88 protein-coding genes (1 of these 88 running past the window's edge) are annotated in these 115343 nt (G+C 74.7%); 29 read left to right on the plus strand and 59 right to left on the minus strand.

All coding sequences use genetic code 11. The features are described from left to right. Positions 1-205: 205 nt before the first annotated feature. From ACF09K_RS19790 to paaA, 13 genes are all read right to left on the minus strand, one after another. The gene (locus tag ACF09K_RS19790; protein WP_392245207.1) at positions 206-1555 is read right to left on the minus strand and encodes an FG-GAP repeat domain-containing protein; all 1350 of its coding nucleotides are present in this window, start codon (positions 1553-1555) and stop codon (positions 206-208) included. Positions 1556-1960: 405 nt separating this feature from the next. Continuing rightward, a complete protein-coding gene (locus ACF09K_RS19795; protein ID WP_392245209.1) occupies positions 1961-2710 on the minus strand; it encodes an NUDIX hydrolase in 750 nt (249 codons plus the stop codon). Positions 2711-2771: 61 nt separating this feature from the next. Then, positions 2772-5558 carry a CHAT domain-containing protein gene (locus tag ACF09K_RS19800; protein ID WP_392245210.1) on the minus strand — a complete coding sequence of 929 codons (2787 nt, stop codon included), beginning with the start codon at positions 5556-5558 and terminating at the stop codon, positions 2772-2774. 161 nt (positions 5559-5719) lie between these two features. After that, positions 5720-7228, minus strand: coding sequence for a CATRA conflict system CASPASE/TPR repeat-associated protein (locus ACF09K_RS19805; protein WP_392245529.1), 1509 nt, complete (start codon positions 7226-7228; stop codon positions 5720-5722). A gap of 144 nt (positions 7229-7372) precedes the next feature. Continuing rightward, positions 7373-7711, minus strand: coding sequence for a CATRA system-associated protein (locus tag ACF09K_RS19810; RefSeq protein ID WP_392245212.1), 339 nt, complete (start codon positions 7709-7711; stop codon positions 7373-7375). A gap of 171 nt (positions 7712-7882) precedes the next feature. After that, positions 7883-8662, minus strand: coding sequence for an alpha/beta hydrolase (locus ACF09K_RS19815; protein ID WP_392245530.1), 780 nt, complete (start codon positions 8660-8662; stop codon positions 7883-7885). Between the two features lie 208 nt (positions 8663-8870). After that, positions 8871-9719, minus strand: coding sequence for a tryptophan 2,3-dioxygenase (locus ACF09K_RS19820; protein ID WP_392245213.1), 849 nt, complete (start codon positions 9717-9719; stop codon positions 8871-8873). 92 nt (positions 9720-9811) lie between these two features. Continuing rightward, complete coding sequence (locus ACF09K_RS19825; RefSeq protein WP_392245215.1) at positions 9812-10603, minus strand: SDR family oxidoreductase; 792 nt, start codon at positions 10601-10603, stop codon at positions 9812-9814. A 154-nt stretch (positions 10604-10757) separates the two neighbouring features. After that, positions 10758-11957, minus strand: a complete 1200-nt coding sequence (locus ACF09K_RS19830) for a 2Fe-2S iron-sulfur cluster-binding protein (protein WP_392245216.1) — start codon at positions 11955-11957, stop codon at positions 10758-10760. A gap of 8 nt (positions 11958-11965) precedes the next feature. Further along, positions 11966-12457 (minus strand): 1,2-phenylacetyl-CoA epoxidase subunit PaaD, encoded by a 492-nt coding sequence (paaD, locus tag ACF09K_RS19835; protein WP_392245532.1) that lies wholly within the window; start codon positions 12455-12457, stop codon positions 11966-11968. Between the two features lie 17 nt (positions 12458-12474). After that, complete coding sequence (gene paaC / locus ACF09K_RS19840) at positions 12475-13215, minus strand: 1,2-phenylacetyl-CoA epoxidase subunit PaaC (RefSeq protein ID WP_392245533.1); 741 nt, start codon at positions 13213-13215, stop codon at positions 12475-12477. Positions 13216-13315: 100 nt separating this feature from the next. Then, positions 13316-13627: a 1,2-phenylacetyl-CoA epoxidase subunit B gene (locus tag ACF09K_RS19845; protein WP_392245218.1), complete on the minus strand. Its 312-nt coding sequence runs from the start codon at positions 13625-13627 to the stop codon at positions 13316-13318. Beyond that, positions 13624-14742 carry a 1,2-phenylacetyl-CoA epoxidase subunit PaaA gene (gene paaA / locus ACF09K_RS19850; protein ID WP_392245535.1) on the minus strand — a complete coding sequence of 373 codons (1119 nt, stop codon included), beginning with the start codon at positions 14740-14742 and terminating at the stop codon, positions 13624-13626. The genes ACF09K_RS19845 and paaA overlap by 4 nt, the downstream gene beginning before the upstream one ends. A gap of 428 nt (positions 14743-15170) precedes the next feature. Here paaA and ACF09K_RS19855 point away from each other — a divergent pair, with 428 nt between their 5' ends. Together ACF09K_RS19855 and ACF09K_RS19860 are read left to right on the plus strand one after the other, a co-directional pair. Then, complete coding sequence (locus ACF09K_RS19855) at positions 15171-15431, plus strand: acyl carrier protein (RefSeq protein WP_392245220.1); 261 nt, start codon at positions 15171-15173, stop codon at positions 15429-15431. Beyond that, on the plus strand, positions 15431-16915 hold the full coding sequence (locus ACF09K_RS19860; protein WP_392245537.1) for a class I adenylate-forming enzyme family protein: 1485 nt from the start codon (positions 15431-15433) through the stop codon (positions 16913-16915). Before ACF09K_RS19855 ends, ACF09K_RS19860 begins: the two co-directional genes overlap by 1 nt. A 265-nt stretch (positions 16916-17180) precedes the next feature. On the opposite strand, the gene ACF09K_RS19865 is transcribed toward ACF09K_RS19860, so the two are convergent. The 4 genes from ACF09K_RS19865 to ACF09K_RS19880 form a co-directional block, all read right to left on the minus strand. Then, the gene (locus ACF09K_RS19865) at positions 17181-17375 is read right to left on the minus strand and encodes an antitoxin (protein WP_392245221.1); all 195 of its coding nucleotides are present in this window, start codon (positions 17373-17375) and stop codon (positions 17181-17183) included. A 161-nt stretch (positions 17376-17536) separates the two neighbouring features. Beyond that, positions 17537-18766, minus strand: coding sequence for a crotonyl-CoA carboxylase/reductase (gene ccrA, locus ACF09K_RS19870; protein WP_392245223.1), 1230 nt, complete (start codon positions 18764-18766; stop codon positions 17537-17539). A gap of 73 nt (positions 18767-18839) precedes the next feature. Then, positions 18840-22679 carry a type I polyketide synthase gene (locus ACF09K_RS19875; protein WP_392245224.1) on the minus strand — a complete coding sequence of 1280 codons (3840 nt, stop codon included), beginning with the start codon at positions 22677-22679 and terminating at the stop codon, positions 18840-18842. Beyond that, on the minus strand, positions 22672-31524 hold the full coding sequence (locus ACF09K_RS19880; protein WP_392245225.1) for an amino acid adenylation domain-containing protein: 8853 nt from the start codon (positions 31522-31524) through the stop codon (positions 22672-22674). Before ACF09K_RS19880 ends, ACF09K_RS19875 begins: the two co-directional genes overlap by 8 nt. 498 nt (positions 31525-32022) lie before the next feature. Between ACF09K_RS19880 and ACF09K_RS19885 the strand changes: the two genes are divergently transcribed. Both ACF09K_RS19885 and ACF09K_RS19890 read left to right on the plus strand, forming a co-directional pair. Continuing rightward, a complete protein-coding gene (locus tag ACF09K_RS19885; RefSeq protein WP_392245539.1) occupies positions 32023-33354 on the plus strand; it encodes a condensation domain-containing protein in 1332 nt (443 codons plus the stop codon). 60 nt (positions 33355-33414) lie between these two features. Continuing rightward, a complete protein-coding gene (locus tag ACF09K_RS19890) occupies positions 33415-33933 on the plus strand; it encodes an RNA polymerase sigma factor (RefSeq protein ID WP_392245226.1) in 519 nt (172 codons plus the stop codon). A 224-nt stretch (positions 33934-34157) separates the two neighbouring features. On the opposite strand, the gene ACF09K_RS19895 is transcribed toward ACF09K_RS19890, so the two are convergent. After that, positions 34158-34889: a PAS domain-containing protein gene (locus tag ACF09K_RS19895; protein ID WP_392245227.1), complete on the minus strand. Its 732-nt coding sequence runs from the start codon at positions 34887-34889 to the stop codon at positions 34158-34160. A 720-nt stretch (positions 34890-35609) separates the two neighbouring features. Here ACF09K_RS19895 and ACF09K_RS19900 point away from each other — a divergent pair. Beyond that, on the plus strand, positions 35610-36968 hold the full coding sequence (locus ACF09K_RS19900) for a helix-turn-helix domain-containing protein (RefSeq protein WP_392245228.1): 1359 nt from the start codon (positions 35610-35612) through the stop codon (positions 36966-36968). Here the strand turns inward: ACF09K_RS19900 and ACF09K_RS19905 are convergent. Together ACF09K_RS19905 and sigK are read right to left on the minus strand one after the other, a co-directional pair. Further along, the gene (locus ACF09K_RS19905; RefSeq protein ID WP_392245230.1) at positions 36958-37716 is read right to left on the minus strand and encodes an anti-sigma factor domain-containing protein; all 759 of its coding nucleotides are present in this window, start codon (positions 37714-37716) and stop codon (positions 36958-36960) included. The two genes, ACF09K_RS19900 and ACF09K_RS19905, sit on opposite strands and share 11 nt — an antisense overlap. Further along, positions 37713-38279, minus strand: a complete 567-nt coding sequence (gene sigK / locus ACF09K_RS19910) for an ECF RNA polymerase sigma factor SigK (RefSeq protein ID WP_392245231.1) — start codon at positions 38277-38279, stop codon at positions 37713-37715. The genes ACF09K_RS19905 and sigK overlap by 4 nt, the downstream gene beginning before the upstream one ends. Positions 38280-39235: 956 nt before the next feature. Between sigK and ACF09K_RS19915 the strand changes: the two genes are divergently transcribed. The 4 genes from ACF09K_RS19915 (at position 39236) to ACF09K_RS19930 (ending at position 43109) form a co-directional block, all read left to right on the plus strand. Beyond that, positions 39236-39610, plus strand: coding sequence for a hypothetical protein (locus ACF09K_RS19915; RefSeq protein ID WP_392245232.1), 375 nt, complete (start codon positions 39236-39238; stop codon positions 39608-39610). A 217-nt stretch (positions 39611-39827) separates the two neighbouring features. After that, positions 39828-40499, plus strand: a complete 672-nt coding sequence (locus tag ACF09K_RS19920; RefSeq protein WP_392245234.1) for a HEAT repeat domain-containing protein — start codon at positions 39828-39830, stop codon at positions 40497-40499. A gap of 3 nt (positions 40500-40502) precedes the next feature. Then, positions 40503-41510 carry a MerR family transcriptional regulator gene (locus ACF09K_RS19925; protein WP_392245236.1) on the plus strand — a complete coding sequence of 336 codons (1008 nt, stop codon included), beginning with the start codon at positions 40503-40505 and terminating at the stop codon, positions 41508-41510. A 267-nt stretch (positions 41511-41777) separates the two neighbouring features. Next, the gene (locus tag ACF09K_RS19930; RefSeq protein WP_392245238.1) at positions 41778-43109 is read left to right on the plus strand and encodes an MFS transporter; all 1332 of its coding nucleotides are present in this window, start codon (positions 41778-41780) and stop codon (positions 43107-43109) included. A 427-nt stretch (positions 43110-43536) separates the two neighbouring features. Here ACF09K_RS19930 and ACF09K_RS19935 read toward each other — a convergent pair whose 3' ends face one another. From ACF09K_RS19935 to ACF09K_RS19980, 10 genes are all read right to left on the minus strand, one after another. Continuing rightward, on the minus strand, positions 43537-43986 hold the full coding sequence (locus ACF09K_RS19935; RefSeq protein ID WP_392245239.1) for a hypothetical protein: 450 nt from the start codon (positions 43984-43986) through the stop codon (positions 43537-43539). A gap of 25 nt (positions 43987-44011) precedes the next feature. After that, positions 44012-44452 carry an SHOCT domain-containing protein gene (locus ACF09K_RS19940; RefSeq protein ID WP_392245241.1) on the minus strand — a complete coding sequence of 147 codons (441 nt, stop codon included), beginning with the start codon at positions 44450-44452 and terminating at the stop codon, positions 44012-44014. Between the two features lie 252 nt (positions 44453-44704). Further along, positions 44705-45331 carry an HdeD family acid-resistance protein gene (locus ACF09K_RS19945; protein ID WP_392245242.1) on the minus strand — a complete coding sequence of 209 codons (627 nt, stop codon included), beginning with the start codon at positions 45329-45331 and terminating at the stop codon, positions 44705-44707. A 327-nt stretch (positions 45332-45658) separates the two neighbouring features. Then, on the minus strand, positions 45659-45856 hold the full coding sequence (locus ACF09K_RS19950; RefSeq protein WP_392245243.1) for a hypothetical protein: 198 nt from the start codon (positions 45854-45856) through the stop codon (positions 45659-45661). A 151-nt stretch (positions 45857-46007) separates the two neighbouring features. Further along, positions 46008-46520: a hypothetical protein gene (locus tag ACF09K_RS19955; protein ID WP_392245541.1), complete on the minus strand. Its 513-nt coding sequence runs from the start codon at positions 46518-46520 to the stop codon at positions 46008-46010. Continuing rightward, positions 46520-48190, minus strand: coding sequence for an MFS transporter (locus tag ACF09K_RS19960; protein WP_392245245.1), 1671 nt, complete (start codon positions 48188-48190; stop codon positions 46520-46522). Before ACF09K_RS19960 ends, ACF09K_RS19955 begins: the two co-directional genes overlap by 1 nt. Before the next feature lie 285 nt (positions 48191-48475). After that, positions 48476-51127 carry a LuxR C-terminal-related transcriptional regulator gene (locus tag ACF09K_RS19965; protein WP_392245246.1) on the minus strand — a complete coding sequence of 884 codons (2652 nt, stop codon included), beginning with the start codon at positions 51125-51127 and terminating at the stop codon, positions 48476-48478. A gap of 375 nt (positions 51128-51502) precedes the next feature. After that, on the minus strand, positions 51503-52648 hold the full coding sequence (locus tag ACF09K_RS19970; RefSeq protein ID WP_392245248.1) for a lytic polysaccharide monooxygenase: 1146 nt from the start codon (positions 52646-52648) through the stop codon (positions 51503-51505). Positions 52649-52899: 251 nt separating this feature from the next. Next, the gene (locus ACF09K_RS19975; protein WP_392245249.1) at positions 52900-54027 is read right to left on the minus strand and encodes a cellulose binding domain-containing protein; all 1128 of its coding nucleotides are present in this window, start codon (positions 54025-54027) and stop codon (positions 52900-52902) included. A gap of 433 nt (positions 54028-54460) precedes the next feature. Next, complete coding sequence (locus ACF09K_RS19980) at positions 54461-55483, minus strand: LacI family DNA-binding transcriptional regulator (RefSeq protein ID WP_392245251.1); 1023 nt, start codon at positions 55481-55483, stop codon at positions 54461-54463. Between the two features lie 376 nt (positions 55484-55859). Here ACF09K_RS19980 and ACF09K_RS19985 point away from each other — a divergent pair, with 376 nt between their 5' ends. Continuing rightward, positions 55860-57089, plus strand: a complete 1230-nt coding sequence (locus ACF09K_RS19985) for a M48 family metallopeptidase (protein WP_392245253.1) — start codon at positions 55860-55862, stop codon at positions 57087-57089. Positions 57090-57137: 48 nt separating this feature from the next. On the opposite strand, the gene map is transcribed toward ACF09K_RS19985, so the two are convergent. Both map and ACF09K_RS19995 read right to left on the minus strand, forming a co-directional pair. Beyond that, positions 57138-57920, minus strand: a complete 783-nt coding sequence (map, locus tag ACF09K_RS19990; RefSeq protein ID WP_392245254.1) for a type I methionyl aminopeptidase — start codon at positions 57918-57920, stop codon at positions 57138-57140. Positions 57921-58915: 995 nt separating this feature from the next. Further along, the gene (locus ACF09K_RS19995) at positions 58916-59275 is read right to left on the minus strand and encodes a CU044_2847 family protein (RefSeq protein WP_392245256.1); all 360 of its coding nucleotides are present in this window, start codon (positions 59273-59275) and stop codon (positions 58916-58918) included. Positions 59276-59384: 109 nt separating this feature from the next. Here ACF09K_RS19995 and ACF09K_RS20000 point away from each other — a divergent pair, with 109 nt between their 5' ends. Continuing rightward, a complete protein-coding gene (locus ACF09K_RS20000; RefSeq protein WP_392245258.1) occupies positions 59385-60584 on the plus strand; it encodes a hypothetical protein in 1200 nt (399 codons plus the stop codon). Positions 60585-60596: 12 nt separating this feature from the next. Here the strand turns inward: ACF09K_RS20000 and ACF09K_RS20005 are convergent, their stop codons facing one another. Both ACF09K_RS20005 and ACF09K_RS20010 read right to left on the minus strand, forming a co-directional pair. After that, a complete protein-coding gene (locus tag ACF09K_RS20005) occupies positions 60597-61208 on the minus strand; it encodes an NUDIX hydrolase (RefSeq protein WP_392245260.1) in 612 nt (203 codons plus the stop codon). Between the two features lie 16 nt (positions 61209-61224). After that, positions 61225-64236, minus strand: coding sequence for a trypsin-like peptidase domain-containing protein (locus ACF09K_RS20010; RefSeq protein WP_392245262.1), 3012 nt, complete (start codon positions 64234-64236; stop codon positions 61225-61227). Positions 64237-64554: 318 nt separating this feature from the next. Here ACF09K_RS20010 and ACF09K_RS20015 point away from each other — a divergent pair, with 318 nt between their 5' ends. Next, positions 64555-66609 carry a PA14 domain-containing protein gene (locus ACF09K_RS20015; RefSeq protein ID WP_392245265.1) on the plus strand — a complete coding sequence of 685 codons (2055 nt, stop codon included), beginning with the start codon at positions 64555-64557 and terminating at the stop codon, positions 66607-66609. On the opposite strand, the gene ACF09K_RS20020 is transcribed toward ACF09K_RS20015, so the two are convergent. Then, complete coding sequence (locus ACF09K_RS20020; protein ID WP_392245266.1) at positions 66606-67859, minus strand: saccharopine dehydrogenase family protein; 1254 nt, start codon at positions 67857-67859, stop codon at positions 66606-66608. The two genes, ACF09K_RS20015 and ACF09K_RS20020, sit on opposite strands and share 4 nt — an antisense overlap. 165 nt (positions 67860-68024) lie before the next feature. Here ACF09K_RS20020 and ACF09K_RS20025 point away from each other — a divergent pair, with 165 nt between their 5' ends. Together ACF09K_RS20025 and ACF09K_RS20030 are read left to right on the plus strand one after the other, a co-directional pair. Then, positions 68025-68750, plus strand: coding sequence for a TetR/AcrR family transcriptional regulator (locus ACF09K_RS20025; RefSeq protein ID WP_392245268.1), 726 nt, complete (start codon positions 68025-68027; stop codon positions 68748-68750). Positions 68751-69338: 588 nt separating this feature from the next. After that, a complete protein-coding gene (locus ACF09K_RS20030; protein ID WP_392245543.1) occupies positions 69339-70850 on the plus strand; it encodes a glycoside hydrolase family 43 protein in 1512 nt (503 codons plus the stop codon). Between the two features lie 232 nt (positions 70851-71082). Here the strand turns inward: ACF09K_RS20030 and ACF09K_RS20035 are convergent, their stop codons facing one another. Then, on the minus strand, positions 71083-71631 hold the full coding sequence (locus tag ACF09K_RS20035) for a hypothetical protein (RefSeq protein ID WP_392245270.1): 549 nt from the start codon (positions 71629-71631) through the stop codon (positions 71083-71085). Positions 71632-72049: 418 nt separating this feature from the next. Further along, on the minus strand, positions 72050-73363 hold the full coding sequence (locus ACF09K_RS20040; protein ID WP_392245272.1) for a cation:proton antiporter: 1314 nt from the start codon (positions 73361-73363) through the stop codon (positions 72050-72052). 267 nt (positions 73364-73630) lie between these two features. Between ACF09K_RS20040 and ACF09K_RS20045 the strand changes: the two genes are divergently transcribed. Together ACF09K_RS20045 and ACF09K_RS20050 are read left to right on the plus strand one after the other, a co-directional pair. Continuing rightward, entirely contained in the window at positions 73631-74149 is a 519-nt protein-coding gene (locus tag ACF09K_RS20045) for an SRPBCC family protein (RefSeq protein WP_392245274.1), read from the plus strand. A 34-nt stretch (positions 74150-74183) separates the two neighbouring features. Then, positions 74184-76490, plus strand: a complete 2307-nt coding sequence (locus ACF09K_RS20050; protein WP_392245276.1) for an FdhF/YdeP family oxidoreductase — start codon at positions 74184-74186, stop codon at positions 76488-76490. A 60-nt stretch (positions 76491-76550) separates the two neighbouring features. Here ACF09K_RS20050 and ACF09K_RS20055 read toward each other — a convergent pair whose 3' ends face one another. Continuing rightward, positions 76551-77486: a LysR family transcriptional regulator gene (locus ACF09K_RS20055; RefSeq protein WP_392245277.1), complete on the minus strand. Its 936-nt coding sequence runs from the start codon at positions 77484-77486 to the stop codon at positions 76551-76553. 132 nt (positions 77487-77618) lie between these two features. On the opposite strand from ACF09K_RS20055, the gene ACF09K_RS20060 reads away from it, so the two are divergent. Continuing rightward, positions 77619-78929 (plus strand): MFS transporter, encoded by a 1311-nt coding sequence (locus ACF09K_RS20060; protein WP_392245279.1) that lies wholly within the window; start codon positions 77619-77621, stop codon positions 78927-78929. An 84-nt stretch (positions 78930-79013) separates the two neighbouring features. Here ACF09K_RS20060 and ACF09K_RS20065 read toward each other — a convergent pair whose 3' ends face one another. From ACF09K_RS20065 to ACF09K_RS20075, 3 genes are all read right to left on the minus strand, one after another. Further along, positions 79014-79214, minus strand: a complete 201-nt coding sequence (locus tag ACF09K_RS20065; protein WP_392245281.1) for a cold-shock protein — start codon at positions 79212-79214, stop codon at positions 79014-79016. Between the two features lie 293 nt (positions 79215-79507). Next, the gene (locus ACF09K_RS20070; RefSeq protein WP_053661143.1) at positions 79508-79711 is read right to left on the minus strand and encodes a cold-shock protein; all 204 of its coding nucleotides are present in this window, start codon (positions 79709-79711) and stop codon (positions 79508-79510) included. Positions 79712-80233: 522 nt separating this feature from the next. After that, complete coding sequence (locus ACF09K_RS20075) at positions 80234-81004, minus strand: SDR family oxidoreductase (RefSeq protein WP_392245283.1); 771 nt, start codon at positions 81002-81004, stop codon at positions 80234-80236. A gap of 104 nt (positions 81005-81108) precedes the next feature. Between ACF09K_RS20075 and ACF09K_RS20080 the strand changes: the two genes are divergently transcribed. From ACF09K_RS20080 to ACF09K_RS20090, 3 genes are all read left to right on the plus strand, one after another. After that, positions 81109-81957: a LysR family transcriptional regulator gene (locus ACF09K_RS20080; protein ID WP_392245284.1), complete on the plus strand. Its 849-nt coding sequence runs from the start codon at positions 81109-81111 to the stop codon at positions 81955-81957. Positions 81958-82237: 280 nt separating this feature from the next. Then, positions 82238-83227, plus strand: a complete 990-nt coding sequence (locus ACF09K_RS20085; RefSeq protein WP_392245286.1) for an aldo/keto reductase — start codon at positions 82238-82240, stop codon at positions 83225-83227. A 446-nt stretch (positions 83228-83673) separates the two neighbouring features. Continuing rightward, positions 83674-84882 carry a DUF2235 domain-containing protein gene (locus ACF09K_RS20090; protein ID WP_392245288.1) on the plus strand — a complete coding sequence of 403 codons (1209 nt, stop codon included), beginning with the start codon at positions 83674-83676 and terminating at the stop codon, positions 84880-84882. Between the two features lie 225 nt (positions 84883-85107). On the opposite strand, the gene ACF09K_RS20095 is transcribed toward ACF09K_RS20090, so the two are convergent. Beyond that, positions 85108-85479: a hypothetical protein gene (locus tag ACF09K_RS20095; protein WP_392245290.1), complete on the minus strand. Its 372-nt coding sequence runs from the start codon at positions 85477-85479 to the stop codon at positions 85108-85110. 576 nt (positions 85480-86055) lie between these two features. On the opposite strand from ACF09K_RS20095, the gene ACF09K_RS20100 reads away from it, so the two are divergent. Continuing rightward, complete coding sequence (locus ACF09K_RS20100) at positions 86056-88227, plus strand: hypothetical protein (protein ID WP_392245292.1); 2172 nt, start codon at positions 86056-86058, stop codon at positions 88225-88227. Positions 88228-88407: 180 nt separating this feature from the next. Here ACF09K_RS20100 and ACF09K_RS20105 read toward each other — a convergent pair whose 3' ends face one another. After that, entirely contained in the window at positions 88408-88776 is a 369-nt protein-coding gene (locus tag ACF09K_RS20105; protein ID WP_392245293.1) for a hypothetical protein, read from the minus strand. Between the two features lie 381 nt (positions 88777-89157). On the opposite strand from ACF09K_RS20105, the gene ACF09K_RS20110 reads away from it, so the two are divergent. From ACF09K_RS20110 to ACF09K_RS20130, 5 genes are all read left to right on the plus strand, one after another. Beyond that, positions 89158-89967, plus strand: a complete 810-nt coding sequence (locus tag ACF09K_RS20110) for an ABC transporter ATP-binding protein (protein ID WP_392245295.1) — start codon at positions 89158-89160, stop codon at positions 89965-89967. Positions 89968-89969: 2 nt separating this feature from the next. After that, positions 89970-92906, plus strand: a complete 2937-nt coding sequence (locus ACF09K_RS20115; RefSeq protein WP_392245297.1) for an ABC transporter permease — start codon at positions 89970-89972, stop codon at positions 92904-92906. Between the two features lie 281 nt (positions 92907-93187). Beyond that, the gene (locus ACF09K_RS20120; protein WP_392245544.1) at positions 93188-93643 is read left to right on the plus strand and encodes a cyclic nucleotide-binding domain-containing protein; all 456 of its coding nucleotides are present in this window, start codon (positions 93188-93190) and stop codon (positions 93641-93643) included. A 91-nt stretch (positions 93644-93734) separates the two neighbouring features. Beyond that, positions 93735-94433: a CBS domain-containing protein gene (locus tag ACF09K_RS20125; RefSeq protein WP_392245299.1), complete on the plus strand. Its 699-nt coding sequence runs from the start codon at positions 93735-93737 to the stop codon at positions 94431-94433. 112 nt (positions 94434-94545) lie between these two features. Beyond that, positions 94546-95427, plus strand: coding sequence for a universal stress protein (locus ACF09K_RS20130; RefSeq protein WP_392245300.1), 882 nt, complete (start codon positions 94546-94548; stop codon positions 95425-95427). A gap of 46 nt (positions 95428-95473) precedes the next feature. On the opposite strand, the gene ACF09K_RS20135 is transcribed toward ACF09K_RS20130, so the two are convergent. The 16 genes from ACF09K_RS20135 to ACF09K_RS20210 all read right to left on the minus strand — a co-directional run bounded on the left by ACF09K_RS20135 (position 95474) and on the right by ACF09K_RS20210 (position 112305). Continuing rightward, positions 95474-96094, minus strand: coding sequence for a V-type ATP synthase subunit D (locus ACF09K_RS20135; protein ID WP_392245302.1), 621 nt, complete (start codon positions 96092-96094; stop codon positions 95474-95476). Next, on the minus strand, positions 96091-97599 hold the full coding sequence (locus tag ACF09K_RS20140) for a V-type ATP synthase subunit B (RefSeq protein ID WP_392245304.1): 1509 nt from the start codon (positions 97597-97599) through the stop codon (positions 96091-96093). Before ACF09K_RS20140 ends, ACF09K_RS20135 begins: the two co-directional genes overlap by 4 nt. Then, positions 97596-99359, minus strand: a complete 1764-nt coding sequence (locus tag ACF09K_RS20145; RefSeq protein WP_392245305.1) for a V-type ATP synthase subunit A — start codon at positions 99357-99359, stop codon at positions 97596-97598. Before ACF09K_RS20145 ends, ACF09K_RS20140 begins: the two co-directional genes overlap by 4 nt. Then, complete coding sequence (locus ACF09K_RS20150) at positions 99356-99907, minus strand: V-type ATP synthase subunit E family protein (RefSeq protein ID WP_392245307.1); 552 nt, start codon at positions 99905-99907, stop codon at positions 99356-99358. The genes ACF09K_RS20145 and ACF09K_RS20150 overlap by 4 nt, the downstream gene beginning before the upstream one ends. Continuing rightward, the gene (locus ACF09K_RS20155; RefSeq protein ID WP_392245309.1) at positions 99904-100227 is read right to left on the minus strand and encodes a hypothetical protein; all 324 of its coding nucleotides are present in this window, start codon (positions 100225-100227) and stop codon (positions 99904-99906) included. Before ACF09K_RS20155 ends, ACF09K_RS20150 begins: the two co-directional genes overlap by 4 nt. 2 nt (positions 100228-100229) lie before the next feature. After that, positions 100230-100646 carry an ATP synthase subunit C gene (locus ACF09K_RS20160; protein WP_392245311.1) on the minus strand — a complete coding sequence of 139 codons (417 nt, stop codon included), beginning with the start codon at positions 100644-100646 and terminating at the stop codon, positions 100230-100232. Next, complete coding sequence (locus ACF09K_RS20165) at positions 100643-102133, minus strand: V-type ATPase 116kDa subunit family protein (protein WP_392245313.1); 1491 nt, start codon at positions 102131-102133, stop codon at positions 100643-100645. Before ACF09K_RS20165 ends, ACF09K_RS20160 begins: the two co-directional genes overlap by 4 nt. Continuing rightward, positions 102120-103064: a V-type ATPase subunit gene (locus ACF09K_RS20170; protein WP_392245316.1), complete on the minus strand. Its 945-nt coding sequence runs from the start codon at positions 103062-103064 to the stop codon at positions 102120-102122. The genes ACF09K_RS20165 and ACF09K_RS20170 overlap by 14 nt, the downstream gene beginning before the upstream one ends. 14 nt (positions 103065-103078) lie before the next feature. After that, on the minus strand, positions 103079-103693 hold the full coding sequence (locus tag ACF09K_RS20175; protein ID WP_392245318.1) for a hypothetical protein: 615 nt from the start codon (positions 103691-103693) through the stop codon (positions 103079-103081). Positions 103694-103851: 158 nt separating this feature from the next. Beyond that, positions 103852-104118, minus strand: a complete 267-nt coding sequence (locus ACF09K_RS20180) for an acyl carrier protein (RefSeq protein ID WP_392245319.1) — start codon at positions 104116-104118, stop codon at positions 103852-103854. Further along, a complete protein-coding gene (locus tag ACF09K_RS20185) occupies positions 104115-105749 on the minus strand; it encodes a dihydrolipoamide acetyltransferase family protein (protein WP_392245320.1) in 1635 nt (544 codons plus the stop codon). Before ACF09K_RS20185 ends, ACF09K_RS20180 begins: the two co-directional genes overlap by 4 nt. Before the next feature lie 2 nt (positions 105750-105751). Continuing rightward, a complete protein-coding gene (locus ACF09K_RS20190) occupies positions 105752-106750 on the minus strand; it encodes an alpha-ketoacid dehydrogenase subunit beta (protein ID WP_392245321.1) in 999 nt (332 codons plus the stop codon). 2 nt (positions 106751-106752) lie between these two features. After that, on the minus strand, positions 106753-107844 hold the full coding sequence (gene pdhA, locus ACF09K_RS20195; RefSeq protein WP_392245323.1) for a pyruvate dehydrogenase (acetyl-transferring) E1 component subunit alpha: 1092 nt from the start codon (positions 107842-107844) through the stop codon (positions 106753-106755). Continuing rightward, positions 107841-109631: an acetate--CoA ligase gene (acsA, locus tag ACF09K_RS20200; protein ID WP_392245324.1), complete on the minus strand. Its 1791-nt coding sequence runs from the start codon at positions 109629-109631 to the stop codon at positions 107841-107843. The genes pdhA and acsA overlap by 4 nt, the downstream gene beginning before the upstream one ends. 83 nt (positions 109632-109714) lie before the next feature. Continuing rightward, on the minus strand, positions 109715-110743 hold the full coding sequence (locus tag ACF09K_RS20205) for an alcohol dehydrogenase catalytic domain-containing protein (RefSeq protein WP_392245546.1): 1029 nt from the start codon (positions 110741-110743) through the stop codon (positions 109715-109717). Between the two features lie 86 nt (positions 110744-110829). Beyond that, complete coding sequence (locus ACF09K_RS20210; protein WP_392245547.1) at positions 110830-112305, minus strand: AAA family ATPase; 1476 nt, start codon at positions 112303-112305, stop codon at positions 110830-110832. A 714-nt stretch (positions 112306-113019) separates the two neighbouring features. Between ACF09K_RS20210 and ACF09K_RS20215 the strand changes: the two genes are divergently transcribed. The 3 genes from ACF09K_RS20215 to ACF09K_RS20225 form a co-directional block, all read left to right on the plus strand. Further along, positions 113020-113622 carry a hypothetical protein gene (locus tag ACF09K_RS20215; RefSeq protein ID WP_392245326.1) on the plus strand — a complete coding sequence of 201 codons (603 nt, stop codon included), beginning with the start codon at positions 113020-113022 and terminating at the stop codon, positions 113620-113622. 39 nt (positions 113623-113661) lie between these two features. Continuing rightward, positions 113662-115014, plus strand: a complete 1353-nt coding sequence (locus ACF09K_RS20220) for a nicotinate phosphoribosyltransferase (protein WP_392245328.1) — start codon at positions 113662-113664, stop codon at positions 115012-115014. Between the two features lie 70 nt (positions 115015-115084). Further along, positions 115085-115343: the 5' portion of a DUF1876 domain-containing protein gene (locus ACF09K_RS20225; RefSeq protein ID WP_392245330.1), read on the plus strand. It continues 32 nt past the right edge of the window; only the first 259 of its 291 coding nucleotides appear in the window; its start codon is at positions 115085-115087; the stop codon falls past the right edge of the window.

Genomic DNA, 115343 nt, shown 5'->3' on the forward strand with positions numbered 1-115343 from the left:
GTGGGGGGGGGGGGGTGGGGGGCGGGGGGGCCGGGGGGGGGGGGGGGGGCGGGGGCCGGCCGGGGGGGCGGGGGGGGGGGCGGCCGGGGGGGGGGGGGGGGGGGGGGGCCCCCCCGGCCCCCCCCGCCCGGTCACCGGCCCGACGGCGGTGGCCCGCCCGTGATACCGCGGGCGGCCGTCCCCGCGAGCAGGGCGGGCACGGACCTCAGTTCCGGGACCAGACCACGACGCTGTCGGACTCGAACACGGTGAAGACGGCCTCGTTGCGCGGGGGCCACGTGCGGTCGAGATCGGTGACCACGGCACCTCCTGCCTGACCGGCGGCGGTGGCGAGGACGCGGGTGACGAAGGTGCGGTCGTCCTTCTGCTCCAGCCAGAACAGCCGGTCGTCGCCGTCACCGGAGACCAGCAGGTCGATGTCGCGGTCCCCGTCCAGGTCACCGCTGCCGAACACGCCGGGCGCGGCTTGACCTGCCCGGCCGCGCGAGACGATGCCCGTCGACAGGGGGGTCGTGCCCCACGGGGAACGCGGGTCGGCCGGCACCGAGAACGAGACCACCTGGGAGACCGGGTCGGTCGAGCCCGGCGGGAAGACGGTGTTGGTGTGATTGGAGCCGACCCAGACGGTACCGCCGTCGCCGTACAGGTTCCGCACGGGCCGCAGCTGGATCGCCCTGCCCTGCGTGGTGTCGATGACGTGCGGCGTGAAGCCGCCGAACGGATGGTCCGCGTCCGGCACCGCGGTGCGCTCCAGCCACAGGAACGCGGCTCCCGGCTCGAAGTACTGCGCGGAGGCCACGTCGAGGTCGCCGTCGGAGTCGACGTCCGCCACGACGGGGAGGGCACCGCCGCCGGCCGCGAGGTCGACCGGCTCCCGGCTGAAGCGGTCGGGCCCGTCGACGCCCCGGAACACCTGGGTCCAGGCGTTGGCCGGGGGCCGGCCCTCGATCCTGGTGACGGGCCGCAGGGACTCGCCGACGGTCACCAGGTCCTTGCGGCCGTCCCCGTCGAAGTCCACGAGGACGGCGCGGTGGTAGAAGAGGGGGGAGCTGCCCGGCGTCACGATGTCGTGGCGCTTCCAGACTCCGTCGGCACGGTGTTCCCACCAGGTGAGGGATCCGCACGACGTGGTGCAGCCGAGGAACCCGCCCGGGACCACGATGTCGCGGTCTCCGTCGCGGTCGACGTCGGCCACTCCCGGCTCGTTGGGGAAGGGGATCGCGGCGTCGGTGTCGAACACCAGCCGCTTCGACCAGGCGCCGAGGTCCCGTCCGCTCTGCCGGTAGACGGCGAGGGCACCGGCCGCCGGAGGGATCGGCGGGCCTCCCGGCACGGCCTTGAAGCGGCCGAACCCCGTGGCCACGACTTCCTGACGGCCGTCTCCCTCGACGTCACCCGCGACGGCGAAGGCCGCTCCCGGCAGGGAGGCGTCGACCGTGTGCGGGGAGAACGACGCCACCGCGGGAGGAGCCGGTGAGGCGTCGGCGGGGGCGGCCCCGTGGAGCGAAGCGAGGGCGATGAGCATGGCCGTTCCCGAGCGTGTCAGCCCTGACAAGGAGCCTCCTCTGATAATCATGTACATGACATGTTAGAAAGCGGTGTCCTGCCCCGGAAGGTGCCCGTCAGCCGTTCGCGGTGCGGACCGCGAGCACCGTCGGACGTGCCGGCATCCGCCGTGCACCGGGGTCGCCTCCACGCGCCGACCGGTGCCGGAGCCGTGCCGGCGGCAGCGGCAGCGGCAGCGGCGGCGGCAGCGGCCGGACGACACGGCGGCCCGGCGACTCGACCGCGCGACCGACAACCGGCGGACGGCACGGACGGCACGGACGGCACGGACGGCGAAGCCCACCGCGGAGGGGGGCATGGCCGGGCCGGCCATGCCCCCCCTGCCGACGCGGTCACGAACCGGACGTCGCGAACCGGACGTCACGTGACCGTGCCGAAGCCCCGGTGCCGTGCTTCAGGACTCGTCCGTCTTCAGCAGTCCTCGGGCCGTGGCCAGCGCGTACGCGGACAGGGTGTAGGCGTCGGAGATCAGACGACCGGCGACCATGGAGCGGAACTCTTCCTGCGACACGGCCTCGTAGCCGTCGATCCCCTCGGCCCTGGCCCCCGCCGCGGGGGCGTCCGCCGGCCGTGCCCCGTCGAGGTGCGCGAGGTACAGGTGGTCGGTTCCCACCCGCAGGCCGGTGTCGGGGGACACGGGGCCGAGATACGTGAGGCTCCCGACGTGGACGCCCAGTTCCTCCTGGAGTTCCCGGGTGGCCGTACCGGACCCGTCCTCCCCCGGATCACCGAATCCGCGGGGGATCTCCCAGTGCCAGGCGCGGTCCGCGTGGCGGAAGTGGCGCAGCAGGACGACGTGGCCGTCGGCGAGGACGGGGAGCACCGCGGCTCCCCCGGACGCGGCCGCGGGCACGATGCGGATGTACGTGCCCAGCCTGTCGTCCGCGAACCGGACGGCGTCACGCACCAGCCAGAAGTAGGCGTCGCGGTAGACGACGCCGATGTCCCCCGCGCTCTCGGGCAGGCCGGCCGCGACCGCCGCCCGTGACGCCTCGCCGGACGCCCGCTCCTGCTCGGCGGGATCGAGGAGGATCGTGAAGGCGGCGCCGGGCGGGTTCAGGAAGAGTTCCGGGCGGCGCTCACGCAGTGCCTCGTAGTCCGCGAGTGCCGTCCGTCTCCTGACGGCCCGCTCGTGAGCGCCCATGGTCTCTCCTGTTTCTGCGCGTCGTGTCCGGACCGCGGGGGCGGCGCCCGACGCGAACCGGTCATAGGTACAGGGCGAGAGGAAGACGGTCGACCCGCGCCTCCACCGACACGGCCGTCTCCATGCTCTCCCGGTAATGATCGTGCAACACCTGCACCACGTCGAAGACCCCGGTGGACGACGGTTCCAGAGCCTCCCGGCTCCCGCGCAGCAGGGCTCCCACCGTCGAGACCATCGCCGAGTCCTGCACGGACCACAGGGGCACGCCGATGGCACCGGCACCGCTGATGATCAGGGACCGCATGAACCCCAGAACGTCACCGCCCTCGGAGCCCATGCCCTGGCCGGCCAGGCAGGCGCCCAGCACGGTGAGCTTGTTCCTCGGCAGGCTGACGCGCAGGGCGAGGTCGAACTGGGACAGCATGTCCGTCTTCCCCAGGTGGATCAACGGGCCCGACGCCTCGGGCTCGTCGACGTACACACCGTGTCCGGCGTACACGAAGAACTCCGGCTTCACCGACACGAGTTGCTCGAGCCCGTCCCAGTCCGCCCCGAACTCGCCCGCGATCCTGCCCGCGAGGGCGGCGGGGACCCTGCCGGCCACGTGGACGTGGGCGGCGCGCCAGCCGGCTTTCACGATCTCCCTGCCCGTCGCCCTCCTGTCGGTCGACAGCAGCGCCGCGAGGTCGTCGTCGTCCTCCATGAGCTGCTTCTTGAGCAGGTGCCGGCCACGGGTGACGAAGGCGGCGACGCTCACCGAGTGCGAGAGCGGGACCCGGGCGGCCAGCGGCCGGTCGTCGTCCGGCTCGGTGGCGACGTGCAGGGGGATCGCGAAGATGTCGTCGGTCGGGATCAGGGTGAGGTGGGTCAGCGGGCCACCGCGGTCGGCGCTCTCCCAGAACGGTCCGACGAGGAGGCTCCAGATGCGACGGCAGGTCTCCTCCCTCGGCGCCAGGGAATCCTCGTCGAGGAGGTCCGCGGAGACCTGTCGCGCGAGGGCGGTGACCTCCGCGTAGGGGATCGGGGGCAGCAGCGTCAGCAGTCCGTTGCGGCAGACCATGATGCCGAGGGAGTCGGGCGCGGACGCCTCCTCGCCGTTCAGAGGCGCGTCCGACGTGCCGAAACGGAAGTACCGCACGACGCAGGAGCCCTCGTGGTTGAGGGTGTACTGCACGAGCTGGTGAGCGATGTCGTCGTCGTGTGTGGCCGATGTCAGCGGGTGGTGGAGGAAGTGGTCCTCGTACTGCTGCGCCCGCTCGACGAGCAGTTCCCTCATCTCCCTCATCGTCTCCGGGTCGGGGGCCTGGGCCCGCAGGGCCGGCAGGCGGCTCCCCCGCGTGGCCTTCCCGGTCCCGTCGGCCTCACCGGCCCCCTCTGCCCCTTCGGTCTCGCCGATCCCCTCGGTCTCACCGGTCTCACCGGTCTCGTCGGTGTCGGCGCGGGTGGGCAGCGGGTGGGCGGGGCGGTCCAGGACCGGTGGGCGGGACGAGGCGAGCAGGTCCAGGAGCTCACGGCCCGAGGACCTCTCCACCAGGGACACGATCCGCTCCAGGTGCTCCTGCCGGCGGCCGCCCCGGGACACCTCCTTGCCGATGGCGCGCAGATAGGCGGGCCTCACGTGCTCGGCGTAGGCGCGCTTGTACACGGGCAGGGCGATCGCCTCGCGCACCGACTCCGCCATCTTGATCCGGCGGTCCAGGACGTCGCCCGGCCGCTCGGCCTCGGGAAGGGCCGCGGCCGCCTCCCGGTAGGCGCGCACGGTGTACGCGTAGAAGTCGACGTCGAGTCCGGCACGGCGGCCCGTACCGGCCGCGTCGTCCTCCAGCTCGTCCAGGAGCCGTGCCAGTTCGGCCAGACCGGCGGGGCCGCCGCCGAGCTTCGCGAGGTTCTGGCGGGCGATCCGCCGGCCGCGCTCCCACCCCCGCCGTGCGCGTTCCCCCTCGCCGCGCCCGATGTCGCGCAGGGTCGCGAAGCGCTCCTGGGGGCGGTCGCCGCAGAAGGCCTGGTTCATGAGCGACTGCGACACCCGGTAGGTGTCGTCCAGGCCCTCGGAGAGGGCCTGGGAGCGTGCGGTGACACGCAGCGACTCCTGGACCTCCCCGGCCTGCCGCAGTGCGGTGGCGAGGTTGTGGAGGGCGTTGGAGTAGCCGCGCAGGAACTCCCGGTGCCTCAGGGGGGTCGACCCGTCGGGGACGGACCCGGTGTCGACGCCGTGCTCGTCCGCCTGCCGCAGGATCCTGTCGTGCGTCTCCTGCATGGGTGGGACGAAGGCCTCGACGTCGGTGCCGCCGTCCTTCTCCCTCGCCGCCTGGGCGCGTTCCTCGAACTGCGCGCGGGTGTGGTTGCTGAGCAGGTCGGGCAGCGCCCACCACAGCCCGGCCCTCTCGGCCACCTCGACCGCCGTCCCGAAGACACGGCGGGAGGCGGTGTAGCTGCCCAGGCGGTACCGGATCCGGCCGACTCCGTCGTGCCAGCGGGCGAGGGCGTAGTGGGGGAAGACGTCAGCGGGGTCGAGGGCGCCGTCGGTGTGCCAGGCCATCAGCCGTTCCGCGTCCCGCTGCGATTCCTCGATCAGTTGCAGTGCCGAGAGCAGTTCGTAGCCGACGTCGGCCTGGACGATCTCGCACCAGTGGGCACCGACCCGGCGGGCGACGCCGCGCGCGCCCGCCGCCGGGTCCTTGGTGTGCGCTCGCGCCAGTCGCAGCATGCCGGTGGCGTCCGCCTGACGCATCGGGGCGTCGAAGTCGACGTCGAACCTCATGATCAGGTCCTCGACGTCCAGGGCCTCGACGAAGGCCCTGATCGTGGAGCCGGGGTCCTGCGGGTGATGTCCGTCGGCCTGCGCCATGCGGAGACTCCTCGGTGGTTCCGTAGGGTTCGTGGTTCCGTGGGGGTGGTGGTTCCGTGGGGTCGGTGGCTCCGCGGCCGCGGGGTGCGGTCGGACGGCGCAGGGCGGGCGGAGGGGGCTGGCGAGCAGGGCGGAGGGGGCCGGCGGGCAGGGCGGGGGAGCTACCTCGGCCGGGTCAGGGCGTACGTTCCGAGGAGCGTGGTCAGACCGGTCACGAGGGCGGCGGAGATCGTCCACGCGGCGGTGGGCGGCCCTCCTCCCCCGCTGATCCCCCCGGCGGTGGCGGCCAGCCATCCCAGGGCGGCGCCGAACAGTCCCGCGGCGCCCGAGTCGAGCCACCTGTACCGCCGTGTGGCCGGCGAGGCGCCCGCCAGGCGCAGCACGGCCAGGGGCAGGGCGAGGGCGAGCGCGGACAGGGCGGCGATGGCCGGGGACTGGAGCACCTTGCGCATCGGCACCTCGTACTGCATCGCCTGCACCGCCGTCAGCGCGGTGAGGACGGCACCCAGGACGGATGTCTGAATGAGCGTCAGCCAGCCCCGGTGGCGGGCAAGTTCGCGCTCGACGAGCGTCGAGACCGCGGTGCGCACGCCTTCCGCCCGCTCGCGTACGGCCTCGAGGTGGAGGCGGTCCTCCTCCACCTGCCGGATGAGCCATTCGGCTTCGGCGAGGTCCGTCACGGTCCAGGAGGTTCCCTTGCCGCGCCGTCGTGTGTCGGGGGTGTGCAGGCGCATGTTGGCGACGGCGATGGAGAGGCCACGGCTCAGCTGGCGTTGCCGGGTGATCGTCCACAGCAGTCCCTGGGGGCCGAACTGCGCCTCGTCCAGGAGGGCCGACGCCTTCAGGACGCGTTCCAGGGGTACGGGATGCCGCGTCGTGTGCTCCAGCTCCCGCAGGAGCCGTGTCGTCCGCTCGTCGCTCTCGACGGTCTGCGCGTTCGACGCCCCCGCCGCCCCCGACGCCGCGTACCTCAGGTGCTGATAGCGGATCTTCGAGAGCTGGAGCAGATAGCGGGCGAGGGGTCTCAGGCCGTGCCGGCCCCCGACGGCCCAGGCCCATTCGTCGAGGGCGTCCTCCTGGCGGGCCGGTGCGAGGACGTAGAGGTCGGTCACGGCCTCCGGTCCACCGGCGGCGTCGGACCGCCACACGGCGAATCCGTGCTCCGTCCGGTCGAAGCCGTTCCACCAGGACTCGCTCCCCGGCCGGGGCGCGTGCCGGCGCACGAGGTCGCACAAGTCGCTGTCCCCCAGGCCGAGTCCGCGGTCGTAGAGGGCCTCGAACACACGGAACTCACCGAGCATGCCCCACGACGGTGACGGGCCGCCCGCGGCGGCCACCGCGGCGTTCCACCGGGCGTCGAGGTCGCTCCACCGGGTGAGGCCCCTCGTCGTGTCGTTGGGCGCGAGCAGGGCGACGACACCGACGACGTCGTGCTCGGCGAAGGCGAAGGCGGAGTAGAGGGCGTCGCCCTCCGTCCGCTCCGCGGCCGCCAGCAGGGTGAACTCCGAGGCGGCGGCCGGGCCGGCCGAGCCGAAATCGATGTGGTCGGCGGGAACCGGAACCCCCGGAATCGGTTCGGTCATGCCCAGCGAGCGACAGGCTCGCCACAAGGATGCGAGATATTCTCGTGAATTGTTGTCGATTTCCGAATCGGCCGGCGCGAATGCCATCACGATCAGAGCCGACCTGGTGATTCCGCTCACGCCGCGTAGCCCACTTCCCGGATTTCCGAAGGAGAGGGTGCGGACGGCACAGTCGTTTCCCGAGGGATTTTCCCGCCTGGCCGCCGCACCGGAATGGCCGGAAACAGGCCGTCAGCCGGCCGTCTCCCCGCCGTCACCCTCGCCCCGGGGCGGGTCCTGCGGACCGCGCAGGTCGACGGTCAGCCGTTCGATCAGGTGATTCCGCTGTTCCCGCTGTTGCGGCGGGATCGGGGTCCGGTCCGCGCCCAGCCGGGCCCGTGCGCGGCGGGCCGCCCCCGCCCGCTCCAGCGGTTCGAGCCGGGCGAGGACGTGGACGGTTCCGGTGTCGTCCCCTTCGGCGAGCACGGCCCCGAGGCTTTTCAGGACATCGCCCACGGTGTCCCACTGCTGTGGGGTGAGCTGCCAGTCCTCGATCTCCTCAAGTCGTTCGATGATCCGTTGTGGCGTCATGGAATCCTCCCCCGACCGCGCCCGGCCGCACGCACGTTCGCGCGCATTCCCCGCATCGACGCAGCGATTCGGATCATAGCGCCGACACCCCCGTGCCGGGCCGGGGATTTCCAGAACATCTCGGCCGGGTCCGCTTCGGCGGCCGTCAATGGCGCCGTGCGGCCGGAGGCCTCAGGTGACCGGTCCCGCGGGCGGTGGCGTCGGGCCGAACCCGGCCGACAGCTCCCGCAGGGTGTCGGCGACCGCGCGGGCGCCGGGCGCGCCCGGTTCGATGAGGGTGTAGTGGCCGGTGCCGGGCAGGACGACCGTCCGCAGGTCGTGGTGGACGGCCGCGTAGTCGCTGAACTGCGTGAGCGGGACCTCCTCGTCGGCGGCGCCGTGCAGCAGCACGGTGGGCACCCCGGTCGTGCCGGCCCCGCGCAGCAGGGTCAGCGGGTCGACCTCGGGCAGCCAGCGGTCGAACCCCTCCTCGCCGCCCAGGAGTTGCAGGGCGGCGTCGTTGCTGAGTCCGTCGCGCCGGGTGGCGGTGAGGTCGGTGAGCGGCGCGAGGGCGAGCACGCTCGTGGGCAGGGTGCGCGTGTGCCAGCGGGAGCCGGCGGGCAGCAGCCCGCGGGCGGCGCACCACAGGGCCAGGTGACCGCCGGAGCAGTGGCCCGCCAGGACGTAGGGCCGCCCCTGGGGCAGGGTGTCCACGATCCGGGCGACGTCGTCGAAGGTCTCGGGGCAGCCGCCCGCACCGCCGGAGCGGCGGAAGCCGGGGAGCAGCACCTCGAAGCCCTGCCGGGAGAGGTGGGCCGCGAAGGGGGTGAGGTGCATCCGGTCGTAGCGCCAGTAGCCGCCGTGCAGCAGGACGACCAGCGGCGCGTCGGGATCGTCGGCCGGCCAGGCGTCGTAGGACTGGTGCGGGTGGTCGCCGTAGCGGCCGTGCACCGGGGCCAGCACCGGCTTCAGGCCGAGGACCCGCTTCTCCTCCTCGGCCGCGAAGGCGGAGACGGTCCTGGGGCCTCCGGTCCGGGTCGTGCCGGGCTCGCGGGGTCCGGCACCGCGCCCCGCCGCGCCGTCGTCGGCCGCCGTGGCTCCGCCGTGGCGTCCTCCCGCGCCTCGCGACGCCCGGCCAGGGACCCCGCTCCCCGATCCGGCCCGGTCCGGACGGAAGACCCTAGACGTCACCGCGCACCTCCCACAGTTCGGGGAAGACCGGGCGGGCCGCACGCCTCTCCAGCCAGGCCAGGCCGGCGGAACCCGCGCTGCCCGGTTTCGCGCCCATGGCGCGGCGCACCACCAGGACGTGCTCGAACCGCCAGCGGGTGACCAGTTCGGCGATGTCGGTGAGCAGTTCGCCCAGCGCGAGGTGGGGGTGCGCCTGCGGTCCCGCGTAGACGCGCCGCCACACGTCCACCACCGCGGGGTCGGAGGTGTACGGACGGGTGACGTCCCGCTCGCGGACGCTCCGCGGCACGGGCAGGCCCTGCCGGTGCAGGAAGGCGAGCACCTCGTCGTACAGGGACGGTTCGCGGTAGGTGTCCGCGAGTGCCTCGTGGACGGCCGGGTCGCCCCGGTGGGCGCGCAGCATCCCGGCGGACTTCTCGCCGAGGAGGAACTCCAGGTGCCGGTACATCGCCGACTGGAAGCCCGAAGCCCGGCCGAACGCGGCCCGGAAGCCGTTGAACTGGGCGGGGGTCAGCGCGGCGATGGGCGCCCAGGCACCGTTGAGGGCGGTCAGCGCCCGGCGGCTGCGCACCAGGGCGTCCGTGGCCGCGCGCAGGTCGTCCTTGGTGAAGGCCACGCGTGCGGTGCGCCACTCGTGCACGACCAGGGTGAACCACAGCTCCATCACCTGGGTGGTGACGAGGAAGGCCATCTCGTCCGGGGCCTCGGTGAGCGGGTGCTGCAGCGAGTTGAGGACGGAGGCCTGGACGTACGTGTCGTAGGGGCTCGCGCCCGTGAAGGGCTGGGTCGGGAGGTCGTCCGTCACCGGCTCGGTGAGCACGGACGTGCTGTCGTTCATCGCGACTCCTGGAGGGGCGGCCGGCGGACGGCCGGAGGGCGGGCGGTCGGCAGGAGGGGCGCCCCGGTGGGGCGGGGCGCCGGGCCGCGGTGTCACACGCCGAGGTGGACACCGCCGGAGGCGTCGATCCACTGACCGGTCATCCAGCGGGCGTCGTCGCTCGCGACGAAGGAGACGACGTCGGCGATGTCCGCCGGGTCGCCGAGCCGGCCGAACACGGAGGCCTCGGAGTACCGGCGGCGGATCTCCGGGATGCGGAGCGTGGGGTTGATCTCGGTCTCGGTGTAGCCGGGCGCCACGGCGTTGACCGTGATGCCGCGGGGGCCCAGCTCCTGGGCGAGGGAGAGGGTGAGGTAGTCGAGGGCGGCCTTGGTCATGGTGTACGAGACGATCGCGGGGAAGGCGACGCGGGTCGCCACGGAGGAGATGTTCACGATCCTGCCGCCGTCGCGCAGCCGCTCCAGGCCGCGCTGGATGATGAAGAACGGCGCCTTGGTGTTGATCGCGAAGACCCGGTCGAAGTCGGCCTCGGTGACGTCGGCGAGGGGACGCGGGACGGTGACGCCCGCGTTGTTGACGAGGATGTCGAGCCCGGTCGGCGCGTCCTGCCCGGCCGGGGCCAGGTCGGCCAGAGCCCGGTCGAAGGCCGACCACAGGGTGTCGGCGTCACCGGGCACCCCGAGTTCGGCGTGCACGGGGAAGGCGCGGCCGCCGTCGGCCTCGATCTCCTTGACCGTCCGTTCGGCGGCGTCCGGGTCGTGTCCGTAGTGGACCGCGACCAGCGCGCCCTCACGGGCGAGGCGGCGGCTGACGGCTCTGCCGATGCCCCGGCTGCCTCCGGTGACCAGGGCGGTCTTCCCCGCGTGGCGGGCGGTGGTGGTCAAGGCGGTTCTCCTTCGCTCGGTGGTCGTGCGGCGTCTTCGCCCGGTGGCGGTGGGGCGCCGTGGCGCGCCGTGGCGCGCAGTGGCGGTGGGGCGTCGTGGCGGTGGGGCGTCGTGGTACCTCGTGGTGGTACGGCGGTCTGTCCGGCGGCGCGGGTCACGCGTCGAAGTCGAGGGTGACCTCGGGGGTGCTCGGCCGCGCCCGGCAGACGAGCGTGTAGCCGGCGGCGCGGTCGCCCCGGTCGAGGGCGTACTGGCCCTCCGCCGCGACCCGGCCGGACAGGACCTTCGCGCGGCAGCTGCCGCACACGCCTTCGCGGCAGGCGTACGGCACGTCGGGGTCAGCCCGCAGCAGCGCGTCGAGGATCGCCGTGTCCTGCGGCAGGACGGTGGCGGTGCGGCGGCGCCCGCCGAGCAGGGCGGTGACGCGGGCCTCCCCCACGCCCGGGACCACGGCGGCCGTGCGCACCGGTGCGGCCGTGTCCGGTTCCCTCGGTGACGTGCCGGGTACCGTGAACGACTCCCGGCGGATCAGGGCCGGGTCGGCTCCCCGGTCCGTCAGGGCCTGCCGCGCGGTGTCGACCAGGCCGGGCGGGCCGCACAGGGCGAACACGGTGCCCGGACCGGGCCGGGCGTCCGTCGCCGCGAGCAGCCGGGACAGGCTCCCGGCGTCGATCCGCGCGCCGAAGGGGCCGTCGCCGTGGCCGCGGTCCTCGCGGGTGAGGACGTACAGGACGGTGAGCCGGTCGAGGAACGCGTCCTTGAGTTCGGCGAGTTCGTCGGCCAGCAGGGCGTCCGCGGACGTGGGGACGGAGTGGACGAGGGAGACGCGGCAGGCCGGGTCGTGGCGCAGCGCGTGGGCGGCCATGGCGGCGAGCGGGGTGATGCCCGAGCCGCCGGCGAGGAGGAAGTGGTGGGCGCCGGGCAGGTCCGGCAGGGCGAAGTCGCCCGTGGGCGGGGAGAGCAGGAGACGGTCACCGGGTGCGAGGCGGCCGACGGCGTGGGCGCCGAAGCCGTCGGGGCCGCCCCGTTCGACGACCAGGCGGAGTGCCCGGGGGTCGTGCGGCGGCGGGCACACCGAATAGCTGCGGCGCAGTTCGCCGTCGGCGCGGTGGTGGCGGACGACGACGTGCTGGCCGGGCCGGTGGGCGAAGACCTCGCGCAGCGCGGCCGGCACGGCCAGGCCGACGGCCACGGCGTCGGCGGTGAGGCGGCGCACCTCGGTGACCTCCAGGCGGTGCCAGCCGGTGCGCGGGCGCGGGCGCGAACCCTGCTCCTGCTCCTGGCCCCGGTCCTGGCCCCGGTCCTGGTCGTCGGGCGCCTCGTGCCGGGCGGTGGGCGGGGTGGTGGTGTTCACGGTCTGCCTCACAGCGCGGTCAGGTGGGGGAAGGGTTCGCGGCACGTCGTGCACCACATCACCGACTGGCACCGGGACGGTCCGAAGGGCAGGTGCGGCCGGGTGGCCCGCGAACGGCAGTGCGGGCAGGACACCCCGCCCAGCTCGACCGGGACCGGTCCGGTGGGGGCCGGGGACACCGGCGGGGCGATGCCGTTCGCGGCGAGCCTGCGCCGCCCCTCGGGGGTGATGCGGTCCGTCGTCCAGGGCGGGGACAGGACCTGCCGTACGCGGCCGTCGGGGTGGCCGCAGGCGGCCAGTACCTCCCGTACCGCGGAGGTGATCGCGGGAAGCGCGGGGCAGCCCAGGTAGGTGGGGGTGATCTCCACCTCGAGGACTCCGTCGGCGCCCGGGGCGACCGAGGCCACCACACCGAGGTCGCCCAGGCCGATCACCGGCAGTTCCGGGTCCGGGACGGCCTCCACCCGCTCGCGCACCTCGTCCACCGGGAGGGGCATCATGGCCGGTGCCGGATCGTTCACCAGGTGCCTCCGGGGAACTGCCGGTACACCGACTGGAGTTCGGCGATCAGCGGGTCGAACTCCTCGGTGTGCAGGCCGGAGCGGCCGCCCCTGGCCGACCAGGGGGCCGTGGGCACGGTGAGCTCCGCGTCGGTGACGACCTCGGTGACGCGCCGTTCCCACTCGTCGCGCAGGGACGCCGGTGAGGGCACCGTGCCGGCGGCGGCCAGGCGTCGGACCACGTCGTCCTCGTCGAAGAGTTCAGCGGTGTACGGCCACACCCGCTCGAGGCCCCGCCGCATGCGGCGGGCGCTCTCCGGGGTGCCGCGCCCCAGCCGCAGGATCCAGCGGTCCGCGTGCGACCGGTGGAAGGCGACCTCCTTGGCGGCCCGCGCCCCGAAGGCGGCCAGTTCGGCGTCGGCGCAGTCCGCCAGCGCCTCGTGGTGGAGGACCGCGTAGTGCGTGTAGGCCAGCTGCCGGGCCACGGTCACCGCGAAGTCGTCGTCGGGCAGCTCCGTGAGCAGGACGTTGGTGAACTGGCGTGCCGAGCGGGTGAAGGCGAGGTCGTCCTCGGTGCGGCCGGTCCCGTCGAGCTGTCCGCTGCGGGTGAGCAGGGTGCGGGCGTGGCCGATCAGGTCCAGGGCGATGTTGGACAGCGCCAGGTCCTCCTCGACGGTCGGCGCGCGCGTGATCCACCGGCACAGGCGCTGCCCGAGGACGAGGGCGTCGTCACCGAGGCGCAGCAGGTACAGGGCCAGATCGGTGTCCGTGGGGGCTCCGGGAGCGGAGGAGGCGCCGTCGGCCGCCGCCGGGGCGGCACCGGTCGCGGCGGCCCGCGCCGCGGGGTCCGCGCGCGTGTCACTCGGCGTGGTCACCCTCGGGTCCTTTCTCGGTCAGGGGCGCGAAGTGCTCGGGATAGCGGTACGGCTTGTGGCGGGCGGCGGCGAAGTACGGGTCGCGTTCGTCCGGGGAGGTCGTGTGCACGGCGTCCGAGCGGACCACCCACAGCGAGAGCGGATCGCCGCGGCGGGCGTACAGGTCGCGGGCCAGCGCCAGTGCCGCGTCCGGGTCGGTCGCGCGCACCGATCCCGCGTGCTGGTGCGCCAGTCCCCGGCGGGTCCGCAGGAAGACCTCCCAGGACGCCGGTGCGCCCTCCCGGTCGCGGGTCATGCGTGCTCCTCCGTCCGTCGCGGGGCGGCGTCGCCGGACCGCGCCTCGCCGATGCCCGCGTCCGCCGCGTCCCCGGCGGCCCTCTCCGCCTCCGCCTCCGCCTCCGCCTCCGCGCGGGCGGCGTACGCGGCGGTCGCCTCCCGCACCCAGGCGCCGTCGTCGTGCGCGGCCCTGCGGTGCGCGATCCGCTGGCGCGCCCAGTGGGTGTCGTCGCCCAGCGCCTCGCGGTAGGTCTCCCAGTCGACCGGGGTGAAGTCGTAGTGGCCGCGCTCGTCGTTCCAGCGGATCGCCGGGTCGGGCAGCGTCAGGCCGAGGCGTTCGGCCTGCGGGACGCACGTGTCGACGAAGCGCTGGCGCAGTTCGTCGTTGGTGTGGCGTTTGATGCCCCAGGCCATCGCGCGGCGGGAGACCGCGGCGCCGAGTGCGGCCGTCCGCGCGTCGGCGCCGCCGGCCTCGGTGTCGGGCGGGCCGAACATCAGCGCGACGGCCGGCAGCCACCAGCGGTTCACCGCGTCCTGCGCCATCTCCTTCTGCTCCGGCGTCCCCTCGCACAGCGCGCGCATCAGGTCGTAGCCCTGCCGCACGTGGAAGGCCTCCTCCTGGCAGACGCGGCGCATCGCCCGGGCGTACGGCCCGTAGGACGTGCGGCACAGGGGGGCCTGGTTGATGACGGCGGCGCCGTCCGTCAGCCAGGCGACGGCCCCGGTGTCCGCCCAGGTCAGCGCGGGGTGGTTGAAGGTGGCGGAGGCCCGCTGCTGTCCTTGGTGCAGGGCTTCCAGCAGGTCGGCGCGGTCCACGCCCAGCGTCTCGGCGGCCGAGTACAGGTACAGGCCGTGGCCGGCCTCGTCCTGGACCTTGGCGATGAGGACGGACTTGCGGTGCAGGGAGGGGGCCCGGGTGAGCCAGGCGCCCTCGGGCTGCATGCCGATGATCTCGGAGTGGGCGTGCTGGGCGATCTGGCGGATCAGCATGCGGCGGTACCCGTCGGGCATCCAGTCGCGCGGTTCGACCGTCCCGCCGGCGGCGACGAGGGACTCGAAGCGCGCGAGCAGGTCGTCCTGGTCCGCGGGCGGGGCCCCCGGGTCCGCGGACACGGCACCCCGGTCCGCGGGCACCGCTCCCCCGTCGGGGGACGGGGCGTCCTCGTCCGCGGACACGGCAGCGGCGGTCCGCGCGCCCGTGCGGGCGCTCACGCCGCACCGCCCGCACGGACGGCGCGTGCCGCGGTGACGCGACACGCCGGGCGCCCTCCCGCGGCCCGGACCGGTACCGGCTGCCTGGGCACTCGCATCACTCCTTCTCCCTCTCCGTCTCCGTCTCCGTCGTTCCGGGACACGTCTCCTTGTCGTCTCCCGGAACACGTCCCTTCGTTGCGGTAAGAGGCCGGGCACGGGCTCCGGCTATCCCTGCCGCACGCCGTTCGGACGCGTGACGAAGCTCACGGGGCGGTCCGGGGAGTGGGACCGGCCGATCCCGCCTCTTGAGGGGGTGACAGTCGCGAGATCCGCACGGCGGCCGGCACGCCGGGGCGAAAGGGGAAACCATGAGCACCATCAGGGAGTTGCTGGTCGAACTCACCGGCACGACCGAGTACGCGGACACGGTGGGCGACGACGTCGACCTCGCGGCCAGCGGCATCGACTCCGGGGACCTGGTGCGTCTCGTCCTGCTCGTCGAGCAGCGGCTCGGCGTGGAGATCACCGCGGAGGACATGGAGAGGCTGCGCACGATCGGCGACTACGAGCGCTTCGTCTCCGAACACACGGCCGCCGGTGCCGCCGGCGGTGCCACCGGCGGTGCGTGATGTGGCTGACACAGCTGCTGGAGCGCAACCGCCAGTGCTTTCCCGACCGGACGGCGCTGGTCGACGAGCGACGGAGCGTCACCTGGGCCGAGTTCCACGACCGGACGGCCGAGCTGGCGCGCGGGCTGGCCGACCTGGGCATCGAACGCGGTGACCGGGTCGCCGTGCTCTCCAAGGACCGCGTCGAGGTGCTGGAGACGTACTTCGCGCTCGCCCGGCTCGGCGCGCTGTTCGTGCCGCTGAACCACAGCCTGGCCGTGCCCGAGGTCACCGGCATCGTCGAACGCGTCGGGGCGGTGGCCGTCCTCGGCGAGTCCGAGCTGCTGGACCGGCACACCGAGCTGCCGGGATCGGTGCGGATACGGATGGCCTTCGACAAGCCCGCCTTCACGGCCCTGGGTACCCTGGCCGCCGAGCGGTACCTGCCCGCCGTGGCCGACACCGACCCGATCGCCGTGCTGCACACCTCGGCGACCACCGGGCAGGCCAAGGGCGTCACCGTCGACAGCGGGTCCTTCCGGGCCATCGCCCTGGGCTGGCTGGTCATGGCCCGGCCCACCGACGACATCGTCATGGTCAACTGCTGTCCGCTCTACCACGGCAGCATGGTGGTCTCCCTGACCTACATGGCGGCCGGCGCCACGATCGTGCTGATGCCCGGTTTCACCCCGCAGCGGGCGCTCTCCGCGGTGGAGAAGCACCGCGCCACCCACCTGTGGATGGTGCCGCAGATGCTGCGCTTCGTGTTGCAGGCCAAGGCGTCCCGCAGCACCGACCTGTCCTCCCTCCGGGAGATCCTGTACGGCGCCGCCCCGATGCCGCTGGACGTGTACGCCGACGCCGTCCGGCGGCTCGGCTGCGGCTTCCGGCAGGTGTACGGCATGACGGAGGTGGGCGGCCCGTTCGTGACCCTCGGCCCCGACGAGCACCCCGCCCCCGGGGACGTCACCGCCCGCATCCCGTGCGGGCGGGTCGTACCGGGCATGTCCGTGCGCGCGGTGGACGAGGACGGCCGGGATCTGCCGCCCGGCGGGATCGGCGAGATCGTCGTGCGCGGGCCCGGCCTCATGCGGGGCTACTGGAACGACCCTGAGGCCACCCGCGAGATCACCCTCGACGGCTGGATCAGGACCGGCGACCTGGGGTTCGTGGACGGGCAGGGGCGCGTCAGCCTCGTGGACCGCACGAAGGACGTCATCATCCGCGCAGGTCAGAACGTCTACCCCTCGGAGATCGAGCGCGCCCTGATGACCCACCCCGCCGTGCGGGACACCGCGGTCGTCGGGATGCCGGACGAGGACTACGGCGAGGTGCCGCTGGCGTACGTCGTCCTGGAGCCGGGCGCGGACACGGGCCGGGCGGAGCTGCTGGCGCATGTGCGGGAGCTGCTCGCTCCGTACAAGCGGCCGCGACGCGTGGAGTTCATCGAGCAGGTGCCGCGCAACCCCGCGGGAAAGATCGTCAAGAAGCTGCTGCGGGGGTGAGGGCGCGCCGCTCCCCGGCGCCGGGCGCACCACGGGGACCGGGCCGGCCGGAACTGTTCCGGCCGGCCCGGTCCTTTCCCGGGTCCCGGCACCGCGGGGGGCACCGCCTGGCGGGTCCGCGTGCCCGGACGCCCGGCGGCGCCCGCTCCCGGCCGCCGCGGGCCCGGCCGGGCCGGCTCCGCGGGCCGGGCACGCGCTTCCGGGCCGGCGGCACGCTTGCAGCCCCCGGCGCACGGCGCCGGGGGCTGCAAGGCGGACCTGGGGGTCAGCGCTCCGTCGGACCGCTGTCCCGGTAGGTACGGCGGGCCGCGTCGGCGGCCTTGTCGGTCTGGGCGTCGTACTTGTTCCCCGTCCGCTCGTCGACCACGCGATCGGCGCCGGTCACCGCCTTGTCGGCCTGGTCCGGGTGGCCCTTGGCCATTTCCTTGGCCTTCTTCGCCATGTCGCCCAGCTTGCCCATGGGGTACCTCCCGCGATAGCGCGTGCCTCGTACCTGGCCGCGGGTACCCCGCGGACCGGGGACGAATCACCCCGGCCGCACCACGGGATCCACGCCGCGGCGGCCGCACCACGGGATCCACGCCGCGGCGGCCGCGGTCGGGACCGCGGCCGCCGGGCCCGTCACCTCCGGGCGTTCACCAGCACCGCCATGTTCCCCGCCGGGTGGCGGTTGTCGTGGATGAGCTGGTGGGCCAGGCCGATCTCGTCGAAGTCGAAGGTCCGTGACAGGCAGGGGTCGACGACGCCCTGGTCGATCAGCCGGGTGACCTCCCGCGCCTCGCGGGCGCCGGCGACGTGCGAGCCCTGGAGCCGCTTCTGCCGCATCCACAGGAAGCGCAGGTCCACGTCACCGTTGTAGCCGGTGGTGCCGCCGCAGATGACGACCATGCCGCCGTTGTCGCACAGGTACAGGGAGGTGGGGATGGTGTCGGCGCCCGAGTGCTCCAGCACGATGCGCGGGCTGCGGCGCTCGCCGAGCACCTCCCAGAAGCGCCGGCCGAAGGCGCGGGCGCCGGTCAGCCAGCGGGCCGTCGCGGCCTCGTCGGAGGTGTCGGGCAGCCGGCCCCAGTGGTCGAACTCCCGCCGGTCGATCCATCCCTTGGCGCCCAGTTTGAGGCAGAACTCGCCGCGTTCCTCGCTGGAGACGACGGCGACCGGGATGCCGCCGACGTGCCGGACCAGCTGGATGGCGATGCTGCCCAGTCCGCCGGCGCCGCCCCAGATCAGCACCGGGTCGCCCGGGCGCACCGTGTGCGGTTCCCAGCCGAAGAGCTGGCGGTAGGCGGTGGCGGCGGTGGCCATGTAGCAGGCCGCCTCCGCCCAGGACAGCCGGGCCGGCTTGGGGTGGCACATGTAGTCGTCGACGACCGCGAACTGGGCGAAGGAGCCGTAGTTCTCCTCGTAGCCCCACACCCGCTGGCTGGTGGAGAAGGCGGGGTCGCCGCCGAGGCGGATGTCCTCGGCCTTCTCGTCCCACCGGCTGGCGAGGACGACGACCTCGTCGCCCAGCTTCACCCCGCGCACGTCCTCGCCGACCGCCCACACGATCCCGGACAGGTCGGAGCCGCCGATGTGGAAGTCCTCGGTGGCACCCGCCTTCTGCCGCGCGGCGATCACGTCGAGCGGCGAGCCCAGCGCCGCCCACACGTTGTTGTAGTTGATGCCGGCCGCCATCACCTTGACCAGGACCTGGCCGCGGCCGACGGGCGGGACGTCGACCACCTCGGTGCGGAAGGCGTCGACGGGCCGGCCGTAGCGCTCGCGGCGGATGAGCGAGGCGTACATCTTCTCGGGGGCGGTGCCGATCTCGGGCGCGTCGCCGAGCTCGTAGAGGTCCTGGGTCGCGGTCACGCGGAATCTCCTGAACGGTCGGGGCGTACTCGGTGGGTCGGGGTCGGGATGGGGGCGGTCGCCGTCCGGTGGCTCACCGGTGCGGCCCGCGCAGGGCCTTGGCGACCACCTCGCCGATGCGGGCGATCGGCTCGGGGTCGGTCATCTCGTAGTGGCCGCAGGGCACCCGGTGGTCGTGGAGGGTGCCGTCGACGTGGGGCCGCCAGCCGTCGGCCTTGCCGGGCTGCACCGCCAGGTCCGTCGGGAAGTCGGTGTGCTCCTCCCCCGCCGCGCTGAAGAACAGCACGTCGCCGTGGAAGACGCCGGGCGCGAACTGGGGTGCGAGGCGCAGGTTGTTGCGCATGACGGCGGCGATGGCGGCCGCCTCGGCACGCGTGACGGGCGAGCCGGCCGGGTCGGCCGCGAGGCCCGCGTCGATACGGTCCAGGACGGTGTCGACGTCCGGTGGCGCGGCCCCCGGTTCGACGGGCAGTCCGGTCACCCGCGACAGCAGCGCCGCCACCTGTCGTTCCGCCGCCCCGGGGTCGTACGTCGTGCCGTGCGGCTGCGGTGCGTCGAGCATGGCGAGGAGTTCGACCCGCTCGCCGTCCGCCTGGAGCGCGCAGGCCATGGCGTGGGCGACGAAACCGCCGTAGGACCAGCCCAGCAGCCGGTAGGGGCCGTGCGGCTGCACCTGCCGCACCAGGGCCAGGTAGGTGTCGACCATGGCGGCGGCGTCCGGTGCGGGCGGCCTGGTGCCGTCGAGGCCGGCCGCCTGGATGCCGTACACGGGCTGGTCGCCGCCGAGGTGGGGCAGCAGGCCCGTGTAGCGCCAGGACACGCCCGCGCCGGGGTGGAGGCAGAACAGGGGGGTGGCGGTGCCCTCCGCGCGCAGCGGCAGCAGCGGGCCGAGGGCGGTGGGGGCGCTCCCCCGGGTGTCCCGGTCCTGTCCGCCGGACGCGGCCTCGTCGGACGCGGCGAGGATCCCGGCCACCGTGGGCGCGGCCAGCAGTTCGGCCGCCGGTACGTCGAGGACGCCGGCCTGGCGGAGCCGGCCCGCCAGCAGCACGGCGCGCATCGAGTCGCCGCCGAGGTCGAAGAAGTTGTCGTGCACGCCGATGCCGCCGATGCCGAGGGTCTCCTCCCACAGCCGGGTCACCGCCTGTTCGCGGTCGGAGCGCGGCGGCACGTGCTCGGTGGTCAGCCGGGGGCGGGGGGCGAGGGCCGGGTCCGCCTCCGCCGCGGCCGGGGTGCCGGGCGCGTCGGGGTGCGGGCGGGCGCCGGGGGCGTCGATCCAGTGGCGGTGGCGTTCGAAGGCGTACGGGGGCAGCGGGACCCGCCGGGCGGTGTCCGGCGCCGGCGGGAGGGCGGTGTCGACGCCCGCGCTCCAGAGCCGGCCCAGGGCTTCGGCGAGGACGAACCCGTCGGAGGCCTCGGCCTTGGCGTGCCGCATGGTGGTCACCGTCACGGGCGTCTCGTCGGCGAGCCCGCCGGTGGCCAGCTTGGTCAGGGTGTCCCCCGGCCCGATCTCGACCAGGACGGGGTGCAGGCGGTCCCACAGGGCGGTGATGCCGTCGGCGAACCGCACGGTGTTCCGGGTGTGGTCGAGCCAGTGCCGGACGGAGGTGGCCTGCGCGTCGGTGATCCAGGTGCCGGTGACGTTGGTGACGTACGGGATCCGCGGCGGGCGCAGGGTGACCTGGCGCAGGTGGGTCTCGAAGGCCGGCAGGACCGGGTCCAGGACGTGGGAGTGCGCGGCGACGGGGATCCGCAGCCGGCGGAACGGGACGCCGCGGCGGGTGAGCTCGGCCTCGAAGCGGGCGACGGGGCCGAGGTGTCCGGCGACGGTGCAGGCGCCGGGGCCGTTGGCCGCGGCCAGGGACAGCTCGTCGTCGAGCAGGGGCCGGACGTCCTCGGCCGGGGCGGCCACGCCGACGGTGGCACCGCCCGCGGAGGCGATGAGCCGGATGCGTTCGGTGACCAGGGGCAGCATGTCCTCCAGGTCGACGACCCCGGCCAGGCAGGCCGCCGTGTACTCGCCGAGCGAGTGGCCGATGAGCGCGTCCGGGCGCACGCCCTGTTCCATGAGGGTGCGGGCCAGGGCGTACTCGGTCACCACGAGGCCGAGGAACGCGGCGGTGTCGTCGGGCTGCCGCTCCTCGAACAGGGTGGTGCGCAGGTCGGCGCCGAGTGCGGGCCGCAGGATGCGGGCGCACTCGTCGACGGTGTCGCGGTAGACGCCGTGGTCGCGGTACAGCTCCGCTCCCATGCCGGGGTACTGGGTGCCGCCGCCCGGCAGCAGGAACGCCACGCGGGCGGGCTCCTCGGAGGGCGGCGGGGTGCCCGGTGCGGCGGTGCGCAGGGCGTCGAGGGCTTCCTCGCGGGTGGCCGCCGTGACGGTGAGGCGGTGCCGCAGTGCGGGCCGGTCGGCGCGCAGGGAGTGCGCGACGTCGTCCAGGCGCAGTCCGGGCCGCCGCTCCAGGTGCCGGGCGAGGGCGTCGGCCTGGCCGCGCAGGGCGCCGGCGGTCCGCGCGGACAGGGGCAGCACCAGGCGGCTCCCGTCCTCGGGCGGGCGGACGCCGTCCGGTGCCGGCGGGGTGGTGGGCGGGGCCTCCTCCAGGACGACGTGGGCGTTGGTGCCGCCGATCCCGAAGGCGCTGACGGCGGCCCGGCGGGGGTGGTCGCCCGCGGGCCAGTCCTCCAGGGCGGTGGGCACGCGGAAGGGGCCGGAGGCGAAGTCGATGAGCGGGTTGGGCCGGTCGAAGTGCAGGCTCGGCGGGATCTGCCGGTGTTCCAGGGCGAGGACCGCCTTGATGAGCCCGGCGATGCCGGCGGCGGCGCCCAGGTGGCCGATGTTGGTCTTCACCGAGCCCAGGGCGCAGAACCCGGTCCGCTCCGTGCTCTGCCGGAACGCCTCGGTCAGCGCGGCCACCTCGATCGGGTCGCCGAGCCGGGTGGCGGTGCCGTGCGCCTCGACCAGGCCGATGGTGCCGGCGTCGACCTCCGCGTCGGCCTGCGCCGCGAGGACGACCTCGGTCTGCCCGGCGGCGCTGGGCGCGCTGAAGCCGACCTTGCGGCGGCCGTCGTTGTTGACGGCGCTGCCGCGGATGACGGCGCGGATGCGGTCGCCGTCGGCGAGGGCGTCCTCCAGGCGCTTGAGCACGACGGCTCCCACGCCGTCGCCGGAGGTGGTGCCGGCGGCGTCCGCGGCGAAGGCGCGGCAGTGGCCGTCGGGCGAGAAGGGGCCGTCGGGCACGTGCCGGTAGCCCAGCGCGGCCGAGGGGTTGAGGGAGACGGCGGCGGCCAGCGCGGTGTCGCAGCGGTGGTCGAGCAGGTCCTGGCAGGCGGTGTGCACGGCGACCAGCGCGGTGGAGCAGGCCGTCTGGAGCGACACGCTCGGGCCGGTGAGGCCCAGCTCGTAGGAGACGCGGGTGGCGAGGGTGCCGAGGGAGTTGGCGGTGGCCGCGTGCACGAGCGCCACCGAGCCGGGCTGCCCGGCGTGGCGGGGGTACACGTGGGCGGGGTAGTAGCGGCTGTCGCCACTGCCCGCGTACACGCCGAACGCCTCGCCCGTGCGGTCGGCGCCGAGGCAGCCGGCGTCCTCCAGGGCGTGGTAGGCCGTCTCCAGCAGCAGCCGTTGCTGCGGGTCGACCACGGCGGCCTCGGCGGGGCTGTAGCCGAAGAAGCCGGAGTCGAAGCGGTCCATGTCCTCGACGACGGAGGCCATGCGCACGAGTGAGGGGTCGTCGAGGTCGCGCGGGTCGCCGCCCGCGGCGAGGAACTCCTCGTCGGGGACGGGCCGTACCGACTCCCGGCCCGCGGCGAGGTTGTCCCAGAAGGTGTCGAGGTCGGCGGCGCCGGGGAAGCGGCCGGCCATACCGATGACGGCGACGGCGGGGAGCTGCTGTTCGTACGGTTCGGTGGTCTCAGGCATGGCCTCGGTCCTTCCCTTGCCGTGCGGTGCGGCGCGCGCGGGCCGCACGCTGGCGCTGTGCTTGTTCCTTGGCGCGGTCCAGGCCGCTGGGGGCGGTCCCGGAGGACCGTGGTGCCGCGGGGGCGACGGCCCGCTGTCCCGCGGTCTCGGACGCGAACGCGGAGCCGGAGCCGGAGTCGGAGCCGGACGGTGGCGACGGCTCCGCGGCCGTCCCGGTGCCGGTGCGCGCCGACAGGTGGCGGGCCAGGTCCCGCACGGTGGGGTGCGCGAACAGGTCGACGACGGAGAGGTCGGCGTCGAAGGCGCTGTTCACGGCGCTCTGGGCGGTGACGAGGAGCAGGGAGTTGCCGCCCAGGTCGAAGAAGTTCTCGTCCCGCCCGACCCGGTCACGGCCCAGTACACCGGACCACACCTCGGCGAGCCGGCTCTCCAGCCGCCGCAGCCCCTCCCCCGGGTCCGCCTGTTCGCGGTGTGCGGTGGTGCCCGCGGAGCGCAGCGTCCAGTCGTCGCCCGCGCCGGCCGCGCGGGCGCCGTCGGCCGCCGCGCGGTACAGGGCGCCCAGGTCGGTGCCGTCCTCCAGGCCGACGCGCGCGGCCAGGCGCCGCACCTGACGGGCCGGGGCCACCACGTGGCTGCGGACCCAGGGAGCGGTGCGGTCGGCGCCGATCAGCAGGTGCGGCTCGTCCAGGGTGCGGGCGAGGTCGAACGAGCGCAGCGCGGCGGGGGCGTCGAGCAGCCGGTAGCCGCGGGCCTCGGTGAGCGCGGTGAGCCGGTAGCCGCGGCTCATGCCGTGCTCGCGCCACATGCTCCAGGCCAGGGACCGGGCGGGCAGGCCGAGGCTTCGGCGGTGCTGGGCGAGGGCGTCCAGGTAGGCGTTGGCGGCGGCGTAGGCGGCGTTCATGGCGCCGCCGAAGTAGCCGTTGACGGAGGAGAAGGTGGTGAAGGAGACGGCCGGGCGGTCGGCGGTGAGCCGGTGCAGGACCCACGCACCGTGCGCCTTCGCCGCCAGGGCCCGGCGCCAGGTGGCCGCGTCGAGGTCGCCCACGGGACGTTCGACCAGGGTCCCGGCCAGGTGCAGGACCGCCGCGAGCGGCACGCCCCAGGCCTCGGTGGCCGCGTCCACCGCGGCCCGCACCTGGTGCTCGTCGGTGACGTCGGCGCGGGCGTAGCGGACCTCGCCCAGTTCGCGCAGCCGCCGCAGGACCTCCCCGCGGGCCGGTTCGGCACCCTGGAGGTCCAGTTCGGACCGCGGGGTGCGGCCCACGATCAGCAGCCGCGTGCCGGGCGTGCGCAGCAGGTGGGCCGCGACCTCGGCGCCGACGCCGCCGAGCCCTCCGGTGATCAGGGTGAAGCCGTCGGGCGCCGGCGTCCGGTCGCGGGACGGCGTGTCGGGCAGGTCGGGCAGGGGGGCGAGGCGCCGCACGTGACGGCGGCCGTCGCGGTACGCCACCTCCGCGCCGTCCGCGGCGACCGTCGACTCGGCCAGCAGGACGGGCAGCGGGTCCGCGTCCTCGTCCGGCGCGAGGTCGAGGTGTGCCGCGCGCAGCCAGCCGAACTCCTCGCCCAGCGAGCGGAGCAGGGCGCCGGCCATGGCGTGCGTGGGGCAGGGGCGGTCCTCGGGACGCACGGCCTGGGCGCCCGTGGAGACGTGGACCAGGTCGACGGGGCGCGGCCGGCCGGGCCGGGCGGCGAGGGCCCGGGCGAGGGCGAGCAGCCGCTCCGTGCCGGTCGTGTCGTACAGGGCCTGCTCCGGCGCTCCGGCGCCGTGCGCTCCGGCGCCGTGCGCTCCGGCGCCGTGCGGGCCGTCGAGGTGCAGGACGGCGTCGACCGGGCGCCCGTCGCGCTCCAGCTGCCCGAGCAGCTCGGTGTAGTCGGCTTCCTCGGTGGGCCGGACCAGGTGGCGGGCCGCGTCGAGCCGGGCGTACGCCGGTCCGTCGCCGACCACCGTGCACAGGCCGCCGGCGGACCGCAGGGCGTCGGCGAGCCGGTCGGCGAGCCGCTGGGTCCGGGGGTCGGCGCCGGTCAGCACGAGGGTGTGCCGGCCGGCGGGGGTCGCGCGCGCGGCGGGGCGTTCCGCCCGCCGCCACACCGGCCGCAGGAACCAGTCGGGCACGGTGGCGGCGGTGCCCAGCAGCAGCTGCGCCCTGCGGACCTCGTCGTCGAAGGCGCCCGCCTCGAAGCTCTTGCGCAGCCTGGTGCGCTGGATCTTGCCGATCTCGGTCTTGGGGATGTCGTCCGGCTCGACCGGGACGAGGAAGGCGGGGCTGACGCCGATCTCCCGGGTGACCTTGCCGGCGATCTCCCGCAGGGCCGCCGCCGTGCCGGCCTCGGAGGCGTCGGCGGTCCCGGAGGCGTCGGCGGTCCCGGGGGCGTCGGCGGTCCCGGGGGCGAGGTGGAAGAAGAGGGCCAGTTCGTCGGTGGGCGAGGAGGGGTCGGAGCGCACCGCGACCGCGGCGGTGAAACTGCTTTCCACGTGCGGCAGTTCCTCGACGCAGGCCTCGATCTCGTGGCTGTAGTGGTTGACGCCGTTGACGATGATGACGTCCTTGGCGCGGCCGGTGATGTACAGCTCGCCCTCGCGCAGGAACGCCAGGTCGCCGGTGTCGAACCAGCCGTCCTCGGTGAACGCCTCGGCGTTGGCCGCCGGGTTGTCGTGGTAGCCGCCGGTCACCGAGGTGCCGCGGACCTGGAACCGGCCCGCCTCGCCCTCGCCGAGGACCCTGCCCTGTTCGTCGACGATCCGCATGGCGAAGCCGGGGTAGGGGCGGCCGCAGCTGACGAACGTGCCCTCGTCGTCGGCGGGTTCGCCGGGCAGGACGGCGTCGGTGACCACCGAGCAGGTCTCGGACATGCCCCAGCCGGGGTGCATCACGTCCTGCGGCAGGCCGAAGGGTTTCAGGGCGTGCAGGAACCGGCGGGCGGCGGCGGCCACGACGACCTCGCCGGCGTTCATCACCAGCCGCATCGGCGACAGGTCCCAGGTGCGGTCCGCGAAGCGGTGGGACTCCTCGGCGAGGAGCCCGAAGGCGAAGTTGGGCGCCCAGGTGACGGTGACCCGGTGCCGGTCGGCCAGGTCCATCCAGCGCAGCGGGTCCTGGAGGATCCAGGAGGTGGGGGCGTGGATCTGGCGGCAGCCGAGGTAGACGTCCCGCAGGTGGAACATCACCACGCCGGTGACGTGGTCCAGCGGGATCCAGTTCAGCGAGACGTCGGTGGCGTCCAGCCCGTTGGTCTGCTCGGTGGCCGCGGAGCGGGTCAGCACGTTGCGGTGGGTGAGGCGCACCGCCTTGGGCAGGCCGGTGCTGCCGGACGTCATCAGCATCAGGAGGAGGTCGTCGGGCCGGGCGGGGTGCCAGTCGTGGTCCTCCGGTGCCTCGCGCAGGGCGTCGGCGGTGGTCAGCCGCAGCCCGGGCCACCCCTGCCGGGCGGCCACGTCGCGCAGCCCGGCCTCGCGTCCGGCGGAGCACACGATCCGGGGCCGGCCCAGCATCCGCCAGATGCCCTCCAGCTTCGTGAGCGCCGCCGAGGGGGTGTCGTAGGAGGCGGGGACGGTCAGCGGGACGGCGACGAAGCCGCCGAGGACGCAGCCCCACAGCACGGCGAGGAAGTCCTCGCTCACGTCGCACTGGAGGACGACCCGGTCGCCGGGGCGCAGGCCCGCCCGGCGCAGACCGGCCAGCACCCGTGAGGCCTCCGCCGTCAGGGAGGCGTAGCTGCGCCGGTGTTCGCTGCCGTCGGGGTGGACGTGGACGATGTCGCCCCGGTCCAGTTCGGCGGCGCGGCGCAGGGCCTGTGCCCAGCCGGACACGGACGGCTCGGACAGCGCGGGGCCCTCGCTGAGCGCCGGGACGAAGGGGGTCGTGACGGTGCTCTCGGTGCTCGCGGCCGGGGCGGGACCCGCCGTGCGGTCGGGCAGGCCGGCGTGGCGGCGCCCGAGCTCCTCGGGGATGTTCTCGGCCGCCACCTCGACGGCGGTGACGCCGGGGAGGCGGGCCAGCCGTTCCCGCCAGGTCTCGGCCGCGGTGCGGTCGACGGCGGGCAGGGCCCGCAGTGCCACGGTGTCGACGGCGCCGTCGGCGTCGCGGGGCAGCGCGTTGACCGCGGTGACGCGGACCGTGCCGTGGCCCGCGCGGTCCAGGGCGTCCTCCAGGCGTTCGGCGGCGTCCGTCCGTGCGGGCACCACGTACAGGTGCGGCGGCTCCCCGTCCGCGCCGGGGAGGGCACGGGCGTCGCGGATGCCGGGCACGGCCCGTGCCGTCTCCTCCAGCTCCGCGGGGTCGGCCGCGGCCGGGGCGGGGGTGCGGTCGGGGACCGCCGGCAGTCGCCCGACGCGGACCCCGGGGTCGGCGCACACCGTGCGCAGGACGTCGTGCAGGGCGTGGGCGAACGCCTCGGCCGTGCCGGCGTCGTAGAGCTCCGTGGCGTACTCGACGTGCAGGGCGAGGCCGTCGGCGGCCCCGTCGGGGGTGCGGCGTTCCAGGACGTCCACGAAGAGGTCGAACTTCGCGGTGCCGGTGGCGGTCGGCCGCAACTCGGTGCGCCGGCCGTCCAGTTCGAGTACGGCGGGTTCGTTGTTCTGCAGGGCCAGCATCACCTGGAAGAGGGGGTGCCGGCCGGCCCTGCGGGGCGGGTTGAGTTCGTCGACGAGCCGGTCGAAGGGCAGGTCCTGGTGGTCGAGGGCGGCCAGGTCGGCGGTGCGCAGCCGGGCGAGGAGGTCGCGGAAGGCGGGGTCGCCGGAGGTGTCGGCCCGCAGGACGAGGGTGTTGGTGATCAGGCCGACGAGGTGGTCGAGGGCGGGTTCGGTGCGGCCGGCGACCGGGGTCCCGAGGACGATGTCCTCGCCGGCGCCGCAGCGCGTGAGCAGGGCGCTGACGGCGGCGTGCAGCACCATGAACAGGCTGGCGTTCTCCCGGTCGGCCAGGCTCAGCAGGTCGCGGTGCACGGCGGCGTCCACGACGGTCCCGACGTGCGCGCCGCCGCCGCGCGGCGCGGCGGGACGCGGGCGGTCGCCGGGGAGGGTGCACTCCTCGGGTGCCCCGGCCAGCGCGGCGCGCCAGTGGGCGGTGAGCCGTTCCCGCCGGCCCGTCCCGTCCGGTTCGGGCGCCAGCAGGGCGCGCTGCCACAGCGCGTAGTCGGCGTACTGCACCGGCAGCGGGGTCCACCGCGGCTCCCGGCCCGCGCGGCGGGCGGCGTACGCGGTGCCGAGGTCGTCGGCGAAGGGCCGCAGCGACCAGCCGTCGGCCGCGCTGTGGTGCAGCACGAGCAGCAGGGTCCGGTCGGTGCCGGTGCCCAGCAGCCAGGCGGCCAGCGGGCTCTGCGCGGTCAGGTCGAAGCGGTGCCGCAGCGCGGCGGTGACGTGGGCGGCGGTCTCGGCGGCGGGGCAGTCGACGCGGTGCAGCCGCGGCCGCAGCGTGCCGGGCGGCATGATCCGCTGGTACGGCACCCCGTCGTGCTCGGCGACCACCGTGCGCAGGCTCTCGTGGCGGTCGGCCAGGTCGCCGAGGGCCGCCCGGAGCGCCTCGGTGTCGAGGTCGGCGGCCGACGGGACGAGGAGCGGGATGTTGTAGGTGGCCGCGCCGTCGTCGAGCCGGTGGAGGAACCACATGCGTTCCTGGGCGAAGGACAGCGGTACGCGCTCCGGGCGTACGGCGTCGCCGAGGGCGGGCCGCGGCGGGGCGGCGGCGCCGGTCCGGGCGGCCAGCCGGTGGGCGAGGGCAGCCGGTGTCGGTGTCCCGAACAGGGCCGTGATGGGGATCTCGGCGCCGGTCTCGTGCCGTATGCGGGCCAGCAGGCGGGTGGCGAGCAGGGAGTCGCCGCCGAGGTCGAAGAAGTTGGCGTCGATGCTCACGGTGTCCCGGGGCAGTTTCAGCACGTCCTCGAACAGCGCGCAGACGAGGGCCTGCCGGGGCGTCCCGGGGCGGGTGCCGGAGGCCTCGGCGGTGAAGTCCGGGGCGGGCAGGGCCCGCACGTCGAGCTTGCCGTTGGCGGTGAGCGGCAGGACGTCCACGGGGACGCAGGCGGCCGGGACCATGTGTTCGGGCAGGTGGGCGGCGGCGTGGGCCCGCAGTTCGGCGGGGCTCGCCGGTCCGTCGCCCGCCGCCACCGTGTAGGCGACGAGCTGCCGGGCGCCGTTGTCGGCGCGGCGGACCACGACGGCGGCCCGGGCGACGCGCGGGTGGGCGGCGAGGACCGCCTCGATCTCGCCCGGCTCGACGCGGAAGCCCCTCAGCTGGACCTGCGCGTCGGCACGGCCGAGGTAGTCGAGGGTGCCGTCGGGGCGGCGCCGCGCCAGGTCGCCCGAACGGTACATGCGGGTCCCGGGCGGGCCGTGGGGGTCGTCGAGGAAGCGTTCGGCGGTCAGCTCGGGCCGGTTCAGGTACCCGGCGGCCACGCCGGCGCCGGAGACGTACATCTCGCCGGTCGCGCCGGGCGGCACCGGGCGGCCCTCGGGGTCCAGCAGGTGGACGCGCAGATCGGCGAGCGGGGTGCCGATGACGTGGGCGCGGCGCGGGTCGTCCAGGTCGGCCCGGGTGAGGCGGTGGTGGGTGACGTGCACGGTGGTCTCGGTGATGCCGTACATGTTCACCAGTGCCGGGCGGTCCAGGCCGTGCCGGTCGGCCCAGGGGCGCAGGGCCGCCGGGCGCAGCGCCTCGCCGCCGAGGACGACGTACCGCAGCGCCCCGGCGTCACCGTCGCGTTCGCGGTCGGCGTCGATCAGCTGCTCGAACGCGGACGGCGTCTGGTCGAGGACGGTGACGCCCTCCCGGTGCAGCAGTTCCAGGAAGTCCTTCGGCGAGCGGCTGACGGCGTACGGGACGACGACGAGCCGGCCGCCGTGCAGCAGGGCGCCCCACATCTCCCAGACCGAGAAGTCGAAGGCGTAGGAGTGGAACAGCGTCCACACGTCGTCCGCGCCGAAGTCGAAGTGCTCGGCCGCGGCGGCGAACAGCCGCACGACGTTCGCGTGCGGCACGGGCACGCCCTTGGGGCGGCCGGTGGAGCCGGAGGTGTGGATGACGTAGGCGGTGTCGGACGGGCTCGTCCGCCCGTGCCGATCGGCGTCGGTGAGGTCGGCGGCGGACCGGCGGGCGAGGTCGGCGGCGGTCTCCGGGTCGTCCAGGAGGACGGCGGGAACGGTGTCCTGGGCCAGGTGGGCGTGGGCGTGCTCGGTGACGAGGGCGACGGGGGCCGCGTCCTCGACGACCAGGCGCAGCCGCCCGGCCGGGTGGCCGGGGTCCAGGGGGAGGTAGCCGGCGCCGGTCTTGAGGACGGCCAGCAGCGCCGGCAGCAGCCGGGGGCCGCGCTCCAGGGCCAGTGCCACCGTCCGGCCGGGGCCCGCGCCGCGTTCGGTCAGCAGCCGGGCCAGGCGGTTGGCCTCGGCGTTCAGCCCGGCGTACGTGAGGTGTTCGTCCCCGCAGGTGACGGCGGTCCGCCCCGGCACACGGGCCGCCTGCTCCTCGAACAGTTCCGTCAGGGTGCGCTCGGCGGGGTACGTGCGTACGGGGGTGTCGCGGGGGTGCTCGCCCGGCAGCAGGAGGTCCAGGTCCCGCAGCGGCGTGGCCGGCCCGGCCTCGGCCAGCCGGCGCAGCACCGTGACGAACCGGTCGCGGTGCAGGGCGAGTTCGTCCTCCTCGTACAGGGCGGGGTTGGCGTCGAGGGCGAGCCACATGCCGCCGGTGCGCGCCCCGGGCCGTACGGAGATCTGGAGGTCGTCGACGGCGCCGCCGGACAGGTGGTGCCAGGTGGTGGGCCGGCCGCCGAAGACCGGCGACTCGTCGAACGGGACGATGTTCAGGACCGGCCCGTACAGGCGGCGTCCGGTGCCCAGCAGGCCGAGGTCGCGGCGCAGGAACTCGCCGCGGTACCGCTGGTGCCGGCGCAGGGCCCCGAGTTCGTCCGCGACCGCGCGCACCAGTTCCGCGACGGTCGTGCCGGGGGCGGCCGCCACGCGCAGCGGAAGGACGTCGGAGGCGGTGCCGGGGGTGCGCAGGGCGGCGCTGCCGAGCCGGCTCATCGTCGCCAGACCGAGCACCAGGTCCTCCGCGCCGGTCATCCGGTGCAGGTAGGCGGTGGTGGCGGCGGCCAGCAGGTCGGTGCGCGAGACGCCGAGGCGGGCCGCCGCCGCGTCGAGGGCGGCCACCTCGGCGGGCTCCAGTTCGGCGGTGCGGCGCAGGAAGGGGGCGGTGGGGGCGGCCGTCCGGGAGGTGAGCCGGGCGGGCTCCGGCAGCCCGGCCAGGCGCCGCGCCCAGTGGGCGCGGTCGCGCTCGTACCGCTCGGAGTTCCGGTAGGCCTCCTCCTCCGCCCGGAGCCGGCTCACCGGCTCGAACCCGGAGGGGCCGGGCTCGCGCCCTTCGGCCAGGGCGTTGTACGTGTGGGCCAGGCGTCGTCCGAGGAGCTTGTAGCTGTAGCCGTCGAGCAGGAGGTGATGGGCCCTCAGCAGCCAGATGAAGCGGTCGGGTGCCAGGGTCAGCAGGGTGTGCGAGAACAGCGGGCCCTTGTCCGTGTCCACGGGGGTGGTCAGGTCGGCGCGGATGTGGGCCCAGGCGGCGGCCTCGGGGTCCTCGGCGTCGCTGACGTCGACCCGGTGCGGACTCCAGTCGGCCGCGTCCGGGGCGCGTCGGCAGCGGGGGCCGTCGTCGGTGTCCACGAACCGCAGGGCGAAGGTGTCGGCCTCGTCGACGGTGCGCCGCAGCGCGGTCTCGAACAGGCCGGTGTCCAGGGGCCCGTGGATCTCCACCGCTTCCGCGGTGTTGTACGCGGCGCTGTCCGGCGCGAGCCGCCCGGCGTACCAGAGGCCCTCCTGGGCCCCGGACAGCGGTCGGCGGTCGTCCTCCTGCAGTGACATAGCACAACCCTCACGTGACAAGCCGTAATGTCCCGGACGGACGAGGGCCCGGCCGGATCGGACGGGTGCGGCCACCGCCCCGTGCCGTCCTCGCGTGCGGATGCGCGCCGGGCGGGCTCACGGGCGGGAAAGGGGGGTCGCACACCAAGGGCGGGGGAAGGGGTGCCGGTCGGCTCCCGGCCCCGGTTTCGCTGGACCTCACGGTGGGACACCGCGCCAGACCGGGTCAAGCAGGGACCGGTCCCCGGGCCTGGATTCAGGTGTTTCCCTAATGACCGCGGTGCGAGGGAGTGCGCCGGCCGAGCCGACTTCTAGGGAAAACACGCGACTTCGCCGTGCACCGCGTTCCCGTGTGGATTCCGCCGCGCTTCCCGGTGCACCCTCGGAGGGCCCCGATTCCCGCCGAGAGCCGGCGATGACAGGCCGTTCCCGGGTCGTGGACGCGGGAGGCGGACGACGGGGACACCCGAAATGAACGACGGAAAGAAGGCTGACGGCATGCACCGTGCGCTGTGTCCGGTTGAGTCGCTCTACGTGGGCCAGAGAAGCAGGGCCGTGCTGTCCTGCTCCCTGCGCGGACCCGTCGACGTCGAGGCACTGTCGGCCGCGTTCGACGCGATGACGCAGGCGCATCCGACGCTGCGCTCCCGCATCGTCGAGGCGGGCGCGGGCCACGCGCTGCGCCTGCTCGACGAGGACGAGCGGCCCCGCCTGGTCACCCGTACCGGCGCCGAGGACGAGGCCTACGCGGCGGAACTGAACGCCCCCCTGCCCGTCGGGGGGCCGCTGAGCCGCGCCGTGCTGGTCAGCGCGCCGGACGGCGGGAGCCACCTGTTCGTCCTGGTGGTCGACCACACCGTCACCGACGGCCACAGCGGCATCGCGCTGCACAACGCGCTGTGGGACCGCTACCGGACGCTGGTCGAGGGGGAGCGGGACGTCGCCGCCCGGGTGTCCGGCGCGCCCCGGTGGCCGCAGCCCGTCAGCCGGCTGCTGCCCGCGGCCGACGACGCCGACACGGCCGCGTACCTCGGCGGCCGTGTCGAGGAGGCGAGGCGGCACCCGGTCGAACTGGTGCCGTACGACGTGCGGCGGCCGTCCGCGACCGACCGGGCGGCCGACGAGGGCCCGGCCGGGGAGGGGCACATCGAGGTCCGCCGGCTGGCCCTGGACGCGGAACTCACCGCGCGCCTGCGCCGCACGGCACGCGCGGGCGGCGTCTCGGTGCACGCGCTGATCGCCGCGACACTGCTGGCCACGGCCAGGCGGCGCCTGGACGGCGACGGCCCCCGCACGCTCGGCTGCCTCTCCCCCGTCGACCTGCGCTCCCGGCTCTCCCCGCCGCTGCCCGCGTCCGACATGGTGCCCGCGGTCACCACCCACCTGCAGACCCTCGAGGTGTCCGGGACCTCGGACACCCTGGACCTGGCACGTACCGTTCACGCCCGGCTGGGCGACTTCGTCTCGCGCGGTGACCACTTCCACGAGATGCGCATCACGCCGGAGATCCCCCGGAACCCCGCGCTGCAGCTCGCCACGGTGATCGTCACCAACATGGGCGTGGTCCCGGGCCCGCGGCTGCCGAGCGGCCTGGAGGCCGTCGAGGTCCGCCTGGTGCCTGCCCGCGAGCAGTACTTCCCGCAGGCAGGACGCAGTCCCGTCATGGCGTGCGTGGTCTCCTTCGAGGGCCGGCTCGCCATCGAGTTCCCGCACCACACCGCCTGCTTCAGCCCGTCCTTCATGCGGGCGTTCCGCGACGACGTACGGGACGGGCTCCTCGGCCTGGCCGAGACGGCGGGGGCCGAGCCCGCCCGCGCGGCCGCGGGCTGAGCACCGTCCCTTCCGCTCACTCACCCGCCGACCCGGCGCCGTAAGGAGCCCGACCCCGACATGACCACCGTGAGCGAACTCCCCTCCCCCCTGACCCTGCTCCCCCGCGCCCAGGCGGGCGACGAGCACGCCATGAACCACCTGCTGACCGCCATCACGCCGTACGTCGCGCGCATCTGCCGTTCCATCACCCACGACGACGGCGCCGACGCCGCGCAGGAGGCGCTGCTCGCCGTCTACCGCGGCCTGGGCACCCTGCGTGAACCGGCGGCGTTCTACGGCTGGGTGCGCTCGGTGACGGTCCGCGAGGCGGTCCGCGTCGCCAAGCGCAGCGGCGAGGAACGGACCTGTTCGCAGCTGGAGTCGCGGCAGGAGACGAACCCGCTGGACGCCGTGCACATCAGCGACGTGCTGGAACGCCTGTCCCGGGCGCACCGGCAGGTCCTCACCCTGCGTGCCTACGGACTCAACGAGGAGGAGATGGCCGAGGTCCTCTCCCTGCCCGTGGGCACCGTCCGCTCCCGCCTCTTCCGCGCCCGCCGCCGCTTCCAGGAGGCGTGGCAGCCCTCGGCGGCATGAGGCGGACGGCCGGGGCCGGCGTGCCGCACGTCCCGCACGTCCCGTACGTCGAGGGCGTCGGGGGCGGTGTCCGTACGACGGCCGGGGCGGCCGCCCGTGCGACGGCGGCCGTGGCCGGGCCCGTACGACGGGGCGGCCGTGGCGGTGGGCACCGTCACGGCCGCCTGCGGGGGACTCCGCGGCACCCGCGGGATCCGTGGAGGTCGGCGGGCCGCCGCCTGCGGCTACTTCACGCGCTCCGGCAGGACGCGCGGTGGCCACTGGCCGACGGCGAACATCCCCAGCGCGTGCGCGCGCGCCACCAGGGCCGGGCGGTTGGGCGCGTCGAACCTGCGCAGCATCTGCCCGACGCGGTACTCGATCCCCTGACGGCTCAGGTAGAGGCGGGAGGCCAGCTGCGCCGTGGACTCGCCCGCGGCCACTCCTTCCAGGACCTGCGCGTCGAGGGCGCTGAGCACGGGCCCGCCGGAGAGCGCCGGCGCCCGGCCCTTCCCCGGCCGCCGCGCGTCTCCCGTGCGGCGCAGGAGGACGAGGAGACTGGCGACCTCGCCCGAGGGCCCGTCGACGGCGGTCACGGTGACCTCCGCGGAGAAGGTGCGGCCGCTGCCGTCGTGACCGGTGACCTTTTCGGTGAACTGCCGTCGCCGCCCCGAGGCGAGCGCGGCGAACTGTTCCCGCAGGCGTGCGGGATCGGGCGTGCGGAGGAGGTCGAGAAGTCCCGACCCGCACATGTCGTGGGCGCTCGCGCCGAATTGGCGGGCGAATTCGGGATCCGCGCCCCTGATGACCACGTCGCGGGGGGACGCGTGGGCCGTGCAGACCTCCGATGTCGCGTCACCCGACGCGAGGTCGTCTGGTGTGCCGCTCGCGGTGATGCCGCGGTGGGTGCGGGGAACCGGCCGGGCGGCGCGGTTGTCGTTACGGAGCGAAGCGTCGGGGAAACTCGTGGTCGCCACGGACGTACCGTCCTTCTTCCTGCGCATGGGGGGCTGGGAAGGGTTGTCGCCGCGGAACCGGCCGGGTGCGCCGGTGCCTGGGTGTCGGCGGGCGTCCCGTACCGGCACGCGCCACCTCGCCGGTGGCCGGAGCCGGGTGTTCCGCGTCGCCCCGGGCCGGCCGGCGACGGGCGCCGGACTCCCGGGGCGGATCAGGGGCGGAGGTGCCGGCATCGGGAGGACCGGCACCTCGATAACGTTGTCAGGGCCGTTCGGTCCCGCGGCTCGCCTCCCTCGTCCCCGGGGAGGGGCCGTCCGGCACCGGGGGCGCGGCCGGGTCCGCGGCACCGAAGACCACGGCCGGCCGGACGACCGGCCCTCGCGACGGGCCCGGTCGGGCGTGACGCAGCACGGATGACCTCCACGAGACGAGCAGGGGAATCGCATCAGGACGGCACGTTCGAGATTAAGGGGCGGCAACCGCCTTGACAAGGTTTGCCAAGCGAACCGGCCAATCTGTCAACTCGCCTGCGTGTGGCGCGTTTTCGGCATGCGTGACCATCGGCCGGAACATCGGGCGCCAGGGGGCCGGCAGGCCCTCGGAACAGGGAGGTCGACCCGCGCGAAACGGCTTGCCCGCCTTCCGGGCGCTTCCTACAGTGTTGGCAAATCCATCCGCACGGGCGGGCGATCCGGGGACGAGAGCCGCACCGGCCCCGCCGACGGACCAGAGGGGGGAGGATGCTCGAACAGCCGCATTTCGGCCGTCGGCTGAAGAGACTCCGGCTCGAACGGGGCATGAGCCAGGCCGGTCTCGTCGGCGAGGGCCTGTCGACGGGGTACCTGTCACGTCTGGAGTCGGGTGAACGGCCCCCCACCGAACGGGCCGTGGCCTATCTCGCCCGGCGTCTCGGCGTCGACGCGTCCGCGCTGACCGGCCCTTCGGACGGCAGGTCCCTGACCGCGGTGCTGGCCGCCGTGACGTCGGCGCCGCCCGGCACGGACGACACCGCGATCCTGAGCCGCGCGGTCGAGGAGGACGCGGGCGACGATCCCGCCGCCCGCTGGCAGGCCCTGTGGCTGCTGAGCCGTGCCGCCGACCGCGACGGCGACCGGGAGCGGGAGCGCGTACGGCTGCTGGAACTCGTCGAGTTGAGCGACCTGTTGGCGGCCGCGGAACTGCGGACCCGGTCACGCGTGCGGTACGCCCGCTGCACCCGGGCCCTGGGTGACCTGCGGGCGGCGGAACCGGCGGCCGTGGAGGCGCTGTCCGTCGCCCGCGCCGAGGAGCTGTCGGTGGCCGACACCGCGGCCGCCGTGATGGTGCTGATCGACATCGAGACGGAACTCGGCAGACTCGAAGCGGCCGCACGGCACGTCGACGAACTGGAACGGGACCTGTTGCCCGGGGCCACGCCGGCCCTGGCCGCCGAGGCCCTGTGGACGGCCGCCATGGTCAGCGACCGCCAGGGCGACCACGCGGCCGCCCGGACCCGGCTGGAGACCGCCCTGGAACTGCTCCGGGGAGAGGACGACCTGCTCCGGGGCGAGGAGGACCTGCTCCTGTGGACCCGCCTGCGGGCCGCCGCCACCGCCGCCGCGCTGCAGATGTCACCGCCCCACGTGGCGGCCGCCGACCGCTGGCTGAGCGAGGCCGCGGGTGTCCTCGGCCTGATCGGCACTCCCCCGCAGGTGCAGGAACTGCGGGCGCTGCAGGCTCACCTCGCCTTCCACCAGGGCCGGCTGGACGACGCCCGCGGCCTCAGTCACGCCCTGCTGGCCGAGGACGACCTGCTCCTGTCCTACCGTGACCGGGTACGGCTGTCGGTCCTCGACGGCCGGCTGACGATCCTGGCGGGCCGCGTCGACGAGGGCATAGCGGTCCTGGAACAGCTCGGGCGGCAGGCGACGGAGTCGGGGAACCTCGATCTGGCGGCCCACGTCTGGCAGTCCCTCGCCACCACCCTGGCCGGCCTCCGCTCCCGCCGGGCACCGGCGGGGACGCCGGCTCCGGGGCACTCCGGCGGGAGCCGTCGTTCAGGCGGTGAGGGGGATGACGGCGCGGCGGCCGGGCAGCGGGAACCGTCGTTCAGGCGGTGAGGGGGATGACGGCGAGGGGGTCGGTGGTGGGCTGCCGGGAGCCGCCGGCGGGTTCGATCGTGATGCCGACGGCCACAGCGCCGGCCGGCGGGCCCCGCAGGACACGGGAGGCCCGTTCCGCGGCACCCGGCAGAAGACCGGCGGGACGCAGGCCTCCGGCCTCGGCGGCGTACCAGAGCTCGTAGACCTCGTCCCCCTTCAGCGCCGGAAGGTCCTGGGCGGCGAAGACCGCCCGGGCCTCGGAGCGGGACACGACGACGGCTGCCGCGCCCCCTCCGGTCAGCGCTGCGGTGTGGAGGGTGGCGTCGGGCGCCGTCACGACCTCGGTGAGAGCCCGGCCGGCCGCGTCCGCGCGGGCGGCCCGGTCGCGGGCGTCGTCGGCCCGGGAGTGCTGCCATGCGGCGACTCCGCCGAGGAGGGCGGCCGCGGCGGTGCTCGCGGCCAGTGCGAAGCGCACGGCCCGGTGCCCGGCCCGGTGTCCGGCACGGTGTCCGGCCTCCGGCGGACGGCGGGGGCGGTCCTGGGTGGTCCGGCTGATGGCGTCGAGGGTGCGGGCCCGCACGTGCGGCGGCACGGAGGCGCTCTCCGCGCCGGCGAGGCGCGTGACGATCTCCAGGTGTGCGGCCATCTCCGCGCGGCAGTCCGCGCAACCGGCGAGATGCTCCTCGAACGCGGCTTCCTCGGCCGGGGGCAGGGCGTGCAGGACGTAGGCGCCGACGGCGAGGTGCAGGTCTCCCCCGGATGTCATGTGCCGGTCTCCAGGCAGGCGCGCAGCTGCCGCAGCCCCGCGCGCATGCGCGATTTCACCGTGCCCTCGGGGGTGGACAGCGCGTCGGCGACCTCGAGGTAGGTCAGGCCCTGGTAGAAGGCGAGCACGAGAGGGACGCGCTGCCGGGGCGTCAGCGCGGCCAGGCACCGGTAGACGCGCCGCTGTTCGTCACGCTCCTGCACGGTTTCCGCGACCTGGTCGAAGGCTCGTTCCGCCAGGAGCCGCCCGGCGCGCCGCTCGCGTTCGGCGCCGGCGTGGGCGGCCCGCACCCGGTCCACCGCGCGGCGGTGGGCGAGGGTGAGCACCCACGCCTTGGCCGTCCCGCGTCCGGGGTCGTAGCGGCCCGCGGTGCGCCAGATCTCGACCATGACCTCCTGGGTCACCTCCTCCGCCTGAGCGGCGTCCCGCAGGATCCGGCGGACCAGTCCGAGGACCGCGGCGGAGAAGGCGTCGTAGACCCCGGCGAACGCGTCCTCGTCGCCACCGGCGACACGGGTCAGCAGGTCCTCCGCTCGCGCGCCCGGCTCGGTTCCGTGTGGCAAGCCCTGCTCTCCTCGTGCCCGGTGCTCCCGGCCGCCCTGGCCCGGCGTCCGCCCGCTCCGACTCTGGCACCGGTCGGCACGATGCGCAGTGCGGCGGTGGCACGAGAGTGAGACCGGGACGGAGACCGGCGCGCGGGGGTGCGGGTGCCGACGCGGCGCGTCCGGCCAGGGGTGTCGCGGTCGCGGCTCCGGCCGGGTCACGACGCGCACGGTCCTGCCACCGGTCCCGGGGACCGCGGTGACCGGCCCTCCCGCCCGGCGGGCGGTCACCGGGCCGGGGCCGCCGCGCTCGTCGCCGGCCGGCCGCCGACGGCGGCCGGGCAGGTCCTCGCCGTGGTCGGCGACGGCGGTCGCCGGCCGCCCGTCGCGCACGGCGGGCGCCGGCCGACGGGCGCCGTGGGCGCGCCGAACGGCGCCGGACACCGGTTCGGACACCACGGGCACGGTTTCTTCCGCCCGGCCGGACGGTGCGTTCGCCCTCGGCCGCCGTCCGGTGACGCGGCGGGCGACGACGGCCGGCGCGTGCGGACCGCGGGGCGGGGGGACGACGTGCTGCGGCGTCACCGGCAGTGGCGCGGTGACAGGCATGACCGGCTCCTTCGAACGACGCGACCGATGCGTGAGCACCCTTCGAGGGTGATTCGTCGCCGCGAGGCCGGCGGACGAGGCCGGCGGCCGGGGCGGAGCGGCCGGCCGGGCGATTCGCGGAGACACCGCTTCCGCGCTCATGTCGTCTCACTCCGCGTGACGGACCTGGTCGTTCCCGCGGTGCCGAGATTTCCGTCCCGTCGCCTCATCCGTCGTGCCGACGGCGCCGAATCCCTCATGTCCGGCACGGCGAGGCGCAAGGCAGTGCTCCTCCCGACACCCCGGCCGCGCCACCCGCGTGACCGGCCGGGCCGGGAAGGACGGCCCCTCGACGTGCTCGCCGCCGACTTGTCGAAGGAGATACGTCGATGACCGCATCCATGCGAGTCCGCCGCCTGGTGGCCGGAGCCGCCGCGACGGGACTGCTGGCCGGAGGCGCCGCGCTCGGCATGTCCGGCACCGCCAGTGCGGCTCCCGCGCCCGCGCCCACCGTCGCCACGGCCACCGGGGACCACCACGACAGGTGCGAGTGGAAGCAGGGCCACTGGGAGAAGACGTGGGTCAAGGGCCACTGGGAGAAGAAGCCGGTTCACCACAAGACCTGGGTCAAGGGTCACCACGACAAGCACGGCACCTGGCACAAGGGCCACTGGAAGCACCACCACTCCTACGAGTGGGTCCACGTCCCCGGTCACTGGGAGAAGGCGTGGGTCAAGGGGCACTGGGACTGCAAGCACCACTGAGATGAACCCCTCGGGTGGGGCCGGGTCGCGCCACGGCCCGGCCCCCGCGCAGGTCCGCCCGGCCGCTTCACCCCGGGCCCTCTCCCGGCTCGGCTCCGGGACACGGGAGGCCCCCGGCCTCGCCCTCGCCCTCGCCCCGGCCCTGGTCTTGACCTCGCCTCGACCTTGACCTTGACACGGTGACAAGGCCTTCACTGCTTGCCGGGAGGTGGTTCCCATGACCACGGCAAGGCAGGACACGGAGGCGGTCCGGGCGCTCCGGGACCTGGAGGACGGGCGTCCGTCCGTGCGGCTGCGGGCGGCTCTGGCGGTCGGCACGACGCCGGATCCGCGCTTCGTCGACAAGTTGCTGGAACGATGCGCGGTCGAGCCCGAGTTCCTCGTCCGCGACATGCTGACCTGGGCGCTCACCCGTCATCCGGTGTCCCTGACGCTTCCCGGGCTGCTGCGTGAGGTCCGTTCGGAGCGCGCACGGGCACGGAGCCAGGCGCTGCACACACTCTCCAAGATCGGGGACCGGCGGGCGTGGCCGGCGATCACGGGCGCGCTCCTGTCCGACGCCGACGACGAGGTGGCGCGGAGCGCCTGGCGGGCAGCGGTCGTCCTCGCACCGCAGGGTGCGGAGCCCGGGTTGGCCGCGGCGCTGGCGACGCAGCTCGGGCGCGGTGGCCGGGAGACGCAACGGAGCCTGAGCCGGGCGCTGGTGGCGCTGGGCGACGTCGCCGCGCCGGCCCTGCACGGCGCGCTGACGGCCGCTGATCCGGACGTGCGCGCGCACGCGCTCGCCACCGAACGGCTGTTGCGCGACCCGGACGCCGGATTCGGGTTCGCGGTCGAGGAGGCGAAGCGTGTCGTGGCCCTCGGCGGGCCGGATCCGGAGGGACGATAGGAGGTGTTGATCGGTGAGGTGGCGCGGCGGTCCGGGGTCAGTGCCCGCATGCTCAGGCATTACGAGTCGCTCGGCCTGATCCGGCCCTCGGGCCGTACGGGTTCGGGCTACCGGGAGTACTCCGGCGACGACATCCGGCGGATCTTCCACATCGAGAGCCTGCGTTCGCTGGGGCTGCCGCTGCGGGAGATCGGACGCGCGCTCGACGACCCCGGCTTCACGCCCTCGGCGCTCGTCGACGACCTCATCCGCCGGACGCGTGAACGCATCGCGGCCGAGACCGAGTTGCTCACACGGCTCCGCCGGATCGATGCCGTGGAACCCGCCGGCTGGGAGGACGTCCTCCAAGTCGTCGCCTTTCTGCAGGCGCTGGGATCACAGAGCGCCAACACACGCCAACGCGCGGTCCTTTCCTCGGTCGACGGGGTCCCGGTGCCGGTGGAGGCCCTGGTCGAGGCGGTTCTGGGCGAGAGCGAGCCGAACGTCGCCGGAGCCCTCCGCTGGGCGCTGGCGCGGTCGGGCGACGGCGCCGGCGCCACGTCGCTGCTGGCCGACGGCCTCGGGTCGCCGGTGGCCGCGGTGCGCGAACGCGCCGTCCGGTGCCTCGCCGCGCTGCCCGGTGACGAGGCCGCCGCCCGGCTGCGGGACGCCCTCGCGCACCCCGACGCCGCGGTCCGCGACCACGCGGCCCTGGTGCTCGGGACGCGTGGCGTGGCCGATGCGGTCCCGACGCTCATCGACATGATCGTGCGGGGAAGGAACGACACCGACGCGGCCGATGCGCTGAGCGTGCTGGCGTCGGGCGACACCGCCGCGCCGGAGCGGATCGCCACCGGACTCGTCGAGCGCCTCGCCCACGCCCCCGCCGGCGCGCGCGTACGGCTGACCCAGGCGCTGGCGGACATCCCCGGGGCCACGGCGTCACGCGCGCTCACGGAGCTGTCGCGGGACGGGGACGACGCCGTCGCGCTGACCGCGGTCTGTCTCCTGCGCCTGCGCGACACGCGGTGACGCCCCCGGGCCACCCGGTGGGACGAGGGGCCGCCGCCTTCCGCACCGGACGGCCGGGAACTATCGTTCCGGTACGGCGAGTGCCCCGTGAGGAGTTTCGACATGGTCGGTTTCCCGAGCGCGCGTTGACGTCGTAGGCCGTGACCGGCCTGTCATCGCGTGCTGCCTTCGATGGTGCGGCACAGCGAGCCTTCCCCTGCCCGGACCGCCGGTGCGCCTTCGTGGGCCCGGTGGCGGGACTCGTCGTCGGCAACACAAGGGATTCGCGTGCCGTCCACCACCTCCGCCGTATCCGATTCCGGTCGTCCCGTTCCGTCGGGCCTGTGGCGGGACGCCGCCTTCCGCGGCCTCTGGCTGGGTCAGACGGCCTCTCAACTCGGCGAGCACGCCGGCCTGGTGATCCTGCCGCTCTTCGCCGTCCTGACGCTGCACGCCGGTGCCGGCGAGCTGGGTGTCCTCCGCGCGGTGGGACAGGCGCCGGTCCTGCTGCTCTCGCTCTTCGTCGGGGCGTGGGTGGACGGGTGGCGGACCCGCACGACGATGATGCTCGCGGACGCCGGCCGGGCCCTGGTCCTGGGCGCCGCCGCCGTGGCCGCCGTCCTGGGCTGCCTCGGCATGCCCGCGCTGCTCGCCGTCGCCTTCGTCCTCGGTGCCCTGTCCGTGTTCTTCGACGTGGCCTACCAGTCGTCTCTCGTACGGCTCGTGAGACGCGATCAGCTGGTCCGGGGCAACAGCGCGCTCGAGGGCAGCCGGTCCGCCGCCCAGATCGGCGGCCCCGCCCTCGGCGGTGGACTGGTCTCCGTGCTGTCGGCGCCGTTCGCCGCGGCCTTCGGCGCACTGTTCTTCGCGCTGTCGTTCCTGTCGGTCCGGCGCATCCGTCGGGCCGAGTCGATTCCGGATCGCCCGGAACGTCCGCCCCGGGCCCGGCAGCGGATTCGTGAGGGCCTGCGTTTCGTCGTCGGCGACCCCGTGCTGCGGGCCGTGTGTCTGGCCTCGGCCGCCTTCCAGTTCTGCTTCGCGGCGATGATGACCGTCTACCTGCTCTTCCTTCCCGGGGAACTGCACCTGTCGGGCGCCGTCGTGGGGCTCGCGCTCGCCGCGGCGGGACCGGGCGCGCTCCTCGGCTCGCTGCTGGCCGCCCGCCTGCCGAACCGGTTCGGTCATGGTGCGGTGCTCGTGACCGCGGCGGCCCTCGGCGACGGCGCGTTCCTGTGCGTGCCCGCGCTGCACGGCTCCTCCGCGGTGACGGTCGCCGTACTCCTCGCGGTCGGTTTCGTGTTCGGGGCCGGGGGCCAGCTGGTGAACGTCACGGTGACGGCTGTCCGGCAGGCCGTCACTCCGGACGGCATGCAGGGCCGCGCGGCCGCGACGATCACGTTCGCCGGCATGGGACTCACACCGCTCGGTTCCCTGCTCGGCGGGTTCCTCGCGCAGGAGTGGGGGACGCGCACCAGCCTCCTGGTGACGGCGGCGGGGATGCTGCTGTCCCCCGTGCTGATGGCCCTGTCCCCGCTCGTGCGCCTGGGACGGACGCTTCCGGCCCCGCAGGACACGCCACCACCGGCGGCCGACCGCCCCCGAACGGCCACGCTCCCGTAGACGGCAGTGCTCACGCGGACGGCGGTCCTCGCGCAGACGGAGTGCTCACGCGGGGCGGGACTTCTCCTCGTCCCGGGGAGCGCCTCGGCCGGATTCCGGGATCGGGCGGCCTCCGGCCCGCCCGGCCCGGCGGAGCGCCGGGAGGTGCGGTCCGCCGTCGGGACCAGCGGTCGGGCGGACGTCTTCGCCCCGGTGCCGTACCGCGTGACGGAGCGACTCCCCGCCCGTCCGACGGACCGCGTGGGCGCGGTCCGTCGGACGGGCGGGCGGTGGAGGCCGTACTCACCCTCCGGCAGGTCGGGGCCCTCGCCCGTCCCCGTCACCGGCCGGCGCACGGTGCCCGGCGGTGACCGGCGGTGCCCGGCGGGGCCCGGTTCCGGGCCGAAGGGCGGCATCCGGGTGCGTCGGCGCCACCGGACGGGGTGGCTCACCGGTCGCCGGGCGGCACGGTGTCGAAGGGGTCGGCGAAGTCCTCCTTGCGGGCGACGCACAGGGCCCAGATGACGAACCCCGACATCGCGATCATGACGATCGACCACACCGGGTAGTACGGCAGGGACAGGAAGTTGGCGATGACGACGAGTCCGGCGATGGCGACGCCGGCGACCCGCGCCCAGGTCGCCGCCTGGAACAGGCCGACGCTGATGACGACGGCGAGGACTCCCAGGACGAGATGGATCCAGCCCCAGCCGGTGAGGTCGAACTCGAAGACGTAGTTGCGCGTGGTGAGGAAGACGTCGTCCTCGGCGATCGCCATGATGCCGCGGAAGACGTCGAGGATGCCCACGAGCGCGAGCATGACGGCGGCGAAGACCATCAGCCCGGCGGCCCACTCGTACTTCGCCGTGTGGGCACGGGGGGTGTGTGCAGCAGTCATTCCTGCCTCGCTTTCCTGGCCGCGCTCAGTGACGGGACGCGGCGCCGTGGTCGCTCAGGACGAGTTCCTTGGCCCGCCGGAACTCCTCGTCGGAGATGTCGCCGCGGGCGCGGATCTCCGACAGCCGGTTGAGTTCGTCGGCCCGGCTGGGGCCGCCGGTGGTGCCCGCCGCCTCACGGACGTAGGCGTCGAAGGCTTCCTGCTGCTTGTGGGCGTGCTCGATCTCCCGGCGCCCCATGGTCCTGCCGCGGGCGATGACGTAGACGAACACGCCGAGGAAGGGCAGGACGATGACGAACACGAGCCAGCCGGTCTTGCCCCATCCGCTCAGGGTGTCGTCGCGGAAGATGTCCCCGATGATCCGGAAGAGCAGGATGAACCACATGATCCACAGGAAGAACCACAGCATGGTCCAGAACATGCTCAGCAGCGGATAGTCGTAGGCGAGGTATGTCTGTGTGCCCATTTTCGTGCTCCGTTCCGGGCGGGGTGCCCGACTGCCGGTTCCTGCTGTCCTCAGCGTGCGCACGCCGGTCGTGAAGGGCCTCACCCGGGACGGGTGAGATCGTTCCCGGCGGCGCGTCCCCCGGTCTCCGTCCGGTGGACGGGAGAGGGACGGCGGTGGTGGCGCCGCCGGTGGTCCGGTGGCTCCCCCGGTCGCCGGCCCCGCGGGTGAGGGGTCTGGTGCCGCCGCCGCGGGGCCGGCCGGAGACCCGGATCACGCCCTGCGCAGTGCGGCCCGCCAGGCGAAGGCGACGCCCAGCTCGACCAGACCGAGCAGGAGCAGCCACAGTCCGAGGAGCCGGGTGAGGGCGACGACCGACTCGGTGGGCAGGGCCAGCACGACGATGCCGGCGACGACGCCGAGCCCCCCGGCGCCCAACAGGAAGGCGCGGTGGGGCAGGCCTCCGGCCGCCAGGGCCGTGTAGACGGTCAGCATGCCGGTGACGAGCCAGCTGATCCCGACGATCAGCGAGAGCGCGGTGATCGTCTGCAGGGGGTTCCGCAGGCACAGCACCCCGGCCAGCACGTACAGCACCGCGATGAGCAGCCCGGACAGCCGTTCGCCGGGCTCGCGCCGGGCGAAGACGGAGACGAACCGGAACACACCGGTCACCAGCAGGTACAGCCCGATGATCACCGCCAGCACGTGCAGGGTGGCGTCCGGCCAGACCAGCGCCAGCACACCCGGCACGAGGGTCGCCACCGCCGACCCCAGCAGCCAGGTCCACGAGCCGCCGAGCCGCGCCAGCAGATCGGCGGGGTCCTCCGCCCGGCTCGCGGCCGTCCCGCCGACGGGGGATCCCGGTCCGGTCGGCGCCGCCGTACCGTGCGATTCGGTCATGGCTCCTCCTCGTGACACCGGCGTGCCGTCGGCCGGACCGCCGGCGGGACGGTGTGTGGCCCCCACCGAGCCAGCGTCCTGCGCACCACCGGGTGCCGGATCACCCTCGGCGGGTGAGCCGGGTGAGCGCGGCCGGGCCCCGACGGGTGACCGCGGCCGGGCCCGGCGAAGGGACGGGCCGCGAACCGCCGGCCGTCGGGGCGAGGGGCTTGCCCGGCCCTCGCCCTCGCCCTCGCCCTCGCCCTCGTCCTCGTCCTCGTCCTCGTCCAAGGATCGTGCCGGCGCCGCGCGGTCCTCCTGCCGGACCGGGACCGCGGCGTCAGCGGGTCACTCCGGCAGCCGCCGCAGCTCCACCACGTGCAGTCCCAACGACTGGAAGCGGGCCAGCAGTCCGTACAGGTGCGCCTCGTCCACGAGGGGCCCGTACAGCACTGTCTGGCCGGAGATCACCACATGCTCCAGCTCGGGAAAAGCGCTGGTCAGCGTCTCCGACATGTGTCCCTCGACGCGGATCTCGTACTGCATGGGGTGCTCTCCCGCAGGTGACGTCCGCCAGGCCGACTGCCTCCACCGCTTCGATGCTCCGCCCTCGTGTGTCCGTGGGCCTCACCCTGCGCAGGTGACCCGCCGCGCCACGAGCCGACGGCCTGCGTCAGTGGGCCGGTGGGTCAGTGGGTCAGTGGGTGAGGACCAGTTTGAAGGAGACGATCAGCAGGCCGAGGACCAGGTTGACCGCGGCGCTGCCCGCCACCTGGCTCCAGGCCGCCCCGGCCCGGCGGGCGGCGGCCATCGACCAGCCCACCTGACCCGCCACGGCGACGGCCAGCGCCAGCCACAGGGTGCCCGGCATGTCCAGATCCAGCAGCGGGCTGACCGCCACCGCTGCGGCGGGCGGGACCGCGGCCTTGACGATCGGCCACTCGTCCCGGCACACGTGCAGCACGACCCGGCGGTCCAGGGGCTGCTGCGCGATCCGCGCGCCGAACAACTGGGCGTGCACGTGCGCGATCCAGAACACCACGCCCGTGAGCAGCAACAGCAGGACCAGTTCCAGTCGCGGGAACGAGCCCAGGGCGCCGGCCCCGATGACGACCGAGGCCGCGAGCATCGACCCGTAGACGCCCCCGGTGTAGTCGGCGTGCGCCCGGCGTTCGGCGGTGCGGGCCGCGGCATGGCCGGTCCGGGACATCACGGGCCCTTCTCCGGGTTTCCCGGGTTTCCCGGGTTTCCCGGGCCCGCGCGCCGCCCCGGCCGCCTGCTCGTCGGTGCCGGTCCGGGGCCCTTCCCGGGCGCGCCGTCGGCGGGCAGGTGCCGGGTGACGAGGAAGCTCGCCAGGGTGACGCCCCCGGTCGCCAGGACGGCCGCCTTCAGGCCGTCGAGCTGGGCCGAGGCGTAGGACTCGGTGAGGGCGTCCACCTCGGAGGGGGGCAGCCCGGCCTGTTCGGCCGCCGAGCGCACCTGGTCGGTGGGGACGAAGCTGACGCCGGCCTCCAGGGCGATGCCGGTCTGCCGGCGGGCCTCGTCCGACAGACGGGGGTCGTCCTCGACCTGCGTGCTGAAGACCTGGACCAGGGAGCCGATCAGGATGGATCCGATGAGGGCCGTGCCCAGCGCGGAGCCCAGGTTCTGGGCGGTGAACTGCAGCCCTCCGACTTCGCTGCGCTCCTGCTCGCCGACGCTGGACTGCACGACGTTGCCGAGTTGCGAGGCGAGCAGGCCCATGCCGAGGCCGAGGAGTGCCATGGCCCCGAAGAACTGGGCGTCGTCGATGGCCGGGTCGATGGTGGCCAGCAACCACACGACGGAGCCCAGCAGCGTCAGCAGAGCCCCCCGCACGACCCGGCGGGGTCCCACCCTCCGCCCGATCCGGGCCGCCCCCAGGGAGGCCGCGAGCATGGTGACGGAGACCGGCAGCAGCCGCAGTCCCGTCTGGAAGGCGTCGAACCCCTGCACGACCTGCAGGTACAGCGGTATGGCGAAGAACAGGCCCAGCAGGATGAGGTTCTGGCTCAGCAGCGTCATCAGCCCCGAACTCAGCGCCGGTCGGCCCAGGAGGGACAGGTGGACCAGGGGATCTTGGCCGCGGGCCTCCCGGCGTCTCTCCCGGACACGGAAGAGGGCGAGGACGGCCGCCCCGGCGGCGATGACGAACAGGGTGGGGGCGAAGCCCAGGACCGTGAAGGGGGCGTTGCGGGGCTGCACCCATCCCCAGGAACTGCTCTGCAGCACCCCGAGCACGCCCAGTCCGAGCCCGGCCGCCGACAGCACGGCGCCGACGGCGTCCAGCCCGGGGCGCCGGCCGCTCGGGGGGCTCGGGGGGATCGCCCGCCGGAAACAGAGCACGGCCGCCACGACCAGGACCTCGCCGGCGAAGACCAGACGCCAGGTGAGGTAGGTCGTCACCCAGCCGCCCAGCAACGGACCCACCGCGATGCCGGCGCCGGCGAGACCGCCGATGACGCCGTAGGCGACGGCGCGGTCCCGCTCGTGGTAGGACTCGGCGACGAGGGCGGCCATGGACGGCAGCACCAGGGCGGCGCCGAGCCCCTCGACGACCGACCAGCCCACCGCCAGGACCCCCAGGGTGGGGGCGACGGCGGTCAGGGCCGATCCGACGCCGTAGACGGCCATGCCGAGCAGGAAGACCCGCCGGCGTCCGAGGATGTCCCCGAGCCGGCCTCCGGTGATCATGAAGGCGGCCATGACCAAGGCGTACAGCGTGATGACGGCCTGGATGGCGGTGACCTCGGTGTCGAAGTCCTCGACGAGCCGGCTGATGGACACGTTCATCACGGAGGTGTCCAGCACCATCAGGAACTGGGCCGTCCCCAGGACGATCAGAGCACGCCACCGTCTCACGGTCTCCACCTCACCGAATCGGCCCGGCGCGGGCGCCGGTGTCCGGACGGCGGCCGACGGGCGCGCCGCCGCTGCCATCACACCCCCGGACGCCCGACGGGCGCCTCACCCGTGACGGGCGAGGCGGGCACGATCGCGAAGGCCGAAGGCGACGCGACCGCCAAGGCCGGGAGCCAGGCGCCCGCTGACCGGCCCGCCCAGCCCGCCCCGCTTGGCCCAGCCCGGCCCGGCTCGGCCGGCCCCGGATCCGGAGCGTCGGCGGGCGGGCGCCCCGCCGGGGCGCGGTCACAGCAGCCGCAGCTCGCGCGCCCGCCGCACGGCGTCGCCGCGCCGGTTCACCGACAGCTTCCGGTAGACGCTCTTGAGGTGGGTCTTCACCGTGTTCACCGACACGAACAGATCGGCGGCGATGTCCTCGGTCGACATCATCTGGGCGAGCCGCTGCAGCACGTCACGCTCACGTCCGCTCAGCCGCTCCACGAGGACCGGTGCCGGCCCGGTCGCGGAGGGGGGCGGATCGCCGCCCGGCACGGGCCCCGGCACGAGCCAGCCCGCGGCCAGTCCCCGCAGGGGTTCCGTGGCCAGGAGAGGCCCGATCCAGGGGCCGGCCTCCAGGAACGGCCGCCGCAGCTGCTCGCGCCGGGCCTCCCTGAGCGTCCGGGCGAGAAGCCCGCGGGCGGTGGCGACGTCGCCCGCCGCGTGCGCGGCCTGCGCCCGCACCAGGGCGGCGCGGACGGTCACCGCCGGGCCGGCGGACCCGCGGGCCGTGACGGCGTCGAGGAGGCGCAGGGCCGCGTCCCGGTCGCCCGCGGCGAGACGGGCCCGCGCGGCGCCCACGGCGCACGCCGGCTGCTCGTCGGCCACCGGCTCCAGCGCCTCGGCGGCCGCGTCCGGGCGGCCCTCGGCCAGGTGGACGGCCGACGCGACCAGGGCGGCGTGGCCCCTCGCCCAGGGTGAGGCCGCCCCGGTGGACAGGGCCGGGTCCGTGGCCGCCAGGGCGGCTTGCGAACGGCCCCGGGCCAGGAGCAGGCGAGCCGCCGCGACGCCCCGGCCCGCGGCGGCCACCGGGTCCGGCGCCGCCGCGTCGGACGGGCGGCCGAGCAGGGCCTGGGCCCGGCCCAGGTCGTCGCGGTCGACGGCCACCGCGGCCAGGACCAGCCGCCCCAGTTCCGTGCCGGACGGCTCGGGCAGGCCGAACCGCTCCGACTCGGCCATCGCCGCGGCGACCTTGCGTTCCGCCCTGCCGGGCCAGCCGTCCAGGTAGTCGATGAGCGCGAGGTGCTCCAGGGACTCCTTGCGCGGGAGCGCCGTGGGGGCGCAGCCCGGGCCGTGGGCCACCGAGGCGAGGGCGGCCCGGGCCGCGGCGAAACGCCCGGCCCACAGCCGCGTCGCCCCCAGGTGCGTCAGCAGCAGCGCGAAGACTTCCGGATGCCGGTCCAGCAGGTGGGAGGGGACCTCCCGGAGCAGTTCCCGGGCCGCTTCGGCGGCCTGCTCGGCCCGCTCCGGACAGCCGGCCAGCCGGGCCGCCAGGGCCTCCAGCAGGGCACAGCTCAGCTGGGCCGCCGCCGGCTCGCACGCGTCGGCCGCCAGTTGTTCCTCGGCGTGCCGGAGGTGGGCCAGACCGCGGTCGAGGTCGTACCGGGACAGGTCGCGGGCCGCGCGGACGAGGTCCGCGGCGGGACTCGGCGCCCCGGGTTCCAGGCCGGCGAACAGCTCGGTCAGGTCGTCGGCGCGCAGACCGGTGAAGAGCTGCCCGATCGCCAGGTCGTCGACGAGGGCGCGGGAGGTGAACTCCCAGTCCCCCGCGGCGGCGCCGTGGGCGAGCATCTCCGCGAGGGAGCCCGAGCGCCGCAGCCACCGCGCGGCCCGCCGGTGCAGTTCGGGCTCCAGGCCGGGGGAACGCTCCCGCAGATGGGCCCGGAGGATCTCCCGGAACAGCGGATGCAGGCGGTACCACCCGTGCCCGAGGCGCTCGACGAACGCGTTCTCGCGGTGCAGCGCGGCGAGGAGGGGCTCGGCGTCGCCGCGTCCGGTCAGGGTGTTCACCAGATCGGCGCAGAAGCGGTCCAGGACGCTGACGCGCAGCAGGAGGTCCTGCGTCCGGGACGTCTGCCGCCTGAGCACCTCGGCCAGCAGGAAGTCGGCGATCGTACTGCGCCCCGCCTCGAACTCCTTCAGGTAGAGAGCCGGGTCCGGGCTCTGCCGCGCGGCCAGGGCGCACAGCCGGAGGCCGGCCGCCCATCCCCCGGTGCGGTCCACCAGCGCCCCCGCCGCCGCGAGGGACAGGTGCAGTCCGTGCAGTTCCAGCAGCGCGGCCGCCTCCTCGGGGGTGAAGGCCAGTTCGGCGCCGCGGACCTCGGTCATCTCCCCGGCCGCCCGGTAGCGGTGCAGCGGGAGCAGCGGCTCGGTACGGGTGACCAGCACCAGACGCAGTCCCGGCCCCGCGTGGCGCAGCACGAAGTCCAGCTGCCGCGAGATCTCCGGGGCGGTCACGCGGTCGTACTCGTCGATCACCACGACCACGGGGTGGTCCCGGCCGCTGAGTTCCGCGGCGAGCCGGGTCAGTAACGTGTGGTTCACCCGGCCCGCGTCGGCGGGAGAGCCGATCTCGGCGGGCAGCGGCACACCGGCGCTGCGCAGTGCCTGGAGCAGATGTGCCCAGAACACCCCCGGCCCCTGGACCATCCGGTCCAGGGTGAGCCAGGCGACCGGCTGCGGCAGGTGGGCGGCCCACTCCGCCACCAGCAGGGTCTTGCCCGCGCCGGCGGATCCGTTGACCATCGTCAGCGGCGATGCCCGGTCCAGATGCCTGACCAGCCGCTCGCGGCGCAGGAAGGTGCCGGGTCTCGCGGGCGGGACGAAGCGCGTCCGCAGAAACGGATCTCCCAGCGGATCGACGCACGGAACAGCAGCTCCGTGCGGGGTTCCATCGTTCACCACCACGACGCTCACCACCCCGTCCCAGCAGGTCACGGGTCCGTGCTCCCGCCACCAGCATCCCCGTTATCCCGCCGTCCCGCGCGTCGCGCGTCGCGCGGGCCCGGCGGTTGGGCCCGCACCGTGTGCGAACGCACGGCGGCGCCGGCTCCCGCGCGAGGGCGGGGGCCGGCGCCGCCTCGGACCGCGGCCGGGGTGTTCGTCCGGGCCGGACCGGATCGTGCCGAACCATGCAGGATCGTTCTGCACCGGACCGGACCGGACCGGCCAGGCCGGATCGGGCCAGGCCGGAGCGGGCAGACCTCGCGAGCCCGATCCTGCCCTGCCCTGCCCTGCCCTGCCTTGCCCGGTCCGGTCCGGTCCGGAGGAGCGGTCCTACGGACTGACGCAGCCGATCGAGCCGACCGGGAAGTTGTTGCCGGTGGACGTCGCGGTGAAGCCGAAGGTGACGCTGCCGTCCGGCGGAACGGTCCGGTTGTAGTCGAGGTTCCCGACCGTGACCGTGCCGTCGGATCCGTTGCTCAGCGCGCCGTTCCAGACGCTGCTGATCTTGGTGCCCGTGCCGGGAGTCCACCGCACGGCCCAGCCGTCGCGCGCCGTCGTGCCGTGGTTCATGACCTCTACCGAGCCCTGGAAGCCGCCGCCCCAGGAGTTGGTCACGTTGTACACGGCCATGCACCCGGTGTGCGGGTCGGTCGGCGTCGAGGTGGGCGTCGAGGTCGGAGTGGAGGTGGGCGTCGAGGTCGGGGTGGAAGTGGGGGTGGAGGTCGGGGTGGTCGTCGGGGTCGGGGTGGTGCCCGAGCCCCTGATGCCCGTCACCTCGCCGTTGCCGCCGTCGAAGACGATGTCCGAGCAGGAGAAGAAGTTCTCCTGGCTGTCCGAGCGGACCCACTGGATGAACATCACCGCGTCACCGGAGCGGCCCGAGGGGAGGTTCAGGTTCCAGTAGTAGTGGCCGCCGTCGGCGCCCGGCGAGCCCGTCTGCGGCGGGTCGGTGACCGTCTGGATCAGCTCCAGGTCGTCCCAGCCCAGTTCGGTGCTGGGCGAGTAGCCCGGCTTGGACAGGTACACCCGGAACGACCCCGGGTGCGCGGCCCAGTTGCTGTGCTTGACCTGGATCGTCTTCCCGGAGGTGAGGTGCGTCCGGGGCCAGTCGGAGCGGGCGGCGTTGTAACCGGTGAAGTTGTACGGCGACTTGTCGCCGGCGCTGCACAGCTTCCCGTCCGGGACGTAACCGGGGCCGCGGCCGCCGGCGTTGGAGTCGAGCACGGCGAACCAGTTGTACAGCGCGGTCGGGCCGCTCTCGTTGAGCGCGGCCCGGCAGGCCGGGTTGGTCGGGTCCAGGGAACCGGTGCTGGTCTTGGCGTCCAGGGAGCAGAGGTAGGTCCTCGACCCGGGTGTCATCGTGACGCCGTGCGCCTGTGCGTCGCCCTGGCCCAGCAGGGCCAGACCGAGTCCGCCGAGCAGCGTCGCCAGCACCGCGGCCGCCAGCGGGACGAGTCGGTTGTTGCGTCGAGCCATGGTGTCTCCTGTGCCTGTGGGGGGGTGGGCCTCCGGTCGTTCTCCTCTCCTCTCCTTTCTCGTCTCCTGCGCGGTTCACCGTCCGGTGATGGAGCCCCCGCCCGTCCGGGGAGGAAGCCTCCGGACGGGCGGGGGGATCTGGGGGCGGTCCGGCGATCACACCGGAGACCACCGGGCCGGTGCGGTGGGTGACGGGGCCGGACCGCGGGGCGGGTCCCGGTACGGCGACACCGTCGCGGACGGGGGTCGGTTCAGGAGCAGGCGGTGCCGTTGAGGCTGAACCCGGTCGGCTGGGCGAACGAGCCGCCGTAGGTGCCCTGGAAGCCGAAGGTCTGTGCGGCGCCGGGCGCGATCCGCGCGTTGTGCGCGAGGGGGGTCGCCGTCACCGCCCCCGTGGACGGGGTGACGGTGGCGTTCCAGGCGTTGGCGATCCGCTGCCCCGAGGGCAGGGTGAAGGCCAGTTTCCAGGGGTCGACCGGAGCCGAACCCGTGTTGGTGACGGTGACGTCGGCGGTGAAGCCGCCGGACCAGACGTTCGTCGCGTACGTCACCTTGCAGGCCGTCGCCGGGTCACCGGGGTTCCCGGGGTCACCGGGAGTACCGAGGTTCACCGCGGAGGAGAAGGAGTTCACCGCGAGCCCGGCACCGTTCTGCCACGGCTCGAAACCGGCCTGAACGCTCGTCAGGTACCAGGTGTCCTGGGCCATTCCGCGGCGGACGGTCTCCCGCGCGAAGTCCATGACGTCGAAGCTCCAGCCGGAGATCGCCGACGGGGCGACGAAGGAGATCACGTCGTTGGTCCCGTTGCTTCCCGTCCACACCTGCCAGGAGCGCCCGCCCACGGTGGCGGTGCCCACCTGGGCGCCGATCGGCTGGATCGGGCCGACCTTGTTGAGCCAGATCATGATCTCGGTCTTGTTCACCCCGTCGGTCCTGGGCGTGGGGTCCAGCCAGATGTCGTACGACGCGTTGTACACGGCGCCGTCGACGTAGCCGTAGGAGATGCTGCTGGGGGCGGCGGCGATGCCGTTGAGCCGCGCCGGGAGGTTGGTCCCGGGCGAACAGTTCGTGTAGTGGCAGCCGTTGAAGACCGACGGGTACGACTTCGGGGCGCCGTTGGTGGGCACGGAACCGTCGGCCTGGGTCACCCGGAAGCCGGTGTCGGTGGCGGTGACGCACTGGGGGGCGCTGGTGCCCCAGCGGTTGTTCTGGACCACGTAGCGGCCCTGGATCGTGGTCGAGCCGAACTGCTCGCAGACCAGGGTGTCCGCCTGGGCCGCCGGCGCGACGGCCAGGAGGGCCGCGACGGTGGCGAGGGCGGTGAGCAGCGCGCCGAGCAGGCCGCGCACGGCTCCGGGGCGGTGCGGTAACGGTCGCATGTGGGGGCCTCTCTGGGAGGGACAACCGGACGGAGCGCGCGGGACGTCGGGAGCGCTCCCCGCCCGTCACGACTGGGAGCGCTCCCACCCACTGGTTCGGGTGGGACATTAGGAGCCGCCCGCCTCCCTGACAACCCTCGGGAACCGAATGCGTCGAACGGATTTCGACGGCACAGGTCAGCGGCGGTCAAAAATGCGGGCGATCGACTCACGGCATGCGTCCGCCGGTTGGGAGCGCTCCCGAAAGTTTCGCCGCCGGTTCGCCACGGACGCCGGTCGCGGGTCGCGGGTCGCTCCCGCGTGCCCGTGGCGAACCGGCACCGAACGCGCGCCGCACTCATACCGGCCGGCGCCGGCCGGCGCCGGCCCGCATCGGCTCACACCGACCCCCACCGGCCCTCACCGGCTCACCCTGCCTTGCCTTCGCGTCGCGTCACGCCGACTCGCGCGTCACCAGCCGCGTCCGCAGGATCACGTGGCGCCAGGCCACCTCCGGCTGCTCGATCTCCTCCAGCAGCAGCCGCACCATCGTCCGCCCGATCTCCTCCAGCGGCTGGCGGACCGTCGTCAGCGGCGGGTCCGTCTGCTCGGCCAGCTCGAAGTCGTCGAAGCCGATCACCGCCACGTCCCGCGGCACCCGGCGCCCCGCCGCGCGCAGGGCGTCCAGCGCCCCGGACGCCATGGCGTCCGACGCGGCGAAGACGGCGTCGACCTGCGGGTGCCGCTCGATGAGCCAGGCCATCGCCCGGCGCCCGCTGGCCTCGGTGAAGTCGCCCCGCGCCACCAGGGGCGGCCCGCCGTCGAGCCCGGCCTCGGCCAGCGCCTCCTGGTAGCCGCGCAGCCGGCACCGGGCGACGTACATGTCGGGCGGGCCGGTGATGGCCGCGACGGCCTTCCGGCCGTCGGCCACCAGGTGGCGGACCGCCGTACGCGCCCCGCCGACGTTGTCCGCGTCCACGTACGTCATCCGCTCGTCGCCCGAGCGCCGGCCCAGCAGCACCGTGGGCAGCCCGGCGTCGGCGAGCATGTCGGGCAGCCGGTCCTCGGCCGGCACGGACATCAGCAGCACCCCGTCGACCCGGCCGCCGCGCGCGTACTCCACGAACCGCTTGCGGTCGGCGTCCGTGCGGACCAGGGTGAGCAGCAGCTGCACCGCCGTGCCGGACAGGGCGTCCCCGACCGCCCGCACGACCTCGGAGAAGAACGGTTCCCCGAACAACCGCCAGTCCGTGTTCGTCATCACCAGCGCGACGGCGTCCGCACGCCGCCCTGCCAGGGAACGCGCCGCCAGGTTGGGCACGTAGCCCAGTTCCTCGATGGCGCGCCGCACGGCACGGCGCGTGGACTCCTTGACGCCCGCCGCGTTGTTGACGACCCGGGAGACCGTGCCCCGGCCCACTCCGGCCAGGGCGGCCACCTCTTCCAGCGTCGGCGTGCCCGAACTCCGTCTGACCACAGTCCCACCCCCAAGGGCACCCGATCCTACGGCCCGACGCGCGCCTCGTTCGCATGGTCCGGCAGGAGCGCCGCCCTCGACCGCGGTTCCCTCCGCGCGGGGCGGCCCCGGATCCCCTCCCACCCCGGGCGCCCTCCCCGGCCGGTTCCCGCAGCCGTGGTGGTGGGGGGACGACGCTCCGGTCCGCCCGCCGCCCGGCGCGCCGGGCGGCGACCCGTCAGTGCTCCGGCCCGCCTTTACACCTGGTCAGCGCCGTGATCCACTACGCCGTGTCATGCACAGGAGGCCTTTGGGGAAGGGCCGGCGAGGGAAGGCCACAGGGGTGGGGATCACGGCGGACGAGACGGTACGGGTCTGTCCTCGGTGCGGAAGCGACATGCGGGGGGACGCCCGTTTCACCGTGTGGTGCGCCGCCTGCGACTGGAACGTGGACCCGCAGGAGCCGGAGGCCGAGGAGGGTTTCCCGGCCCGGGCCCGGCGGGCGACGGCCCACCGCCACGGTGCGCGCCTGGCGGCCGACATGGCGTCGGGGGGCGAGCCGCGCGCACGACGGGACGCCGCGGCCGTCCTCGCCCATGTCTGCGCCGTCCTCGTCCACAGTGTGACGCTGCTGGTCACCGTCCTGGGAGTCCGGTGGATCGTTTCCGGGTGGGGCGGCATGCCGATGGTGGGCGGGCTGCTCCTGCTGGCCCTCGCCTGGTCCCTGCGGCCCCGGTTCGGCAGGCCGCCCCAGGACGGGCCGGTGCTGCACCGCGCTGACGCGCCCGAACTCTTCGCCCTGGTCGACGACGTCGCCGCGGTGGTCGGCACCCGCGGAGTGGACACGGTGGTGGTCGACGCCGGCATCAACGCCGGCGTGACGACGTACGGACCGCGCCGTCGACGACTGCTGACCCTGGGGCTGCCGCTGTGGGAGGTCCTCACCCCCGCGCAGCGGATCGCGCTGCTCGGCCACGAACTGGGCCACTTCGGCAACGGGGACGTACGGCACGGAGCGCTCATCGGGAGCGCGCACCGTTCGCTCGCCACCTGGGCGTACTACCTCGCTCCCACGCGCGACCCCGGCCCCGTGCAGTTCGTCGTCGGCGCCGTGTGCTTCGTGCCGTGGCTGCTGGTCCAGGGGGCGATCCTCGCGCTGGACCGCCTCACGTCGCGCGCCACGCAGCGTGCCGAGTACCTCGCCGACCGCCTGGCCGGCCGCGTCGCGTCGACCGAGGCGGCCGTGCAGCTCATGGACCGCCTGCTGATCTCCGGTTCCGCGGCGACCGTGCTGCGCCGGGAAGTCAGCCGGCAGGCCCGGGGCGGGCGCGGCGGCCGGGACGCCGACGACCGCGCGCGCGGCTTGTGGGACCGGCTCGCCGCGGACATGGCCTCCGTGCCCGAGTCGGAGTACGAACGCCTGCGCCGCGTCGGCGTCCGGCGCGGGCACAGCGTCGACTCGACCCATCCGCCGACCCATCTGCGGCGCGCCTGCCTCCTCGCCACGGCGAACACGGCTCCGGCCGTCGTGGTCGGCGCGGACCGTGCCCGGCGGATCGGCGCCGAACTCGCCGACGCCCGGCTCCGGGTGGCCAGGGAAATCCTGCGTGACGGCTTCCCCGGCTGAGACCTTCACCGACCGGGACCCGTCCCTAAAGCGACCGTCGTTCCGACCTCACGCGTGCGTCTGCCGGGGCAGGGTGAGGATCTCCACTCCGTCGTCGGTGATGGCGATGGTGTGCTCGCTGTGTGCCGTCCGGCAGCCCGTCGCGCTTCGGAGCGTCCAGCCGTCGGCGTCGGTGACGAGTCGAGCGGTGTCGGCCATGACCCACGGTTCCAGTGCCAGCAGCAGCCCGGGGCGCAGCGTGTATCCGCGGCCGGGGCGTCCGGTGTTCGAGACGTGCGGGTCCTGGTGCATCGTCGATCCGATGCCGTGGCCCCCGAACTCGGTGTTGATCGGGTACCCCGCCTCGCTGAGCACCGTGCCGATGGCGTGGGAGATGTCGCCGATGCGCGCTCCGGGCCCTGCGGCGGCGATGCCCGCGGCCAGGGCGCGTTCGGTCGCGTCGATCATCGCGACGCTCTCCGGGGGCCTCGCGTCGCCCACGAGGAAGCTGATGGCGGCGTCAGCGGCGACTCCGCCCAGGGAGACGGCGAGGTCGAGCGTCAGCAGATCGCCGTCGGCGAGCGTGCGGTCGTGCGGCCGTCCGTGGAGCACGGCGTCGTTGACGGCCGTGCAGACGTAGTGACCGAACGGGCCGCGCCCGAAGGACGGCGCGTAGTCGACGTAACAGGAGGTCGCTCCCGCCTCGACGATCATGTCCTTGGCCCACCGGTCGATGTCCAGCAGGTTCGTGCCGATCGTGCTGCGGCTCCTCAGCGTGTGCAGGATGTCGGCGACGAGGGCGCCTGTCTCCCTGGCTCGGGCCAGCAGGGTGGGGTTCAGAATTTCGATCACGGGGCGCCTCTCCCTGCATCCAATAACTATACCGTCATTACTATACCGGCACGGGGCCGGGGTCATGGTCGGGCCGTCGCTCGCCCCCACGGAGACACGGCGACGGCACCTCGACGTCCCCCGTGCCGGACGAGGGAAGGCCGCCGGGCGAGGGAGGCGCGCCGGGCGAGGGGAGAACGTTCGACGCTCGGCCCCACCCGTGCCGCTGGCGCCCCACCCGGGGATCCCGGCGGAAAGGACCGGGACGGGCCACGGGACCACCCCCGCCTTCCCGACCGTCACGGCGGTCACGGCGGTCACCGAGTCCCGGCCCCTCCCCCGACGCAGCGGGGCCGGGGCCGGGACCGGCCGACCCGAACGAGGCGTCAGGCCGGGCGGCTCCGATCGCCGCACGCATGGGCAGGTCGGCCTCGTAGCCCCTGCCCCTCAGCTTCCCCGTAGCCCCCGTCCCGCAGCTTCGACGGCGTCCGCACGAGGGAAAGCGCGGGGGACCCCCTCCACCGGCGCCCCGCCCGCCACGGCCGGGAATCCGTACGGGCCCGGCTGCGGACGGCTCGCCACGGGGCGGCCGTCAGCGCGCCAGAAGCCGCCGGAGCGGCACGTGTCGCCCGCCCTCCGGTGACCGAGGACGCCTTCGGCGGGCCGGGCGGCAGGCGCCCTCGGGGACGGGGCGGCCCGCGGCGGGGGCGTTCGTCCGCACCGCCGCCTCGCAGTCCCGCGACGCGCCCACCGCTCCGGGCGGTCCCGCTGCCCGCCTCGGCCCGAGCAGCCAGTTCGGCCCGAGCAGCCGGTGGTGCGACGCGGGGGCGTCCGCACACGGTGCGGCGCGCAAGGCGAGACGGGAGGAGCCCGCCCGGCCGACAGCACGGCGGACCGGCGGACCGGCGGACCGGCAGGCTGCACCGGCAGGGCGCGTCGACGGCGTGCCGGACACGAAGCGGGCGGACACGAAGCGGGCGGCCGCGTACGGCTGGGCCACGATCAGCGTGGGCCCGTCATTCGGTGTTCTCGCCGGGCGTTTCCGTCACGGTGCTCACCGCGGCCTCCCCTTTGCGCCAGGTGACCGTCACCTTGAGGGTGGCCTTTCCCCCGGCCTCCGTCACGACGCTCACCAACTGGCCGCTCTTGGCCGCGATCTCGATGCCGAATTCGAGCGTCACCTCGTCCGGGGCCGCGCGCCGCAGCCCGGACCTGACGCCGTGCGTGACGGCTTCGAGGGTCTGGGGGAGATCGCCGAGCTGCCGTGACAGCCGGTCGCCGAAGCCGGTGTCCCGGGGCCCCTCGTCCTCGTCGTCGTCGACGCGCACCCATATCGACGTTCCGTCCGGCATGACCGCCTGGACCGCATCCGACACGTGCCCTCCCCCTGTTCGACCCGTCAACTCCCGGTGAAAGATACCCAGTTCGAGGACGCCCGGCGGCCGGTCACCTACAATCATCCCACGGTCACGGAGGGGAGCGGTCATGACCGATCAGCATGCCCGGTTGTCGTCGGAGAAGGTCTACCTCTCCGACGTGGAGATCCATCGGCAGTCCCCCCTCGCGAGCGCCGAGGATCTCCGGGCACGCGTGCTGTTCCACGTTCTGCTGTCCGACACCCTGCTCGTCGGCGATTCCCAGTCGCTCAACACCCCCCTCTTCCGTGCCCTGGTGTCCTCCCGCGAGGCCGGCGGACGAAGCGTGCGGTCGGATCTCGCGCCGCTCCTGAGCAGCGGCCGCATCCGGGTCGCGTGCCGGGACGGGCAGACGCTGAGGGCCGTCCGGGACGCTCAAGAACTGCGGCAGGTCGAGCACGTGCCCAGTGCGTCCTACGCGGACCTGATGGACCGCATGACGCGGGCGCATGCGGTCACCTACAGCTTCGACACCGTAGCGGCCGCCTTCACCTCCGGAGTGATCCGCCTGCTGGAGGAGCAGACGCGGAACGCCGCGGGAGAGACGCGCAAGACGGTGGAGGCCGCGCTGGAGTTCGTGAGGGGACAGGAGCCGCTGTACTTCAAGGCCCTCAGGGACTGGGAGGAGTCCTTCCGGAACGCCTCGTCGGGAAGCACGGAAGTCGTGCTCGCCCTGGCCGCCGTGGACCGGGCCGCGGGCGAGTCCTACCGCCAGGCGCTCCCCCAGGTGCTGGGAGCCGGGACCGCAGCCCCGCGCAGTCTCGAACCGCCCGCCGCCGCCACCACCCGCACGGTCCTGGAGCGCACCACGCTGCCCGTCGGCATCCTCGACGGTTTCCTGCTGGGCCGGCTGCCGGTCGAGGCGTTCCTGGAGGCCGTCGAGCAGCCGTCCCGCAGCGTCCTCGTCCACCAACTGGGCTCGCTGCGCCGGGGCGGGCAACCGGACCTGCCCCAACTCGTCGAGGCCGTCACCGAGTTCAGCACGTGGATGCAGGAGACCTTCGTCCGCGTCTTCCGCGACACCGACGAGCGCGCGCGGGCGGTCCTGGACGGCAACCGCAATCTGATGCGCTTCGGCATCTCCCAGGACTCGCTGACCGGCGCGCTCGGCGCCGGACTCGACGTGCCGGCGGCCGACGGCGACGAGGACCACCTCGACCTGCGGGTCGTCGACCGGAGCGTGCCGGTCGCGGACGGCGCGGCCGGCATCGGAGAGCTCGACGCCCGGCAGATGCGGCAGCGCGTGATCACGGGTGCGTACGTCGGCTGAGCCGGACGCCGCTCACACCGGCGGCGTGGAGCCGGTGCCGGAACCGTCCGCGAGGGCGAGCGCCAGGGCGGCCAGCGTCACGCCGCAGGTGACGCTGCCGCTCTGCAGCCACTTCGTCACCTCCGTGCGCGAGGCCCAGACCGGCTCGGCCACCGACTCCATGGCCTCCGGCGCGGCGGCCGACGGGTCGCCCGCTGATCCGGCGGGGCGGACCTCGGCGGCGAAGACACGCACCTCGGATTCGATCAGGCCCGTCTCGGCGTGGATGACGCCCAGGGGGCGCAGGGCCGACGGGGCGCAGTCGAAGCCGGTCTCCTCCCGCAGTTCCCGTACGGCCGCCAGCACCGGGTCCTCGTCCGCTTCGCAACCGCCCCGGGGAAACTCCAGGGAGACCTCGCCGATCGGATACCGGTAGGTGGGGACGAACGCGAAGCCGTCCCGCCCCACGGGGACGATCACCACTCCGCTGTGGGACCACTGCCAGCGCAGATAGCGGCCCTGCCGGCCCGACGGCGAGAGCACTTCGTCGTTGAACAGCGTGCCGAAGCGGTTGCGGAAGACCTCCACCGCCCGTTGCCGCCGAATGGGTGGGGGTACGGCGTGGGCAGACGCTTCGTCGTCCATCGGCGCCGGCCTCCTTTCAGCTCGCGCGACCGTCCAGCACGGTCCTCATCTGCGCCCATGATGAACGTTCATGCGCGAATTCGTCGAGTTCGTCGCTGAGTTGGAGCAGCACCTGGAGCACCAGCGCCTGCTGCTCACGCAGTCGCGGCGAGGTGCGCGACGGCAGCACCGCGCGCTCCGTCGCCGCCCGGCTCAGCACCTGGTAGGCCTCGCCGAGACGCCCGGCCCGGATCAGCCCGAAACCATGGCGCTGCAGGGTGTCGGGCAGCCGGGCGAGATAGCGGCCGGGCCGGAGCCTGAGCAGTTCCTCCAGCCGCTCGACCGCCTGCGTGCCGGAAGTGAGCGCCTCCTCGGTCCGGCCCGTGCGGTGGCGGCACTCGGCCAGGGTTTCCAGGCAGGTGAGGTAGACCTCGTCGTCACGAGCTCCTTCCGGCACCTGTTCGCACCGTATGACGCCCTCGGCCGCGTCCCGGGCCGCGCCGTTGACCTGTGCGTCCTCGAGCCGCAGCAGGGCCAGCACGCTCAGCGCACCTGCCATCTCCATGAGAGTGCGGTGCCGCGGACCGGGATCGCCGTCGATGAGTCGCCGGTACAGGGACACCGCCTCGACGCTGAGCCCCAACGCTGTTTCCGTCTCCCCGGACCGGTGCAGCAGCAGGCTCAGGTTGTGCAGTGCCGCGGCGTAGTCGGACCGGTACCGCGCGGACCCGCGGACGAGATCGCGGCTGAGCAGGACCGCCTCGTCGGCCGCCCGCACGGCCTCTTCCCGTTGTCCGCTCTCCTCCAGCCGCAGGCTGTAGCTGCGCAGACGCCTCAGACGGACGAGCCGGCCGGCGTCGTCGCTCCCCGCGTCGGGCAGTCCGAGCAGCCGCCGGAGCACGAGTGCCGACAGGGCGGAAAGGCCGGACGGATAGCCGGGAAGACGGGGTTCGACCAGGCGGAGCAGGTCGGTCCCGCAGGTCTCGAGCACCGGCCGGACCAGGTTCACCAGGGGCTCGGCGTGCGGCACGCGGGCGCCGACGGTGACCAGGGCCGGCACCAGGACCCGGGGGTCGTCCCGCACGACCTGCGCGAGCGCCCGGTCGAGGACCGCGTGGGCGGGATGCTCCGCGACCCGGCCCACGGCCGTGCAGCCGCGGGCCCGGGCCAGGACGTCGAGCGTCTCCGACACGGCCCTGTCCCGGGCCTGTTCGTCCCGGAGCGCGGACGTGTCCAGCACGGCGCCGAGGTAGGCGGCGGCGTCGCCCGAACTCTCGGGCTCCGCCAGCACGCGCCGTACCAGGATCTCGCCCAGTCTGTCGGGCTCGAGGGGCGCGACGTGGTCGGCTTCCGTCGCGGAGTACAGCGCGCGCAAGCAGGAGTGCACCGCGGGGGCGTTGACGGGCGGCTGCCCGGGGAAGGCGGTCCTGCGCACGGACGTCAGCAGCGCGGTCAGTTCACCCCGGTCCCGCCGCCGGGCCAGGGTCGGCACCAGTAACAGGCCTTCCGCCGCCATCCGGCCGGTACGCCCCGCCAGGACGCCGCCCGTTCCGAGACGGTCCTCCAGCAGTGCGTACCATCCGGCGATCTCGTGCCGGCAGATCCGCGCGAGCGGATCGTCGCTCTCCCTCCACTCCTCGCCCTGGCGCAGGGTGAGGACGGCGTCGAGGGCGGCGGCGAGCGTTCCCAGGATCGAGCCCTGCCGGCCGGCGCGGTGCGCGAGGGACGGCGGCATGAGCACCCACGGACATTCCAGCAGGCGGGCGAACTCCTCGAACGCCCTGGTGACCAGGGTGCCGGGATCCTCGGCGTCCAGCGTGGGGGGAAGCCTCCGCGAGCTCGCCCCCCGCAGACCCCAGTCCTCGATGTAGTGCGTCTCGAACTCCTCCCTCAGCGCGTGCCACAACGGCTCCTCGGAACGTGCCAGCAGCAGCACGCGCAGGGTGATGCCGTCGGGCCGGTACCGGTGGACGTGCGTCATGAGGGCGCTGATGTCGCCGAGCCGTGCCTGGGCGTAGTCGAACACCACCAGGCAGGGAAAACCCGCGGCGAGTGCGCCGGTGAGGCTTTCCAGCCACGAGGACAGGCGCAGGGGGTTGCCGAGCACCTCCTTGTCCGCGAATCCGGCGATCCAGCCCATGGGCCGTAGTCGCCGGCACAGTTCGACGGACAGACGGGTCTTGCCCGAACCGCCGGGTGCGTACAGCAGGCGCAGCAACGGGTCGCCGGGCGCGCGGCACCAGTCCACGAGTTCGCCGAGCTCCGGGCGGTCCACGAACGGCATCGCCCCGCGGGCCAGCATCTGCGCCGGCGTGTTCCCCGACCCCGGACCGCCGGGGTCGGGACCGAAGAGGTCCGCCTGCCGTCCCCCGCGGTCGCGGGCGAGATCGAACCAGGGCGTCCCGGGCCGGTGCGCGGCACGGCTGCGTTCCGGCAGCCCCGGCAGGTGTTCCTCCACGGCGTCGACGGGGATCAGCCATCCCCCCGACATCCCCTTCTCGTGGCGTGACGCCTTGAGCACCCCGCAGACACGCCCCGTCGTCGTGTCGAGCACCGGACCGCCGCTGAACCCCTGGACCACCTGGTCCCACTGGAGCCGCACGAAGCGGCCGCTGCGACCGGCCACCGTGAGGTGCAGGGTGTCGGGCTGGACGCCCGGTTCCAGCGTGTGCCCGCTGAAGCCGTGGACGGACACGGACGCCGCCTGCGTCGGCCCTGCGTCGGCGAGCCACACCCCGTGCACACCGTCCGCGGGTTCGCTCAGCCGTACCTCGGCGAGATCGGGAAAGCCGTAGGTGCTCCCCGCGCCCCTCGTCTCGGGCACGAGGCGCACGACCTCGATCGCGACGGTCCGCCCCCCGACCGTCGCCGTCAGGCTGCCCCTCTCGTGCCCGGCCACCACGTGCGCACAGGTGAGGGCGGTGTCGGGCGTCACCAGGAACCCGGTCCCGCAGAAGGCCTCGCCGGCCCGGATGCCCACGACGTTGCGCTCGGTCAGGACGCGCAGTCGCTCCAGCGCCTCGGCGTCCGGGCGTGTGTGTGCCGTCATCGATCTCCCCCGAACGACTCCGTACCCCGTACCCCGTACCCCGTATCCCGTACGACGGACTCGTCGCCGGATGACGTCCCGACAGTATGCTGTCGTCCCGTCAGCCGGGGCATCGCGTCGTTCGCTCCACGGCCGGGTCGTCTCCAGCACTCCACGGCCGGGTCGTCTCCGGGCCGTCCGCTCTCCTCGGCAGGCGTCCGTACCGTCGGTGCGACGGAAAAGTGCGGGGGCGGGAGCAACCATGCTCCCGTTTCGGCGGTCACACAGGCGTCACCCGTCTCATGCGTTCCCCCCGGTCCGGAAAGGGCCCCATTCTCCGTGTCGACTCGTACCCGGCTGACCGCGCTGGCCGCGGCAGCCGCCCTCGCCGCCACCGGCGGCCTGATCACCGCCACGCCGGCCCTCGCGGCCGTCACCTGCGCCTCTCCCCTCTGGAAGGCGCAGTACTTCGGCAACACCACCTTCAGCGGCACGCCGAAGCTGACCGCCTGCGACTCCGCCGTCAGTGAGAACTACGGTTACGGCGACCCGGCCGGTGTCACGCTGCCCAAGGACAACTTCTCCGTCCGCTGGTCCCTGACCCGGGACTTCGGCTCCGGCGGCCCCTTCCGGCTCTCCGCCGCCACGCAGGACGGCATGCGCGTCTACGTCGACGGCGTGCGGAAGATCGACCTGTGGAAGAACGTCTCCACCACCGCCCGCAGGACCGTGGACCTGACCGTCCCGGCCGGCAGGCACACGATCCGCGTGGACTACGTCGCCTGGACCGGCCTGGCCCTCGCCGCCTTCACCTACGCCCCGCGCATTGAGGCCGCCGTCGACACGGTCAGGCCGCTCGCGCCGGCCGGCCCGACCGCCGCGTACGACCGGGACACCTCCAGGACCACCCTGCGCTGGACCGCGAACAAGGAGATGGACCTCGCCGGTTACCGCGTCTACCGGCGGCTGAGCGCCACCTCGTGGGCGAAGGTCAGCGGCGCCTCCCCGCTCACCTCCCCGTCCTTCACGGACGCGACGCCCGCCACGGGCCAGACCTTCCTGTACGAGGTCCGCGCCGTCGACAGGGCGGGCCGCGAGTCGGCCGGAAGCCCCGACGTCACCGCGGTGACCGTGGACCGCACGGGCCCGGCGGCGCCGGCCGGCCTCTCCGTGGTGGGCGACGCCTGGTGGGCCACCCTCGCCTGGCAGGCAGTCGCCGACGCGGCGCGGTACGAGGTGTACGCCGCCCCCGCGGCCGCCGGCCCGTTCGAGCTGCTGGGCACGACGACCGCGACGTCGTACCGCACCGACGCCCCCGTGAACACCGCCCGGTACTACCGGGTGCGCGCCCTCGACGCGCTCGGCAACCCGTCGGCGGACGCCGCCGTCACCGGCGACGGCGTCGACCGGACGCCGCCGAAGCCCCCGGTCTCGCTCGACTCCCTCGTCCGGGTCGCGTACACCGACGTGCACTGGAAGCAGCCCGACGGCTTCTACGAGGACTTCGACAACGGCGGGACGTACCACGTCTACCGCTCGCCCGGGACGACCCTCGACCCGGCCGCGCTGACCCGCGTGACCTGCGCCGAGGAGAGCGACGAGACCAGCACCGGCGGCGTCTGCCACGACCTGGGCATGCCCGAGGGCACCTATGTGACCTACGCGGTCGCCGCGGTGGACCCGGCCGGGAACGAGTCGGCGCTGTCCGCCCCGCTCGTCGTGCGCACCGGCGACCGCGTAGCGCCCGGCCCGGTCACCGGCGTGAAGGCGACCCCGCGCGCCGACGGCGTACTGGTGAGCTGGGACGCCTCGCCCGAGGACGACGTCGATCGCTACGTGGTCCGCACCGGCACCCGGCAGGCCGACGGGACGGTCCAGTGGCTCGGCTCCGCCTCGTGCCGGGAGGGCACGAGCGACCCGCTCGCGGTCCTGTGCGGCGACCTGCCCGACGGCGAGACGCACGTGTACGCCGTCGTCGCCAGGGACCGCTGGGACAACCTGCTGCCCACGGGCGCCCCGGAGGTCACGGTCGTCGAGGCCACCGAGCTGGACGTCCGGCCGTCCGTGACGGTCGCCCGGGACTGGGACCTCGGCGGCCTGGGCCACGGCACCGTGATCGGCGGACCCGACGAGGACGGGCCGTCCATCACCTGGCGCTGCGACACCACGGCCGCGTGCGAGGAGGTCGCGGGCTACCGGGTCAGCCGCTGGAACACGGCCACGCAGGCGTACGAGCCGCTGCACGCCGGCCTGCTGCCGGCCGGGACCCGCACCTACACGGACACCGCGGCCGCGCGGGGGACCACGTACTTCTACACGCTGGAAGCGGTGCGCGCCGACGGCGGCGTCGCGGGCACGTACGCGTGGAACTGCGTCTTCCAGGACCGCGTCTAGGGCGTGTCCGGGGTCTGCGCGGTGGTTCGGTTCTCCTCGCGCAGTCCCCACGGGGCGCCGTACGCGCCGAGCAGGTCGAGGAAGGGCTGGGGCGGCAGTGCCTCGGGACCGAGGACGCCGCTCGCCCTCCACCTGCCGTCGGCGATCAGTTCGAGGGCGATCACCGGGTTGACGGCGGTCTGCCAGACGACGGCCTGGGAGCCGTACTCGCGCATCGACCACTCGTTGTCGACGACGTGGTACAGGTACACCTCGCGCGGCGCACCGTCCTTGGTCCCCCTCACCCAGGTGCCCGCGCAGGTCTTGCCCTTCATCCGGTCGCCCAGCGTGGCCGGGTCGGGCAGGCACGCGGCCACCACGTCGCGCGGGGAGACCCGCACGGGCCCGTCCTCGCCGGGGACGGTGACCTTCCCGGTCGAGTCGAGCCCCAGGTCGTGGAGGGTCCTGAGCTTGGCGATGAAGTCGTCGCCGAGACCGTACTTGAAGGTCACGCGGCGCGCGTCCACCCAGCGGGGCACGAGGAGGACCTCCTCGTGCTCGACGTTCACGCACTCCACGGGGCCGATGCCCTCGGGGAAGTCGAAGACCTCCGGCTCGCTGAAGGGTGCCGTGGTGAACCAGCCGCGGTCCCTCTCGTAGACGACGGGCGGGTTGAGGCACTCCTCGATGGTGGTCCAGATGCTGAAGGAGGGCGCGAAGCCGTAGCCCTCGACGGTGAGGTTCGCGCCGTCGCGGACACCGATCTCGTCGATCTCGTCGAACAGCCGGTCGGCCGCGTACCGGGCGAAGACGTCCGACAGGCCCGGCTCCACGCCCATGCCGACCAGGGCGAGACGGCCGGCGCGCTCCCAGGCCCCGGCCAGGGCGAACTGCTCGTCACCGAGCTTCACCCCGCACTGTTCGTGGGGGGCGGTCGGATGCGGTACGGACAGCGACATCGCCATGTCGATGTAGTGCGCGCCCGCGGCGAGTGCCGCGTTGAACAGCGGCATCACGAACCGCGGGTCGGTGGCGTTCAGCAGGACCTCGCAGCCTTCCGCGACGAGGAGCCGGCTGACGGCCGCCTCGTCGGCGGCGTCCAGTCGGTGCGCGCTGAACCGGCCTCCCCGGTCGCCGAGCGCGGCCACGGCCGCCTCGGCACGGGCGAGGTCGTGATCGGCGACGACCATGTGGGTCAGGAACTCGCGGCGGGCCGCGATACGGGTGGCGGCGGTTCCGACGCCGCCCGCGCCTACGAGGAGCACACGCATGTCACACACCGTTCTCGTCGACAGTCGGGACCGTCCCGGCGAACGCCCGGGGACGCCCTGGAACATCCGGGGACGCCCCGGAACGCTCGGGGACGTCCCGATGCAACACGACCGCGGCGGTTAAGGTCTACGGCGTTGGCATAAGCGGTGTCGGAGGGGCGGGCGATGCCCAAGAAGGTGGTTCCGGAGGCGGAACGGCGCAGGCGACGGCCGACCCGCCACGGCACCGTGCTGTCGGAGAAGCAGATCGTGGGGACGGCGCTGCGGATGCTGCGCGAGCACGGCAGGGCCGGACTGACCGCGCGCCGGCTCGGCGCCGCGCTCGGGGCGGACCCGAGCACCCTCTACCGGTACTTCGCCGGCCTGGACGACCTGACCCGCGCCATCGGCGAGGAGCTGATGGGGCGCGCCCTCGACAGCTGGACGGCCACCGGGACGTGGCGGCCCGATCTGCGCGCCCTGGGCCTGGCCGTCCACGCCTCCTACCTCGCCCACCCCCAGGCCGCCCTGCTGACCGCCAGCCGTGTCACCGGGCGGCCCCGGGAGATCCAGGTGGACGAGACGATCCTCGGCATCCTGCGCGGTGCCGGCTTCGGCGACGCGGACGCCGTCGGCGTGTACCACGCGTTCATCGACCTGACGCTGGCCTTCGCCGCCCTGGACGCGGGCGCGCTGGCCGTCAAGGACGAGGTGCGGGGCGTGGACGAGGGCATGTGGACCTCCACCTACGCCCGGCTGCCCTCCGAGACCCACCCGCACATCGCGGCCACCGCGCACCTGCTGGCGGAGCGGATGAACCTCAGCGCCTACCCGGTCGTCCTGGACACGCTCCTGAACCAGGCGGAGGCCCGGCTGGCCGCCACCCGGCACCGGGCGGGCGGCACCGGGTGAGACCGGGGGCCCGGCAGCCGGAGCGGCGGCACGACGGGCCGTCCGCGGTCCGTCCGGGAAGCCGTGCCCGCTGACCGGCCGCGACCGTCGACCGGCCGGGGCACGCGACCGGTCGACGGGCACAGCCGCTCGGCCGGTACGCGGCCGGCCAGCGGGCACAACTGCTCGGCCGGAAGGGCCGGCGGGCACGGCCGGTGGCGGGCGCCGTGCCTGCGGGGTGGCGCCGTGCTCAGCCGGGCCCGCGCCGAGAACCGCCCGGCCGCCCGGGCCACGGTGACCGTCACGGGCCGGGGCCGAACGCCGCACCCGGTGCGGGAGGGACGGCGAGTGCGCGATGGCCGGCAGAGAGCGCCCGGGCCGCCGGGCCGCACGTCCCGAAGCACGTCGAAGCGCATCGACGCCGACACCTCCTGACGGACGGCCAACGCTTCGGGCGGCGGGACTCACCCCTCATCGCACCCCTTGTCCCGGGAGAAAGAGATCCGTTACCTTCACCTGCCATCAAGTGAAGCGCTTCGACACTCACCCCAGGGCAGGGCCGCCGCGATGAGTCACCAGTTGAACCGTAGAAGCCACGACGACGCGGAGGTGCCCCTCCGGCAGCGGACCGCCCGCCCGGGCGAGCCGGTGATCCCCGGCTTCCATCCCGACCCCAGCGTCTGCCGCGTCGGCGACGACTACTACCTCGCCTGTTCCAGCTTCGAGTACTTCCCCGGCGTCCCCGTCCTCCACAGCCGCGACCTGGTGCACTGGACCCAGATCGGCAACGCCCTGGACCGGCCGGAGCAGTTGCGCCTGCCGGCCGGCATGCCGTCCTCCGGCGGGATCTACGCCCCGACCCTGCGCCACCACGACGGCCGCTTCTGGCTGATGGTCACCAACGTGAGCGAGGGCGGCGGCAACCTGATCGTCACGGCCACCGATCCCGCCGGGCCCTGGTCGGACCCCGTGCCCGCACCGGGTGTGCCGGGCATCGATCCCGACCTGGCTTGGGAGGAGGACGGCACCTGCTGGTGCACGGTCGCCGGGGTCTCCCAGGTCCGTATCGACCCGGCCACCGGACGGACGTACGGGACGCCGCACGGGGTCTGGTCCGGCACGCCCGGCGCGAAGGCCCCGGAGGCGCCGCACCTGTACCGGATCGGCGACCACTGGTACCTGCTCATCGCCGAGGGCGGCACCGAGCGCGGCCACGGCGTGTCGATCGCCCGGGGCCCCGGGCCCGGCGGCCCGTTCGAGCCGTGCCCGGCCAACCCGGTCCTCACCCACCGCGGCACCGACCACCCCGTGCAGAACACCGGCCACGCCGACCTGGTCCAGGCTCCCGACGGCTCGTGGTGGATGGTCCTGCTCGGCGTACGGCCGCGCGGCGGCACCCCCGGCTGGCACGTGCTCGGCCGCGAGACCTTCCTGGCGCCCGTGACGTGGGTGGACGGCTGGCCGGTCGTCGGCGAGGTCGGCCCGGACCCGGCCACGCTCCCGTGGCCCCTCTCCCCCGGGCCCGCCGAGGAACAGCGGGACGACTTCGAGCCGGGCGGACTGCGGCCGTCCTGGATCTCCCTGCGGGACCGGCCCGCCGAGCACTGCACCACCGAGGAGCGCCCCGGATGGCTGACGCTCCGCGCGCGGGGCGGCTCCCTGGACGAGCCCGACGTGGTGTTCACCGGCCGGCGCCAGCAGCACCTGTCGTGCGGGGCGCGCACGCTCGTCGACCCCGCGCGGGGGCGCGGCGGGCTCGCCGTCCGGCTGGACGAGCGGCACCACTACGCGATCGAGGCGTCCGGCACGGAGGTCCGGGTGATCGCGCGCGTCGGCTCCCTGCGCACGGTCGTGGCCTCGCACCCCGTTCCCGCCGGGCCCGTGGTGCTCGGCCTCACGATCACGGACCCGCCGCCTCCGCACGGCCCGGTCACCGGACCCGACGTCGTCTCCCTCGGTGTCGAGGAGTCCGACGGCACCTTCACGGTGCTCGCGACCCTCGACGGCCGCTACCTGTCGACCGAGGTCGCCGGCGGCTTCAGCGGCCGGGTCATCGGCATGTACGCCGCGGCCGGCACCGTCCACTTCGACTGGTTCGACTACGAGCCCCTCGACCGTTAGGGGCTGTCGGACGGATCAGGCCGGAGGAGGCGGGCGGCACCTCGCCGCCGCCCGCCCGCCCGGAACACGGTCACGCCGGGGGCGGGGCGTGCGCCGGGATCTGCCCGAAGTGCCCGCCGTGCCGCGGGCCCGCAGGTCCACGAGGGCGAACGGCCTTCCGGGCGGGCCGGCTCGCACGGCGGTCGGGCCCGCACGGCGGTCCGGTGACGCGGCGGTCAGGCTGGTGCGGCGGTCAGGCGGCGTGGCACAGGGCCTCGGGGCCGCCCGGGGCCGCGGTGCCGCCCGGGGTCGCGATGCCGGTCACGGCGGGGTGGGCGGCAGGGGCGGTGCGGACGACGGTGGGTGCCGCGGCCCGGGAGTGGCTCCGGGCGAAGACGACGAGGCGCAGCACCGTGAAGCGCGCGATTCCGGCGAGGGCGGAGGCGGACAGGTAGACCACCTGCTCGAGCACCGCACCGGGGGTCGCCACCAGGTGCTCCAGGGTGAGCATCGCCGCGCAGGTCACCGCGTAGGCGGCGGCCGCGGAGCCGGCCGACTGGGCGTGCTGGCGCCGGGTCGCGCGCCCGCCCGCGCCGAAGGTGAAGCGGGCGTGCAGTTCGGTGGCCAGGAGCGTGGAGGCCGCGGTGACCAGGGCGTTGGCCAGGACCCAGGGGACGACGGAGGCCAGGGCGGCGACGGCGAAGCCGGAGGCGAGCCCCACGCCGCCGCCGCAGAGCACGAAGCGGACGAAGGCGGTGCGGGTGCCGGGTGCCGCCTCCTGCCGGGTCGGTGCTGTCCGCATGATCGGCCCCCCTTCGGCTTCCTGATGCGACGGCTCACGTCGGACGGCCCGTCCTGCGACGCGCGCACCGCCGGCCTTCGGGGCCGGGGCGCGCACCGCAGGCGCACTCCCGGCCGACGCCTCGGGCGGCGTCGAGGGCCTCGGTGATCTCGCGGGCCGTCTCCACCGCAGCGGCTCCGGACCCGCGTTCGCCGGCCTTGCCTCCCCCTTTTCCATGGCACCATCATGGCACATTAATGGCGCCATGAGAAATCAGATTGACGCCATTAATGGCAGTGTCGGCGCCATGCTCTGTCACCAAGAGGCGTCCGGGCGTCACCGGCCCTTCCCGCCCCTCCCGCCGACCTCCACGGGCCGGCCCGGGCCACGCGACCGCGGGTCGCGCGACCGGACGGGCCGAACCGGCGCTCCCGTCCGCTCACAGGCGCTGGTTGGCGATGTCCACCTCGTCCGGTTCGGGGCCGGTGGCGGGGTCCCGCTTCGCCCGGAGCAGGCGCAGCCGGTCCAGCCGGGAGATGACGGGCGAGGCCGTGACCCCGTGCAGGACGACGGAGACGAGGACGGTGAAGGACACCACCGCCCACAGTTCCTCGGCCGGGACGTGGAACGTCTGCGCGCCGAGCGCGTAGGAGAGGTAGAAGAGCGAGCCGATGCCGCGGATGCCGAAGAAGGCGGTCACCACGCGTTCCCGGGGCCCCGCGGCCGAGCCGAGCTGCGCGAGCCAGCCGGTCAGGGGACGCACGACGAACAGCAGCGACAGACTGACGAGGACCCCCCGCACGCTCAGCTCGGACAGGATCCCTTGGGCGAGGTAGGCGCCGAGCAGCAGGAGCAGGCCGGCGGTCAGGAGGCGCTCGACCTGCTCCACGAAGTCGTGCATCACCGTGTGGTAGCCGTGGGCGCGTTCGGCGGACCGCAGGCGGCAGGCGGTGACGAACACGGCCAGGAAGCCGTAGCCGTGGGCGACTTCGGTCAGACCGTAGGCCAGGAACATCGCTCCCAGGGCCACGAAGCCCTCCCCGTGTTCGGACAGCCGCACCGCCCGCCGGCCGGCACGGAAGAACAGCCAGCCCAGCAGCGCTCCCACGGCCAGGCCGCAGACCACGCCCATGGCGCACTTGTACAGGAGGTCGACCAGCAGCCAGTGTCCGACCCAGTCCCCGGACACGCCCGTGCCGGCCGCGGAGGCCAGCGCCATCGCCGCCGCGACCAGGGGGAAGGCCAGCCCGTCGTTGAGTCCCGCCTCACTGGTCAGCGCGAACCGCACCTCGTCCTCGTCGTGCTCGGAGTCGGTGGGCGCGCCGACCCGGACCTCCGAGGCGAGCACCGGGTCGGTGGGCACGAGCACGGCGGCGAGGAGCAGTGCGGCGGCCGGCGGCCAGTCGAGCAGTCCCCAGGCCAGGAGCGCCATCGCCACGACGGTCAGGGGCATCGTGATGCCGAGCAGCCGCCAGGTGGCGCCCCACAGACGGCGGCCGAAAGGCCGGTTCAGGGCGAGCCCCGCCCCCATCAGCGAGACGATGACGCAGAGTTCGGTGAGGTGCTCCACCCACACGCGGTCACCGACGGGGTCGATCTCCGGCAGGGGTACGGGCAGGAAGGGCAGGACGCCACCGCAGAGCAGGAACACGAGCGGCGCCGACAGCGGCCGGCCGGCCACCAGACGGGGCAGCAACGCCGCCCCCAGCGCACCGGCTCCGAGCAGCGCGAACAGGAAATCAGCCGAGGTCATCGCTGACGGGTGCCCGCCGTCACCCGAAAATACGCGGGCCGGCCCGGGTACCGCGCCGGGCGGTGGCTCCGGCGTCGTCCGCGGGGCGGCCCCTTCGCCCGCTCGCGGCCCGCCCCGCGTTAGGAGCCCTGCGTGAGGGGTAGTCGGACGCCCGGCGGAGCGGCAGGCCGCGCGGGGCCGGGGACCGGCCGCGCGCGGGCCGGCGTGTGGCGACCGGCCGGGCGTGCGGTGAGACTGGGGCGAGCGGCGGCTGACGATGGGTGGGCCATGCACAGCGTTGAGGAAACGATCGAGATCGCGGTTCCGGTGAGCACCGCGTACAACCAGTGGACGCAGTTCGCGGGCTTCCCCCGGTTCATGAGGACGGTGAGGAAGGTCGACCAGGTCAGGCCCACCCTCACCACGTGGACCATCACGGCCGGCCCGGTGCGCCGTGAGTTCCAGGCCGAGATCCTGGAGCAGGAGCCCGACTCCCATGTGACCTGGCGAAGTCTCGAGCGGCGTTCCGCCCACCGGGGCGAGGTGACGTTCCGGCCCGCCGCGGCGGGCGGCACGGAGATGACCGTGCGGATCCACGTCGAACCGCGCGGCGTCACCGGCGTGCTCGCCGGCGTCCCCCGGCTGGCCGACCGCGTCGTACGGGACGAGCTGCGGCGTTTCAAGGAGTACATCGAGGGTCTGGGAGAGGAGACCGGGGCCTGGCGGGGAACCATCCACGGCGGGCGGGTGCGGCCCGAGGAGGCCAAGCCGCACAGGAGCCGGGTGGCCCGCTGGCCCGTCGGCTGATCCGCGAGCGACGGCGTGAGCGAAAGGCAAGCTGATGAAGAAGGCGCCCGGTGACGAGCCGACCGAGGCTCTGACCGTGACCCCGCCCAAGAAGTGGGCCGCGGGCGTGCCCGCGGTGACCCATGCGATGGAGTACTCCCTGCAGGAGACCTCGCCCCGCAACGCCGGGCGGACGCTGCTGACCATGAACCAGGTGGGCGGCATCGACTGCCCCGGTTGCGCCTGGGCGGACCCCGCGCCGGGCCACCGGCACCGCAACGAGTACTGCGAGAACGGCGCCAAGCACATCAACGACGAGGCGACGACGCGGCGCGTCACCGCCGACTTCTTCCGCAGGTACCCGGTGTCCGAGCTGGGCCGGCGCTCCGACGCGTGGCTGAACCAGCAGGGGCGGCTGACCGAGCCGGTGGTCAAGCGGCCGGGATCCGACCATTACGAGCCCATCAGCTGGAACGACGCCTTCGGCCTGCTCGCCGCGGAGCTGACGTCGCTCGACTCCCCCGACGAGGCCGTCTTCTACACCTCCGGCCGGGCCAGCAACGAGGCCGCGTTCGTCCTGCAGCTGTTCGCCAGGGCGCTGGGCACCAACAACCTGCCCGACTGCAGCAACATGTGCCACGAGTCCAGCGGGTTCGCCCTGCACGAGACCCTGGGCACCGGCAAGGGAACGGTCAGCCTCGACGACCTCCACCACACCGACCTGATCTTCCTGGTGGGGCAGAACCCCGGCAGCAACCACCCGCGGCAGCTGTCCGCGCTCGAGGAGGCCAAGCGCAACGGCGCCCGTGTCATCGCGGTGAACCCGCTGCCGGAAGCCGGTCTGCTGAGGTTCAAGAACCCGCAGAAGCCGCGCGGGGTGATCGGGCAGGGCGTCGAGATCGCCGACCGGTTCCTCCACATCCGCAACGGCGGCGACCTCGCGCTGTTCCAGGGCGTCAACCGGCTGCTGCTGGAGGCCGAGGACGCCCGGCCGGGCCAGGTGCTCGCCCGCGACTTCATCGCGTCCGACACCGCGGGCTTCGAGGAGTTCGCCGAGCACGCCCGCACCGTCGAGTGGAGGGACATCCTCGCCGCGACCGGGCTGACGCGCGAGGAGATCGAGCAGGTCCGGGACGAGGTGCTGCGCAGCGACCGCGTCATCGTCTGCTGGGCGATGGGGATCACGCAGCACAAGCACGCCGTGCCCACCATCCGGGAGATCGTGAACTTCCTGCTGCTGCGCGGCAACGTGGGCCGGACCGGGACCGGTGCCTGCCCGGTGCGCGGGCACAGCAACGTGCAGGGCGACCGCACGATGGGCATCTGGGAGCAGATGCCGGACGAGTTCCTCGACGCGCTCCAGGAGGAGTTCGGCTTCGATCCGCCGCGCGCCCACGGGCTGGACTCCGTCAACTCGATCAAGGCGATGCGCGAAGGCCGCATCAAGTTCTTCCTGGCGCTGGCCGGCAATTTCGTCCGCGCCGCTCCGGACAGCGAGATCACCGAGGAGGCCATGCGCGGCTGCCGTACGACCGTCCACATCTCCACCAAGCTCAACCGGTCGCACACCGTCTGCGGCGAGACCGCGCTCATCCTGCCGACCCTCGGTCGCACCGAACGGGACGTCCAGACCGACGGGGAGCAGTTCGTCACCGTGGAGAACTCGATGAGCGAGGTGCACACCTCCCGCGGCCGTCTCCAGCCCGCGTCCCCCCTGCTGCTCAGCGAGGTCGCCATTCTGTGCCGGCTCGCCCGCCGCACCCTCGACGGGGCGGGGGCCGACATCCCGTGGGAGGAGTTCGAGGCCGACTACGGCACGATCCGCGACCGCATCTCCCGCGTCATCCCCGGCCTGCACGACTTCAACCGGCGTGTGACGCGTCCCGGCGGCATCCAGCTGCCGAACCCGGTCAACGAGGGCGTCTACCACAACCCCGCGGGCAAGGCGCTGTTCACCCGGAACGCCTGGGAGATGCTGCGCGCCCCCGAGGGGCACCTGCTGCTGCAGACCCTGCGCTCGCACGACCAGTGGAACACCGTGCCCTACACGTCGAACGACCGCTACCGGGGCATCCACGGCAGCCGGCGGGTGGTGCTCGTCAACCCGGAGGACATCACCGGTCTCGGTCTCGCCGAGGGGCAGCACGTCGACCTGGTCGGTGTGTGGCAGGACGACGCCGAGCGCCGCGCCGAGGGCTTCCGCGTGGTCCCGTACCCGACCACGCGCGGCTGTGCCGCCGCCTACTACCCGGAGACCAACGTCCTGGTGCCCCTGGAGAGCGTGGCCGACAAGAGCAACCAGCCGACGTCGAAGGGGATCGTGGTCCGGCTGGAGCCCGCCGCCGCGCCCGGGCCGGCGTGAGCGGGGCCGCGTGAGCGGGGCCGCGGGGGCGGGGCCGCGGGGGCGGGGCCGCGGGGGCGGTCAGTGCTGAAGCACCCAGCCGGGCCTCCAGGTCCCGGCGGCGTCATGGCCGGCCGCCGCGGTGGCGAGGTGGGCGCGGAGGGTGGCCAGCGCCGGGTGGGGGTTGTCGCGGTGCCAGAGGAGCGAGTGCGGGTAGACGGGCGTCGGGTCGGTCACCGGGATGCGGCGCAGGCCGTGGCCGGCCGGCCAGACCAGGCGGGTGTGTCCGCCCATGAAGGTGGCCAGGGCGGGGGTGTCGGCGACGGTGTCGAGGAGGGCGTCGGAGCCGAAGTTGGGGCCGGTCGCCTCGATGGTGAGGCCGAACCCGGCCACGAGGTCGTCGTAGTAGGCGGCCCATTCGGTGCCGGGGACGATGCCGGGCATCCAGATCCGGTGTCCGGTGAGTCGTGCCATGGTCACCGACCGGGCGCCCGCCAGCGCGTGGGCGGGGCCGGTGAGGAGCTGGAGCGGCTCGTCGAGCACCCGGACCGACTCGATGTCCTCCGGCAGGGGCCTGCCGGGCGCGGCGACCGCGCGGAAGGACGCGTCGATCGTGCCGGAGCGGACGGCGGCGACGGCGGTCTCGATGTCGAGGAGCATCACCACGTCGAGCTCGACCTCGGGGTGCGTGCGGTGGAAGGCGCGCATGAGCCCCGACGCCGCGCCGCGCGAGGCGATGATGTCGACGCGCAGCGGACGCCGGCCGGTGCGCACGGAGGCGGCCGCGCGCTCGGCGACGCGCAGCAGTTCGCGCGCGTGGGGCAGGAACGCCTGCCCGTCGATGGTGAGTTCGGCCCCGCGCGCGGTCCGGGTGAACAGCCGCACTCCGAGGCCGCGCTCCAGCGCGGCGATGCGTTTGGAGACGGCCTGCTGGGTGACCGCCAGCTCGGTGGCGGCCTCCTGGAACCGTCCCGTGTCGGCGGCGGCGACGAACGTCCGGACGGTGTCGAGGTCCATGCCGACACCCTAGGGCCACAACGTTCGGTTGTGACGGGTGGCCCGTCCGTTGTTTGATTCCCGGCCGGGGCCTTCGCTTTGATGCGTCCGATCGCTTGTCGGTTGTGCGGATCAGGGACGGGGACGTCAGGCATGGGAAGCGGGCACCGACCGGGACAGTCGCTCGGGCACCGGCGGAGGCGTCGGCGCAGGCACCGCCTGGGGCGGGGGTTCGGGTGGTTCTGGGGAGCGTATGCGACGAGCGCGCTCGGCACCTGGCTCGCCTTCGGCGCGTTCCCGCTGATCGCCGTCCAGGTGCTGCACGCCGGACCGGCCGAGGTCGCGGCGCTCGCCTCCGTGGGGGCGGCGGTGGGCGCGGTGGTGGCGGTGCCGCTCGGCCCGTGGGTGGAGTTCCGGCGCAAGCGGCCGGTGCTGATCGCGACGGACCTGGTGCGGTGCGCGGCGCTGCTGACGATCCCCGCGTCGTTCGCGCTCGGCGTGCTCACCTTCCTCCAGCTCCTGCTGGTCTCGGTCGTCGTCGCGGCGGCCGACATCACCTTCCGCGCCGCCTCCGGCGCCCACCTCAAGACGCTGCTGCCGGCCGGGGACCTGCTCGTCGCCAACGCCCGCCTCGAGTCCACGGCCTGGACGACCGCGATCGTCGGACCGCCGCTGGGCGGTGCGGCGATCGGGCTCCTCGGCCCGGTGGCGACGGTGGTGGCCGACGCGGCCGGCTACCTGTTGTCGGCCCTCGGCCTGCGCGCGATGGGCGGGGGCGAGCCCCGGCCCGAGCGCCGGGAGACCTCGCGCGTGCGGGCCGCGGACCTGCTCGACGGCTGGCGGTACGTCCTCGCCGACGCGGCGCTGCGTCCGCTGTTCCTCAACACCGCCTTGTTCAACGGCCTGGTGACGGCCGTCTCACCGCTGCTGACCGTGCTGATGCTCGGCCGGCTCGGGTTCGCCCCGTGGCAGTACGGCCTGGCCTTCGCCGTGCCCTCGATCGGCGGGCTGCTCGGTTCGCGGCTGGCACCGTCGCTGGTCACGCGGTTCGGGCAGCGGCGGATCCTGCTCGTGTTCGGGACGCTGCGCGCGGTGTGGCCCGTCGGCCTGGCCTTCCTCGGACCCGGCACCGGAGGTCTGCTGCTGGTGATGGGCGTCGAACTCGGGCTCGTCTTCTGCTGCGGGGTCTTCAACCCCGTCCACGCGACCTACCGCCTCGAGCGCACCGCGACCGACCGGGTCGCCCGCACGCTGTCGGCCTGGGCGGTGACGACCAAGGCCTCGACCGCGGTCCTGACGGCGGCCTGGGGTGTGCTGGGGAGCCTGCTGGGCCCGCGGGCGGCGATCGGCCTGGCGGGCGTGCTCCTGCTGGCGACCCCCCTGCTGCTCCCCCGCCGCGCGACGGCCCGGCCCACCGGGCCGGACCCGGTACCGGTGGCGGCACCGGCGCCGAAGGACACCTGACGGGCCGCGCCGCACCCTGCCGAGCGGCCTCCTGCCCCCGCCGGGGCGCTCGGGGAGGGCGAGGCGCTCGGGGCGGCCTGGAGGTCAGGTGACGATGTTCTCCGCGTACGGGCACTTGCGTCCGTACACGGCGTCGAACGTCACCCTCTGGCCCGCCAGGAGGCCCACGAGCCCGTGATCGGCGATGTAGGCGTAGTGGGCGTAGACGTCCGCGCCGCTGCCGTCCTGCTCGATGAAACCGAAGCCCCGTGCCGCGTTGAACCACTTCACCGTGCCGGTCGCCATTTCTTCCCTCCCTGCCACAGCCGGTCGGGTGCGCGGCGGGTGCCTCACGCCGCACACCGACACACCGAAGACGCAGGCACTGAATAGCACCCGGCACCCGCGGAGCAATGAATGAATTCAGTGGGACGATAACACGAAATCTGAATTCGAATTCTCCCGGATCGGGATCTCCCCTTGCGGGGACGAATCGGCCGCCCGTGGTCCGGGCGGACGGGACGGTCCGAGCGGACGGGCGGCAAACGGCTGGGCCCGCACCGATCGGTGCGGGCCCAGCCGTCGTGCGTGCGCCGTGATCAGGCGGGAACGATGTTCTCCGCCTGCGGGCCCTTCTGGCCCTGCGTGACGTCGAAGCTCACCTTCTGGCCCTCCTGCAGCTCACGGAAGCCGGAGGTGGCGATGTTCGAGTAGTGGGCGAAGACGTCGGCGCCGCCGCCGTCCTGCTCGATGAAGCCGAAGCCCTTTTCCGCGTTGAACCACTTCACGGTGCCAGTAGCCATGTCATATCTCCTTCGGGGCATTACCCGTGGGACCTGCACTGTGCAGGTCCCGCGTCGCCGTGATGATGACCCCGTCCGGAATAAAAACCGGCATTAAAAAGTGCACCAGCCGACCCGGAGGACAGCAGGAGCACTTGTAAGTTTTCGGGAACCACAACTGCAACTGGAAGAACCGTAGCACGAAATAGCCGCCCGAGCGATCCCCGGCAAAGCCTCCACTATTCCTCGAGTCGTCCGCCGACATACCCTCACCGCACATGAATCGGATTTCTGCGTCGACGGCGACAGAATTTGTGCCACCGCACCCGTGACACGGCCCCTCGGCGGGTGATGCCCCGCCGGTCCCCGCCGGCCCCTCCCCGTGGGCCGCCCGTCCGCAGCTCCGGCCGGACGGGCGGGGCGATGCGGCCGGACGCACCGGTCGTGCGGGCGCGCCGGTCACCCGGACGCCCCGGTGCCGCCTCCGCCGGGTGGTGCGGGACGGTCCGGACCGTACGGCCGTCCGAACCGTCCCGCCGCCCGTCACCAGGGCACCTCGCCCTCGTCGTCGAAGAAGCGGCCCGTCGGCCCGTCTGCCGGCCCGGTCGCCAGCCGGATCGCGCAGGCCGCGCCCTGCTGCGGGGTGCGCACTCCCCGGAAGCCGTTGAGGTCGGTCGCCGTGAAGCCGGGGCAGACGGCGTTGATCAGGATGCCGGTGCCGGCCAGCTCCTTGGCGTACTGCACGGTGACGGCGTTGAGGAACGTCTTCGACGGCGCGTAGGCGACGGAGAGGGGGCCCGTCTCGGCGCCGGGCGTGCTCTGGAGCGTCAGGGAGCCGACGCTGCTGGAGACGTTCACGATCCGCGGCGCCGGCGAGCGGCGCAGCAGCGGCAGCAGGGCGTTGGTGACGCGGATGACGCCGATCACGTTGGTCTCCACGGCCGCCCGCACCCGGTCGACGTCGACCGTGGTGGGCTCCTGCGGCCCGCCACCGGTGACGCCCGCGTTGTTGACGAGCGCGTCCAGCCGTCCGGCCCGCTCCTCCACCAGGCGGGCCGCCGCCGTCACGCTCTCCTCGTCGGTCACGTCCAGCGGCACGCCGAACACGTCGGCCCCGGCCGCGCGCAGCTTCTCCACGGCGGCCTCGCGCCGCTCCCCGTCGCGCGCACCGATCCCGACGGACCAGCCGAGGGCACCCAGTCCGGCGGCGATCTCGTACCCGATGCCCTTGTTGGCGCCGGTCACCAACGCGACCTTCTGTCCGTTCCCGCCGTTCACGCCGTTCCCACTGTTCACGCTGTTCGTCTCGCTCATGGCATCGATCCTTCTCCCGCACCCGGCAGGGCGTCCAAGACCGATCGGGTGGGCGGCGATACCGTCCGGGTATCACCCCTGGCCGGCCCGGTTACGCTGGCGAGGTGGAAACACGTGAGCTGCGGTACTTCGTCGCGGTCGCCGAGGAGTTGCACTTCGGGCGGGCCGCGCGGCGGCTCGGGATCGCCCAGCCCCCGCTGTCCCGGGCGATCGGGGGGCTCGAACGGCGCCTGGACGCCGCCCTCCTGGAGCGCGGCAGCCGGGGCGTCACCCTGACCGGGGCCGGGGCGGTGCTGCTGCGGGAGGCGCGGGCGGCGCTGGACGCCGTGGAGGCCGCCGAGCGGCGCACCCGCCGGGCCGCCCGCGCCGCGACCGGCCGCCCCGCCGTGGTCCTCGCCGCGAAGGCGGGCGCCTCCGGCGAACTGCTGGCGAAACTCCTCGACGCCTACGCCGCCGAAGCCGGCGCGGTCGCCGTGGACGTCGTGCTGTGCGGACCGGGTGAGCAGGCAGGGGTACTGCGCGACGGGCGGGCCGACGTGGCCCTGCTGCACCGGCCGTTCGACGACACGGCCGGCTTCGACACCGAGGACCTGCACACCGAGGGGCAGGTCGTGATCCTCCCGGCGGCCCATCCCCTCGGCGTCCGCCCCCACCTGCGGCTGGCCGAGGTCACCGGCCTTCCCGGCCTGCCCCTCCCCCGGTGGCCGCGTCCCGACGGCACCTTCCCGGACGGGCCCGGCCCGCAGGTGCGCGACCACACCCAGCTCACCCAGCTCATCGCCCTCGGCCGGGCCTGCGCGGTCGTCCCGGAGTCGGGCCGCGCCGGTCTGCGCGAGGGCCTCACCGCCGTACCGGTCCTCGACGCCCCCCGCGTCACCACGGTCATCGCCTGGCCCCCGCACAGCCGATCGACGGCGGTCGCGGGACTGGTCCGCGCCGCCGGCGCCCTGTGACCGGCGCGGCCGGACGCCGGGATCAGCGGCAGCGGGCACGCACCGGGCGCGGTGCGTCGGACGCGGTGTGCAGACGCGTCCGGCCGTGGCGGGCCCCTGGACGGACGACTTGCCCTGGAGTGCGCTCCAGGCCGTAACGTCGCAGGCACCGCGGCGCACGAGGCCCGAGCCGTCCGATTCCCCTCACGGGATGCCGGACGGTGGAATCCGACGCTTGATGGAGGAGGGGCGTCGTGCCGTCCGGACGATGAACACGCGTACAGAGAGATGGGGACACGACATGCGGGAGCGCAGTCTGCGGGACCTCCGGGTATCGGCCATCGGCCTGGGGTGCATGGGCATGTCCGCCTTCTACGGATCCACCGACCGGGAGGAGGGGATCGCGACCATCCGGCGCGCCCTCGACCTCGGGGTGAACTTCCTGGACACCGCGCAGATGTACGGGCCGCTCACGAACGAGTCGCTCGTCGGCGAGGCGGTCCGGGGGCATCGCGACGAGTACGTGATCGCGACGAAGTTCAACTACCGGATGGACGACGCGGTACCCGGCGACATCAGCACGGTCGGTCCGCAGGACGGCTCGGCCGAGCACGTCCGGAGTTCGGTCCACGGTTCCCTGGAGCGTCTGGGGACCGACCACATCGACCTGTACTACCAGCACCGGGTCGACCCGAACGTACCGATCGAGGAGACGGCGGGCGCGCTGGGCGAGCTGGTCGCCGAGGGCAAGGTCCGGTACATCGGTCTGAGCGAGGCGAGCGCGGAGACCATCCGGCGCGCGCACGCCGTGCACCCGGTCACCGCGGTGCAGAGCGAGTACTCGCTGTGGTCCAGGGACGTGGAGGCCGAGGTGCTGCCCGCCTGCCGTGAGCTGGGCATCGGCTTCGTGCCGTACTCGCCGCTCGGCCGCGGTTTCCTCGCCGGGCGGTTCGCCTCGCCGGAGGAACTGGACGCGAACGACTGGCGCCGCGAGAACCCGCGCTTCCAGGACGCCAACCTGGAGGCGAACCTCCGGCTGGCGGCGAAGGTGAAGGAGATCGCCGCCGAGAAGGAGGTGACCCCGGCGCAGCTGGCCATCGCCTGGGTGCTGGCCAGGGGCGAGGACCTGGTGCCGATCCCGGGCACCAAGCGCCGCGCCTATCTGGAACAGAACGCCGCCGCGGTCGAGATCACGCTGACCGGGGACGACCTGGCCCGCATCGACGCGGAGCTGCCCGAGGCGGCGGGCGAGCGCTACGACGAGGCGGGGATGAAATCCGTCAACCGCTAGCGGACCCCGCCGACGTGACGGAACGACTTCCCGGGTACTGCCGGACGTGGACGACGGGCGGGAGACGGCCGGGGCGGGCATCGGCCGGGTCAGGCGCGAACCGGGGACCTCGGCGCCCCGGGGGAGAACGAACCCGGGAACCGTGTCCGGGGTACGGCCGACGGTGCCTCAGGGGTGACGTTGGCGCCGCCCTCTCCTGAGTGATGACGCCGGAACCGGTCACTTCGCGGCGGACACCGCGTGCGGGGCGCGCGGACGTGTTCACCGGGGCAGGGACGTCCGGCTGTGTGCGACATGTACCGGCTCCCCATTTTAGTCGCCTCGACGACCCGCGCCCGTCCCGGCCGCCGTGCGCGGGCGGGGGCCGGATGGCACCGCCCGCCGAGTGGTGGAAACATGGACGGTGTGCTTGGCGCCGCTCCACGCTCGTGCGAGGAGGGATCGTCATGGCCAAGCGCCTGGTCGTCTGCTGCGACGGCACGTGGAACTTCGCCGACCAACCGAGCAGGACCAACGTCGCCAAGGTCGCCCTGTCCGTGCGCCCCGGGTACGAGGCCGGTAAGGAGCAGCGCGTCTACTACCACCGTGGTGTGGGCACCCGTCGGCGCGAGCGACTGTCCGGTGGCGCGTTCGGCGCGGGACTGTCCCGGAACGTCCTGGACGCCTACCGGTTCCTCGTCGAGGCGTACGAACCCGACGACGAGCTGTTCCTCTTCGGTTTCAGCCGGGGGGCGTTCACCGCGCGGAGCCTGGCGGGGCTGCTGCGCAACTGCGGCGTCCTGCGCCGGGACCACGTCGACCGGGTCCCGGAGGCCTGGGCTCTGTACCGCGACCGGATCGAGCGGCCGACCGGCGCGGCCTCGACGCTGTTCCGCCGCTCGTACGCGCACGAGACGCGGATCCACTTCATCGGGGTGTGGGACACGGTGGGCGCCCTGGGCATCCCCGTCCCGGACGCCACGTGGCTGCAGCCGGCGGTGAACCGGTTCAACCGCCGCTGGGCGTTCCACGACACCGAGCTGAGCAGCTGGGTGGGGGCGGCCTTCCACGCGCTGGCCGTCGACGAACAGCGTTCGGCGTTCCGGCCGGCCCTGTGGCACCAGCAGCCCGGCGCCGCCGAGCAGGGACAGGAGCTGAAGCAGGTGTGGTTCGCCGGGGTGCACTGCGATGTGGGAGGCGGCTACGAGGAGACGGGGCTGTCCGACATCACCCTGCTGTGGATGGTCGACCAGGCCCGCCGGCACGGGCTGGCGTTCGACCCCGATGTGCTCGGCACGGCCGGGCCGAAGGTGATGGAGCCGGAGCGGAGCATCGAATTCCGCGTACGGCCGGACGGTTCGGGTCCGGTGCACGCCTCGTGGACGGGGGCGTACCGGCTGTCCGAGCCCCTGCACCGGCCGCTCGGCGGGGCGGTCGGCGACGACGGTGCGCCGGACGGCAACGAGTTCCTCGCCGTGCCCGCCAAGGAGCGCCACGACCGGGACGCGCGCTACCGTCCGCCGGAGCTGGAGCGGTACCTGAGCGTTCAGGCGTCGGTCCGGCTGGAGCCCGTGCTGCTGCCGGACATCGCCGCGGGACTGCCGCCCATGCCTCCCGCGGCAGCCGGCCCCGGTACGACGGCCCGTGCGCCGGACGAACGCGGCCGCACCACCTGACGGCAGGACCCGTGAACGCCCTCGTTCACCGCCTTCCGCGCCCGGCGCCGGGCGACCCGTACCCGGTTCCGGGAGGCGGAAGGAGCGGCCGGCCCTGCGTGGGCGCGCTCCGTGCGCGTACGTCCCCGCACGCGCGCTCCCCGTCCGCACACTCCCGGCCGCGCGCTCCCCGGTCGCGGACCGGCCGTCGGCGCCGGAACCCGCCGCGGGGGAGGGCGACGGGGTTCAGTGCGCGGCGATCCAGCGTCGGACGGCGTCGTTGACGGTGTCGTCCAGGGTGCTCAACGCCTCCACGGCGTGCAGGTCTCCGGGTTCGGGCGCGACTCCTGCCCGGACGAGTGCCGCGTGCAGTTCCAGACGGCGGCGGTCGGCGGGGGACAAGGACGGCCGCCGGCTCGGCTCGGGGGCTCGCCGCGCCCCCTCCTCCGACTCCTCCCCGGCCCGCGCCCGGGGCGGTACGCGCCAGTCCTCGTCTCCCCACCGTCCGCCCGCGTCCGCTCCGTCGAGAGCCGCGTTCGCGTCGACACCGCAGCGGTAGGGGTCCAGGATCAGCCGGGGCACCGTCACGGCGGTCGGCGAGTAGTTCCACTCCGGCATACAACCAACCTCCAACATCGGCGTTCGTTCGGTGTCCAGGAGGCGGGCCGGGCGGCCGGCGGTTGCGGTACCGACGACGGACCACCCGAACGCACCCAAATCCATCTCGTCGGACCAGCGCGCCATCGGAGAGGACGATGATGCGCATTCCCGCCCGGCGGCCTCCCCGCACGCACGCGTCCGTGGCTCCGGTGGGCCCTCCGGCAGCGCCCGGCGCCGGGGGCGGGGTGTCCGCTGCCGGGTCGCGCGGGCGTTCACGTCGGCGCCGGACCACGGGGCGGCGGGCCGGGTGCGGCGGGCCGGGTGCGCCGGGCCGGGTGCGCCGGGCCGGGCCGCCTCCCCCGAGGGCCGTACCGATATTTTCGGCCGCGATCTGTTCCGTCGGCCGGTTCGTGGTGCATGGTGGGGGCGCGGGTCGGGCCCCTGGCGGGGATCCTCCCGCCGGGCCGTGCCGGTCCGCGTGGCCGGCCGGGTCCGCCGCGCCTCCCGGCTCCCCACGGGAGGCATGCGGCTGCCCGGCGGGGCGTGCGGAAAACTCCCGCGCGCCGGCTCGCGGACCTCTGCGATCATCCCCGGATGGCGCACAGTCTCGTATCGCTGGTCATCCGGCACACCCACCGCCTCCCCTCCCCCGCGGGCTCCGCCGGCGAAGGGGCCGCCGCCGCGCGGCAGTTGGACGCGGCGCTGACGTCCGTGGGCTTCAAGCTGTCGTCGGAGCTGCTGGAGCGGCTGTCGGGGCTGTCGGAGGCCGCGGTCGTGCACACGGCCCGGCGGACGCTGCGCGCCGTGAGCGAGATGGTGGGCGACCACGTCCGGCACAACACGTACTTCATCGACTTCCCGGCGAACGTGCCGGACACCGAGGAATTCTGGACGCGGTGCGTGACGAGGGCGCTCGCCGACGACACCTCGCGGGAGAACGTGCTGACCCAGCTGTCGCACGGGGTGCTGGACCTGCTCGGCCTTCCCGCGTACGGCCGCTACGGGCACACCTACGAGGAGATGCTCGCGGCGCAGGACGAACTGATCGCCTCGGCCGGCGACCGGGTGACCGTCCTGCACCTCGGGCGGGACCTGGACGACGAGCTCACGGACCTGTACCTGGCCCTGGCGGGCAGCACGACACCGCTGGGCGAGGACCACCTGGGCGACCTGAAGGTGCTCGCCGGGCGGTGCGCGTCCGGCCCGCAGCCGGAGTCGATCCCGGTGCGGGAGAACCGGGCGGTGGTCAACGAAGCCCGTCTCGCCGCCGGCGCGGACCTCCTGCTGGACACCGTCACCGACGTACTGCGGCTGGCGTGCGCCCTGTCGGGCGGCGACGTGACGCTGCGGGAACCGACCCGGTTCCGGTCCCTGCCGCGGCCGGTCCGCCGGGCGCTGCTCGCGGGCCTCGACTCCGTGGTCGCGGCGAACCCCGCCAAGCTGGCCGACGTGCACGCGCACCGCGAGCCCTTCAAACGGCTCGGCGAGCGTCTCCACCCCCACGAGTACCCCCGCCATCCGCACGCCGCCGACGTGTTCGCGGTGGCCCGGGGCGAGAAGGAGGCCCGGTCCTTCGACAGCCGCGTCGAGCGGCTGCTCGACGACCACGACGTCCTCGGCGCGACGCGGCTGCTGAAGTCCGCCCCCGGCAAGCTGTTCCGTGCCCTGGACCTCCTGCTGCGCATCGCCGCCGACCAGGGGGAACGGGACGCGGTGGTGGCCGCCGCGGTGGAGGTCGCCCCCCGGGTCTCCGGCCGGGTCGTGCTCTCGGTCCGCGAGCACTTCCGGAACCGGGAGCGGGAGACGGCCGAACCCCGGATCTTCGTCAACCGCCGGGGCCGCGGCTGGGTCACCCCGGACGCACGGCCGCCCGTGCCCGCCGCCGACCGTGACCGCCTGATCGCCGCCCTCGACGCCGAGACGCGGCGCCGCCTCCCCACGCCGGGACGGCTGCTGCTCGGCCCCGACGTCCTCGACGTGGCGCTCCCCCTCAGCGGCAGGGCGACCGCGGCCGGGCTCGGCGTCCTGCCGCGCGGTTCGGTCTCGGCCGTCGAGGGCGAACGGCTGCGCTTCTTCGTGTACTGGAAGGAGGCCGGGCAGCGGACCGACTACGACCTCTCGGCGCTGCTCCTCCACACGGACTACAGCACCGACTCCTGGCTGTCCTACACCTCCCTCACCGCCGTCGGGGGCCGGCACTCGGGCGATGTCACCGAGGCGCCCGACGGGGCCTCGGAGTTCATCGACCTGTCCCTGGACCGGGTGCGCAGCACCTTCGTCGTCCCGCAGGTCAACATCTTCGCCGGCGAGGGCTTCGAGGAGGTCGAGGAGTCGTTCTTCGGTTTCATGCTGCGCGACGACGAGCAGAAGGGCCGCCCGTTCGAGCCGCGCACGGTGCGGATGAAGTCGGATCTCCGCGGGGCGGGCCGGGTGGCGCTGCCGCTGGTGTTCCGGCGCGGGGACGACGGCCGGTGGCGCGTGAAGTGGCTGCACCTGTACCTGAGGGGCGTCTCGTCGGCCAACCGGGTCGAGGAGAACCAGGTGTCGGTGTCCAAGGTGGTGCGCGCCGTGGTCGAGCGCGAGTACCTGACGGTCCGCCACCTGGTCGGCCTGATGTCCGGCGACGCCACGGTCGTGGAGCTGTGGGACGGCGGACCGGTTCCGGACGAGCCGGTGCTGTACATCGGTCTCGAACGCCCCGAGGGGCTGCACCCGGACTCCCGGGTCGTCACCCCGGGGAATCTCCGCGACCTGATCCCGGCCTGAGTGCTAGCGTTGCCCGCGGCGAGGCCATGAAGGGGCTTCCTTCTCAACTCACCTTCTGAAACGAGTTCCTTCGCTCTCCTCGCCGCCGACGTCGCTCCGGGCGGCGTCCGCGCTCACCGCGCGGGCGCCGCCCGGACGCCGTTCACCCGGCTCGACGAGGGGCCTCGCCGCGCCTTCGGGTCAGGAGACGCGCTTCAGCTGCCAGGCGTTGTTGCTGAAGCTGGGGACCGAGGAATAGACGCAGCTGCTGCTGTAGTACGAGCTGGTCTGGACCCAGCCGGCGGGCTGGTAGGTGGAGGCGCAGGCGCTGACCACGGTGCCGACCGGCAGGCCGGTGAGCTGCTTGATCTGCTTGATGTTCGGGCTGAAGCTCTGCGTGCCGCAACTGCTGCTGTAGCCCCAGCTGACGTCGACGTAGCCGGCCGGTGTGAGGACGCTCGCGCAGGAGGTGGAGACGTCCCCGGGGGCGGCCTGGGCGGGCGCGGCGGACAGGGCGAACATCGCCGCGGTGCCGGCGAGGGCCAGGCAGACGGAACGAAGGCGACGCATCTGTGGTGACTCCTTCTGGTCGCGGGCGGCCGGTCAGGCCGAGAAGGCATTGTTACGGGCGGCCGAACGGTTCGGACAGGGGCTTTCCGGTCGAACGCGCACACGGACCGAACGGCCGCCCGCGAGGCGCTCGGCCGGGAATCCCGCCGGGCGTCTCGTTAAACTGGACCTGTATGCCTCGCCCGCGCCGCCACGGGCCCGGGAACACCGGCCGCGACCGCCGTCCGGCGACGCGCCCGGCCGCGGGACACCCGGCCGCGGGGCACCCGGCCGAGGCGGCGCAGCCGTCGGCGCGGGACTCCCGGCGGGCCGGCGGCAGGGGCTGCCGGGCCCTCCCGCGGGACCGGACAGCCATGACCTCCCGTCCTTCCGGAGGTGGGTATGGACACCACGAACACCACGAACGCCGACCGGGCGCTCCTCGTCGCCACCGGGGTGCGCAAGGTCTACCGGACGGGCTCGGTGGAGGTCACCGCCCTGCTCGACCTCGACCTGGTGGTGCGGCACGGGGAGATGGTGGGGGTCATGGGACCGTCCGGCTCCGGGAAGACCACGCTGCTGAACTGCCTGTCGGGGCTCGACGACATCGACGGCGGCCGGGTGGAGGTCGACGGTCACGACCTGTTCGCGATGTCGGACGCGGCGCGCACGGAGCACCGGGCGCACTCCATGGGCTTCGTCTTCCAGGCGTTCAACCTCATCCCGGTCTTCTCCGCCGTGGAGAACGTCGAGCTGCCCCTGCTGCTCGTGGGCAGCCGGCCGCACGAGGCGCGGCGCAGGGCGCTGGCCATGCTCGACCGGGTGGGCCTCGGCCACCGGGTCGGGCACCGGCCGAGCGAGATGTCCGGGGGTGAGCAGCAGCGGGTGACCATCGCCCGCGCCCTGGCCGGACGTCCGGCCGTCGTGTGGGCGGACGAACCGACCGGGAACCTCGACAGCGCGATGGCCGACCAGGTCATGGACCTGCTGTGCGAGCTCAACCGGGACGAGGGCCAGACGATCGTGCTGGTCACCCACGACAGCGCCATCGGCGCGCGGGTCCCCCGGCTGATCCGGATGCGCGACGGCCGGCTGGTCGACGACGTCCGCCAGGACACCACCGCGCCCGCCACCGCGGCCGCGCCCGACGCCCCGCCCGGCACCGCGGCCGCCGCCGCGTCCGCCGCCGGTCTCGACGCCTCCCGGGGCTGACCGTGTACCCCGAGCTGCTGATCCCGCTGCTCACCGCCCTCGGGCTCGCCCTCGCCGCCCTGGCGCTGGTCGCCGTCCGGCAGCCGGTGTCGCGGCGGCTGGCGTTCCGGCAGGTCGCCCGCCGGCGCACCGAGGCGGCACTGGTGATCGGCGGATCGGTGCTCGGGACGGCCATCGTCATCGGGGCCCTGGTCGTCGGCGACACCTTGAACTTCTCCGTACGGCAGGAGGCGTACCGCACCCTGGGGCCGGTGGACGAGCGCGTCGTCGCGCCCCCGGGCCCGACCGGGGACGCCGTCACCCGGCGGCTGGCCGCCCTCGCGGACGATCCCGACGTCGACGGGGTGCTGGACGCCCGCACCGCCCAGGCGTCGGCCGTCAGCGGTGCCGCCGGGCGGAGGACGGCCGAACCGCGGGTCCTGGCCTGGCAGCTGGACTTCGGCGAGGCGTCGCGCTTCGGCTCCGCGGGCGGGGACTCCGGCCTCGGCGGACCGGACCCGGAACCGGGCCGGGTCGTGGTCAACGAGCCGCTGGCCCGGTCGCTGGGCGTGTCCGCCGGGGACCCGGTCACGCTGTACCTGTTCGGAGCGCCGCGGACGTACCGGGTGGAGCGGGTGGTGCCGGAGGAGGGCCTGGCCGGCGTGGGCCTGGGAGGCCGGCTGAACCGGGACGTGTTCCTGGCGCCGGGAGCCCTGGACGCCGCCGCCCGGGCCGCCGGTACGGAGCCGCGCCCGGTCACCTTCGTGTCCAACCGGGGCGGCGTCGAGGGCGGCGAGGACCTGACCGGCCGGGTGAGCGCCGACATCCGCCGGGCCCTGGGCCCGCTCGCCGGTCAGACGGCGGTGGAGACCCCCAAGCACACGGTCCTGCGGGACGCCCGGCAGGCCGGGGACTCCCTCGGAGCCCTGTTCCTCATGATCGGCAGCTTCAGCATCATCGCGGGCGCGCTGCTGCTGGTGAACATCTTCGTCATGCTCGGCGAGGAGCGGAAGTCGCAGATGGGCATGGTGCGGGCGGTGGGGATGAAGCGCTCGCGGCTGGTCGGGTCCTTCACCCTCGAAGGGGCCGCCTACGCCGTGCTGTCCGCGCTGCCGGGCGTGGCCATCGGGGTCGCCGTCGGCTGGGGGGTGTCCGTGGTGGCCGCGAAGATCTTCGAGGGCTGGGCGATCGGCGGAAGCAGCATCCGCATCGCGTTCGCCGTCACCCCGACCAGCATCCTCAACGGACTGGCCATGGGCCTGCTCATCGCCTTCGCCGCGATCCTCGCGACCAGTGTGCGCATCAGCAGGTTCAACATCATCGCGGCGATCCGCGACCTCCCTGCCACGCCGGGACGCGAGCCGCGCCGCCGGCTGCTCGTGGTCTCCACCGTCCTCGCGGTCCTGTGCGCGCTGGCGGCCGTCCCCGCCGTGGCGCGCAGCCGGCCCGACATGACGTACCTCCTGCCGGCGCTCGCCCTCGCGTTCGCCGCTCCGGCGCTGCTGCGCGTGCTGCCCCGGCACACGGTCACCACCCTGGTCGCGGGAGCCGTGCTCGCCTGGACGCTGCTGGCCCCCGTCGTACGCCCCCGGATCTTCGACACCCCCTCGATGTCCGTGTACGTCATCCAGGGCGCCCTGGCCGCCTTCTCCGCCGTGGTGCTCGTCAGCGACAACCAGCGGACCCTGCTGCGCCCGCTGCGGCGGGTCCTGGAACGCCCGACCGAGAGCGGCCTGGCGGCGCGGCTCGCGGTCGCCTACCCGCTGGCCAAACGGTTCCGGACCGGCGCGACGCTGGTGATGTACACGCTGATCATGTTCGTCCTCGTGCTCCTGACGGAGATCTCGGGCATCCTGCGCACCGGGGTCGACGGGGTCGTCGCCGACGCCACCGCCGGATACTCCCTGCGTCTGGACTACAACGCGCAGGTCGCGGGCGACCGCCTGGCCGCCGATCTCCGCGACGGCCCGTCCGCGGCCCGGATCTCCGCCGTGACACCGCTGCTCAACGCCACGGGGCGGGCCACCGATCCGGGCCGGCGCGGCACCCAGCCGCTGGACGCCGCCGTGGTCGGTGTGCCGGACGGGGCGATCAGCGGCATCACGTTCCGGGAGCGGCTGCCCGGCCTGGGCGACGACGCCGCGGTGTGGCGGGCCCTCGCCGCCGACCCGCGCTACGTCGTCCTCGACGGCTTCTTCGGCAGCACCGGCGGCCCGGCCGGCGACTACTACGACCCCGGGGACACCCTCACCCTGACCGACCCCCGGACGGGCCGCGCCGAACGGAAGGTCATCGCCGGCGTGCTCAGCAACGGGATGGTCTTCTACCCGGGCACCGGCGCCAGTTCGACCACGTACCCCGTGGTGCTGAGCGAGCGGGCGACGCGCGACCTCTTCGGCGCCCAGGCGCAGAACGCCTCCGCGCTGGTGCGGACGAGCCCGGGGACCTCCCCCGACGCGCTGGCGGCCCGGTTGCAGGGGCAGCAGCTCGCGTCCAGCCTGGTCGCCACCCCCATCGAGTCGGACATCCGCCGCCAGTTCGACTCCAGCACCGCCTTCTTCCGCCTCATGGAGGGCTTCCTCGCCCTGGGCCTCGGCGTGGGCATCACCGGCCTCGGCGTCGTCATGGTCCGGGCCGTGCGCGAGCGCCGCCGCACCATCGGGATCCTCCGGGCCCTCGGCTTCCGGTCCCGGAGCGTCCAGCGGTCCTTCCTGTGGGAGAGCAGCTTCATCGCCCTGGAGGGGATCGTCCTCGGCTCGTTCCTGGGCGTCCTCACCACCTGGCTGATGTACCGCAACAGCGCGGCCTTCGAAGGCCTCGAAGGAGGTTTCCCGGTCGAGTGGGCCGGCATCGGCGGCCTGGCGGTGGCCACCTTCGCCGCGTCGCTCCTGGCCACGATCGGGCCGGCGCGTCGCGCCGCCGCCATCCGCCCGGCGCTCGCGGTCCGCGTCACCGAGTAGCGGGTGCCGTACCGCGGACGGGCCCACCGCACCGGCGCCCGCGGTACGGCACCCGCGCCGGCGGGGTCGCCTCCCGGCCGCCCCGCCCGGGTTGCGCCGGGCCTGTTTGCGGCGATGGTGGAGTCATGCGGCCGGGAGCGGGCGGCCACCGGGTCCCGGTCCCCGCCCCGGCCGCGCGGGGACCGTGTGCCCGCGCGGCCGGACGTCGGGAACCGGACGGGAGTCCGTTCCCGCGTCGAGGTCGCGAGAGGCCGAGGTCACGAAGAGGGGAGTGCGGTGTGGTGACGAGGAGCGGCGTCTTCGGCGCCCTGAGCAAGGAGCATCGCGAGCAGCTCATGACGCTCGCGCACGAGGTGTCGTTCGCGGCGGGCGAGCGCGTCTTCGACGAGGGCGGCGAGGCCGACCGCTTCTGGATCATCCACACCGGCACGGTGGCACTCGATCTGAGGGTGCCCGGTCAGCGGCCGGCGGTCGTCGAGACCCTCGGCGCCGGGAAGCTGCTGGGCTGGTCCTGGCTGGTCCCTCCGCACCGGTGGCATCTGGGGGCGGAGGCCGACAGTCCGGTGCGCGCCTACGAGTTCGACGCGGCGGCGGTCCGTGAGATGTGCGCGAAGGATCCGGGACTGGACCACGAGCTGTGCACCTACGTGTCCGGCGTCCTCGCGCGCCGGCTCAGGTCCGCCCGGGTACGGCTGCTCGACCTGTACGCGCCCCACGGCGCGGGCGAGGTTCCCTGACCGGACGGAGGCGCCGGACGGGAAGCAGCGCGGAAACGAGCAGGCGGAACGACCAGGGGGAACGAGACGCGACGGAACGAGGTGCCCGGCAGTGCCGCAGACCCCGCACATCGTGAGCGACGTGATGACTCCGACGGTCGTGGCCGTCGGCCGCGACGCGCCCTTCAAGGAGATCGTCCGGACCATGGAGCAGTGGAAGGTCAGCGCCCTGCCCGTCCTCGAGGGCGAGGACCGGGTGGTCGGCGTCGTCTCCGAGGCCGACCTGCTGCCGAAGGAGGAGTTCCGCGACGAGGACCGGGGCCCGGCCGGGGAGGGCCGCCCGCCGTCCGGCGTGGCGAAGGCCGGGGCGGCCACGGCGGCGGAGCTCATGAGCGCTCCCGCGATCACGGTCCACGGCGACGTCACGCTCGCGCAGGCGGCCCGGATCATGGCCGTCCGGCACGTCAAGCGGCTGCCCGTGGTCGACCGCCTCGGCATGCTCCAGGGCATCGTCAGCCGGGCCGATCTGCTGAAGGTGTTCCTGCGGGCGGACGAGGACATCGAGGAGGAGGTCCGGCGCACCGTGGTGTCGTACCTCTTCCCGGGCTTCAGCCACGCCGTCCACGTGGACGTGCGCGACGGGGTCGTCACCCTCCGCGGGCGCATCCGCGACACCTCGCTCGTCCCGGTCGCCGTGCGCCTCGTGCGCGCCGTGGAGGGCGTCGTGGACGTCGAGCCCCACCTCACCGACCGGCCCGCCGACCCGGACGACACCGGCCCGGACGGCACGGGTGCGGACGGGGCGCGGTGAGCCGCCGCGACGACGCGCCCCGCGGGGCGGTGCCGTGGCGGCTGCCGACGAGTGCGGTCACGCTGGGAGGGACAGCGGACGGACCGCGGCACGGGAACCTGCTGGAGGTGCCATGACCGGTACGCACGGGCGTGAGCCGATCGTCGTGGGCGTCGACCCGGATCCCTCGAAGCGGCTGGCCCTCGCCTGGGCCGCCGACGAGGCGGACCGCCGTGGCCTGCCGGTGCGGCTCGTCCACGCCCAGGGCCTGCCGACGGGCGGATACCGCACGGGCGAGGCGCGGCCGTCCTGGGAGGAGTGGAACCGCACGCTGCACGAGGCGGGCGCCCGGACCCTCCGGGAGGCGGTCGCCTTCGTCGAGTCCCGGCGGCCGGCCGTGGAGGTGTCGACGGTGCTGGCGGAGGGGGAGCCGGCGTGGGTGCTGCGCGAGGAGGCGGGGAACGCCTCCCTGGTCGTGGTGGGCTCCTGGCACCTGAGCGCCCGGCGCGAGCTGTTCACCTCTGCCTCGGTGGCGCTCCCGGTCTCCGCCCACGCTCCCTGCCCCGTGGTCGTCGTTCCCGAGCCGGAGCACGTCACCGAGGAGCCCCCGTACTTCGTCGTCGGCGTCGACGGCAGTCCGCACGCGGCGGCGGCGGTGGACGTGGCGTTCGAGGAGGCGGCCCTGCGCGGAGCGGTCCTCAGGGCCCTGTACGTGTGGCATCCGCCGCTGCTCGGTGTGCTGGACGAGGACGCCGCCGTGCAGGAGTGCCGCCGGGTGCTGGCCGAGACGGTCGCGGGCCGGACCGCGAGGCATCCCGGGGTGGAACTGCACCACGAGGTCGTCCGCGGTCACCCGGTGCGGGTCCTGACGGAGGCCTCGCGGCACGCGCTGGGCCTGGTCGTCGGTACCCGCGGGCACGGGGGCTTCAGCGACATGCTCCTCGGGTCGGTGAGCCAGGGCGTGCTGCACCACGCCCACTGCCCCGTCATCACGGTCCCGGTGCGCGGCGCCTGACCCGGCGGGCGCGGGCGCCGGACCCGGGTGACGGCCGCTCCGGCGGTCACCGCCCGGAGGCACGGGCCGCCCAGCGCCGCCGGACACCGTCCTCGTGCTCGGCCTGCTCCAGCGCCAGCTCGGTCCGGTCGAGCTCCTCCCGCAGGCGCGGGATCCAGTGGCGCCGCAGGGCACGGACCCGGTGCCGGGTGCTGAGAACCTCCGCGCCCATCAGCTCGGCGGCGTCGCGGGCGACGGCGTACTCCGCGGCGGCGCGCAGGGCGCGGGCGTAGACCGCCTCGGCGTGGACGAGGGCCGTGTTGGTGGGCGCGGCGGAGGCGGAGGTGCGGGCGGGCACCGTCACGGAGGCCGCGGCCGGGCGGCGCACCCCCAGGGAAGCGGTCCGGTCCACCGTGACCTCGGCGGGGCCGATGCCGGCCGCGGCCGCGTCGAGGGCCTGCTGCCCGCTGAGGAGCAGGCCCCGCAGCAGCCAGGTCTCGGCCTCGGACAGCAGGTCGCTCCATGCCCGGGCGGCCGCCTCCTCCGCGTGCACCAGCCTCCGGTGTTCGGCGCGCAGGACGCGGAGCTTGCGCTCCAGGAGGCCTGCGCCGCGCTCGGCCACGTCGAGGCTGCGCCGCAGCCGCAGCCGTCCGGCACGGCCGGGTGGGGTACGACGGGCGCCGGTCATCCGGACGCCTCCGCGTCACGCCCGTCGGCGGCGCCACGCCCGTCGACGGCGTCCAGGCCGTCGGGACGGCCGGGGTCGCCGGGACGGCCGGGGTCGCCGGGACGGCCGGGGTCGCCGGGACGGCCGGGGTCCTTCGCCCCGTGGGCGTCGAGGAGATCGGCGGGGAGCATGGAGAGCTGGCTGCGGGGCAGCGTGAGCAGGGCGCGCCAGCCGCGTTCCAGCGCGGCGTCGAGGCTTCGTGACTCGTCGCCGCGCTGGTCGACGAAGTCGCGCAGGAACGCCTCGTCGAAGTCGAGGTAGCGGCGGTCGGTGGGGCTCAGTGCGGCGTGGCCGACCAGGTCCGCGAGGTCGCGGACCTGCCGGGCCCGGGCCAGGGCGGCCAGCAGCTGGGCCGCGACGTCGAGGTGGTCGTCGCGGGTGCGGCCCGGGCCCGCGCCCTTGCGCATCAGCCGGGAGAGGGAGGACAGGGCGTCCAGCGGCGGGTACACGCCCAGCGCGTGGGTCCGGGGCGAGAGCACGATCTGGCCCTCGGTGATGTAGCCGGTCAGGTCGGGGACCGGATGGGTGATGTCGCCGGCGGGCATGGTGAGCACCGGCAGCACGGTGACCGAGCCGGGACGCCCGCGGACGCGTCCGCAGCGTTCGTACAGGGAGGCCAGGTCGCTGTAGAGGTAGCCGGGGTAGGCGCGGCGGGCGGGGATCTCCCCGCGGGCGGCGGAGACCTCGCGCAGGGCCTCGGCGTACGTCGTCATGTCGGTCATGACGACCAGGACGTGCCGTCCCTCGGTGAAGGCGAGGTGTTCGGCGACGGTGAGCGCGATGCGGGGCGTGAGGATCCGCTCGATCACGGGGTCGTCGGCGGTGTTCAGCAGCAGGACCAGCTCCCCGGCCGCGGAGCGTTCCTCCAGGACGTCGCGGACGAAGGAGGCGTCGGCGTGGGTGAGCCCCATGCCCGCGAAGACGACGCTGAACGCCTCGCCGCCGGCCGTGGCCTGCGCGGCGATCTGGGCGGCCAGTTCCAGGTGCGGCAGCCCGGCCACCGAGAACACGGGCAGTTTCTGCCCGCGGACCAGCGTGGTCAGGGCGTCGATGGCGCCGACGCCGGTGAGCACCGGTTCGGACGGCGGCTCGCGCCGCACCGGGTTGACGGGGGCGCCGCCCACCTCGGCCCGGTGGGCGGCGAGGACGGGTGGCCCGTCGTCGAGGGGGTCGCCGCGGCCGTTGCAGACGCGGCCGAGCCAGTCCGTGCCGACGGGGACGCGCAGCGGGCTGCCCGAGAAGGCCGCGCGGACGCCGCGCGGGTCCATGCCGGCGGTGCCCTCCAGCACCTGCACGACCGCCAGGCCGCGGTCGGCGTCCAGGACCACGCCGTGGCGCCGTTCGCCCGAGGCGAGGGTGAGGTGCGCGTACTCGTCCCAGCCGACCCCCGAGACGCCCTCGACGACCGCGAGCGGGCCCCGCAGTTCGCGCACCGCCGTGTACTCGATCTCGCCGGCCGGGCTCACGGGCGCACCTCTCCCAGTGCGGCGAGCACGGTGTCGCGGCGCGCCGCCACGCCGGCGGCGTCGTGCGGTCCGGTGTCCTCCCGTGCGCGCAGCAGCGGGCCGAAGTCGACGTCCTCGACCGCCGCCGCCGGGACACCGGAGTCCACCAGTTCCCGGCAGCGGTCGACGACCGCCAGGACGGCGTCGGCCAGGGCGGCCGTCTTCTCCGGCCCGCAGTAGGCGTCCCGCCGTGACAGCGCGCTCTGCTGGAGCACGCCCTCCCGCAGCAGCCGGCCCGCCAGGACGCTGACGCGCTCCCGCGCCGGGAGGGCGGCGATCCCGATGAGGTCCACCAGGTCGGCCAGCCGGTCGGCCTCCGCCAGTGCCGCTCCCACCCGGTCGCGGTGCCGGGACCACTGGGGGTCTCCGGCCGCCCGGTGGCCCGCGGCCAGCACGGGGACGTCCCGGGAGAAGGAGCCCGCCCAGGAGACCGCCGGGTAGTGGCGGGCGTAGGCGAGGTCGCGGTCCAGGGTCCACAGGCAGCGGACGAAGCGTTCGGTGTGGGCCGTGACCGGTTCGGTCAGGTCGCCGCCGGGCGGGGACACCGCGCCGATCACGGTCACCGAGCCCCGGTCCCCGCCGAGCGTGGTCACCGCGGCGGCCCGCTCGTAGAAGGCCGCGATGGCCGAGGCCAGTCCGGCCGGGTAGCCCTCCTCCGCGGGCAGGGCGCCGGTGCGGGAGGCGAACTCGCGCAGCGCCTCGGCCCACCGGGACGTCGAGTCGGCGATGACCACCACGTCCAGGCCCATGTCGCGGAAGTACTCGGCGACCGTCATCCCCGTGTGGACGCTGGCCTCGCGCGCCATCATCGGCATGTTGGAGGTGTTCGCGATCGTCACCGTGCGGTCCGCCAGGCGGCCGCCCGTGCGCGGGTCCCGGAGCTCCGACAGTTCGGTGATGACGTCGGCCATCTCGTTGCCGCGCTCTCCGCAGCCGACGTAGACGATGACGTCCGCGTCGCACCACTTGGCGATCTGCTGGAGCAGCATCGTCTTGCCGGTGCCGAAGCCGCCGGGCACCGCGACGGTGCTGCCCCGGGCCACCGGGAAGAGCAGGTCGATCACCCGCTGGCCGGTGTCGAGTGCCTCGCGGGTGTCGACGCGCTCCCGCACGGGGCGGGGCCTGCGCACCGGCCACAGGGTGCCCAGCCCCACGTCGGTGCCGCCCACCACGGCCACGACGGCGTCCCGCGCCTGGTTCCCGGCGGCGGCGATCCGTGTCACCGTGCCGCCGCGGCCGGGTGGCACGAGGACCTTCAGCCGTGCCGGTCCCGCGCCCGCGACCTCTGCGAGCGGCTGCCCCTCGGCCACTTCCCGGCCCTCCGCCACGAGGGGGGAGAAGGTCCAGGTGCGTTCGGCCGGCGCGGTCCGCCGCGTGCCCGGCAGCAGCCAGTCGCCGGCGGCGTCCAGCGGGCGCAGCAGTCCGTCGAAGACCCCGCCGAGGAGCTGCGGTCCGAGCCGCACCGACAGCGGCCGGCCCCGGGGCAGCGCCGGCTGTCCCGGAGCGAGCCCGCCGGTGTCCTCGTACGCCTGGACGGTGACCACGTCGCCGCTGATGGCCACGACCTCGCCGGGCAGTCCGGCGGGGCCGACGGAGACGAGGTCGTACATCGCGGTGCCGTCCGCGTACGCGATCTCGACCAGGGGCCCGGTGACGCGCAGGATCCGGGAGGCCGGCCGCGCGGTGCCGGCCGGTCCGTCCGTCCCGGTGGACGCCGTCATTCCTCCCACAGGGTCCGCACCTCCGCTCCCATGTCGTCCAGGGCGTGCTCGGCCAGGGCGGTCAGCGACAGGTCGACCCGTTTCCCGGGGACCTGGGCCACCACTCCCCCGTCGGCGGGCTCGGTGACCTCGGCGTCCGCGCCGAGGAAGGTCCGGGCGCGCTGTTCCAGCCGCTCGCGAAAGCGGGCGTAGTCGTCGGCCCGGCGCAGTCCCCGGACGCGTTCGGCTGCCTCGCGGCGCAGTTCCTCGTACGGTTCGCGCCGGGCGGACAGGGTGCGGGACCTGGCCTGCCGGCGGGCCGCGACGAGGCGGTCCCGGGCGGTGGCGGCGCCGTCGGCCTCGCCCTGCCGCCGGGCCTCGTCGAGGATCGACCGGGCCTCGGCCTCCGCCTGAGCGATCCGGGCGGCGGCCTCCTCCTCGGCGCGGGCCGAGAGCGCCTCCGCGTCGGCGTGAGCGGCCCGCAGCAGCTCGGCCCGGACCGGGTGCAGGGCGTCGGCGCGGTCCGGGCCGGGGGCCTCCGCCGTGCGGTCGGCGGCCCGGGACGTCATGGCGGCATCACGGTGGTCAGCCTGCGGCGGCCCGCGGAGACCGCGGGGGCCCGGTCCTGGTCCTGGTACCGGCCCTGGTCTCGGCCACGGTCCCGGTGCTGATCCCGGCCTTGGCCCCGATCCCTGCCCCGGCTCCGGCCCTGGTCCATGGCCAGGGCCTCGGCCGCGGCAGGGGTGAGGATCACCAGGTCGACGTCGTCCGGCAGGCTCCGCCAGGCCCGGCGTACGGCCCCGGGGTCCTCGGCGGCGAGGACGACCGCGCCGGCCAGCGCGAGGCCCGCCACCCGCGGCCGCTCCCCGAGGGCGGCGACGCGTCCCACGGTCACGCCTTCCCGATGAGGATGACCGCGACGACCAGCCCGTAGATGGCGATGCCCTCGGCCAGGCCGACGACGACCATGGCCCGGCCGAACAGTTCGGGCCGTTCGCTGAGCGCGGCGAGGGCGGCCGCGCCGGTGTAGGCGACGGCGATGCCCGCGCCGATGGTGGACGCGGCCACCGCGATCGCGGCGCCGATCAGGGCGGCGGAGCCGGAGCCCGGGTCCTGGGCCGCCGTGGTCGCGGCCTGGGCGGATCCGTCGCCCAGCGCCAGGGTCAGCACCACGGTGGCGGCGACCAGGAGCACGGCGTCGGCGGCGACCATCCACCACAGGGCCGTCCGGCCCGAGCGCCGCAGCGCCAGGCGTGCGGCGGCGAATCCGGCCGCGATGACGGGCAGTGCCAGGAACCAGGTGGTCACGGGTGCTCCTCCCTCGCCGGGCCGGGCCGGGCGGTCTCCTTCACCGCGGGCGGTCCGGGGGCGCCGGCCGGGGCCGGGGTGTGCTCGACGGGCAGATGCCAGGGTCTGAAGGGGCGTCCCTCTCCCTCGAAGAGCCGGGAGAAGAGTTCGTAGTACTCGAGGCGCAGCGCCTGGACGCCGGCCACCAGTGCCTCCAGCGAGAAGGCCAGGGCGTTGCCCGCGAGGAAGACCGGCAGCGCGGCGGCGACCCCGGCCGGGCCCCGGCCCGCCAGGGCCCTCGTGCCGTCCCAGACGATCGCGCCGAGCGCCGCGTGGGTGAGCCCGAAGGCCGCGAGCCGCGCGAAGGACACGACGTTGGAGGCGGTGCGGACCGTCGTGTCGAGGAGCTGGACGCCGGTCTGCACGGCTCCGCCGGGGCCGCCCGCCGTGGTGGCGTACAGCCCCGCCCCGGCCAGGGCCAGGCCGGTGAGGGCGACGACGGCTCCCGCGGCGGCGAACGCCGGCCGGCCGAGCCACACGCATCCGGCGAGGGCGGCGAGGCCGAGGTGGAGCGCGGCTCCGGCGATGCCGGTCCGCGCGTACAGGGCCGCGGCCGGTCCGTTCTCCCGCCACCGGTTCACGACGCCCGCGGCGTGGGCGAGGGCCAGCAGTACGGCGCCGAGCACGACGGCGGCGGTCAGCAGCCGTACGGGTTCCTCCAACGGTGCCAGCCACAGCACGGGCAGCACTCCGGTCGGTCCGAAGAACTCGCCGTACGCCACTCCCGCCAGGGTGGCGGCGAGTCCGGCCGCGGCGACGGAGGCCCACAGCGGGCGCAGGGCGGCGAACCGGCGCGGCCGGCCGGCGCGCAGGACGAGGGCGAGGGCGAGGAGCAGCAGTCCGTGCCCGGCGTCGCCGAACATCACGCCGAACATCACCGCGTAGACGATCCCGGCGGGCAGGGTGGGGTCGAGGTCGGCGTAGGGCACGGTGCCGTACGTGCTGACCAGCGGGGTGAAGGAGCGGCGCACGGTTCTCGCCGGGTGCGCGCGGTCCGCTCCGGTCAGCAGGGTCGGCGGATCGACCCCGCGCGGGGTCCTCAGCACCAGCAGCGCACCCCCGGCACCGGCGATGCGGGCCGCCGTGGCGTCCACCTCCGCCGCGGGGCACCAGCCGGCGAGTGCGGCGGCCCCGCCGTGCCGGACGGCGCTGCCGAGGCGTTCCTCCAGTTGCGCCTCGCCCGCCAGGAGGTCGGTCCGGTCCGCGCGTTCCAGGGCGTCCAGGTCGGGGGGAGCTTCGCTGAGGACCGGTCGGGCCGGCTCGGTGCGCAGCCGCCGCAGGCGTGTCGCCGCGGGCCCCTGCGCCTGCGGGCCGCCTTCCCCGGTGACGTCGATCTCGACGCGGCCCGCCTCGGCGATCCGGACCAGGCTCTCCCGCAGCGCCTCCTCGGGGGCCACGACGGCCACCCTGCGCATCCTGACCGGGACCACCGGCTCAGCCCGGGCCATGGAGCACCTCCCCGGCCCGGCCCTCCGGCCCGCCGCCCCGTGCGGCCAGTTCCAGCGCGCCGCGGGTCCGCCACGCGTCGGCCGACAGCAGGGCGGCGGCTCCCACGGCCGGCCGGGGGCCGAAGCGGGCCCGGCGCAGCAGTTCCCGGCCGTCCCCCTCGACCGTCTCCCACCAGCGGGCCTCCGCCCGCCAGAGGTCCGCCGCGTCGTCGACGTCCTCCAGCACCCACCGGGCGGTGGCCGGCAGCGCCTGCCGGAACTCCGGGTACGACCCGGCGCCCACCGCGCGGGGGCCGAGCAGGCGGGCCGCCCGGTGGGCGGAGACGTCCGGGAGGCGGCGGCCGACGACGAAGACCTCGCGCCCGAGGAGCAGGGCCAGCCGGGCGGCCGCCCAGCGCCGCGCGTCGGGAGCGGCGGCGGCCAGGCGCAGGGCGGCCGAGACCCGCATGCCGGTGGCGATCGCGGCCGGTGCCTCGCCCCCGGGGTCGCCCCAGGCGGAGGCCGCCAGCGCGGTGCGCAGTTCCGCCGGCGAACGCGTGGCGGCGACCCGCGTCCAGGCGGTCGTCAGCGCGCCCAGGCGGTAGGGCGCGGGGTGGACGCGTTGCCCGCCCGGGGGCTCCGGGCCGGCCGTGAGCGCGCTCAGACGGTGTTCGGTGTTGGAGATCTCGAATCCGGCGGCGAGGGCCCGGACGGCGTCCGTGCCGTCGGCCGGCTGCCAGCCGGCGAGGATCCGCAGATGCCACAACAGGGTCGCCGAGACGGCACGCTGGGCCTCGGCGGGCGTGCTGCCCGCAGTGACGTCGTGCCGGTACGGGGTGGCCGCCAAGTAGCGCAGCGCGTCGTCGAGTTCGCGCGCGGACGCCACCCGGCCGATGCCCTCGGCACCCAGGCACCTGGTCCGCAGCGCCCGCGCCCGCGTCACACCCGCCACCCGGCCCGCCCCCATCAGGAGCGCCCTGCCCGTGGTGCTTGCGGTGCCTGTGGCGCCTGTGGCCTCCGCGAGCTCTCCGGCTCCTGGGCCCGGGGGTCTTCCGGCGGCACGGCGGACGGCTGCCCGACCCGGTCGCCTCCCGGCAGCACACCCGACGGCTCCACCGCCCGGGTCTCCCCCGGCGCCACGGCCGCCGTCCCGTCCGCCGCGAGGTCCTCGAGCACCAGGGCGAGCACCCGGTCGACGAGCACGGGGATCCGGTCACCGGCACGGTCGCGCACGGCGGTCGCCTCGCGTTCCGCCTCGGCGAGCAGTGCCGCGACCTCGTCGTCGGCCGCGCGCCGTACCTGCTCGGCGGCGCGCGCCCGCACCCCGCGGGCCTCCTCGCGCGCCGCGGCCACGATGGCCTCGGCCCGCTGTTCGGCCGCTCGGCGGCGCGCGGCGGCGGCGGCCTCGGCCCGTTCGCGTACGCGGCGGGCCTCCTCCTCCGTCTGTTCGAGCCGAGCCAGGGGCGGTACGAGTTCGGCACGGAGTTCGGCGGAACGGTCCGCGGGGACACCGCCCGGTGCGGGCCGGCCCGGCGAGGCCGCCGGCCGGAACCGCGTCAGGAAGTCCCGGAAACCCGTCACACGCTCTCCTCCGAATGGACCAGGCCCCGTTCCCCAGTCTCCCCGGTGGGCGGTGGCCTGTCGCGTCGTCCCCGGCGCACACGTCACGAAGGGCCCGTCATGCCGAGGGCACATCACGCGGGGCCCGTCACTCGACGATCTGTCATGCGGAGGGCCCGTCATGCGGAGGGGCCGTCACCCGCGCGGGCGACGAGGAAGTCGGCGCTGCCGGACAGGGTCGCCAGCCGGGGTGCGTCCTCGTCCTCGATGCGGACCCCGGACCGTTCGCTGAGCACCTCGACGAAACTCAGGAAGTCCAGCGAGTCCATCTCCAGCGCGTCGCGGAACGCCTCGTCGGGCCCCAGGGCGGCGACATCGGCGCCGGGGACGACCCGGGAGATCGACTCCCGGACCATGTCCAGCGCCTCGGTTCGGTCGATGTTCACAGTCGCTCCGGATTCTGCAGGAGGCGGGTGACCGCCGTGAGGTAACGGGCGCCGACGGCGCCGTCGGTCGCCCGGTGGTCGGCCGAGAGGGTCGCGGTGACGACGGGCCGCACGCCCAGCAGGCCGTCGACGGCGCACGGCCGGTCGACCATCCGCCCGAAGCCGACGAGGGCCACCTGCGGCGGGTGGATCACTCCGAACACGGTCTCGACGCCCTGGTCCCCGAGGTCGGTGACCGTGATCGTGGCGTCCGAGACCTCGGAGCCCCGCAGCCGGCCGGTACGGGCCCGGGTGACCAGGTCCTTCAGGGCCGTCATCAGCCGCGGGAGTGCCAGGGTGTCGGCGTGGTGCAGCACGGGTGCGACGAGTCCTCCGCCGCGCAGCGACACGGCCACGCCGAGGTGTACGCCCTCGCCGGCCGTGAAGCGGTCGTCGGTCCAGAACCCGTTCAGCTCGGGTACCTCCCGGGCCGCCAGGGCCGTCGCCTTGAGCAGCAGGGCGGCGGGGAGCAGCCGTTCACCGACCGGGCTGCGCCGGTTGTGCTCGCGCAGCCAGTCCGTCGCGGCGGCCATGTCCACGGTGGTGGAGAGGTAGTAGTGGGGGATGTCCCGGTTGGCACGGCTCATCAGGCCGGCGATCGCACGGCGCATGGCCGCACCCCGGGCACCGGCCCCCCGCCCCGCCGGCGGACGTTCCCCGCGGGAGGGGGGAGCCTGCGCGTCGGGCCGACGCTCCGTCGCGGGACGTACCGGGGCCGGGACCGGAACCGCGTCCGCGGGCGAGACCGGAGCCGGCGGCCTGCGGGCCGCGCCGCGTACGTCCGCGGCGCGGACGGCCGAGTCCCGGCCCGTCCCCGGCACCGTGGTCAGGTCGACGCCCGTCTCGGCGGCGAGCCGCCGGGCGAAGGGCGTGGCCCGCACGCGCGAGCGCCGGGTGGCGGACCGGGCGGCCGCCGCTTCCTCGACGTCGGTCCGGGTGACCCGCCCTCCGGGTCCGGACCCGTGCAGCGTCTCCAGGTCGACGCCGCTCTCCTCCGCCAGGTGGCGGGCCAGGGGGCCCGCCTCCAGGTGGCCGCCCTGCCGCGCGGCGGCCGGGGCCGGGGCGGTGGCGGCTCCGGGAGGCGGCGGGGGCGGTGGGGGCGGTGGGGGCGGCTGCTCGGGAGGCCCGCCCTTCTTCGGCGCGCGGCGGGCCGCCCGACGCTTCTCCGCCTTTTCGGCCTTCTTGGTCTTCTCGCTCCTCTCGCTCCTCTCGGTCTTCTCGGTCTTCTCGGCCTGGGCTGCCTGGCCCCTCTCCCCGACCCTCGCGGCCCGTCCCGTGCCCGTCGGCTGCCCGTCCTCGCGGGGGGTCGGGGCCCGGGGCGGCTCCCCCTTCCCCGCCGGCCCGCCGGGCGTCTCCGCCGCGGCCCCGATGAGCGCGAGCGGTGTGCCCACCGGCACCGTCGTGCCGGGTTCGACGAGCAGCTCGGTCACGGTCCCGGTGGCGAAGCACTCCACCTCGATGGTCGACTTCGCGGTTTCGACCACCGCGACCGGATCGCCCCGGTGGACGGGGTCGCCCGGTGCCACCAGCCACTCCAGGAGGATGCCCTCGTCCATGTCGGCGCCGAGGGAGGGCATGGTGAACTCGGCCATGGTCAGTCCACCGCCCGGTGGGCGGCCGCGACGATGTCGGCGGTCTGCGGGAGGGCGGCCTCCTCCAGCTGCCTGGCGTAGGGCATGGGCACCTCCGCGCTGCAGACCCGCTCGACGGGCGCGTCCAGTTCGTAGAACGACTCCTCGGCGATGCGGGCGGACACCTCGGCGGCGAAGCTTCCCGTCCGCCAGGCCTCGTCGACGACCACCGCGCGGTGGGTGCGGGCCACGGAAGCGGCGACGGCTCCGGCGTCGAACGGCCGGAGCGTGCGCAGGTCGATCACCTCGGCGCTGATGCCCGCGGCGGCCAGCTCGTCCGCCGCGGCGAGGGTCTTGGGCAGCGAACCGCCGTAGGTGATCAGGGAGATGTCGGTTCCGGACCTGCGGATCGCGGCGTGGTCGAGGTCCACGGGGGCGGTGCCGGGGAGGAGGTCGCCGGAGGCGTTGTAGAGGCTTCCGTGCTCGAAGATCAGGACCGGGTCGGGGTCGGCGAGCGCCGGAGCGAGCATGTGGCGCGCGTCGTCGACGGTGGCGGGGGCCAGGACGCGGATGCCGGGGATGTGCGCGTACCAGCCCTCCAGGCTGTGCGAGTGCTGGGCCGCGAGCTGTCGGCCGGCGCCCGTGGTCATGCGGATGACGAGCGGTACGGGCAGCTGACCGCCCGACATGTGCAGCAGGGTGGCCGCGTTGTTGAGGATCTGGTCGAGGGCGAGCAGGCTGAAGTTGACGGTCATGATCTCGACGATCGGCCGCAGCCCGGCCAGGGCGGCGCCGATGCCGGCGCCCACGAACGCGGACTCCGACAGCGGGGTGTCGCGCACGCGTACGGGGCCGAACTCCTCCAGCAGGCCGAGGCTGACACCGAAGCACCCGCCGTAGCGGCCCACGTCCTCGCCCATCAGGAAGACGCGGTCGTCCGCGCGCAGGGCGTCCCTGAGGGCCTCGCGCATCGCTTCCCGGTAGGTCGTCCTCGCCGCCTCCGGCGGCCCGCCGTCCCCCATGGTCAGCTCACCTCCCCCGCGGCGCTGGTGACGTGGTGCAGGAGGTGCTCCACCGGTTCCTCGGGGGCCTGCTCGGCCGCCTCCACGGCGTGGTCGATCTCGGCGGCGACCCGGCGCTCGATGCCGGCGAGCGTCTCGTCGGCCGGCTCGCCGTCCTCGCGCATGCGGTCGAGGAGCCGGGTGATCGGGTCCCGGTCCTTCCACCGTTCGATCTCCGCCTTGCCGCGGTAGCGGTCCGGGTCGTACAGGGAGTGGGCGCGGAAGCGGTAGGTGCGCAGTTCCAGGAAGTGCGGCCCGGCGCCGGCCCTGACGGCCTCGGCGGCCCGGCGGGCGGCCTGCTCCACGGCCTCGACGTCCATGCCGTCGACGGCCCAGGCGACCATGCCGTACGAGGCGGCCCGCATGGCCAGGTCGGTCTGCGCCTCGTGCCGGTCCAGGGCGGTGCCCATGGCGTAGAGGTTGTTCTCGCAGACGAGCAGCAGGGGCAGCCGCCACAGGGCCGCGAGGTTCGCCGTCTCGTGGAACTCGCCCTCGGCGAAGGCGCCGTCGCCGAAGAAGCAGCAGGTGACGCGGCGGTCCGCGCGCATGCGGTCGGCGAGCGCGAGGCCGGCGGCCAGGGGGAGGCCGCCGGCGACGATCGCGTTGCCGCCGTAGAAGCGGCGGCCCGCGTCGAAGAGGTGCATGGAGCCGCCCCGGCCGCCGCTGCACCCGGTCGTCCTGCCGTACATCTCGGCCATGACGGCCTCGCAGGTGAGGCCGCGGGCCAGGGCGTGGCCGTGTTCGCGGTAGGTGGCGACGACCGCGTCCTCGGGCGTCAGTGCCTCGTTGACGCCGACGGCGACGGCCTCCTCGCCGATGTACAGGTGGACGAAGCCGCGGATCTTCGTGGCGCTGTACAGCTCGACGCACCGTTCCTCGAAGCGCCGGATGCGCACCATGGCCTCCAGCAGGTCCGTGCGGTGCGCGGCGCCCGCCGTCCGCTCGGTCGTCGGGGACGGGTCCGCGGCCCTCCCGGCCGCCGGGGTCCTCCCGGCCGCCGGGGTCCTCCGGGCCGCCGGGGTCTTCCGCGGGCGGGTGGTGCGGGACGGGCTCATGCGGATCCCTCCAGGGTGGACAGGTCGCCCTCGGGCAGGCCGAGTTCGTGTGCGCGCAGCAGCCGGCGCATCACCTTCCCGCTGCGGGTCCTGGGCAGGTTCTGGTCGAACGCGATCTCCCGGGGGGCGACGGCGGGCCCCAGCTTGCGGCGGCCGAAGGCCAGCAGTTCCCGTTCCAGGTCCGGGGTCGGCCGGACGCCGGGACGCAGCGACACGAACGCCTTGACGACGTTCCCGGCGACCGGGTCCGGCCGTCCGATCACGCCCGCCTCGGCCACCGCCGGGTGCTCCATCAGCGCGCTCTCGACCTCGAACGGGCCGATCAGGTGGCCGGCGGACTTGATGACGTCGTCGGCGCGGCCCACGAACCAGTACCAGCCGTCGGCGTCCCGGCGGACCAGGTCACCGGTCAGGTACCAGCCGTCGGCGAACGCGGCGTCGTAGCGCCCTTGGTCGTGCAGGTAGCCGCGGAACATGGACGGCCAGCCCGGCCGCAGCGCCAGCTCGCCCTCGACGCCGGCGTCGCGCACCTCGGTGACCCGGCCGCCGGTGACCAGGGCGCGGCCGTCCTCGCCCTGCTCCAGCACGGTCGCCTCGACGCCGGGCAGCGGCCGCCCCATCGAGCCGGGCCGGATCTCGCAGGCGGCGAAGTTCGCGATCATGATGCTGCCGGTCTCGGTCTGCCACCAGTTGTCGTGCACCGGCAGGCCCAGGACGTCGCGGCCCCACAGGACGGCCTCGGGGTTGAGGGGTTCGCCGACGGAGGCTATGAAGCGCAGGGCCGACAGGTCGTGGGAGCGCGGCAGGTCGTAGGGGCCCTGGCGCGGTGTGGCGCGCATGAGCATGCGCAGGGCCGTCGGCGCGGTGTACCAGACGCCGACCCGCTGTTCGCCGAGGATCCGGTACCAGCGCCGGGCGTCGTAGTCCCCCTCGTCGACGACCACCGTCGCGCCGTGGACGAGCGGGGCGATGATCCCGTACGACATGCCGGTGACCCAGCCGGGGTCGGCGGTGCACCAGTACACGTCCTCGGGGCGCAGGTCCAGTGCGTGGGCGGCGGTGGCGTAGTGGGCGACGACGGCCTCGTGGACGTGGACCGCGCCCTTGGGGGTGCCGGTGGTGCCGCTGGTGAAGTGCAGCAGGGCCATGTCGTCGGGCGCGGTGGGCGGGATGGTGAAGGTGTCCGGGGCGGCGGACGTCAGCTCGTCGAAGGAGGAGGTGCCGGGCAGGTCGTCGGCGCCGGGCCCGACGATCAGGACGTGTTCCAGCGCGGGCAGCGAGGCCCGGCGCGCGGCGACCTTGCGCCGGTAGAGGGCCGCGGTGGTGACCAGGACCCGCGCGTCGCCGAGGCGCAGCCGCTGTTCGACCGGGTCGGGGCCGAAGGCGGAGAAGAGCGGGCAGAGCACGCCGGTGCTCTTCAGCGTGCCCAGCACCGTGGTGTACAGCTCGGGGCACCGGCCGAGGAGGGTGAACACCCGGTCGCCCCGGCCGGTCCCGAGGGAGCGCAGGACGTGCGCGAAGCGGGCGGTGCGGCGGGCGAGTTCCGCGTACGTGACGGTGGTGACGGAGTCGTCCCGGGCGACGCAGCGCAGGGCGGCCCTGTCCGCGTGGTCGGACGCCGCGTGCCGGTCGACCGCCTCGTGGGCCATGTTGAGGCCGCCGCCGGGCAGCCCGGCCAGTTCGGCACGGGCCCGCGCCCAGGTGAAGTCCGAGCGGGCCCGCTCGTAGTCGGCGAGGAGGGGCGGGACGGCCCACGTGGTGTCCTTGCGGATGGTTTCCCGCTGCATCGGTGCTCCTCCCAGCACTGCGTCCCGGGGCCGGCCGGCCCCGCGGGCTCCTGATCCCGGGTCCCGTCACCGTCCCGGCCCCGTCACTCCCGTCGCAGCACGACCTTGAGGGCTCCGGTGGCGGCGCCCTGCGCGAAGATCTCGTAGGCGTGCTCCATCCGGTCGAGACCGAGGGTATGGGTGACCAGCCGGTCGACGGGCAGGCGTTCGAACCTCACCAGTTCCAGCAGCCACGGCAGGGAGGACGTGTCGACCTGGCCGGTGCTGATCGTCACGTTCTTGCGCCCCAGGGACTCGAGGTGCAGGGTGACCGGCCCGCCGTGCGTGCCGATGACGGCGATGCGTCCTCCCGCCCGGACGGCCTGCGTGCACAGGACGAAGCCCTCCGGTTCGCCCGACGCCTCGACGACGACGTCGGCGCCCGGTCCCTCGGACAGTTCGGCGATCATCCGGCCCGGCACTTCGGCCGCGTCGGCCCCCATGCGGACCGCGGCTCCCAGCCGGGCCTCGGACAGGTCCACCGCGATGATCCGGCGGGGTGAGCACAGCCGGGCGACGGCGACCGTGGCGAGACCGACGGGGCCCGCGCCCACCACGACGACGGTGTCCCCGGGGCCGACGTCGCCGTTGCGCACCCCGACCTCGTAGGCGGCCGGGAACACCTCGGCGAGCAGGAGCGCCCGGTCGGGCGGGACGTCGGGAGGCCGCCGGTGGACGGAGTGGTCGGCGAAGGGGACGCGCACGAACTCGGCCTGGGTGCCGTCGATCCGGTTCCCCAGGAGCCGGCCGCCGCCCCCGCGGCACTGGCCGTGCCGGCGTTCCCGGCAGGCCTGGCAGTGGCCGCAGGCGGAGACGGACGGCACGATCACCTCGTGGCCGGGGAGCAGGCCGTGGACGTCCCTCCCGACCTCCACGACCTCGCCCACGGCCTCGTGGCCGAGGACCGTCCCCGGCTTCACCTCGGGGAGGTCGCCCCGCACGATGCGCAGGTCACTGCCGCAGACGGTGGTGGCGTCGACGCGCACGACGGCGTCGGTCGCCTCCTGCGTCGCGGGGTCGGGGACGGTGTCCCAGGAGATCCGTCCCGGACCGTGGTAGACGAGCGCGCGCACGGTACTCACTCCCTCGCTCCCCCACCTCCACGGTCGCCCCGGTGCGGCGCTCCGGCAACACGGACCCCGCGCTGCCGGACGTGCCGTCAGTCCGGCTCCATGTAGGGGCGGCGGAAGACCGGGGCCTGCCCGGTGCCCCAGGGGCGTACGGCCGCCAGCGCCCGGGCGACGGCGGAGTCCAGCGGACCGCCGGTGTCGACGGCGACGGCCTCGGGCCAGTCCGGTGCGCGGGCCGCCATGGCGGCGGCGATGTCCGGGCCGGCGTCGGAGGGGCCGGGGGCGCGCGTGCTCAGGCGGACCGCCGCCACCTCGTCCGGGGCCCGGCAGTACAGGGCGACGAGGTCGGCGTGGGCGCGTTCGGCGACGCGCCGTGCCGCTTCCCGCCGGTCCGGGTCGGACCAGGTGGCGTCCAGGACGACGGACTCGCCCGCGGCCAGCAGGGCGGCCGCCCGGTCCAGGAGGGCGTCGTAGGTCCTGGTGGTCCACTCGGGCGTGTAGATCCCCTCGCCGTAGCCGGCCGCCGCGGAGCGCTCCGCCGGAATGCCCGCCAGTTCCTTGCGGACGCGGTCGCTGCTGAGCAGGGTGACCCCCAGCCGGTCGGCCAGCGCTCCGGACAGGGTCGACTTCCCGCTGCCGGGCAGCCCGCCCACGAGGGTCAGGTGGACGGCGGAGGTCCGCAGGTGGCGCAGCGTCGTCGACACCAGCCGGCGGGCCGCCGTCCGCGCGCCGGGCGCGCCCTGGTGGGCCTGGATCAGGGACACCTTGGCGCGGACGAACGCGCGGTAGGCGACGTAGTGGTGCCACAGGGACGCGGGGGCGGGGTCGCCGGAGTACTCGCCGTACCGCGCGAGGAAGTACGCGGCGGCCTCCGGGGCGCCGAGCTGTTCCAGGTCCATGGCGAGGAACGCGGCGTCGTCCAGGCCGTCGACGTGGCGCAGCCGGTCGTCGAACTCCAGGCAGTCCAGGACGCGGGGGCCGTCGTCGAGGCAGAAGACGTCCTCGGCGAGCAGGTCACCGTGGCCGTCGACCACCCGGCCCTGCGCGATGCGGGAGGCGAACAGCGGTTCGCGGCCGGCGAGGTAGCGCCGCACCAGGCGTTCCGTCTCGGTCACCCCGTCGGGCACGGAGCCGTCCTCGGCCAGCGCGTGGACCTGCGCGAAGCTCGCCTCCCAGCGCGACGCCAGGGCGTCCCGCGTGCCCTGCTCGGCCACCTCCGGACCGCGGGGCGCTTCCGCGTGCCACGCGGCGAGGTGCCGGGCGACGGCCCGCAGGACGTCGTCGAGGGCGGCCCCTTCCCGTACCAGGCGGGAGAGGCGCCGGTCGGCGGGCATGCGCCGCATCACCACGAGGGGTTCGGAGGTCTCCGCGCCGGGGCCGCGGAACTCGCCGAGGCCCAGGTAGACGTCGGGGGCGAACCGGCGGTTGAGGTCGACTTCGCGGGCGCACGCGCTCCGGCGCGCCGCGAGCGTGGTGTAGTCCAGGAACCCCAGGTCCACCGGCTTCTTGACCTTGTAGGCGCGGTCTCCGGCGAAGAACACGATCGCGGTGTGGGTCTCGCACACCTCGGCGCGCGGCGGTTCCCCGTCCTGCCGTGCGCCGGCCCGGGGTCCGGCCCCGGCGGCCCCGGTCACCGGCCGCGCCGCGCGCCCGCCGCGGCCGGGCTCAGCCATGGGGGATCACGGCGGCGAGACGTCCGGGTGGGACGTCGGGGCCCACGGTGACGACTGGCTGCATGGCGGCGGCCTCCGTCTCGTACGAAGCTGGATACGACGGTGGGTTCGGCGACGGTACGACGGCGCCACGGCGGTGCTGCGGCCGCGGTACGACGGTGGCCGGTGCGGGGCGTCGCCCTCCTTCGAGGAGTACCCCAATCCCCTTCCCGGCGCATGTGGAACCGGGCCGCGGGAGGCCTGGGCGCGGCACCCGCCGGGAGAGGAGACGGGTGCGATGGCGGTTTCCCCGGCGGTCGGTCTCGCCGGATCCCGGTCCCTGCTCCGGTCCTGGTCGCGGTCTCGGTATCGGTATCGGTTCCCGCTCCGGTCTCCGTGCCTGCTCCTGCTCCTGCTCCTGTCCTGGTACCGGTCTCGGTTCCTGCTCCCGCCCCGGTTCCGGCGCGGTCGTGGCCCGGGCCGGACCGGCGCGACCGAGGTCCGGGGAGACGGACGGGGCCGGAAACCGGTCCGGCAGGGACCTCCGGCCCTGTTGCCCGGCCCCGTCGCCGTCCGACGGTGGGAGCAGGTGGTGGGGACGGCCGGCGAGTTGCTGGAGGCCGACTCATGAGCGCACAAGGTTCGCCGTACACATCCGGTCCGCCGTCACGGCACGACGGTCACGCGTCCAGGGGCGCGAACCCCCTGCGGCGCCCGTCCGACAGGTTCGAGTGGTGGTGCCGCCGCGTCCTCCTCGTCGTCCTCCTCCTCGGGCTGCCGGCGGCCGCGGTGAGCGCGGGCACGACGGCGTACGAGGCGTCGATGGACACCGTGCGTGCCCAGGCGGCGGAACGGCACCAGGTCACCGCCCGCCTGACGTCGGACGTCAAGGGCGACGGCTGGGCGACGCGGCCGGCGCAGGTCCGCTGGACCGACGCCGCCGGGGTCGTACGGACGGGAGCGGCCCTCGTGGAGCCGGGAACCGCCAAGGGCGACACCGTGCGCGTGTGGGTGGACCGGGAGGGAGACGTCACCGGTCCACCCGCGAGCGAGCTCAACGCGACGACCAGCGGCTGGCTGGTGGGCGGCATGGCGGCGTTCGGCGTGGCCGCCGCGTCCGGCGCGGCCTGGGCGGGCACGCGTCGGGTGCTGGACCGCAGGAGGTACGCGCAGTGGGACGCCGAGTGGAACGCCGTGGAGCCCCGGTGGTCCGCGCGCTTCCGCCCGTGACGGACACGACCTCGGCCGCGGGCCCGGGAGGTGACAGCGATGTCGGATGCGACGACCACCGATCTGTACGAAGTCACGATGGCCATGTCCTACCTGCGGGAGGAGAAGACCGGCCCGGCGACCTTCAGCCTCTTCGCGCGCTCCCTGCCGCCCGGGCGCGGCTTCCTGGTGGCGGCGGGCCTGGAGTCGGCGCTCGACTACCTGGCCGGTTTCCGCGTCGGCCCCGAGGACATCGCCGCCTTCGCCTCGGCGCTGCACCGGCCGCCGGAGGATCTGGAACCCCTGCTCGGGCTGGCGTTCACCGGCCGGGTGCGGGCGATCCCGGAGGGGCGGATCGCGCTCGCGGACGAACCGCTGCTGGAGGTGACCGCCCCTCTTCCGCAGGCGCAGTTGGTCGAGACGTACGTGCTCAACCAGCTCAACCACCAGACGACGATCGCCTCGAAGGCCGTGCGCTGCACGCTCGCGGCGGCCGGCCGGCCGGTCGTCGACTTCTCCTTGCGGCGCGCCCACGGTCCGGAGGCGGGGTTCCGGGCCGCGCGCCTGGGCGCGCTGGCCGGCTTCGCGGGGACCAGCAACGTGGCGGCGGCCACCGCGTGCGGCATACCCGCCGTCGGCACCATGGCGCACTCCTTCGTGGAGGCGTTCGCCTCCGAGGAGGAGGCCTTCCGCGCCTTCGCCCGCACCCACCCCGGCCCGGTGACCCTGCTGGTGGACACCTACGACACCGAGGAGGGCGTCCGGATCGCGGCACGCGTCCTGCGGGACCTGGACCGCGGCCCCGGCTCCGCCGTACGGCTGGACAGCGGGGACCTGGGGAACCTGGCCGTCCGGACCCGCGCCCTCCTCGACGAGGCGGGCCTGCCGGAGGTGCGGATCGTGGCCAGCGGCGGCCTCGACGAGTACGCCGTGGACGACCTCGTCCGCTCCGGAGCACCGATCGACACGTACGCCGTGGGCACCCGCGTCGGCGTGTCGGCCGACGCTCCGTACCTGGACTCCGCCTACAAGCTGGTCGAGTTCGACGGCCGGCCGGTGATGAAGCTGTCGTCGGCGAAGGTGACGGCGCCCGGCCGCAAGCAGGTGTTCCGCCGTCCCGGCTGCGCCGACGTGATCGGACTCGCCGACGAGCGGCCCCCCGACGACGGCGTCCCGCTGCTGGAGACGGTGATGCTGGACGGGCGGCGCACCGGCGGCCGGCCCACGCTCGAGGACGGCAGGAGGAGACTCGCCGCGGACCTGGAAGCGCTGCCCCCGGCCGCCCGCCGGATCCGGGCGCCGGTCGCGCCCCGGGCGACGGCCTCGGAACGGCTGGGCGAACTCACGGCCGAGGTCCGGCGCCGCATCGAGGACGGCACGCGGACCGCCTCCGCACGGCTCCGCACCCCATGACGCGCCCCGACGAGGCGCCCCGACGACGCTCGCCACGGGCGTCCCGCCATCCGGATCGAGGAGGAGAGCGATGTCGCACACGTCGGAATGGACGGTCCGTCTTCATCTGTTCGAGGACGACGCGGGAACGACGAAAGCACAGCTGACCCTGGACACCGGCACCACGGAGATCACCGGCCACGGAAGTGCCCACTGCCATCCGGCGGACCCGGACGTGCCGGAGATCGGTGACGAACTGGCGGCCGGCCGGGCCATGAACGACCTCGCCCGGAAGCTGCTGAACACCGCCGAGCGCGACATCGAGGGGGTGGGCTCCGCGCGACCGCGCC

Origin of the sequence: Streptomyces sp. NPDC014882, assembly GCF_043081325.1 — a bacterium.
GTDB lineage: Bacteria > Actinomycetota > Actinomycetes > Streptomycetales > Streptomycetaceae > Streptomyces.

Coding starts and splice junctions, on each gene's coding strand:
- ACF09K_RS19795 (WP_392245209.1), bottom strand. CDS start 2,710: ATGGGCGCTCACGAGCGGGCCGTCAGGAGACGGACGGCACTCGCGGAC.
- ACF09K_RS19975 (WP_392245249.1), bottom strand. CDS start 54,027: ATGCGACCGTTACCGCACCGCCCCGGAGCCGTGCGCGGCCTGCTCGGC.
- ACF09K_RS20045 (WP_392245274.1), top strand. CDS start 73,631: ATGCACAGCGTTGAGGAAACGATCGAGATCGCGGTTCCGGTGAGCACC.
- ACF09K_RS20040 (WP_392245272.1), bottom strand. CDS start 73,363: ATGACCTCGGCTGATTTCCTGTTCGCGCTGCTCGGAGCCGGTGCGCTG.
- ACF09K_RS19875 (WP_392245224.1), bottom strand. CDS start 22,679: ATGCCTGAGACCACCGAACCGTACGAACAGCAGCTCCCCGCCGTCGCC.
- ACF09K_RS19935 (WP_392245239.1), bottom strand. CDS start 43,986: ATGACTGCTGCACACACCCCCCGTGCCCACACGGCGAAGTACGAGTGG.
- ACF09K_RS20185 (WP_392245320.1), bottom strand. CDS start 105,749: ATGGCCGAGTTCACCATGCCCTCCCTCGGCGCCGACATGGACGAGGGC.
- ACF09K_RS20055 (WP_392245277.1), bottom strand. CDS start 77,486: ATGGACCTCGACACCGTCCGGACGTTCGTCGCCGCCGCCGACACGGGA.
- ACF09K_RS20025 (WP_392245268.1), top strand. CDS start 68,025: ATGCCCAAGAAGGTGGTTCCGGAGGCGGAACGGCGCAGGCGACGGCCG.
- ACF09K_RS20065 (WP_392245281.1), bottom strand. CDS start 79,214: ATGGCGACCGGCACGGTGAAGTGGTTCAACGCGGCACGGGGCTTCGGT.
- ACF09K_RS20150 (WP_392245307.1), bottom strand. CDS start 99,907: ATGACGTCCCGGGCCGCCGACCGCACGGCGGAGGCCCCCGGCCCGGAC.
- ACF09K_RS19845 (WP_392245218.1), bottom strand. CDS start 13,627: ATGACCCGCGACCGGGAGGGCGCACCGGCGTCCTGGGAGGTCTTCCTG.
- ACF09K_RS19900 (WP_392245228.1), top strand. CDS start 35,610: ATGCTCGAACAGCCGCATTTCGGCCGTCGGCTGAAGAGACTCCGGCTC.
- acsA (WP_392245324.1), bottom strand. CDS start 109,631: ATGCAGCGGGAAACCATCCGCAAGGACACCACGTGGGCCGTCCCGCCC.
- ACF09K_RS19890 (WP_392245226.1), top strand. CDS start 33,415: ATGACCACCGTGAGCGAACTCCCCTCCCCCCTGACCCTGCTCCCCCGC.
- ACF09K_RS20165 (WP_392245313.1), bottom strand. CDS start 102,133: ATGGCCCGGGCTGAGCCGGTGGTCCCGGTCAGGATGCGCAGGGTGGCC.
- ACF09K_RS20000 (WP_392245258.1), top strand. CDS start 59,385: ATGACCGATCAGCATGCCCGGTTGTCGTCGGAGAAGGTCTACCTCTCC.
- ACF09K_RS19855 (WP_392245220.1), top strand. CDS start 15,171: ATGAGCACCATCAGGGAGTTGCTGGTCGAACTCACCGGCACGACCGAG.
- ACF09K_RS19880 (WP_392245225.1), bottom strand. CDS start 31,524: ATGTCACTGCAGGAGGACGACCGCCGACCGCTGTCCGGGGCCCAGGAG.
- ACF09K_RS20060 (WP_392245279.1), top strand. CDS start 77,619: ATGGGAAGCGGGCACCGACCGGGACAGTCGCTCGGGCACCGGCGGAGG.
- ACF09K_RS20085 (WP_392245286.1), top strand. CDS start 82,238: ATGCGGGAGCGCAGTCTGCGGGACCTCCGGGTATCGGCCATCGGCCTG.
- ACF09K_RS19885 (WP_392245539.1), top strand. CDS start 32,023: ATGCACCGTGCGCTGTGTCCGGTTGAGTCGCTCTACGTGGGCCAGAGA.
- ACF09K_RS20090 (WP_392245288.1), top strand. CDS start 83,674: ATGGCCAAGCGCCTGGTCGTCTGCTGCGACGGCACGTGGAACTTCGCC.
- ACF09K_RS20070 (WP_053661143.1), bottom strand. CDS start 79,711: ATGGCTACTGGCACCGTGAAGTGGTTCAACGCGGAAAAGGGCTTCGGC.
- ACF09K_RS19810 (WP_392245212.1), bottom strand. CDS start 7,711: ATGACGCCACAACGGATCATCGAACGACTTGAGGAGATCGAGGACTGG.
- ACF09K_RS19805 (WP_392245529.1), bottom strand. CDS start 7,228: ATGGCATTCGCGCCGGCCGATTCGGAAATCGACAACAATTCACGAGAA.
- ACF09K_RS19920 (WP_392245234.1), top strand. CDS start 39,828: ATGACCACGGCAAGGCAGGACACGGAGGCGGTCCGGGCGCTCCGGGAC.
- paaD (WP_392245532.1), bottom strand. CDS start 12,457: ATGATGCCCCTCCCGGTGGACGAGGTGCGCGAGCGGGTGGAGGCCGTC.
- ACF09K_RS20110 (WP_392245295.1), top strand. CDS start 89,158: ATGGACACCACGAACACCACGAACGCCGACCGGGCGCTCCTCGTCGCC.
- ACF09K_RS20215 (WP_392245326.1), top strand. CDS start 113,020: ATGAGCGCACAAGGTTCGCCGTACACATCCGGTCCGCCGTCACGGCAC.
- ACF09K_RS20035 (WP_392245270.1), bottom strand. CDS start 71,631: ATGCGGACAGCACCGACCCGGCAGGAGGCGGCACCCGGCACCCGCACC.
- ACF09K_RS19800 (WP_392245210.1), bottom strand. CDS start 5,558: ATGGCGCAGGCCGACGGACATCACCCGCAGGACCCCGGCTCCACGATC.
- ACF09K_RS19950 (WP_392245243.1), bottom strand. CDS start 45,856: ATGCAGTACGAGATCCGCGTCGAGGGACACATGTCGGAGACGCTGACC.
- ACF09K_RS20130 (WP_392245300.1), top strand. CDS start 94,546: ATGACCGGTACGCACGGGCGTGAGCCGATCGTCGTGGGCGTCGACCCG.
- ACF09K_RS19905 (WP_392245230.1), bottom strand. CDS start 37,716: ATGACATCCGGGGGAGACCTGCACCTCGCCGTCGGCGCCTACGTCCTG.
- ACF09K_RS20220 (WP_392245328.1), top strand. CDS start 113,662: ATGTCGGATGCGACGACCACCGATCTGTACGAAGTCACGATGGCCATG.
- ACF09K_RS20005 (WP_392245260.1), bottom strand. CDS start 61,208: ATGGACGACGAAGCGTCTGCCCACGCCGTACCCCCACCCATTCGGCGG.
- ACF09K_RS20075 (WP_392245283.1), bottom strand. CDS start 81,004: ATGAGCGAGACGAACAGCGTGAACAGTGGGAACGGCGTGAACGGCGGG.
- ACF09K_RS20100 (WP_392245292.1), top strand. CDS start 86,056: ATGGCGCACAGTCTCGTATCGCTGGTCATCCGGCACACCCACCGCCTC.
- ACF09K_RS19820 (WP_392245213.1), bottom strand. CDS start 9,719: ATGAACGACAGCACGTCCGTGCTCACCGAGCCGGTGACGGACGACCTC.
- ACF09K_RS20105 (WP_392245293.1), bottom strand. CDS start 88,776: ATGCGTCGCCTTCGTTCCGTCTGCCTGGCCCTCGCCGGCACCGCGGCG.
- ACF09K_RS19970 (WP_392245248.1), bottom strand. CDS start 52,648: ATGGCTCGACGCAACAACCGACTCGTCCCGCTGGCGGCCGCGGTGCTG.
- pdhA (WP_392245323.1), bottom strand. CDS start 107,844: ATGAGCCCGTCCCGCACCACCCGCCCGCGGAAGACCCCGGCGGCCCGG.
- ACF09K_RS20020 (WP_392245266.1), bottom strand. CDS start 67,859: ATGCGTGTGCTCCTCGTAGGCGCGGGCGGCGTCGGAACCGCCGCCACC.
- ACF09K_RS20095 (WP_392245290.1), bottom strand. CDS start 85,479: ATGCCGGAGTGGAACTACTCGCCGACCGCCGTGACGGTGCCCCGGCTG.
- ACF09K_RS19940 (WP_392245241.1), bottom strand. CDS start 44,452: ATGGGCACACAGACATACCTCGCCTACGACTATCCGCTGCTGAGCATG.
- ACF09K_RS19985 (WP_392245253.1), top strand. CDS start 55,860: ATGCGGGGGGACGCCCGTTTCACCGTGTGGTGCGCCGCCTGCGACTGG.
- ACF09K_RS19955 (WP_392245541.1), bottom strand. CDS start 46,520: ATGTCCCGGACCGGCCATGCCGCGGCCCGCACCGCCGAACGCCGGGCG.
- ACF09K_RS20050 (WP_392245276.1), top strand. CDS start 74,184: ATGAAGAAGGCGCCCGGTGACGAGCCGACCGAGGCTCTGACCGTGACC.
- ACF09K_RS19865 (WP_392245221.1), bottom strand. CDS start 17,375: ATGGGCAAGCTGGGCGACATGGCGAAGAAGGCCAAGGAAATGGCCAAG.
- ACF09K_RS19915 (WP_392245232.1), top strand. CDS start 39,236: ATGACCGCATCCATGCGAGTCCGCCGCCTGGTGGCCGGAGCCGCCGCG.
- ACF09K_RS19860 (WP_392245537.1), top strand. CDS start 15,431: ATGTGGCTGACACAGCTGCTGGAGCGCAACCGCCAGTGCTTTCCCGAC.
- ACF09K_RS20145 (WP_392245305.1), bottom strand. CDS start 99,359: ATGACGGCGTCCACCGGGACGGACGGACCGGCCGGCACCGCGCGGCCG.
- ACF09K_RS20010 (WP_392245262.1), bottom strand. CDS start 64,236: ATGACGGCACACACACGCCCGGACGCCGAGGCGCTGGAGCGACTGCGC.
- ACF09K_RS20135 (WP_392245302.1), bottom strand. CDS start 96,094: ATGACCGGCGCCCGTCGTACCCCACCCGGCCGTGCCGGACGGCTGCGG.
- ACF09K_RS19945 (WP_392245242.1), bottom strand. CDS start 45,331: ATGACCGAATCGCACGGTACGGCGGCGCCGACCGGACCGGGATCCCCC.
- ACF09K_RS20190 (WP_392245321.1), bottom strand. CDS start 106,750: ATGGGGGACGGCGGGCCGCCGGAGGCGGCGAGGACGACCTACCGGGAA.